This window comes from Litorilituus sediminis (assembly GCF_004295665.1).
In the GTDB taxonomy this organism is placed as follows: domain Bacteria; phylum Pseudomonadota; class Gammaproteobacteria; order Enterobacterales; family Alteromonadaceae; genus Colwellia; species Colwellia sediminis.
This window is the reverse complement of record NZ_CP034759.1, coordinates 1,614,803-1,730,145: the sequence shown is the minus strand read 5'-3', so window position 1 is coordinate 1,730,145 and position 115,343 is coordinate 1,614,803. Positions and strand designations below refer to the sequence as shown.

At 39.6% G+C, this 115,343-nt stretch carries 94 protein-coding genes and 4 tRNA genes (1 of these 98 cut by a window edge); 57 read left to right on the top strand and 41 right to left on the bottom strand.

The annotated features are described in order from the left end of the window. Positions 1–220, top strand: partial view of a tRNA-queuosine alpha-mannosyltransferase domain-containing protein gene (locus EMK97_RS07710; RefSeq protein WP_130600946.1) — the 3' portion only. The gene continues 881 nt to the left of window position 1, outside the view; the window shows 220 of its 1,101 coding nt (coding positions 882–1,101); its start codon lies off the left edge, out of view; it ends in the stop codon at positions 218–220. Here the strand turns inward: EMK97_RS07710 and EMK97_RS07705 are convergent. Both EMK97_RS07705 and EMK97_RS07700 read right to left on the bottom strand, forming a co-directional pair. Beyond that, complete coding sequence (locus EMK97_RS07705) at positions 210–683, bottom strand: hypothetical protein (RefSeq protein ID WP_130600944.1); 474 nt, start codon at positions 681–683, stop codon at positions 210–212. The two genes, EMK97_RS07710 and EMK97_RS07705, sit on opposite strands and share 11 nt — an antisense overlap. 513 nt (positions 684–1,196) lie before the next feature. After that, entirely contained in the window at positions 1,197–3,041 is a 1,845-nt protein-coding gene (locus tag EMK97_RS07700; RefSeq protein WP_130600942.1) for a choice-of-anchor I family protein, read from the bottom strand. 246 nt (positions 3,042–3,287) lie between these two features. Between EMK97_RS07700 and EMK97_RS07695 the strand changes: the two genes are divergently transcribed. Both EMK97_RS07695 and EMK97_RS07690 read left to right on the top strand, forming a co-directional pair. Continuing rightward, the gene (locus EMK97_RS07695; protein WP_130600940.1) at positions 3,288–5,363 is read left to right on the top strand and encodes a TonB-dependent receptor; all 2,076 of its coding nucleotides are present in this window, start codon (positions 3,288–3,290) and stop codon (positions 5,361–5,363) included. Positions 5,364–5,512: 149 nt separating this feature from the next. Beyond that, the gene (locus EMK97_RS07690) at positions 5,513–6,655 is read left to right on the top strand and encodes a PepSY-associated TM helix domain-containing protein (protein WP_130600938.1); all 1,143 of its coding nucleotides are present in this window, start codon (positions 5,513–5,515) and stop codon (positions 6,653–6,655) included. 26 nt (positions 6,656–6,681) lie between these two features. On the opposite strand, the gene EMK97_RS07685 is transcribed toward EMK97_RS07690, so the two are convergent. The 7 genes from EMK97_RS07685 to EMK97_RS07655 form a co-directional block, all read right to left on the bottom strand. After that, positions 6,682–7,626: a PDC sensor domain-containing protein gene (locus tag EMK97_RS07685; RefSeq protein WP_130600936.1), complete on the bottom strand. Its 945-nt coding sequence runs from the start codon at positions 7,624–7,626 to the stop codon at positions 6,682–6,684. A gap of 257 nt (positions 7,627–7,883) precedes the next feature. Next, positions 7,884–8,408, bottom strand: coding sequence for a hypothetical protein (locus tag EMK97_RS07680; RefSeq protein ID WP_130600934.1), 525 nt, complete (start codon positions 8,406–8,408; stop codon positions 7,884–7,886). A gap of 118 nt (positions 8,409–8,526) precedes the next feature. Next, entirely contained in the window at positions 8,527–9,414 is an 888-nt protein-coding gene (locus tag EMK97_RS07675) for a LysR substrate-binding domain-containing protein (RefSeq protein ID WP_130604418.1), read from the bottom strand. Positions 9,415–9,781: 367 nt separating this feature from the next. Next, the gene (locus EMK97_RS07670; protein WP_130600932.1) at positions 9,782–10,699 is read right to left on the bottom strand and encodes a TolB family protein; all 918 of its coding nucleotides are present in this window, start codon (positions 10,697–10,699) and stop codon (positions 9,782–9,784) included. Positions 10,700–10,982: 283 nt separating this feature from the next. Continuing rightward, on the bottom strand, positions 10,983–12,122 hold the full coding sequence (gene iadA, locus EMK97_RS07665) for a beta-aspartyl-peptidase (protein WP_130600930.1): 1,140 nt from the start codon (positions 12,120–12,122) through the stop codon (positions 10,983–10,985). 21 nt (positions 12,123–12,143) lie between these two features. Then, positions 12,144–13,619 carry a putative basic amino acid antiporter YfcC gene (gene yfcC / locus EMK97_RS07660; protein ID WP_130600928.1) on the bottom strand — a complete coding sequence of 492 codons (1,476 nt, stop codon included), beginning with the start codon at positions 13,617–13,619 and terminating at the stop codon, positions 12,144–12,146. A gap of 112 nt (positions 13,620–13,731) precedes the next feature. Further along, the gene (locus EMK97_RS07655) at positions 13,732–16,647 is read right to left on the bottom strand and encodes a TonB-dependent receptor domain-containing protein (RefSeq protein ID WP_130600926.1); all 2,916 of its coding nucleotides are present in this window, start codon (positions 16,645–16,647) and stop codon (positions 13,732–13,734) included. Positions 16,648–17,051: 404 nt separating this feature from the next. Here EMK97_RS07655 and EMK97_RS07650 point away from each other — a divergent pair, with 404 nt between their 5' ends. Further along, a complete protein-coding gene (locus EMK97_RS07650) occupies positions 17,052–18,797 on the top strand; it encodes a cyanophycinase (protein WP_130600924.1) in 1,746 nt (581 codons plus the stop codon). 419 nt (positions 18,798–19,216) lie between these two features. Here EMK97_RS07650 and EMK97_RS07645 read toward each other — a convergent pair whose 3' ends face one another. The 6 genes from EMK97_RS07645 to mutY all read right to left on the bottom strand — a co-directional run bounded on the left by EMK97_RS07645 (position 19,217) and on the right by mutY (position 22,581). Continuing rightward, a complete protein-coding gene (locus EMK97_RS07645) occupies positions 19,217–19,396 on the bottom strand; it encodes a hypothetical protein (protein WP_130600922.1) in 180 nt (59 codons plus the stop codon). Continuing rightward, positions 19,389–20,438, bottom strand: a complete 1,050-nt coding sequence (locus EMK97_RS07640; protein ID WP_130600920.1) for a GAF domain-containing protein — start codon at positions 20,436–20,438, stop codon at positions 19,389–19,391. Before EMK97_RS07640 ends, EMK97_RS07645 begins: the two co-directional genes overlap by 8 nt. A 339-nt stretch (positions 20,439–20,777) precedes the next feature. Further along, positions 20,778–20,853 (bottom strand) — tRNA-Thr (locus EMK97_RS07635). Between the two features lie 83 nt (positions 20,854–20,936). Further along, a tRNA-Phe gene (locus EMK97_RS07630) sits at positions 20,937–21,012 on the bottom strand. A 150-nt stretch (positions 21,013–21,162) separates the two neighbouring features. Next, positions 21,163–21,435: an oxidative damage protection protein gene (locus tag EMK97_RS07625; RefSeq protein WP_130600918.1), complete on the bottom strand. Its 273-nt coding sequence runs from the start codon at positions 21,433–21,435 to the stop codon at positions 21,163–21,165. Positions 21,436–21,465: 30 nt separating this feature from the next. Beyond that, positions 21,466–22,581: an A/G-specific adenine glycosylase gene (mutY, locus tag EMK97_RS07620; protein ID WP_130600916.1), complete on the bottom strand. Its 1,116-nt coding sequence runs from the start codon at positions 22,579–22,581 to the stop codon at positions 21,466–21,468. 121 nt (positions 22,582–22,702) lie between these two features. Between mutY and EMK97_RS07615 the strand changes: the two genes are divergently transcribed. After that, positions 22,703–23,041 (top strand): 50S ribosome-binding protein YggL, encoded by a 339-nt coding sequence (locus tag EMK97_RS07615; protein ID WP_130600914.1) that lies wholly within the window; start codon positions 22,703–22,705, stop codon positions 23,039–23,041. Between the two features lie 202 nt (positions 23,042–23,243). Next, positions 23,244–23,978: a tRNA (guanosine(46)-N7)-methyltransferase TrmB gene (trmB, locus tag EMK97_RS07610; RefSeq protein ID WP_130600912.1), complete on the top strand. Its 735-nt coding sequence runs from the start codon at positions 23,244–23,246 to the stop codon at positions 23,976–23,978. Positions 23,979–23,999: 21 nt separating this feature from the next. On the opposite strand, the gene EMK97_RS07605 is transcribed toward trmB, so the two are convergent. Continuing rightward, entirely contained in the window at positions 24,000–24,341 is a 342-nt protein-coding gene (locus EMK97_RS07605) for a hypothetical protein (protein ID WP_130600910.1), read from the bottom strand. A 129-nt stretch (positions 24,342–24,470) separates the two neighbouring features. Here EMK97_RS07605 and EMK97_RS07600 point away from each other — a divergent pair, with 129 nt between their 5' ends. Then, complete coding sequence (locus EMK97_RS07600; protein ID WP_130600908.1) at positions 24,471–25,499, top strand: S1C family serine protease; 1,029 nt, start codon at positions 24,471–24,473, stop codon at positions 25,497–25,499. A gap of 276 nt (positions 25,500–25,775) precedes the next feature. Continuing rightward, positions 25,776–27,359: a sensor histidine kinase gene (locus EMK97_RS07595; protein WP_130600906.1), complete on the top strand. Its 1,584-nt coding sequence runs from the start codon at positions 25,776–25,778 to the stop codon at positions 27,357–27,359. Between the two features lie 88 nt (positions 27,360–27,447). On the opposite strand, the gene EMK97_RS07590 is transcribed toward EMK97_RS07595, so the two are convergent. Further along, complete coding sequence (locus EMK97_RS07590; protein WP_130600904.1) at positions 27,448–28,722, bottom strand: NAD(P)/FAD-dependent oxidoreductase; 1,275 nt, start codon at positions 28,720–28,722, stop codon at positions 27,448–27,450. Between the two features lie 356 nt (positions 28,723–29,078). On the opposite strand from EMK97_RS07590, the gene EMK97_RS07585 reads away from it, so the two are divergent. The 8 genes from EMK97_RS07585 to EMK97_RS07550 all read left to right on the top strand — a co-directional run bounded on the left by EMK97_RS07585 (position 29,079) and on the right by EMK97_RS07550 (position 41,504). Beyond that, a complete protein-coding gene (locus tag EMK97_RS07585) occupies positions 29,079–30,092 on the top strand; it encodes a 4-hydroxyproline epimerase (RefSeq protein WP_130600902.1) in 1,014 nt (337 codons plus the stop codon). A gap of 42 nt (positions 30,093–30,134) precedes the next feature. Continuing rightward, positions 30,135–31,682 carry an aldehyde dehydrogenase (NADP(+)) gene (locus EMK97_RS07580; protein WP_246028906.1) on the top strand — a complete coding sequence of 516 codons (1,548 nt, stop codon included), beginning with the start codon at positions 30,135–30,137 and terminating at the stop codon, positions 31,680–31,682. 119 nt (positions 31,683–31,801) lie between these two features. Beyond that, on the top strand, positions 31,802–32,473 hold the full coding sequence (locus EMK97_RS07575; RefSeq protein ID WP_130600900.1) for a GntR family transcriptional regulator: 672 nt from the start codon (positions 31,802–31,804) through the stop codon (positions 32,471–32,473). A gap of 216 nt (positions 32,474–32,689) precedes the next feature. Further along, positions 32,690–34,246 carry a SulP family inorganic anion transporter gene (locus EMK97_RS07570; RefSeq protein WP_130600898.1) on the top strand — a complete coding sequence of 519 codons (1,557 nt, stop codon included), beginning with the start codon at positions 32,690–32,692 and terminating at the stop codon, positions 34,244–34,246. Between the two features lie 88 nt (positions 34,247–34,334). After that, positions 34,335–34,643, top strand: coding sequence for a DUF1289 domain-containing protein (locus EMK97_RS19350; RefSeq protein ID WP_130600896.1), 309 nt, complete (start codon positions 34,335–34,337; stop codon positions 34,641–34,643). 104 nt (positions 34,644–34,747) lie between these two features. After that, positions 34,748–34,823, top strand: a tRNA-Phe gene (locus EMK97_RS07560). A 483-nt stretch (positions 34,824–35,306) separates the two neighbouring features. Continuing rightward, a complete protein-coding gene (locus EMK97_RS07555) occupies positions 35,307–38,384 on the top strand; it encodes a TonB-dependent receptor (protein WP_130600894.1) in 3,078 nt (1,025 codons plus the stop codon). A 324-nt stretch (positions 38,385–38,708) separates the two neighbouring features. Beyond that, positions 38,709–41,504, top strand: coding sequence for a TonB-dependent receptor plug domain-containing protein (locus EMK97_RS07550; RefSeq protein ID WP_130600892.1), 2,796 nt, complete (start codon positions 38,709–38,711; stop codon positions 41,502–41,504). A 156-nt stretch (positions 41,505–41,660) separates the two neighbouring features. Here the strand turns inward: EMK97_RS07550 and EMK97_RS07545 are convergent, their stop codons facing one another. The 3 genes from EMK97_RS07545 to EMK97_RS07535 form a co-directional block, all read right to left on the bottom strand. Next, positions 41,661–42,629, bottom strand: coding sequence for a DUF438 domain-containing protein (locus EMK97_RS07545; RefSeq protein WP_130600890.1), 969 nt, complete (start codon positions 42,627–42,629; stop codon positions 41,661–41,663). Between the two features lie 138 nt (positions 42,630–42,767). Next, positions 42,768–43,412: a PAQR family membrane homeostasis protein TrhA gene (gene trhA / locus EMK97_RS07540; RefSeq protein WP_130600888.1), complete on the bottom strand. Its 645-nt coding sequence runs from the start codon at positions 43,410–43,412 to the stop codon at positions 42,768–42,770. A 288-nt stretch (positions 43,413–43,700) separates the two neighbouring features. Beyond that, positions 43,701–43,919: an EF-hand domain-containing protein gene (locus EMK97_RS07535; RefSeq protein ID WP_130600886.1), complete on the bottom strand. Its 219-nt coding sequence runs from the start codon at positions 43,917–43,919 to the stop codon at positions 43,701–43,703. Positions 43,920–44,211: 292 nt separating this feature from the next. Between EMK97_RS07535 and EMK97_RS07530 the strand changes: the two genes are divergently transcribed. The 13 genes from EMK97_RS07530 (at position 44,212) to EMK97_RS07470 (ending at position 57,488) form a co-directional block, all read left to right on the top strand. After that, entirely contained in the window at positions 44,212–45,654 is a 1,443-nt protein-coding gene (locus EMK97_RS07530) for an alpha/beta fold hydrolase (protein ID WP_130600884.1), read from the top strand. Positions 45,655–45,671: 17 nt separating this feature from the next. After that, positions 45,672–46,418, top strand: coding sequence for an ABC transporter ATP-binding protein (locus EMK97_RS07525; protein WP_130600882.1), 747 nt, complete (start codon positions 45,672–45,674; stop codon positions 46,416–46,418). Then, a complete protein-coding gene (locus EMK97_RS07520; RefSeq protein ID WP_130600880.1) occupies positions 46,418–47,581 on the top strand; it encodes an ABC transporter permease in 1,164 nt (387 codons plus the stop codon). The genes EMK97_RS07525 and EMK97_RS07520 overlap by 1 nt, the downstream gene beginning before the upstream one ends. Before the next feature lie 47 nt (positions 47,582–47,628). Further along, entirely contained in the window at positions 47,629–48,225 is a 597-nt protein-coding gene (locus tag EMK97_RS07515) for an RNA polymerase sigma factor (protein ID WP_130600878.1), read from the top strand. Then, positions 48,222–48,863 carry a hypothetical protein gene (locus EMK97_RS07510; RefSeq protein ID WP_130600876.1) on the top strand — a complete coding sequence of 214 codons (642 nt, stop codon included), beginning with the start codon at positions 48,222–48,224 and terminating at the stop codon, positions 48,861–48,863. The genes EMK97_RS07515 and EMK97_RS07510 overlap by 4 nt, the downstream gene beginning before the upstream one ends. A gap of 289 nt (positions 48,864–49,152) precedes the next feature. Continuing rightward, a complete protein-coding gene (gene glyA, locus EMK97_RS07505) occupies positions 49,153–50,409 on the top strand; it encodes a serine hydroxymethyltransferase (RefSeq protein ID WP_130600874.1) in 1,257 nt (418 codons plus the stop codon). Positions 50,410–50,503: 94 nt separating this feature from the next. After that, complete coding sequence (locus EMK97_RS07500; RefSeq protein WP_130600872.1) at positions 50,504–51,607, top strand: SMP-30/gluconolactonase/LRE family protein; 1,104 nt, start codon at positions 50,504–50,506, stop codon at positions 51,605–51,607. Positions 51,608–51,701: 94 nt separating this feature from the next. Continuing rightward, positions 51,702–52,202: a transcriptional regulator NrdR gene (gene nrdR / locus EMK97_RS07495; protein WP_130600870.1), complete on the top strand. Its 501-nt coding sequence runs from the start codon at positions 51,702–51,704 to the stop codon at positions 52,200–52,202. 57 nt (positions 52,203–52,259) lie between these two features. After that, entirely contained in the window at positions 52,260–53,378 is a 1,119-nt protein-coding gene (gene ribD, locus EMK97_RS07490) for a bifunctional diaminohydroxyphosphoribosylaminopyrimidine deaminase/5-amino-6-(5-phosphoribosylamino)uracil reductase RibD (protein ID WP_130604416.1), read from the top strand. Position 53,379: 1 nt separating this feature from the next. Further along, positions 53,380–54,054 (top strand): riboflavin synthase, encoded by a 675-nt coding sequence (locus tag EMK97_RS07485; RefSeq protein ID WP_130600868.1) that lies wholly within the window; start codon positions 53,380–53,382, stop codon positions 54,052–54,054. A gap of 96 nt (positions 54,055–54,150) precedes the next feature. Further along, complete coding sequence (gene ribBA, locus EMK97_RS07480; RefSeq protein ID WP_130600866.1) at positions 54,151–55,260, top strand: bifunctional 3,4-dihydroxy-2-butanone-4-phosphate synthase/GTP cyclohydrolase II; 1,110 nt, start codon at positions 54,151–54,153, stop codon at positions 55,258–55,260. Positions 55,261–55,698: 438 nt separating this feature from the next. Beyond that, positions 55,699–56,223: a DUF411 domain-containing protein gene (locus EMK97_RS07475; protein WP_130600864.1), complete on the top strand. Its 525-nt coding sequence runs from the start codon at positions 55,699–55,701 to the stop codon at positions 56,221–56,223. Between the two features lie 80 nt (positions 56,224–56,303). Further along, the gene (locus EMK97_RS07470) at positions 56,304–57,488 is read left to right on the top strand and encodes a hypothetical protein (RefSeq protein ID WP_246028905.1); all 1,185 of its coding nucleotides are present in this window, start codon (positions 56,304–56,306) and stop codon (positions 57,486–57,488) included. A gap of 97 nt (positions 57,489–57,585) precedes the next feature. Here the strand turns inward: EMK97_RS07470 and EMK97_RS07465 are convergent, their stop codons facing one another. The 4 genes from EMK97_RS07465 to pepA all read right to left on the bottom strand — a co-directional run bounded on the left by EMK97_RS07465 (position 57,586) and on the right by pepA (position 63,187). Beyond that, a complete protein-coding gene (locus tag EMK97_RS07465) occupies positions 57,586–57,795 on the bottom strand; it encodes a cold-shock protein (protein ID WP_118958254.1) in 210 nt (69 codons plus the stop codon). Positions 57,796–58,231: 436 nt separating this feature from the next. Continuing rightward, on the bottom strand, positions 58,232–61,087 hold the full coding sequence (locus tag EMK97_RS07460) for a valine--tRNA ligase (protein WP_130600862.1): 2,856 nt from the start codon (positions 61,085–61,087) through the stop codon (positions 58,232–58,234). Between the two features lie 57 nt (positions 61,088–61,144). Continuing rightward, complete coding sequence (locus EMK97_RS07455) at positions 61,145–61,603, bottom strand: DNA polymerase III subunit chi (protein WP_130600860.1); 459 nt, start codon at positions 61,601–61,603, stop codon at positions 61,145–61,147. A gap of 75 nt (positions 61,604–61,678) precedes the next feature. Beyond that, positions 61,679–63,187, bottom strand: a complete 1,509-nt coding sequence (gene pepA / locus EMK97_RS07450; RefSeq protein ID WP_130600858.1) for a leucyl aminopeptidase — start codon at positions 63,185–63,187, stop codon at positions 61,679–61,681. A gap of 385 nt (positions 63,188–63,572) precedes the next feature. On the opposite strand from pepA, the gene lptF reads away from it, so the two are divergent. From lptF to EMK97_RS07435, 3 genes are read left to right on the top strand one after another with little or no spacing between them, the layout of a single operon-like run. After that, positions 63,573–64,736, top strand: a complete 1,164-nt coding sequence (lptF, locus tag EMK97_RS07445; protein WP_130600856.1) for an LPS export ABC transporter permease LptF — start codon at positions 63,573–63,575, stop codon at positions 64,734–64,736. Next, positions 64,737–65,801: an LPS export ABC transporter permease LptG gene (gene lptG / locus EMK97_RS07440; protein ID WP_130600854.1), complete on the top strand. Its 1,065-nt coding sequence runs from the start codon at positions 64,737–64,739 to the stop codon at positions 65,799–65,801. Between the two features lie 47 nt (positions 65,802–65,848). Further along, entirely contained in the window at positions 65,849–66,469 is a 621-nt protein-coding gene (locus EMK97_RS07435; RefSeq protein ID WP_130600852.1) for a hypothetical protein, read from the top strand. A 14-nt stretch (positions 66,470–66,483) separates the two neighbouring features. Here EMK97_RS07435 and EMK97_RS07430 read toward each other — a convergent pair whose 3' ends face one another. After that, positions 66,484–66,984 carry an RDD family protein gene (locus EMK97_RS07430; RefSeq protein WP_130600850.1) on the bottom strand — a complete coding sequence of 167 codons (501 nt, stop codon included), beginning with the start codon at positions 66,982–66,984 and terminating at the stop codon, positions 66,484–66,486. Between the two features lie 152 nt (positions 66,985–67,136). On the opposite strand from EMK97_RS07430, the gene prsT reads away from it, so the two are divergent. Both prsT and EMK97_RS07420 read left to right on the top strand, forming a co-directional pair. Further along, the gene (gene prsT / locus EMK97_RS07425) at positions 67,137–69,920 is read left to right on the top strand and encodes an XrtA/PEP-CTERM system TPR-repeat protein PrsT (protein ID WP_130600848.1); all 2,784 of its coding nucleotides are present in this window, start codon (positions 67,137–67,139) and stop codon (positions 69,918–69,920) included. A gap of 205 nt (positions 69,921–70,125) precedes the next feature. Beyond that, a complete protein-coding gene (locus tag EMK97_RS07420; protein WP_170176734.1) occupies positions 70,126–71,259 on the top strand; it encodes a choice-of-anchor A family protein in 1,134 nt (377 codons plus the stop codon). A 113-nt stretch (positions 71,260–71,372) separates the two neighbouring features. On the opposite strand, the gene EMK97_RS07415 is transcribed toward EMK97_RS07420, so the two are convergent. Then, positions 71,373–74,450 (bottom strand): efflux RND transporter permease subunit, encoded by a 3,078-nt coding sequence (locus tag EMK97_RS07415; RefSeq protein WP_130600844.1) that lies wholly within the window; start codon positions 74,448–74,450, stop codon positions 71,373–71,375. A 20-nt stretch (positions 74,451–74,470) separates the two neighbouring features. Continuing rightward, positions 74,471–75,571 (bottom strand): efflux RND transporter periplasmic adaptor subunit, encoded by a 1,101-nt coding sequence (locus tag EMK97_RS07410; protein WP_130600842.1) that lies wholly within the window; start codon positions 75,569–75,571, stop codon positions 74,471–74,473. A 187-nt stretch (positions 75,572–75,758) separates the two neighbouring features. On the opposite strand from EMK97_RS07410, the gene EMK97_RS07405 reads away from it, so the two are divergent. From EMK97_RS07405 to EMK97_RS07395, 3 genes are all read left to right on the top strand, one after another. Then, positions 75,759–76,394 (top strand): TetR/AcrR family transcriptional regulator, encoded by a 636-nt coding sequence (locus EMK97_RS07405; RefSeq protein WP_130600840.1) that lies wholly within the window; start codon positions 75,759–75,761, stop codon positions 76,392–76,394. Positions 76,395–76,521: 127 nt separating this feature from the next. After that, positions 76,522–76,608, top strand: a tRNA-Leu gene (locus tag EMK97_RS07400). Between the two features lie 110 nt (positions 76,609–76,718). Continuing rightward, entirely contained in the window at positions 76,719–77,846 is a 1,128-nt protein-coding gene (locus tag EMK97_RS07395; protein ID WP_130600838.1) for a gluzincin family metallopeptidase, read from the top strand. Positions 77,847–77,878: 32 nt separating this feature from the next. Here EMK97_RS07395 and EMK97_RS07390 read toward each other — a convergent pair whose 3' ends face one another. Next, complete coding sequence (locus EMK97_RS07390) at positions 77,879–78,130, bottom strand: DUF2787 family protein (protein ID WP_130600836.1); 252 nt, start codon at positions 78,128–78,130, stop codon at positions 77,879–77,881. 278 nt (positions 78,131–78,408) lie between these two features. On the opposite strand from EMK97_RS07390, the gene EMK97_RS07385 reads away from it, so the two are divergent. The 9 genes from EMK97_RS07385 to EMK97_RS07345 all read left to right on the top strand — a co-directional run bounded on the left by EMK97_RS07385 (position 78,409) and on the right by EMK97_RS07345 (position 87,654). After that, on the top strand, positions 78,409–78,897 hold the full coding sequence (locus EMK97_RS07385) for an Hsp20 family protein (RefSeq protein WP_130600834.1): 489 nt from the start codon (positions 78,409–78,411) through the stop codon (positions 78,895–78,897). Positions 78,898–79,213: 316 nt separating this feature from the next. Continuing rightward, positions 79,214–80,179, top strand: coding sequence for an ABC transporter ATP-binding protein (locus EMK97_RS07380; protein WP_130600832.1), 966 nt, complete (start codon positions 79,214–79,216; stop codon positions 80,177–80,179). Further along, positions 80,169–83,105, top strand: a complete 2,937-nt coding sequence (locus EMK97_RS07375) for a Gldg family protein (RefSeq protein ID WP_130600830.1) — start codon at positions 80,169–80,171, stop codon at positions 83,103–83,105. The genes EMK97_RS07380 and EMK97_RS07375 overlap by 11 nt, the downstream gene beginning before the upstream one ends. A gap of 21 nt (positions 83,106–83,126) precedes the next feature. Further along, positions 83,127–84,056, top strand: a complete 930-nt coding sequence (locus tag EMK97_RS07370) for a DUF4340 domain-containing protein (RefSeq protein ID WP_130600828.1) — start codon at positions 83,127–83,129, stop codon at positions 84,054–84,056. A gap of 155 nt (positions 84,057–84,211) precedes the next feature. Then, the gene (locus EMK97_RS07365; RefSeq protein ID WP_130600826.1) at positions 84,212–84,493 is read left to right on the top strand and encodes a hypothetical protein; all 282 of its coding nucleotides are present in this window, start codon (positions 84,212–84,214) and stop codon (positions 84,491–84,493) included. A gap of 10 nt (positions 84,494–84,503) precedes the next feature. Next, positions 84,504–85,358, top strand: a complete 855-nt coding sequence (locus EMK97_RS07360) for an RNA polymerase factor sigma-32 (RefSeq protein ID WP_130600824.1) — start codon at positions 84,504–84,506, stop codon at positions 85,356–85,358. A 15-nt stretch (positions 85,359–85,373) separates the two neighbouring features. Beyond that, positions 85,374–86,489 carry a S1C family serine protease gene (locus EMK97_RS07355; RefSeq protein ID WP_130600822.1) on the top strand — a complete coding sequence of 372 codons (1,116 nt, stop codon included), beginning with the start codon at positions 85,374–85,376 and terminating at the stop codon, positions 86,487–86,489. Between the two features lie 411 nt (positions 86,490–86,900). Then, positions 86,901–87,059: a YhfG family protein gene (locus tag EMK97_RS07350; protein ID WP_130600820.1), complete on the top strand. Its 159-nt coding sequence runs from the start codon at positions 86,901–86,903 to the stop codon at positions 87,057–87,059. Next, complete coding sequence (locus EMK97_RS07345; protein WP_130600818.1) at positions 87,052–87,654, top strand: putative adenosine monophosphate-protein transferase Fic; 603 nt, start codon at positions 87,052–87,054, stop codon at positions 87,652–87,654. Before EMK97_RS07350 ends, EMK97_RS07345 begins: the two co-directional genes overlap by 8 nt. Before the next feature lie 74 nt (positions 87,655–87,728). Here EMK97_RS07345 and EMK97_RS07340 read toward each other — a convergent pair whose 3' ends face one another. Next, entirely contained in the window at positions 87,729–88,568 is an 840-nt protein-coding gene (locus EMK97_RS07340) for an HDOD domain-containing protein (RefSeq protein WP_130600816.1), read from the bottom strand. Positions 88,569–88,762: 194 nt separating this feature from the next. On the opposite strand from EMK97_RS07340, the gene EMK97_RS07335 reads away from it, so the two are divergent. After that, complete coding sequence (locus EMK97_RS07335; protein ID WP_130600814.1) at positions 88,763–88,957, top strand: hypothetical protein; 195 nt, start codon at positions 88,763–88,765, stop codon at positions 88,955–88,957. Between the two features lie 117 nt (positions 88,958–89,074). Next, the gene (locus tag EMK97_RS07330) at positions 89,075–90,592 is read left to right on the top strand and encodes a M20 family peptidase (RefSeq protein WP_130600812.1); all 1,518 of its coding nucleotides are present in this window, start codon (positions 89,075–89,077) and stop codon (positions 90,590–90,592) included. Positions 90,593–90,972: 380 nt separating this feature from the next. Here the strand turns inward: EMK97_RS07330 and EMK97_RS07320 are convergent, their stop codons facing one another. The 3 genes from EMK97_RS07320 to EMK97_RS07310 all read right to left on the bottom strand — a co-directional run bounded on the left by EMK97_RS07320 (position 90,973) and on the right by EMK97_RS07310 (position 93,820). Further along, positions 90,973–91,740 (bottom strand): outer membrane protein OmpK, encoded by a 768-nt coding sequence (locus EMK97_RS07320; RefSeq protein ID WP_130600810.1) that lies wholly within the window; start codon positions 91,738–91,740, stop codon positions 90,973–90,975. A gap of 4 nt (positions 91,741–91,744) precedes the next feature. Beyond that, the gene (locus EMK97_RS07315; RefSeq protein WP_130600808.1) at positions 91,745–93,037 is read right to left on the bottom strand and encodes an NCS2 family permease; all 1,293 of its coding nucleotides are present in this window, start codon (positions 93,035–93,037) and stop codon (positions 91,745–91,747) included. A gap of 237 nt (positions 93,038–93,274) precedes the next feature. Then, on the bottom strand, positions 93,275–93,820 hold the full coding sequence (locus tag EMK97_RS07310; RefSeq protein ID WP_130600806.1) for a Crp/Fnr family transcriptional regulator: 546 nt from the start codon (positions 93,818–93,820) through the stop codon (positions 93,275–93,277). 76 nt (positions 93,821–93,896) lie between these two features. Here EMK97_RS07310 and EMK97_RS07305 point away from each other — a divergent pair, with 76 nt between their 5' ends. Genes EMK97_RS07305 through EMK97_RS07295 form a run of 3 tightly spaced genes read left to right on the top strand, consistent with a single transcriptional unit; the run spans position 93,897 to position 95,798 of the window. After that, positions 93,897–94,628: an SDR family NAD(P)-dependent oxidoreductase gene (locus tag EMK97_RS07305; protein WP_130600804.1), complete on the top strand. Its 732-nt coding sequence runs from the start codon at positions 93,897–93,899 to the stop codon at positions 94,626–94,628. A gap of 13 nt (positions 94,629–94,641) precedes the next feature. Then, on the top strand, positions 94,642–95,124 hold the full coding sequence (locus EMK97_RS07300; protein WP_211342281.1) for a DUF2141 domain-containing protein: 483 nt from the start codon (positions 94,642–94,644) through the stop codon (positions 95,122–95,124). 8 nt (positions 95,125–95,132) lie between these two features. Beyond that, positions 95,133–95,798, top strand: a complete 666-nt coding sequence (locus tag EMK97_RS07295; RefSeq protein ID WP_130600802.1) for a TVP38/TMEM64 family protein — start codon at positions 95,133–95,135, stop codon at positions 95,796–95,798. 72 nt (positions 95,799–95,870) lie between these two features. On the opposite strand, the gene EMK97_RS07290 is transcribed toward EMK97_RS07295, so the two are convergent. Beyond that, positions 95,871–96,743 carry a DMT family transporter gene (locus tag EMK97_RS07290; RefSeq protein ID WP_130600800.1) on the bottom strand — a complete coding sequence of 291 codons (873 nt, stop codon included), beginning with the start codon at positions 96,741–96,743 and terminating at the stop codon, positions 95,871–95,873. A gap of 253 nt (positions 96,744–96,996) precedes the next feature. Between EMK97_RS07290 and modA the strand changes: the two genes are divergently transcribed. Genes modA through modC form a run of 3 tightly spaced genes read left to right on the top strand, consistent with a single transcriptional unit; the run spans position 96,997 to position 99,630 of the window. Beyond that, positions 96,997–97,752: a molybdate ABC transporter substrate-binding protein gene (gene modA, locus EMK97_RS07285; protein ID WP_130600798.1), complete on the top strand. Its 756-nt coding sequence runs from the start codon at positions 96,997–96,999 to the stop codon at positions 97,750–97,752. A gap of 38 nt (positions 97,753–97,790) precedes the next feature. Next, positions 97,791–98,483, top strand: coding sequence for a molybdate ABC transporter permease subunit (gene modB / locus EMK97_RS07280; RefSeq protein WP_130600796.1), 693 nt, complete (start codon positions 97,791–97,793; stop codon positions 98,481–98,483). A 4-nt stretch (positions 98,484–98,487) separates the two neighbouring features. Next, positions 98,488–99,630 (top strand): molybdenum ABC transporter ATP-binding protein, encoded by a 1,143-nt coding sequence (modC, locus tag EMK97_RS07275; protein ID WP_130600794.1) that lies wholly within the window; start codon positions 98,488–98,490, stop codon positions 99,628–99,630. Here the strand turns inward: modC and EMK97_RS07270 are convergent. The 8 genes from EMK97_RS07270 to nagB form a co-directional block, all read right to left on the bottom strand. Further along, on the bottom strand, positions 99,617–100,276 hold the full coding sequence (locus EMK97_RS07270) for an ABC transporter permease (RefSeq protein ID WP_246028904.1): 660 nt from the start codon (positions 100,274–100,276) through the stop codon (positions 99,617–99,619). The two genes, modC and EMK97_RS07270, sit on opposite strands and share 14 nt — an antisense overlap. A gap of 151 nt (positions 100,277–100,427) precedes the next feature. Continuing rightward, the gene (locus tag EMK97_RS07265) at positions 100,428–100,892 is read right to left on the bottom strand and encodes a four-helix bundle copper-binding protein (RefSeq protein WP_130600790.1); all 465 of its coding nucleotides are present in this window, start codon (positions 100,890–100,892) and stop codon (positions 100,428–100,430) included. A gap of 181 nt (positions 100,893–101,073) precedes the next feature. Beyond that, positions 101,074–105,627 (bottom strand): collagenase, encoded by a 4,554-nt coding sequence (locus EMK97_RS07260; protein ID WP_211342280.1) that lies wholly within the window; start codon positions 105,625–105,627, stop codon positions 101,074–101,076. Between the two features lie 461 nt (positions 105,628–106,088). Then, positions 106,089–106,529, bottom strand: coding sequence for a hypothetical protein (locus EMK97_RS07255; RefSeq protein ID WP_130600788.1), 441 nt, complete (start codon positions 106,527–106,529; stop codon positions 106,089–106,091). Positions 106,530–106,604: 75 nt separating this feature from the next. After that, complete coding sequence (locus EMK97_RS07250) at positions 106,605–107,168, bottom strand: type II secretion system protein (RefSeq protein WP_130600786.1); 564 nt, start codon at positions 107,166–107,168, stop codon at positions 106,605–106,607. A gap of 276 nt (positions 107,169–107,444) precedes the next feature. Continuing rightward, on the bottom strand, positions 107,445–109,967 hold the full coding sequence (locus tag EMK97_RS07245) for an EAL domain-containing protein (protein ID WP_130600784.1): 2,523 nt from the start codon (positions 109,965–109,967) through the stop codon (positions 107,445–107,447). Between the two features lie 184 nt (positions 109,968–110,151). Continuing rightward, positions 110,152–111,033, bottom strand: a complete 882-nt coding sequence (locus tag EMK97_RS07240) for a TIGR01777 family oxidoreductase (protein ID WP_130600782.1) — start codon at positions 111,031–111,033, stop codon at positions 110,152–110,154. A gap of 141 nt (positions 111,034–111,174) precedes the next feature. Then, positions 111,175–111,981 (bottom strand): glucosamine-6-phosphate deaminase, encoded by an 807-nt coding sequence (gene nagB / locus EMK97_RS07235; RefSeq protein ID WP_130600780.1) that lies wholly within the window; start codon positions 111,979–111,981, stop codon positions 111,175–111,177. A gap of 342 nt (positions 111,982–112,323) precedes the next feature. On the opposite strand from nagB, the gene EMK97_RS07230 reads away from it, so the two are divergent. The 3 genes from EMK97_RS07230 (at position 112,324) to EMK97_RS07220 (ending at position 115,276) form a co-directional block, all read left to right on the top strand. Then, positions 112,324–113,781 (top strand): HDOD domain-containing protein, encoded by a 1,458-nt coding sequence (locus tag EMK97_RS07230; RefSeq protein WP_130600778.1) that lies wholly within the window; start codon positions 112,324–112,326, stop codon positions 113,779–113,781. Positions 113,782–113,888: 107 nt separating this feature from the next. Further along, positions 113,889–114,386, top strand: coding sequence for a YcxB family protein (locus EMK97_RS07225; RefSeq protein WP_130600776.1), 498 nt, complete (start codon positions 113,889–113,891; stop codon positions 114,384–114,386). A gap of 20 nt (positions 114,387–114,406) precedes the next feature. Then, positions 114,407–115,276: a sulfite exporter TauE/SafE family protein gene (locus EMK97_RS07220; protein ID WP_130600774.1), complete on the top strand. Its 870-nt coding sequence runs from the start codon at positions 114,407–114,409 to the stop codon at positions 115,274–115,276. Positions 115,277–115,343 lie beyond the last annotated feature (67 nt).

The window sequence follows — 115,343 nt, the reverse complement described above, 5'->3', positions numbered from 1 at the left end:
GTTAGCTTATCCAGAGTACTTTTCTGCTGATTATTGTTACCAAGGTGGTGAGGATGAAACCGATAACTTAGTGGCTAAGTTATCGGTTCTCGCTCAGCAAAAACAAGCAGGGAGCTTACCTAAAAGCCCAGATATTAACGGCCTTAGTTGGCAAGCACAGCGAAGCGCATATCAAGAGCTAATAGAAGACCTAGTTCGTGAACAAGCATTTAGTGATTAAGCGCTTGCCAGTTATTATCAGCAAAGAACTTAGGGTAGTGTTCTAATGCTTTGATTAGGGTAACTGCCGCCTGTCTTGGTTGCTCTTTGCTTTTCATTTGCTCACTGGCTTGCATAATAGAAAAAAGTAAGTGGTGCAGCTGCTCATCCGCCGCTTTGGGTAAAGCGCAATGCTTAAAAATATACTGTAAGTGAGTGTTAATATTTTTAGCCAGCTTTTCATATTCAGCTAAGGTAAAAGTGTTGTGATGAATCGCATCAATGTTGTTTTCAATTTCGCGTTTAATTTGCGTCATACCTAAGTGTAAGCTGTCATCAATAGACCACTTTTTGCCATCATTTAATGTTAATTGCGTTAAAGGGTTGTGTTGAGGTGCGTGATGGTGATGATCATTTTCATACGCTAGGCATGTTGCACTTAAGGTGAGCATTAGCATAGCTAGTAGCGGTGTTAACGGTTTCATTGCGATCCTTACTGACTGTGTTTATAGCAATTTGCTATGACTTGATTATTAGCAACATTGTCAGCAACTAAGCTTGATTTTGCTTTGTTTTAAATCAGTAAAAGCTGATATTTAAGCTAAGTGTTAATAATTCAACTAGTTCTCGATATGGGTAGCTTAATGGTAAAGCTTAAGCCTTGCGCTAAGGGTTTACAGGTAATGCTTTTATTAATTTTGAAGCACGCTGATTGATAACTTTATCTTTATTTGCGCTATTTCTAATGAGAAAGAGGGTTAAATGCTAAGGATAAGCTCTTGCTAGATTGCTAGGCTTTGGTTAATGATGTTTTCAGTATGTTTGCTGGCGAATTTGCCAACAAGGAAGATAATTGCAGGCAGGAAGGAGGTTACTCAGTTAAAGCATGACTTATAAAGGTATGACTTATAAAGGTATGGCTTATAAAGTTATGATTTAGCTTTAACTGAGTAATATTTTAACTGAGTAATATTTTAACTGAGTAATATTTTAACTGGTTATTTTTCCATTATTTGCCACACGGCCACTGAGCCAGAAATTTCATTACCAACGACCAATAAAGCTTCATTGGTTGGGCTATCTTTAGCAGCGATAAACTTCATCCCTTCAGGGGCTAAATCACCGCTGATATCTGCACCTTCCACTAAGCCGCGATTATAGAAGTATTCAACAAACTTAACATTGTAAGGGTTGGTTATGTTGTAAGCTAAGATGCCGCCCATGCGCTCTAAGCCAATAAAAGCATAGGTTTGTGAGCCTACTTGACCTATAGCTAGCGCTTCTGGCTCTGCGCCTTTGGCATCAGAGCGAGTATCACCTTCGTTTTCATCTTCATCATTATTAAAGGCTGCACCATGAATTGAAGCGGTAATACGAGCAATGTCATCACCAGAGTCAAACACCACTAAACCATTGCTATCCCAAATGGTAAAAGAACGTGCGCCATAGGCGTATAACTGGCTATATTCATTGTTATCGTTTTTGCCTAAGGCGTTAGTAACCAGTAAACGACCTAAACCATTTTTACCGCCATTGTCACTCACATAAGCATCTAACTCAGCACTGACGCTGCCAAAATCTTCAAGATCTTTTACTCTTGCTTCATCAGTGTATGAAATACAAATTTCTTCGCCATCTTCCCATTCATAGATACCTTGAGGGAAGTCTGTTTGACACTCAGCTTTACCAGCATCTTCAGCAGCTTCTCGTTCAAAGGCTATATATTCGCGCCCATCACCTTCATTGGCTGAAACAATAAAGTTAGCATTTTGCCATGAATAGCTAGCGATGGTATCAGGCTGATACATGCCATAAAGGTTTTGATATTGCTTTAAGTTTACGCCACCGTCTTTATCGGAAACATCGATTAAATGTTGGCTCCAATCTTTAAAACCAAGCCCTTTAATATCTACGCTATTATCCTTTAAATTTACTGTAGCAATGGCGTTATTTTCTTGTAGAGACACATAAGCAAACTGATTATCTTGAGAAATGGCGATGTATTCCGGCTCTAAATCTTGTGCCACTGTGTACTGGCGAATGCTGCCTTTGATCTCTTGCCCTGATGGGTTAGAAAACTTAACCCCCTGCGCGGCTAATTCAGCTTGCTTGTTATTAAAGCTATCAAAGTCAATACTAATGGCGGTGTCTGCTGGCATAGCATCGGTGATATTAATAATTGAAATAGAGCCTTTAGGATCTATAACGTAATCTTTTGCCGGTTCGCCTTCATTGGCAACTAACACCTTTTTACCATCGTGAGTGAAAACCACATTATCCGGCAGGTTACCTACTTCAACATTTTTGATAAAGCTTGGTGCTGCACCTGAAATATCAAAAAAGGCAATATGGCCGTTATCGTTAACATTGCCAGAAGCAACCGCTACGGCCAGTAATTCATTATTGTTATCAATGGCGATGCTGTTGGCATCACCTGTTAGGTTAGCCGTTAAGGCTAAATCTAGGGTGATAGTTGAGCTTAGATTGCTATCAGTTACCACACCTTCAGCATCTTTTGTCAGTACTACAGCATCAAAACTACTGGCATCAATAATTTCAATCACAGCAGGAGAGATTGAGCTATTAATGGCGTAGAACCATTGCTTGGACTTTTGATAATCCACTATTTCAGCTGCCCCTTCTGGCGCATTAGCATTTAATACTGTGCGAGCGACTAGCTCAACTTGTAGCGAAGTAGGGGCATTTTTTCCATTCGTGCCATTGATACCGTTTGTACCATTAGTGCCAGCAGGTCCAGTAGCGCCTTGGCTGCCATCGTCGCCGTTGCAGGCGGTTAATGTGGTAATTAGTGCCAGGCTGACTAAGGTTTTGTTGAACTTCATTTTGTGTCCTTGACTGATTTTTGTATTAAAAGCTCTATCTCAACAGGGTGTTGTGACATTTTTAATACATTTTTATGATTTGCCTGTGACAGTAATATTGCGGATTTTTTTCTTCTGGAATGTCTTTGTTACATAAACATGAAAAAGTTAATAGTAATTATTATCATTTGCCTTTACTTTGTTTCATCTGCTGTTAGAATGCGCCTCGTTTGATTATTACTCTCCCTATTCTTATTGAGGAAACACATGAAACTTAGTTATTTATCTGTGGGTATTTCCCTAGCCATTTTGTCTTTAGCACCCCCAGTTTATGCCGACGATGCCGGCATAGAGGTAATAGAAGTAAAAGGAAGTTACTTTAATGACTATAAAGTTGATAGTGCATCCGGCGCTATGCGTACTAATGCCTCCTTGCTAGAGACAGCGCAGGCGGTAACGGTTATTCCAGAGACTATTATTGATGAACAATTAGCGACAACATTGGGTGAAGTGCTAAGTAATGTTGCCAGTTTATCGCCAGGCTCAAAACAACGTAATCGCGAGGTGTTCAGTTCTCGTGGTTTTACCTTAAGCTCTTCAAATGGTTATTTACGTGATGGTCATCAGCATTGGTCTCACTATCAGCAGCCAATTGAAACCTTGTCACATGTAGAAGTGTTGCGTGGCCCATCAAGTATGCTTTATGGTCAGTCTGCACCCGGTGGTTTGATTAATATGGTGACTAAAAAGCCGACCGACAATACCTTGTTTGATATCAGCGCCGATGTCGATCAGCATGGCTCTAGCCGTTTTATGCTAGATGCAGGCGGAGAAATTGTTGAAGATTTAAGTTACCGTGGCGTTTTAGTCAAACAAGATGTGATTTATGAGCGTGAATATCAAAATGGTGAGCAGCGTGAACGTGATCGCTTTTTAGGCTCAATGAGTGTTGATTATAACTTTACTGAAAACTTGTTAGTGAATGTTTATTACGATCAAACCAATGATAAAGCGGGCTTAGATACAGGTGCTTGGTTAGATGCAAATGGTGATGTTATTGGTGATGATAAAACCATTCGCGATTTTTCTTGGGCATTTACCGACATAACTGTGGCTAATGTCGGCACGCGAGTAAACTACTTTTTTAATCCGCAATGGGAATTAAAGCTAGGTTATAACGAGCAAACATTTGAGCGTCAGCGCTTTGAATCATCGCCGAAAATGCCTAAAAACTATCAAGAAGGCGATAGCTATACTTCAAAACCGTACGATAGGTTTGATGACTGGCAGTTTAAGACATTTTATATCGATCTTGTTGGTGAATTCAGCTTTGCTTCTGTAGATCACCAAGTGCTAATTGGTGCCAATAGCTTAGATTATTATTATGGTCAGCTAAAAACTAATGCCGACCCTATTGACTATACTCCTGGCCAAGCTGAGCCGTTAAGACCTGATGTTAGCTATAAAACAGACGATAGTTTGTATACCAGCGAGTATGATTACTATGGTGTTTATTTCCAAGACCTAATTACCTTTAACGATCAGTGGCAAGCGGTATTTGGTGGTCGCTTTGATAAGCAAAATAAAAAAGGCGCAGATAGTGATTCTTTTGTCCCTAAGTTAGGTGTGTTATATCACCCAATTGATGATGCGACGGTTTACATTAATTACTCTGAAAGCTTTGAGCCTGCATCAAGTGAAACACTTAATGATGAGACCGATAAAAATCACGGCATGGCACTTGATGCGGTAACTTCATCACAAATTGAGTTAGGGGCAAAGTGGCAAGTTTCTGAGCGTTTACTGGTGGAAACGGCATTATTTGATATTGAAAAAACGGGTGCTTTAATCACTGAAACATTAGAAAACGATCCTGTTTACGATACCATTACCACACAAGCGGGTGTTCAGCGTCATAAAGGTTTAGAGTTATCAGCTCAAGGTGCGATAACAGATAGATTATTTGTTATGGCCTCTGCTATGTATCTAGATGCCGTTTATGAGCGTGATAATAAGTATCAAGGCAACACGCCGGTTGATGCACCTGAGTGGTCGGCATCGATTTGGTCACGTTATGAGCTGACAGAAGCATTAGCGTTAAATGCTGGGGTATTCTACCAAGGTGAGCGTTATGCCGATAGTGACAATACCGTCACTAAAGATGCCTATGCGCGTGTTGACTTAGGGGCAAGCTATCAAATGGATATTGGCAATAAAACCCTAGATTTTAGATTTAATGTTGAGAACGTACTTGATACTGACTACCTTGCTGGCGGCGGTATTAACAATGTTACTGTTGGTGATGGTAGAACAGCACGCTTTGAAGTTAAAGCTTCATTCTAAGCTGTAATACTAATTGAAATAGTTAACTCAATTACTATAAATATATCGCCCAGTGGAGCTCTGGGCGATTCACACTTAAGGATATTATGGTATTAGGGATATCATGATATTAAGCGCCATAGTGGCGCTTTTTTAGGTATTTGTCCTGTATGAAAATTAGAAAAATTCTCTTTTGGCTACACCTCATCTTAGGCTGTAGTGCCGCTTTATTTGTTTTTATTATGTCGATTACTGGCGTTGCCTTAACTTATGAAAGGCAAATGATTAAGTTGGCAGAGCGCAGTGATTACATAAAGCCTGAAAATGAGGCCAGTAAGCCTTTATCATTAGATAAGTTAACCGCGATAGCGCAAAGACTACCGGCTAAGAAAGCACCTGCCATGACATTAATTAATGAACGCGGTGCACCCGTCATAGTGAAAGAAGGCCGAAAAACGCTGGCATATTTAAACCCCTATACTGGTGAGAAAATGGTAGAGCCGGGCAAAGGTACAAAAGTCTTTTTTAAAAAACTGCGCGCTTTTCATCGCTGGTTAACACTTGATGGCAAATTCAGTGAAGCAGGGCGTTGGGTTAATGGTATAGCGAATCTGATTTTCTTTATCTTGCTGTTAACTGGTTTGTATTTGTGGCTGCCAAACCGTTTTAAAGCTAAGGCATTTAAGCAAAAATTAACGCTTACATCGAAACACAATTCCGTCAAGGCAAGGGATTATAATTGGCACAATGTTTTTGGGTTTTATATGGCGCCTATTTTATTTGTCGTTATTGCGACTGCGTTTTTCTTTTCTTTTAAATGGCCGGGGCAAACATTAAAAGACTATCTATCAACTGACGCTAGTAAAATTAGCCAAGGGCAAGTGTTAAGCGAGCAAGCATTGAATAATCAATTATCACATCAGCAGGTATTTGAACTCGTTACGGCTGAATATAGCAACTGGCAAACTATCCGTTTATCACTGGCTGACTTAAATAAAGATATTCAAGTTTTTCAGGTAGATAATGGTAATGGTGGTGAGCCACAAAAAAGGCTCTCAGTGGCAATAAATAGCTTATTAGGCGAGATTGTTGACCAGCAAAGCTTTCAGCAGTTATCTACATATCGTCAAGCGCGTAGTTATATTCGCTTTTTACATACAGGAGAAGCTTTAGGCCTAGTGGGACAAACCTTAGCGGGCATTGCCTCACTGCTCGCCTGTTTACTGGTTTATACCGGAGTCATGCTTTCTTGGCGTCGTTGGCAAGCAAGTAAAGCGGCAAAACAGGCAAAGTTAGTTGCTGCGCAAAGCTAACCATAGAATGTTTTGCTTAAGTCTTGCTAAGGTTTAGTGCTAGCGTTACTTTTTCTGAGTAAAGCTTCAGCTTTAGCGCCAAGGTAAACGTATACACCTAAAGCAAGCAGTAAACCGATAGCTGTTGTCATCATGGCGACAGCACTGGTTAAATATTGAGATTCACCCAAAACAGATTTGAACATTAATAGTAACGCTTCGATTGATACCGCAATTAAGATGGTGGCAATAAAGCGAGTAATGGTTCGTCGTGTTGAGCTGTGCCTTAAGATATCTTTTTGCATCAAAACTTCTTCTTCAATGGTGGTTTTGCCTAAATCAAAGATGGCTAAAGCCAAGGTTAAAAATATAATGATGCTAAAGGGCTTGATTGTTAAGTCTTGTGCGTTAGCAAAGGTAAGTAAGCTAATAATTTCTTCTGCCGCTAAAAAAAGTAATATTCCGACAATAAAGAACAAGCCAATTACGATGAAGGAGTAAACACTAACAAAAAAAGGATGACACTTTTTCCGCTTAACATCCCCCATTAAAAACTCAATGGCATGGGCAAGATCTATGTCGATAACCAATATACCAATAACTTGGTTATCACTGTTTGTGTATTTTAGTGCGGTAGATATGCACAAGTTATGGCTAGAGCAAGAAAGGTAAGGCTCAGTCACTATAATGTCATCGCTTGCACGCGCATGAGTAAAATAGGGGCGATAAGATCTGTCTATGCCTTTGCCAGATTGAGCGCTAACGGGTATTTTTTTGCTAAAGTTATGACTGGTTTGCACGCCGTATTCATTGAGTGTGAACATGAGTTCAATAAAAGGGTAATGCTTTGTTAGCCAAGTTATTGACTTGCTTAATGTAGCTTCATCAATAAATACTTGTTTATCAAATGCGCCAGCAATAATTGAAGCCATCAACTCATGAATGGCGCTTCGATACTCATGATATCGTTCTATCACACTTAAATAGTTCATCAAGCCTCCTTTTTAAAGCATGAATGTGCGCTGTTTATGCCAATAGATATCAAGCGATATTTCTGGCTAATATCTATGGCGAAATTGTAAATAAAACGGCCTGTTTCATTTAGCTGGTGCTGAATTGCTGTTACTCGCTTTGTTCAACGTTCCATTGACTAATGGCTAAGTGTTTTAACGCCAGTAAAAAGTTTAACGTGTTGACTATCTGCTTAGTGATTTGTTTGAACATCTCATTCTCCTGAGGTTAGTTAGTATTAATCAGAGAGACTTATATACTCTGGTGATATGTCTTCAGCTTTGTTTTTTAATAGTGAGCTCATTAAGGTTAAATTACTGCGTGTTATGGCGTTTGAGTCGATTAATATTGCCCTGACTAAGTCATTTAATGCCCCCGACTCATCATTGTTGCTGTACTTGGCAATGGCGCGATTGCTATAACTTAGTGATTTTAGGTATCGGCTTTGTTGGGTATTGGCATCCATTAACTCAATGTGTTGTACCGCGGCTGAACATGCTTTGCTTGACTTACTAGCCTCCTCGTTACGTAAGTAAGCTGCACATTGCATCATGCTTAGGTTAAATGCTGCTTGAACATCGTTTGCTTGGTTTTGAGTTTTTTGACGATTTGTACTTTCGTGATTGATAAAGGTGCTTTGCTTGTTGGTATTGTTTTTAATACTAACAACTTTAAATTTTGATGTGTTTGCCTGTACTGGCAGAGTAAAAATCAACACGAATGAAGCAATAATTACTTTTCTAAATTTTGATAATGATGTCATGTGAGTTCTCCACTTAGTTTAGGTGCATCTCGTTGATACACCTAAACTATAAGTAGCAAGCTCTTTCACGACAAACGATTAAAATCATCCTATCAAGTGAATTAATTTCACCTGTACTTTAGGCGTATAATGCTTCGATAGAAAAGGTAGAGCTTACCCAACTGGCAAAAAGATTTAACTCTGCTCGAGCAGCCATATTCTCATGTTGAATTAAATAATATCTGTCCTTGGTATTGAGTTCTTGATCAAATAGTTTTACCAGTAATTCTTCACTAAACCATGACTTGCTCATAGGGAGCGGAACTAGGGCAATGCCCATACCTTGCTGAGCTGCACGGGCAACACCATACATGCTGTCAAACTGAATAATTTGTTTGGGATCGAAGTCTGCTAAATCTAGATTGTTGGCCCATTGATGCCAAGACCAAGGGCGAGCGCGATGTAATAATAGTGGCGTATTTTTCAAGGCATCAAAGCCTTGTACTTTTAGCTTTTTGTAGAGTTGTTTATTACAAGCGGGTACATAGCTAATGGGAAAAAGTGGTTGCACAATGCTGGCATTAGGTTGACCACTGGCAAGCACTATAGACAAGTCTGCTGTTTGAGACGCATCATTTTTGGCTTTAACCGTTTCCAGTTGTAGATTGATATTTGGGTTATTAGCAGACCATTCACTTAACTTTGGGATAAAAAGTTCACTAGCAAAGAATTCTGGCAAACTGATGACAATAGATTTATTTTCCTGTTTATGGCTGAAATCAGCAATCGTCTCTTCTAATTGATGCACAATGGGATGTATCGATTGATAAAATTGTTTACCTACACGGGTTAGCTCGATAGAGCGGGTGTTTCGTTTAAATAGCGTTAAACCTAACTGTGCTTCAAGCTGCTTTATTTGGTGACTAACGGCGGAAGGTGTTAAAAATAACTGTGACGCTGCATGTTTAAAGCTTAAACATTTAGATGCAACACAGAAAGAACGCAGGCCTCGAATCGGTGTTTGTATAGCCATATTTTTCCTTACTCTAGGGATAAGTTATAGAGGCAACGCAAAATATAGGCCATTTATTAGGTGTTTGATTATAAAAGATTTAGTGGGCTGGTATGTAAGCTAGGTATTATTTGTTGCATCATTATGTAGCCAATGCACCAAAGCGTTGCTTAAGTGAATTATGAGTAAATAAAAAAGAGGGCACCTAAGGTGCCCCAAAAAAGTAGTACGATTTAACAAGTGTTATGGAATCAGAGGAGATTCAAACAACAAGGTCATTGTAAGTCTCACTACAGTGACTGACAATTGATGCTTTTTCACCTGATAGGTTAATCTTTTTCATTTGTCCCAGTACTAACTTTGCATTGATAAAGATAAATATTTAATTGTTTTCTACGAGCGCGATTTTTTTGCCATTTGGACTGATAGCTAAGCGAGATATTTGGCCACTAAATAACGCTGACAAATCTTGTGTTTTTCGCCATTGCTTATTTTTATCTTGGTTAGACCAAACATAAAGCTGGTTGTTTTCCACTCGCAAAATATCGCCGTTAGCTGTCCAAGTATAATCAATGTTGTTGCCGTAAATTGGCGCTATAGGTGTGATGGAAAAATCTTTTGGCGCAAATGCTTTGATCCAGGTTTCACCATTTGTTTGCCTGTGAACAAAACTAAATTTTCTACTGTTGGGAATTTTTTGTGGCGAGCTAGCCAGGGCATTGCCGCTAACAAACCGAGATTCATTTCGCTTGGTATTTAGATATTGCACGCTATAGCCATAGCGAGACCAAAAAAGTACATCGCCCGTTACCATATTAGCGCTATAGTAACCAACTGGCTCAATTGAATTGAGCATCCAAGTACTTTTGCCTGTTTGTTGGTTCAATCGCCATACGCTTTGATAAGGATTTTCCCCCTCAGTAACAAAACTAATGTCATTACTTGCCACTATAGCCTTGGGTGAGAACTCATTATGAGGAGTAAATGTCAGTTGAGTTGTGGCTTTTTTTGCTAATGAATAGCTATAAATATCGGTTTGTTTGCCGTCTCTATTTGAAGCAAACAGGATACTTTTATTGTCGTTAGTAAAGTAGGGCTGATTGTCATAACCTGGGTTATTGGAAATATTATGACCGTTACTAATTTGGTAACTGCCATTTTTTGCTTGTAACTCATATAAGTAGATTTCAGAGCCCATTGATGGCGCTTGCCCCGAATTATCTTTAGCGTAAATACTTGCCGTTAATGTTAATAATGCTAAGGCTAATGCTAAGTCTAGGTAAGGTTTAAGGGTATTCATATAATCCTTTTTATTTTTAGAGATTTATGAATATTGTATATGCATAGTGGCAATGGGCAAATACTTTACTGGCGCTGAGATATTAGGTGTCAAATAACTTTACATTAGCACAGCAATCTTGTTTGTATGTTTTTTCATCGTATTGAAAAGATAGAACAATTTCTGCTTGGTATGTTTTTTGTACACAATGTGGCGAACCATAATTAGAGAAATAGCGGCTCGACATTACACTTTATTTTAAGGTTTTGAAAAATGTGGTCACTTATAAGTGACCACATGTAAATTAAGCGACGTTACGTTTAACCTTACCTTTAGCAAACACAGCGTCGATGGCTAGTGTCTCTGGATTAAGCAGGTTAATATCAGCATCTGCCCCTTTAGCTATTCTACCTTTATTATTGAGCTTTAATATATTGGCAGGAGAGCGGGTAATACTTGCCAGCGCATCTGCTAAAGGGACATTAAAGCTATGAACAGCTTCTACCATAGCCTGGTGCAGACTTTTTACTTCACCTACTTGCAGGTCGATAAGTGCTCCAGCATCATCAAATACAGGCAGGCTGGCGTTACCGTCAGAGCTCATAGTCAGTTGAGAAATTGGCACGCCTTTAGCTAATGAAATCGCTAAAGCCTGCGCTGCTTTCACCTCGCCAGAAGCGAGAATTTGCTCATTAGTACTGGTGGTAAAGTCGATATAGCCGCCAGCTTTTGCTAAATCAATACCTTGGGCTAATAGCTCGCTAGTGCGATTAATATGAGTGGGGTAAAACTGTGATAATGGAATATCGGTTTGCTCAGCTACCTGATGTAGCAAAGATAAACCGCTATGACCACTGCCAACATGCACACTGACAATGCCAGCTTTGTCAGCTAGCATACCAGCGACCCTAGCTTCAGAGGCAACTTTTGCCAGCTCATGTACGCTAAGCTGTGAGCCGCGATGATCGGCAATAGCCACTTCACCAATACCGATAAACTTATCAATAAGCATGATGTCTTTGGTGACAGAGTCTGTCACTGTAACCGCAGGTAAATGATAAGATCCGGTGTAACTAAAAACACTGATACCTTGTGCTTCAAGCGCGTAGCTTTTGGCCAGTAAGTTTTCTAATGAGCGGGTAATGGCATCTGTGCCAAGTACGCCAATAACCGTTGTTACACCACCGATAATGGCTTCGTTAACGTGCATTTCAGCTGTGCGTGTAGCAAAGCCACCTTCACCGCCGCCACCAGTAATATGGACAAGGGAATCAACAAAGCCTGGCGTTAAAATGTGCTGACTGGCATCAATAATTTCTACCCCCGCATGGGCAAACTGGGATAAATCATCGGCAATCTCAATAATTTTACCACCAGCGATTAATACATCTTTAATCCCTAGCGGCTCAGGCGCGTATACATTGGCCTGTTTAAATAGTTTCATAAAATGGTCCTTATAGCCGTGCTATGAGAAGTTAATAGACACCGCAATCACGATAAATAGCGCAGCTGAGCTCATAATTAACAGCATAAATTTGCTAATAAACTTTGCCCAAACTAGCCAATCAATACGGGCAACACCTAAGCAACCAATTAAGGAAGCTGAGGTGGGAATAATCAGGTTAGTTAAGCCGTCGCCTAATTGAAATGCCAGAACGGCTGTTTGTCTGCTAACGCCAACTAAATCACTAAGAGGCGCCATAAGCGGCATGGTTAGGGCTGCTTGTCCTGAGCCAGAGGCGATAAAAAAGTTAAATATTGATTGGAAAATAAACATTAGTAGCGCCGATAGCGCCGTTGGCAGTTCGCCAATGGCATTGGCTGCGGCATATAAAATGGTATTTAGTACTGACGCTTCATCAGCTTGGTCGCCACCCAGTATAATAACGATACCTTTTGCCATCCCCACTATCATGGCAGCAGGTAGTAAATCTTTTGCACCTTGCTTAAAGGCATCTGCAACCTGGTTGATGTTTAGGCGTTTAAATAGCACCGCGAGTGTGCCAATTATCACTCCCATAGTGAAGAACTGGCTGGCAATTTCAGGAATATAATAACCTTGGCTTATTACTCCCCAAATCACCCAAGCAATGGTTAAGAAAAAGCTGAGTAAAATGGCGGAGTCCGCTTTATCAAAGGCTCTTACTGATTGCTCGGCTTCATCTGCTTTAAAGTTTTTATCTATATGATAATTCGGCGAAAGCTTTGGTTCTGCTTTAATGTTTGCGGCATAACGCATGGTAAAAACAACCCCGATAGCGGTTAAAACAAACCACATCACTAGACGAAACTCCATACCTGACATCAGCGGAATATCAGCAATGCCTTGCGCGATAGCAACACTAAACGGGTTCATCCAAGACGCGGCAAAACCAATTTGGGTTGCTACATAGGTGACCATAACGGTGGTAATAGAGTCATAGCCAATGGCTAGCATAAGTGGCAGCAGCACAATACAAAAGGCGATTGCTTCTTCCCCCATACCGAAAATTGCGCCACCAATTGAAAATAACGTAAATAAGATGGGAATGAAGAGTTGTTCAAGCTTTTGGGTTTTACTGATAAGGGCAAAAACACCGTTATCAACCGCGCCTGTTTTCATGACAATACCAAAAGCGCCCCCCGTTAGAATGATAAACATCATGACGCCAATGGCTGAGCCCCATTTATCTCCAGAAACCATACCTTCAAAGGCAAAATTGAAAAAGCCAATATCGCCACCCGCGGCAAAAAGGGGCACGCCATCGTAGTCTGTTACTACTTGATAACTGTCAGAAACTAAAACCTTTTTACCTGTTTCTTGGTTAATTTCGGTGGCAAACTTACCTGCAGGAATAAAGTGGGTTGCTAAGGCGGCTAGTAGCACGACAAAAAATAAGATAATAAAAGCATCTGGCATCACTTTAGTTTTAGTGTTGCCATTGCTTACTGGCTTGGTCATGGATATTACTCTTGCTATTTTGTTGTTATTTGAGCGCTAACTATAGCGCGCAATAAAAAATAAAGGGAGGGTTAGGCTCAGGAAAGCAACCTAACCGCTTGTCAGTATTTACTTATTTGAAAAAATAAGTAAAGGATACTTTATAATTGGCACCAAGGGCATCGTGATTGATTGAATCAAAACCGCGGCTTGAGCCGTAAGCGACAGGTGGCTGTTCATCAAACAGGTTATTAACGGTAAAGTTAATATTCATGTTTTTAAAGTCATAGCCAATATTGGCGCGCACCGTTGTCCATGAATCAACATCGCGTTCACCGTTGGCATCAAGCTCACCTAATGCTTCTAACTCGTCAATGTTTCGACCACGTAAACCTTCGATATCATCGGCATAGCTATCTGTATATTGCGCAGTTAAGCTCGCATAGAAGTTATCTTGCACCCAACCAACACGCACGCTGGCAATGTTTTCTGGGTAGCGCCATGTACCAATCAGCTCTTCAATTTCATCTGAGCCTGGCTTGTTGCGTTCAAATTCCAGGTAATGGGTGGCATCAAGTGAGAATGATAAGCGACCAGCGCTTAGTTCAAATTCATGATCAAAGGCGACATCTATACCTTTAACGGTTTGCTCACCTGTATTTTGCAGTTGAATAACATGATCGCGGTAGAGGCCAAGTGCTGGATCTCGTAAAGCGCCAGAGCCATAGGCATTCTCAAGTATTTCGGTAAGGTTTGCGCCCGCTTCATCGATAAATAGGCCGCTGTTATCGGCTTCACTACAGGTAGCTTCATTATATGAAATACCCATTTCTCCCTGAGGTACTATGCCACAATGACGTAATGTATGATCGGTTATTGCCGCATCTAACACTGCTGTCATATCCGTATCTACTAAGTCTTGGTGATCAAATTGCCAGTAATCAAGCGTTAGCGTGGTGTTGACTGTTGGGCTGAAAGCAAAACCGACACTGATTGACTCAGACTCTTCTGCTAACAAATCTTTGTTACCCAGTTCAAGTACATTAGCGTTGCGTTCATCACCAAAACCTTCACAGTAAAGGTCGGCAACAGCTTGGTTTGCGCCACAGTCGTAAGTAGCAGTTGTCGTACGAAGCTTAACACCTGCTTGTGTTAGCGATGGTGCTCTAAATGAGGTTGACCATGAGCCGCGTAAGATAAGCGAGTCTAACGGGCGGTAACTAAAGCCAATTTTGGGATTAAAAGTATCGCCAAAATCGTCATAGTCATCGTAGCGACCGGCTACTTGAAATTCCAATTGCTCGGTAACTGGAATGAAGAACTCAGCAAAAGCACCGAATTGTTGGCGATCGGCTGCAGATAAACTCGAGCCAAATCCATATACGTCAACTAGGTAGTCATTTTCAGCACGAGCTCGCGAATTAAGTGACGGTATGTCGGTGATTTCTTCTTTACGAAACTCTAGCCCAAATGCTGCTCTAACAACATTATCACGCCACTCAAATAGTTCGCCTGATATACGTGCATCCCAACCATAAACAGTACTTTCACCATCACGAGTTGGTCTTTCTTGGGTCATTGCTAGAATTTCATCATTCGCGGCATCACCCTCTAAAAATGGGTTGTACATGCCAACAAGGCTACCGGTATTACAGGTAAGCGTGCTCAAATCAGCTAGGCTGCCATCACTACATAACTCGCCATTTACAGCAGCATTGTATTTATATCGATTGTAAATACCGGCAACGGCTTCTTGTTCAGACTCTGATTTTGATAAAGTGATTGCTGATTCCCAGTCCCATCCGTGAAATTCTCCGCTTAGGCTAGATACTAGGCGGATAGCGTTTGTTTCAACGTCAATGGTTCGTGGAGTGCCAAAACGCGCATCATATAAAATACCGAATTCTTCACGCTCTTCAGAGAGTGTTGTCCAGTAATATTGAGGGTAAACTAGGTCAATAAGACTTGGTACTACGTCTAATGCTGAAAGTGGTGCCCAAGATGCCTCGTCATCGTCTAAACGGTTTATTGGCGCTGGGCTTGATAACGCTGTAGACTTGGTTCGAGAGTAGAAAAAATCGGTATTCCAAGTTAACTCACCAAGCTCTTTACTGAAGATAAAGCCAGCAGAGCTTGACTCTAAGTCACTTAATAATTGATCGTCTTCATTTGCGTAATAGGCACAAATCTCTTCACCATATTCAGTGGTCACAAGGTCTGTTTTACAGTTTGGGTTAGCAAGCTCAAGATAATTGCCGTCTTCATCGGCAACATCACTTGAGTTATAGTAGATGTTTGGTGTGTGCTTTGGCAGGTATGAATAATTGTTCGTTAACACGGGAGCTTTGGTATAGTCGCGATCTTGGGCGCTAAAGCTATTACGATCAAAGTGGTCGGCGAAAATCGTTAACTGGCCTGCAAGTACTTCTGTGCCAAAGACAAAGTTTAGGTTGTATTTACCCTCGTCACTACTAGCAAAGCTGTTGCCATAAGATAAATTTAACTCAGCACCATCATAGTCTTTCTTTAAAATGTAATTGATGACACCTGCGACAGCATCAGCACCATAGATTGCTGATGCCCCTGATGCTAAGACTTCGATACGTTCGATAGCAGCTAATGGAATACTGTTCACATCAACAAAGTTTTGCGTGCCTGAAGCAAACGAGCTTGCTGCTACGCGGCGGCCGTTGATCAAAGTTAAGGTTGAGCTTGGCCCTAACCCTCTAAGGGATGCCGCTGCTTGACCTGCTGGTGTTGAAGTGGAAGTTGCGCCACTTTCTGATGTGGTGAATGTACCTGTACCGCCACGTGTTTGTGTCAGTTGGCTCATTAATTCTGACACCGTTGACGCGCCAGAGTTTTTGATATCTTTACTGGATAACACCACCATTGGCTGCATACTTTCAAGGTCTACGCCTTTAATTTGGCTGCCGGTAACGGTAATTTTTTCAACTGCTTGCTCGTTAACTTCTTGAGCTAGTGTGGTGCTGGTAAAACATAAACTTGCGAGTGCAAGCGCAATAGCGTTTGGTTTGAATACAGACATGTTATCTACCCTTTCTAAAGTCCAGGCGCACTTATTTTGTATTTTTTTGCTGTGTGCTAATGGACGTATAAATGAAAATTTATTTTTTTAGATTGTGAGTTGCGAATGACAAAGCGTCTTCGAAACAAGGACTTGTTTCAAAGGCTTATTCGTCAAACCACTCCGAAAGGTAGTAGTTTTGATAAGAATATGTTGATAACGCGAAAGCTTTCTTGTACATATAAAAATATCTTATCTCAAACTCTGGGGCGGTTATGATAAAGCCCCAATGGTTGAATAGGGTGCTTGTTGGCGCAAGCAGTTTTTTTGTTCTCTTATTTTAGAAATACTCCGGATAGATTTTCTTGTCAATAGTGTTTTTTAGAAAAATCTATCAACACAATGTTTTCAAAAGGAAATAAAAAATGCTGCTAAAATCATTAATATTGCTATTAAGTTTGTTAATATTGCCAACAAGTTCTGCTAAAGAGTTTAGTGAACATGCTAAGCTCTTTCTCGTTGGAGGAGGGTTGAAAACTTGCTCTTCCATGTCGGTAAATCAATGTTTATCAACTAAATTAATTGAAAGTGATGATAAATCTCAGGCCTTGTATCAAATTTCCAAAGAAAGTATTGATTTACTTTTTCAGTATTGGCCAAGCGATCATTTAGAACGGCAAAAAAAGGCGTTAAAGCCTTTGTTAGAAAAAATGCGACAGGCCAATAAAGGCGTGTTAAATAAGTCTCAGTTGCGTCGTTTATGGATAGACAATGGCGGTAAAAAGTTAATTAATCAATTGGCAGATCGTGAATATTACTTAATGCTCGATGCCTTAGAGTTGGGCTTGGTTAATGATAAAGACTTTCGTCGCAGTGAACGCGTTTCTCTTGCCAATACTAAGAATCAATTTTCACGAGAGATTTTTGAAAGCTTTACTCAGTTAGCTGGGCTAAAGGCTGCTGCCAAAGGCAAAAAGGCACCAGATATTCTTGTGGTAACAGCATCGGCAAGAGACCCATTTGAAGCCGTTGACTTTTATGTTGATGTGTTTAGCCAAGCTGGTGCAGCTGTTACTTGGTTACCGATAGATGCCGGATTAAATGCCTTATGGCAAGAACGAGGACAAGCAGCAAACATCTGCCACTATTTAGAGCAATACCAAGCCGATAAGCTAGGCACTATTAAACGAAAATTTGTCTATCCTGATCACTTTTTAACGCAACAACAGTGGTGCCAATCTCCACAGCGTTTTATTAATGCGATTCAACAAGCAGACGGACTCTTTATTAATGGTGGTGATCAATCACTAACGCTGCAGGCATTTAAAAACAAAGATGGTAGTGATAATGCTTTATTGGCAGCGATACGTAAGCAAGTTGACAGCAATCAACTTGTTATCGGTGGCACCAGTGCTGGTACCGCTGTTATGTCGGGTGGCATTTATGATAACAAGCCAATACCTATGATTACCAATGGTCGCAGTGCCGCGGCTTTAGTGCGCGGTGCCAAAGCCGACGTGCTGCCAAGCGCAGGCTGTCAAAAAGATAATCAGTGTGGTGATGTACTAAATGAAGACTTAACCTTTAATAGTCAAGGCGGCCTTGGTTTATTTACTTGGGGGATTATGGATACCCATTTCTCTGAGCGTGGCAGGCAAGGGCGTCTTGTGCGCTTGCTAGAAGATACTGAAACGCGATTTGCCTTTGGTGTTGATGAAGCCACGGCACTAGTTGTTGCTTGGCAGCAGATGGATACAATCACAATGCAGGTTGTTGGTCAAACAGGTGTCTATATTGTTGAACAGGGCACAGGGGAAAATAAAGGAAAAACCTTAACGCACTTTCCAACCCGTGATGATGTTATTAAATTACAGCATGGCCAGTTAAGCTTTACCTTTGCCGACTGGAAAAGCCCTGTGGTAGAAAAGAGCTTAACGCAAAACTTTGCCGATATTTTTGAGGGTGAAAATTACTTAGTGGCTGTAGATGCATTATGTCGAGCAAGCGCTCAAAAACAAAAGCTAGTTAGCCATTATAATGAAAGCGAGATACAGATAAGCTTATTGAAAGGTAAGAATTGGCATAATGGCGTAGGTAAATTCTCTACACCATCAGGTGAAAAATCTTATTGTAGTTATCAGAATGTCAGTTTTTATTATCAAGTCAATTAGTTCTCAAGTTCATTAGCTGGTGAAGGTAAGTCTGTTTTTATCGGGCTTACTTGAAATAATGAGCTTGTTGGTATCGAACTGGCGCTGTTGATTGAAGTTAGTTGTTAGAAGCATATTAAACATTACTTAGGTGGTAGAGATCCTTAATCGGGAAAATAACTTGAGTAAGCATTTTCCCATTGCGATTCGGCTCGCTATTGAAACTCTGGTATTGAAAATTTTCGTGTACATGATTTTCGCCATACTTGTGCTAGTTGATTAGTGCAAAATGATATGACAGTTCAGGGAACTGCTCACATTTTAGGGCATACCAATATTGCTACTACTATGCGCTATGCATACCTTGAGAAGAACTGGGTGGGTGATAAAATGAAGCAGTGATTGATGAGCAGGTGAAATAGTGAGTGCTATTTCACCAATTATTTAGCTACAAGCTCTCTAGCGTACCTGATCGTAGCCATTCTTTGCTCTTTATACCATTTATCTACAAAGCTAGGATCGAAACTTTGAGATGAAAGAGCTTTAACTAAAGCATGAGCACTATCTTGCTTCAATATACTGGAACGTACGGTATCTGATTTATTGCTAGTATTACTCATCTTTAACACCTTCCTGAATTTCATCATTTGCCTTGAAATTATTGTGAGAATAGTGAGATTCTATACTAGCTAAATATATAGCAAGAAACTTAGAAATAGTAGTCAAAAATTGTAAATCTCGATCTTGCTCGAATTGGCTTTCATCAGCACTTGTTAATACTAGTACACCCAGTGGCTTTATTTCATTATTGACGTCGCCGTCATCTTCACAGCTTAAAATGGGTAATGATATGAAGCTTTTATAATTGTTTTTATCTGATTCAGTTGTATTGTTGGTGGCAAGTTCGTCACTTTTGGTTATGTCACCTGATATTTTTGTTTGTTTGTGCAAGAAGGCAAGTCCAACATGTCCATGACCTGGTTTCCAGTCTCGGTTTCTTTGTGGAAGGCGAGAGTCACAATCTCTTTCGATCATAAAGAGGTGGTCTTCCTCATGGTTATACATGTATAAAGCGATGTTGTATAGGCTTTGTGAACGATAGCCAAATAAGGCTTCTCTTTCTAAGCATAGTGTTCTAATTATGGCTCGAATGGGCTCTTTTGCTTTATCCATAAACTCTTTAATAGTTAAAGTTCCATCTTCAACTTGATTAATTTCCCCTACACCTTCATCAGTAATACAAGCTGTTAAGTATAGGGTGCTCATTTGATTACTATGAAGGTGGGCTACTTTTTTAAAAGCATGAATATATTTTGCTAGCTCGTCTCTAGTATTGGTAAGCTCATTTGAGTGGCTTTCTTCAAGCTCTACTGCCTGTGAGTATAGCGAGTATTTGCTGTTATTTTGATGCACTAAGTATGCTGTTGCTAAGTGAATCAACAAGAATACGGTTAATAATATCCAAAATAATGCGTTAGGTAATACATTTTCTGGTAAGTTATATATGTGGGAAATACCAATGCCTATTAGTATAGGTGCCAACAATGTGGCCCATATATTTGAGAATAGAAGAGTTCTACCAACTATTTTATCTGAGTACTTGTTATTGAATTTAGCTTTAGCCATAAAGCTTTTTAGCTTATCTTGATATTTTTCTTCCATGCTACGATACGTGTGATATATGTTTTTATGTAATTTTGCATGAGTATCATTATGTTAGCAATAGCCAAGCACTCACTTAATATATTAAACCAACTGATTTTACTGGTGCCAATACCCAGTTCGGAATTTTAACCAGCAAATAATTTTCCCTAATAGTGTTTGTTCGAAATAGGTTGGATATTGTGCCTATTAATAACACGAAATAAATAACAAGCTGACGTATAAATCACAAATAGCGCAGGGTAGATAAAATATTGGTGTAAATGAAAATTGATTAAGAATTTAACTAAACGGTAGATACAAAAAAGCCCTAACCGAAGTTAGGGCTTATCTGATAAATGGTGCCGACTGCCGGAATCGAACTGGCGACCTACTGATTACAAGTCAGTTGCTCTACCAACTGAGCTAAGTCGGCACACTAAACTGTGTGCGATATCTAAAAGATACCTTGGCACCGAAATAATGCGTTATTAAAAATAATGGCACCATTTCAAAAGATGGTGCCCCGACCCGGAATTGAACCAGGGACACGAGGATTTTCAATCCTCTGCTCTACCAACTGAGCTATCGGGGCTTTGCGTAACTAGGCTTCAAGTGCTGCCTCGTTAAGACGGGGCGTATTAAACTGTTTTTCCTTTTCCCCGTCAACACTTTTTTTGCGATTTTATTAGAAAAGATGTTTGTTTGCTTGTTTTTAAGGCATTTGGCTCGTTAAAGCAGCAATTTATTCACTTGGTGGCACGTAACCTTCAATTTCAGGCTCTTTACCTTCGAATAAAAAGTCGACCATGGCAGTTTCTAAAAATGCGCGATCATCAGGATTCATCATATTCATTTTCTTTTCATTAATCAGCATGGTTTGCTTTTTTTGCCATATGCCCCATGCTTCTTTAGAAATATTATCAAAGATGCGTTTTCCAACCTCACCTGGGTAAAGTTGAAAACCTAAGCCTTCGGCTTCTTTGTTTAAATGCTGACAAAATACTGTGCGACTCATAATAACTCTCTATTGGCTAGTAAATTATGCTCATTCAATGAGCTGTGCTAGTGGTCTTAATTGATTAATTAGTTTCTGCGTTGATGCGGCTAGGCCGACGCTTTCATTTTGCTGTAAATCATACCACCTTTGCGGTGTTGTTTCGTTTATTTCTTGCCTGATTTTATTACCTGATAGCTTTTCACAATCAACAACTATGGGTTTTATGTCTAAGTGAAAGTGGCTAAACGTGTGTCTAAACTCAGGTAAGCTTAATTGCTCTTTGGCTTTAAGGCCAAGCTTATTTAGTAAAGTATCGAGTGAAGATGTTTTTTCTATTTCATAAAAACACCATAAGCCGCCCCATATACCTGTAGGCGGTCGTTTTTCCATTAATACCTGTGAGGTTTGCGCTGTTGCTATTCTTGGGATCACCATAATAGTGCTTTTTTCCGGTATTTTCTTTTTCGGTTTCTTTTGCGGAAATTCGCTCTGACGCTCACTTTGATTTGCTAAACAGGACAATTCTACCGGACATAAAGAACAACTTGGTTTTGTTCGCGTACAAACGGTTGCACCAATATCCATCATGGCTTGATTATAGTGATTGGTTTCGCTGCTTGGTGTTAGAGTTTCTGTGAGTTGCCAAAGCGCTTTATCAAACTTAGCTAAACCATTGTAACCTTCAACTAGGTAGTTTCTGGCAAGAACACGTTTTACATTACCATCTAATATTGGGTGATGTTGATTTAATGACAAGCTTAAAATTGCCCCTGCCGTTGAGCGACCAATACCTGGTAATGCTATCACGTCATCAATATTTTCTGGGAAATGTCCTTGATAGTTATCACGTATGATTTTTGCCGCTTTATGTAAGTTTCTTGCACGAGCGTAGTAACCTAAACCAGTCCAATGATGTAGTACGGTATCTTCATCGGCATTAGCCAAATCTAAAACCGTAGGGAAACTATCCATAAATTTCAAGTAATAAGGAATGACCGTTTTTACTTGGGTTTGCTGCAACATGATTTCAGAAATCCATACTCGGTATGGGGTTTTGTCTTGCTGCCAAGGGAGGTGCTTACGGCCTTGTTGATGATACCAAGTAATAACTTGTGAGGAGAACTGCAAAGCAGATGCTTTGGAAATAATTTCTTGTGCTTTCATGGCGCGCCAGTGTAGCAAATTTGCAGCTTAGCTCAAATAGCTAAAACAGATTGTTGTTGCTTGCTTGGCAGCATATAATATTGCCACTTAAAATTAGCCCATTAGCATGCAGAGGCATTAGATGAAACTTGAAGCAAAAAACCGTAGCCGTCGTTTACGTAAAAAATTACGTGTAGATGAATTTAAAGAGCTTGGCTTTGATGTAGCGTGGCAATTAGATGAAAAGATTACTAGCGAAGAGTTAGACAGCTTTATTGATAAGTTTTTTGCACAAGTAATCCAAGCAAATGGCTTAGGTTTTGGTGGTGAGGGTGATTCATTGTGGCATGGCTTAATATGCACACAAAAATTAGGCTCTTGCACAGAAGAGCATAGAGCGGCAGTAGAAAAATGGTTAACGGATAATGGTGCGAAGGCTGTATCGGTTAGTGAGTTATATGATGTTTGGTGGGCTGAATAAATTCTGACTGTTTAAAGGCACTTTATGCTGCGTTAAATAAACTCAAAATATGAAGAACTATTTTAAGTTTATTTGCCTTGCCTAAAATGCATTTAATTCACTCAGGCAGCAAGCTGAGTGTTGAGCGATAAAGTAAAAAGTTAAGCTGCGTTAAGTAAATGCAGTTTATAAGTTAAAGATAAATTAGTAAAAGATATCAATAATGACTGATAAACCAGAGAAAACACATAAAACCATTGAACAGGCTGAGCAAGAAGGCAAGTACATTCGTAAAGTTCGCAGCTTTGTAAAACGCGAAGGTCGTTTAACGAAAGGGCAAGAGCGTGCTTTAAATGAGCATTGGCAAACGATGGGACTTAACCATGAAGATGGCTTAATTGATCCTCAAGTTGTTTTTGGCAATGACAAGCCTGTTGTCTTAGAAATTGGCTTTGGTATGGGGAAGTCGTTGGTTGAAATGGCAAAGGCAGCACCAGAGCTAAACTTTATCGGTATCGAAGTACATAAGCCAGGTGTAGGCGCTTGTATTTCTTATGCGGTAGAGCAGGGAGTTGATAACCTGAAGGTATATGAGCACGATGCCATTGAAATTCTTGCTGATTGTATTCCTTCAGCAAGCCTTAGTACAGTGCAGTTATTTTTCCCTGATCCTTGGCATAAGAAAAAGCACCATAAGCGCCGTATTGTCTCAGCTGAGTTTGTTGAAACCATTCGCCAAAAGCTTAAAGTCGGCGGTGTATTTCATATGGCAACAGATTGGGAAAACTACGCTGAATGTATGCTAGAAGATATGCGTAATTCACAAGGTTATAAGAACTTATCTGAAACTAATGATTTTGTACCAAGACCTGAATCAAGACCACTGACTAAGTTTGAAAACAGAGGTCATCGCTTAGGTCATGGTGTTTGGGATTTACAGTTTAGTAAAGTGGACTAACCGACAATTTTAATTGGCCAATTAGGGTAAATATTGGCGCTCAATATGGAAAAGATGTTGGGCGTTTCGTAAATTGCCTGTATCGCTAAGCCAAGATTTATCGATAACACCTTTTGTTAAAGCCGCATGCAATATGCGGCTTTTATATTGGGTCCAATAAAAAAGGCTGGCTTGCTGATGGCATTCATTATTTGGCAATAACTCGCTGCGACTTTCATCAAGCTCAGCAATGATTGCTTCAATAACCTGAGGTTTTAGCTCTTTTTCTATGCGCTGTTTAAAGCGATTAAATTGTTTAGCTCTAACTAGCTGCCATATTAGCCATAATAATGATGAGATGGCTAAAAAACCGATAACTTCCACGAAAGCTCCTAGATATTACATTCGCTATTATGGTATCACTCAAATGGTCGCTTAGTGTAGAAATACCTGATAAAAATAAATGTATTGGTTACACTAACAGCCTAGTTAATTTTATATGGATTTATCTTAATGATGAGAATGTTATTAGCGGTAGCGCTATCTTTACTTACCCTACAAGCATGTGCGGCAAACTCGGTACAAAAACTATTTAAGAAGGTTAATCCTGCGGTAGTTGAGTTACATGTGCAAGCATTAGCTGATCCTCAAGTAGGCCAAGTAACCTATAAGCAACAAACTGCAGGCTCATTAGGCTCAGGTGCTTTAGTGAGTAAAGAAGGGCGCATTCTAACTGCGGCTCATGTTGTTGATAAAGCAACGGCTATACAGGTAGAGTTTGCTGATGGTCGTAAAACCACAGGTCATGTTGTTTGGGTAAAGCCGTTAATTGATTTAGCCATGATTCAAGCCGCTGAAGTGCCAAGTGATATCGAACCGTTAGCATTAGCTGAGTCGGCAAGTTATGAAGTTGGTGAGCGTGTTGTTATTATTGGTGCCCCTTTTGGTGTTAGTCATAGTCTATCTGTCGGCTATTTAAGTGGCATTCGCGATGGTAAAGAGATCCCTGGCTCAAGCTTAGTTCCTCGATTATTACAAACAGATGCCTCGATTAATGTCGGTAACTCAGGTGGACCCATGTTTAATTTAGACGGTGACATTATTGGTATTGTTAGTCATATACTGTCTAAAAGCGGTGGTAGTAATGGCTTAGGCTTTGTTGTCTCGGTTGATACTATTCGAGCGGTCATTGATAGCGACCCTGGTACTTTTTCTGGTTTTATTCCTTTCTTACTTAATGAAAAACAAGCGTACGCACTAAATAATGCCGCAGGCCATGGCGCATTAATTCAGCATGTTATTCCTGGAACTTTGGCCGATAAATTAGGTTTTAAAGGCGGTGATATTAGCGTGGTGATTGGTCGAACCCCAGTACTACTTGGCGGTGATATTTTGCTATCAGTCGCAGGTCAGGAAATTCGGGATTTGGAGTCAGCAGTCAAATTAAAACAAAAGCTTTCTGGTTTAGAAAAAGGCGAAAAAATAGTCTTTAAGTATTTGCGCGATGGTGAAGTAAAAACGACTCACTGGCTAGTCGATTAACTAGAAGCTAGGCTCTTTATTGATATTGTCACTAATCAATGAGCAATCAAAGCTAAATAGAGGCGAAGTAAAGAGCGGCCATTGCAGCCGCTCTTTTTGTCTGAGCGATTAATTATGCTTTGATTGTGCTATGTCCATGCGCGCATTTGCTCTGATGTTAACGTGTTGTTAACTATTAACTTGTAAGTTGACTTTTATCGTCAACAGGCTTTAAATGAGGTTAACTTATAGGAATAGATAGCCTGAATTTTTTAATAATTAGGCAAAGAGCGCATAATGATTAATGCTGTTGGCGTAAACAATAAACTAGGACGACGCTTATTGGCGTATATTTTATTGTGCAGTATTTTCTTTTCTATCTGCTCTACATTAATTCAGCTTTACGCCTCCTTTAAAGACGATGTGCACCAACTAGAGCAGCGTTTTGACAATATTGAAAAAAGTTATTTACCAGCATTAGCGACTAGCCTTTGGGATTTTAATGAAGCTTTAGTTGCCGTACAGCTACAAGGCATTGTTGATTTGCCCGATATTGGCTTTGTCAAAATTTATAATGATTATGACTATCAAAGTCAGTTAGGCGACGCTAATATTCAAGCAGAAAAGTTTGTTGAGTATGCTATTGTTTATGGCGATAATGTTGTTGGCAAGTTAGAAGTATTTGCCGATTATCAAGATATATATCGCAACTTATACCAACAAGCTGGATTTATCTTGACCAATGAATTTATCAAGATATTTTTGCTGGCTTTTTTCATTGTTATTATTGTTAACCAGCTAATAACCCGTCATTTATTTCATATTACTTCATTTGCACAACAGCTAGACAGTCAAAACCTTGAACATGAGCTTAAGCTTACTAAACGAAATCAAGATAAAGATGAGTTAGATTTTTTAGTTGATGCTATCAACTCCATGCGTGTTAATTTAAAAGAAGAAATTGTAAAGCTTGAAGAGGCCGAAAATGCACTGCTTGCTTTAAACGGTGAGCTGGAAGTGAAAGTTCATGATAGAACCGCCATGTTAGCGCAAAGTAATGAGCAGCTTCAACAAAGCGTTGATGATTTAACCATGGCTAAAGATAAAATTGTTCAATCTGAAAAAATGGCATCATTAGGGCAATTAGTCGCCGGCGTTGCTCATGAAGTTAATACCCCTTTAGGTATCTGTATTACTTCTATCACGGCATTGAAAGAAAAGGTGGATGATTTACAAGCGGCGATAGTAAATGAAAAACTGACCAAGTCTAACCTAGTTGATACGCTCAATTTATTAAATGAATACCAGCAAATTATTGAGCGAAGCTTAACTAAGTCAGTTGATTTAATTAGAAGTTTTAAATCTGTTGCTGTGGAGCAGCATAGCGATCCTGAAACAAAAGTACACTTAGCTAAACATATTCGCGATGTGGTCAATACGGTAAAAACCATGTTTAAGCGTAAGAACTATCATATCAACCTTGATTTGGATGAAGAGCTTAATTTTGTCACTTATCCCAGCGCTTGGAATCAAATTATTACTAACTTTTTGATGAATTCTCATGTACATGGCTTTGAAGGTCGAAGTGACGGGGAAATTACCATTGCATTTAGCCACTTAAATGGTTTTCTTACTTTAACCTATCAGGATAATGGTAAAGGTATTAGTGATGAGGTGCGCAATAAGATATTTGAACCCTTTGTTACCACTAAGCGCGGGCAGGGCGGCTCAGGACTTGGTTTAAATATTGTGTTTAACCTAGTTGATGCAAAACTTGGTGGCTCAATTAAGTGTGTTGATGTTGAGCAAGGGGTGTGTTTTCAAGTTAAAGTACCGATAACGCCTATAGGCCAAGAAAAACAGCAAATGAGTTTGGTTTGATATTTATTATTAGCCAATAAAGACAAAAGCGGCTGTAAATGCCGCTTTTGTCTTTATTAATTGAGTGCTTTATTAGTTGAGTATTTTATTAGTTAAATCTAGCAAGGCTGTATGGGGATAAGTCTATATCGGTTTTCTCCCCTTGAATAAGCTGACCAATTAGCGCACCTGTGATAGCTCCTTGCGTCAACCCTAAGTGTTGATGACCTAAAGCGCAGAATATATTGTCATGATTTGGCGCTCTGCCTATAACAGGTAAAGAGTCAGGGAGTGATGGTCTAAAACCAAGCCAACGTTGCTCGTCACTTGCTGATTTAGGATCAAAATCGCTAATCTCATCTAACATTTTATTTGCATGTTGAAATAATAAATCAGCGCGCTTGTAGTTAGGCTTTTGCTTAAGACCAGCAAACTCAACCGTACCAGATAGCCTTAAACCATGCTGCATAGGTGTCATAATGAACTTTCTTTCTGCTGAGGCTACAGGGCGATTTAGCGAAGGTGTACCTTCTTGCTTATCGGCAATATCAAGAGAATAACCGCGCTCTACTTCCAGTGGCAGTTTATAACCTAGTTGGGCTAACACTGCTTTTGACCATGCGCCGGTGGCAATAACGATTTGATCAAACTGGTAGCTTTGCTCATTAGCTGTAATGGTTACGCCATCTTTATTGTCGCTGATATTGCTTATTTCTAATTGTTGGTAGTGAACACCTTTAGCAAACGCAGACTCGGCTAAGGCATCACAAATGGCTGCTGGGCTTGCTGTATGACCAACATCAGTGAAATAAAGGGCATGATTAATTTTACCACTTAAGTTTGGCTCTAGTGCCAGGGTTTGTTGACGATTTAATAGCTCAACGCTAACTCCTGCGCCATGGTAGTGTTGCCAGTGGCGCTTCACTTCATCATATGGGGTATCTTCAAATACTAATAGGCTACCGTCTGTCGTTAGTAAGTGCTCTGCGTTAGCGTCTTTTAATAAAGGCTTGTAATAGTCGATAGCATTTTTATTAAGTGCCTTAATTGCTTCACTATTTTTATTACGAATTTTACTTGGCATATTAGCCATAAAACGAAGAAACCAAGGTAATGCTTTAGGAAAATAACTTGGCGAAAGAGCCATAGGGCCTAGTGGATCAAGTAATAACTTAGGAAGTTGTAACAATAACCCCGCTTCAGCTAAAGGAAATACTTGCTCGGTAGCAAAATGACCAGCATTTCGTTGAGAACAACCCGAACCTACACCTTCTTTATCTATGAGTGTTACTTCATAGCCAAGGTTTCTTAATGATAAGGCACAATTAATACCGATAATACCGGCACCAACTACTGCTATGTGTTTGTTGTTACTATGGTTCATTAAAAATATCCTGTAAAATAGCGCTTCTAGCGTGGAGTATTATATAAACTTTTATATGCAAAAATTTGATTTAGCACTTGCTTGATTGAAATAATTGTATACAATATTCGATGTTGGTACTAGTAATACTTTCAAAAGTATGCTGTTTATTTTGACTAATAAATAATAAAGTGATTGAGAGGTAGACAGGTAAGCGCCTGTCCAGCAGTAAGCGCATAATATAGCTAAGCCCTTACTACTGACATTACTTAACAAAGTTTAACCTTTAATTCGTGTTAAACGTTATAAAATACAATGATGTCGCTCACTTTGATTCCTCAAGGTGGGCTTTTTGATAATTAAAGTTAGGGAACACTATGATAAAAGGCACATATGCATGCATTGATGCTCACACATGTGGCAATCCTGTTCGATTGGTAACAAGCGGTCACCCAAATTTAAAGGGTGAAACTATGAGTGAGAAACGTCAAGATTTTCTAGAAAATTATGACTGGATCCGTCAAGGGTTGATGTTTGAGCCTCGCGGCCACGATATGATGTCAGGGTCGTTCTTATACCCACCATGCAGCGAAAATGCTGATGCGTCTATTTTATTTATTGAAACGTCTGGCTGTTTACCTATGTGTGGTCACGGTACGATAGGTACTGTTACCTCTGCATTAGAAGCTGGCTTAATTACGCCAAGAGAGCCGGGACACCTTATTTTGGACGTACCTGCTGGACAAATTCGCATTGAATATCAGCAAGAAGGTAAAAAAGTTACCGCAGTTAAGATTTTTAACGTGCCAGCATACTTGGCTCATCGTGATGTAACCTTGGAAATTGAAGGCTTAGGTAAGCTTGTGGTTGATGTTTCATATGGTGGTAATTATTACGTAATAGTTGAACCGCAAGATAACTTCCCTGGTATTGATGAGTGGAGTGCAAGCGAAATATTACACTGGAGCCCTATTGTAAGAGAAGCCGCGAGTAGAGCGGTTTCTTGTGTACACCCAGATGATCCAACGGTATGTGGTGTTTCTCATGTACTTTGGACTGGTAAAGGCCAAAATGTAAATTCTGATGCTGCAAACGCAGTATTTTATGGCGATAAAGCAATCGATCGCTCGCCATGTGGTACGGGTACTAGTGCGCGTATGGCTCAGCTATTCGCCAAAGGTCACTTAAAAGCAGGTGAAACTTTTATCCATGAAAGTTATATCGGCAGCCAGTTTATTGGCAAGATTGAAGAAACGGTGCAGTTAAATACGCCAAACGGTGAAATTACTGCGATTAAACCAAGTATTCAAGGTTGGGCACATGTTTTTGGTCAAAACACTATTACCATTGATGATGATGATCCGTATGCGTTTGGTTTTATTGTTAATTAACAATAACAACAAACATTAGTCAATTATGCCATGCGCTAACACATGGCCTTGTTAAATGAAGAGATGAATATGACTATTTCAGGTAAAAATTTAGTTGCCGGTGAATGGACTGGCGAAGTAGAAGGCGGTTTTACAGCATTTGATGCACAATCAGGTGAAGCATTAGCTCAAACATATGCAGATGCAACAGAAGCTGAAGTAAATGAAGCAATTACTGCTGCTAATGAAGCATTTAAAACGTTTGGCACGTTAGAGCCTGCTATGCGTGCACAATTTTTACGTACCATTGGTGAGCAAATTGTTGCTTTAGGCGATGAGCTTGTTGAAATTGCAACCACAGAAACAGGCTTACCAGCTATGCGCATTCAAGGTGAGCGTGGTCGTACGGTTGGTCAATTAAACTTATTTGCTGACTTATTAGAAAGTGGTGAGTACGATGCTGTGATTGATTTAGCAGATCCAGCACGTGAGCCATTGCCTAAGCCTGATACTCGTTTAGGTTATATCCCTCTAGGTGTTGTTGGTGTTTTTGCGGCAAGTAACTTCCCATTAGCATTTTCAACTGCTGGTGGTGATACAGCCTCTGCCTTAGCGGCAGGTTGTCCTGTTATAATGAAAGCTCACGCAGCACACCCAGGTACTGCTGAATTAGTAGCACAGGCGATTCTAAAAGCGATTGAAATTTGTCAATTACCTAAAGGTGTATTCTCATTACTTCAAGGTAAAAATTATGGTATTGCCACTCAAATTGTAACTCACCCACTAGTAAAAGCTGTAGGCTTTACTGGTTCTGAGCGTGTTGGTTTAATTTTACAACAACAAATCAACGAGCGCCCTGAGCCAATTCCTTTTTACGGTGAATTAGGTAGCTTAAACCCACAAATGATCATGGCGAATAAAGTAGCACAAGATGGTCCGGCATTAGCTGAAGCCTTAGTTGGCTCATTAATGATGGGTCAGGGCCAGTTCTGTACTAGCCCAGGTTTATGGGTTGTTGTTGAAGATGATAATTACGCTGCATTTGAAGCTGCTGCGGCTAAAGCAATTAGCGCACAACCAGCAGGTGTGATGTTAACGCCGAAAATGGCACAAGGTTATATCGACACAGTTGAAGAGTGGAAAAAGTCTGGAGCAACATTAGTCGCAGAAGGCCAAGCAGCAGAAGTAGCACACCACGCTCGTGCTAACTTATTCTCAACTGACTTAGCAACGTTTAAAACAAATGAGCTTTTACGTGAAGAAGTCTTTGGTTCTACTGCATTAATTGTTCGCTGTAAAGACGCTGCTGAGCAACAAGAATTTATTTCTTACATCAAAGGTCAGTTAACAGGTGCTATACATGCCGTTGATGCTGATTTAGAGGCAACACGTCAAGTTGCTCAGTTATTAGTACATAAAGTAGGACGTTTAATTTACAACCAAATGCCTACCGGTGTAGAAGTTTGTGCTTCAATGAACCATGGTGGTCCATTCCCAGCATCAACTGATTTACGTACAACCTCAGTTGGTAGTAAAGCGATTACGCGTTTCCAAAGACCAATTTGTTACCAAAACATGCCAGCAGAATTATTGCCTGAATTGTTAAAATAGTTGTTCTTTTGCGTAAAAATGCAAAAAAAATGAGGAGTTATTGAAAAATAGCTCCTTTTTTTATGGTTTTATGTTAAAGAGTCCTTATAATATGTGCCAGTACTTTTAGGAAACATGTTATGACCATAGTATATAAAACTAGAACGCAGCTAGTGGTTGAAACACTGAGAGAGAAGATTCTCAGTGGCGAAATTAAGGCGGGAGATCCGTTAAGACAAGCAGCCTTAGCTGAAGAATTAAATGTAAGTCGAATTCCGGTAAGGGAAGCACTGCTGCAACTAGAAGCTGAAGGTTTAGTTTCTTTTGAGCCGCATAAAGGGGCAACTGCCACTGAATTAAATGCTGATCAAGTTGATGAATTGTTCGAGCTAAGAGCAATGATCGAATGTAACTTATTAGCAGCTTCATTGCCTTTATTAACTGAAGCTAAGTTAGCTGAAGCTACCGATATCTTATCACAACTTGATAAGGCATTAGGTAAAGAGAATGCTGCCAATACTTGGAGCGAGCTAAACTCTCGTTATCATAATTGTCTGTACTCTGCTGCTAACAGACCACAAACTCAAGATTTAGTTAACACGCTAAATAAGAATGCTGATCGTTATATTCGTATGCATTTATTATGGGCTGGTGGTATTTCAAAAGCAGGTCCAGAGCATAATCAATTACTTGAATGTTGTAAGTCAGGTGATGTTGAACAGGCTGTAGAAATTTTAAGACAGCATATTTTGGGTTCAAGGGATGAAATCAAAGCATTCTTAGAACAACGTGAATCCGTAATTAGCCAGTAGCCTTTTCAGTTATATCTATAGTCTAAATATTTGCTTACTTTTGCTTGTACTAAAAGTAAGCAAATATTGACTTTCCCCCTATAAATCTTTAGTATTCCCGCCCTTTAAAATCAATACATCTTGTTAATTTATCTATGCTAATAGGTGTACAAGATTAACCAACCCTGTTTGTTACTGATTGTTCAAAATCAGTGCACAGAAACTCAAGAGATCATAATGTTTGAATTACACGCAAGTAAAGTTGCTAACTTGAAAAATGATGTGCTATCGGGCTTAACCGTAGCTTTAGCCTTAGTGCCAGAAGCGGTAGCATTTGCTTTTGTTGCGGGTGTAGAGCCACTCGTTGGTTTATACGCTGCCTTTATGGTGGGGTTAATTACCTCTATTTTTGGTGGCCGCCCAGGTATGATCTCTGGTGCTACTGGTGCTATGGCAGTAGTGATGGTGAGCTTAGTGGCAATTCATGGTGTTGAATACCTGTTTGCTACTGTCGTACTGACCGGCTTACTGCAAATACTGGCAGGGCTATTTAAGTTAGGTAAATTTATCCGTTTAGTACCTCATCCAGTAATGTTAGGTTTTGTTAATGGTTTAGCTATTGTTATCTTCTTAGCTCAATTAGGCCAATTTAAAGTCACTAATAGTGCAGGTGAGCTTGAGTGGATGCAAGGACAAGCGTTATATACTATGGCGGGCTTGATTATTCTTACTATGGCAATTATTCATTTATTGCCAAAGCTTACTAAAGCGGTACCTTCTTCACTTGTTGCTATTGTTGTTGTTACTGTACTGGTGCAAAGTCTAGGGCTTGAAGCTCGCACTGTAGTTGATTTTGTTAGAGATATGACCAATGATCCAGCAGCATCTATTGCGGGTGGCTTACCACAATTTTCTATTCCCAATGTGCCTTTTAACTTAGAAACATTAACTATTATCTTACCGTTTGCTTTAGTGCTTGCTGCTATTGGCTTGATTGAATCACTGTTAACCTTAACTCTTATTGATGAATTAACCGGAACTCGTGGCCGTGGTAATAAAGAGTGTATTGCTCAGGGGGTGGCTAACACAGTAACAGGCTTTTTTGGCGGTATGGGTGGTTGTGCCATGATTGGTCAATCTATGATTAATGTAAATTCAGGTGGTCGAGGTCGAGCTTCGGGAATTACTGCGGCTGTGGCACTGTTAGGCTTTATTCTTTTTGCTTCAAGCTTAATTGAAATAATTCCATTGGCTGCTTTAGTTGGTGTAATGTTTATTGTTGTTATTGGTACTTTTGAGTGGTCAAGTTTTAGAATCTTAGGCAAAGTGCCTAAAGCTGATGCATTCGTTATCGTACTAGTATCAGGTGTTACGGTGGCAACAGATTTAGCGGTAGCTGTAGTTGTTGGTGTTATTGTTTCGGCGCTTGTATTTGCATGGGAGCATGCGAAACATATTTTAGTGACTCGAACTACTAATGAGAAAGGCTCAACCGTTTATGAAGTAAATGGTCCAATCTTCTTTGGCTCTGTATCAAACTTCTTGGAGCAATTTAAACCTGATGAAGACAGTGACGATGTGATTGTTGAATTTAAGAATGCCCGAGTTGCTGATCACTCTGCTATTGAAGCAATTGATACCTTAGCTGAACGTTATCTATCACGCGGTAAAACTATGCATTTAATGCACTTAAACCAAGAGTGTAAGGATTTATTAGAAAAAGCAGATAAGTTAGTAGAGCTAAATCTAATTGAAGATCCTGATTATCATATTGCCACTGACAAGCTTGCTTAGCTTAATTCAGTTTAAAAAGTACGTTGTTAGCTTATACTTAATTAAGTAGAGTGTTCAGCGTACTTTAGTTAAAAGGGATGTATCATATATGCAACTAGACTTTTTTGATGTACCAAGCCCCTGTGTTGGTATTTGCCAATCTGATGAGAAGGGTTATTGTCTAGGTTGCATGAGAACGCGTGAAGAGCGTCAGTCTTGGGGCGAGTATGATAATGATGACAAGCAGAAAGTTATTAAGCGCTGTATTCAAAGACGTAAGCGTAAATTAAGTAAACAAAAAGCAAAAGTTGTTGAACAGCCGCCTGTTGAAGATATGCAACCCTCATTACTTGATCCACCAAGTAAAACTTCAATAAAAAAAGATAGTGATCTAGATTTTAGCGACTTTGAATTGTAGCGCTGAACAATCAAATAATTTTGTTAAACTACCTTAAAAAACAGTTGCTAGACAGATCAAATCTAGCTATTATACGCGCTCTTTAGCAAGCCCTACTTGTTAATGCCCCGATAGCTCAGTTGGTAGAGCAGAGGATTGAAAATCCTCGTGTCCCTGGTTCAATTCCGGGTCGGGGCACCATATTGAAGCCTTAGCTTATGCTAAGGCTTTTTTGATCTTAAGCTTCATTATTCCTACCATGATTTTGGCAAGCTAACCCTTCATTTCTTAAAGCATATAGCAGTATTCAATTATAGGCATGGCTCAATTATGTATTTGTTTACTAATTGGTCAGGTTTTTATTCATATTTATTGCTAAAAAATTCAAAAAAGATCCGCTTTTCTTAGTGATTTTATGTAATTCCCTGTCTGTTTTCTGAGCGATTTGGCTGTTATTTAGACTCCTTTAAAACTCCGAAAAGTCTCGTATAATAGGTAACTATATGTTTTTAATGGTTATATTTAATTGTCATATAAATGCGTTAAAAAGTTATTGATCGTAACTTATGGCTGAAATATACTCGATGTATATATATTGTATACAATATGTGTTTGTTTGATGAACTGCCACGGTAGTGAATCTTAAAATAAGAAAAAACATAATAATGAAACCAAGGGGTAATAATGTCTAAGTTTATTAAAGCTGGCTTTACGTCAAAGAAATCATTAGCTGCAGTTGCTGTTAGTGCTGCATTAATGCTTTCAATGCCTAACGCAATAGCGGCTAACAAAATCAATGGTAGCATTGCTGGTCAAGTATCTGTGGAATCAGGCTCTAGCCTTGAAAATGTACAGGTAGAGATTAAGCATGAATCAAAAGGTTTAGTTCGTTCTACAGTTACAGATAGTAACGGTAACTTCAATATGAAGGCACTTCCTATCGGTAACTACACTATTCGTTTTGTTAAAAACGGATATGAAACAATAGAAGAGCAAAAAGTAACAGTTAAAGCTGGTACAAAAGCATCATTCAACATCGCTATGTTCACTAGCAGCGACCTTGAAAGAATCAGTGTTACAGGTTCAAAGGTGCAAATGGTTGATTTTGAAAGCTCTACTACACAATTAGTTGTGACTGCTGAAGACTTAGCTAAGTTACCTGTAGGTCAAGACTTAACGTCAGTTGCATTATTAGCTCCTGGTTCTTCACTTGCTGCTGACCCAGATGATGACTATGGTCGTGGTGCATCTTTTAACGGTGCTTCTGTTGCTGAAAACGGTTACTTCTTAAACGGTCTTAATATTACCGATATTCGTAAAGGCTTAGGTCATGTTGATTTACCTTGGGAAGCAATTGCGCAAACTAACGTTGTAACTGGTGGTGTTTCTGCTGAATACGGTCAGTTTATTGGTGGTGTTACTGATTTGGTTTCAAAGTCTGGTGACAATGAATTCAAATTTGGTGTAACCGTTGATTACATTCCTAGCAGTTTATCGTCTACTTCTCCTGATACTTGGGGATATGACACAACAGCTGATGAGAATGGTAACTACCCATTTGATCCTATTATGATCGATAATAATGGTGATTCTTCATATGAAGAAATACGTTATAACATCTACGCTAGTGGTGCCATTATTGAAGATACATTATTCTTTTACGGTATTTTTAACCCACAAAAAATTGATGATGACTATGCTAACGAGAAAGCTGAACTTAGCGAAAGACGTTACTCTTATCAAGATGAAGAAGCTGATTACTGGCTAGCTAAAGTTGATTGGTTTATTAATGATGAACATAGCTTAGGTATTACTGCGCTAAATAATGAGTGGGAAAAGGATTACTATTTTAGAACAGGCCCATCAGGTGCTTTATCAGATCCTGAAAAATCTACTTGGGGTGGTTCAATGTGGTCTGTTAACTACGACGGTATCATTACTGATGAGATCACATTAAGTGCTATTTATGGTGTAACAGAGCAAACATCTAACTCAATTAACCCAACTGCCGATATGACGCCTATTTGGGATCGTCGCGACGCTTGGGGCTGGGATAAAATGGGTGACTGGGTTGGTACATACAGAAATGAATTACGTGATGACCAACGTACACAGTTTCGTGTTGACTTAGATTGGGAAATCGGTGACCACACCATTCGTTTTGGTTATAGCCAAGAAGTGGTAGAAACTTCTGATAACATTGAATACGCAGGTGACGGCAGAGAATACGAATACCGTATTATGAGTCAAGGTACTCTAGATTGGATCAATGGTGAGCGTGCTAAGTTGGGTCAGGGCCCTGCTGAAGGTATTGCGGCTGGTGATGACTACTTCCGTGCACGTCGTTATGATCGTGTAGGTACTGCAGAGTCAGTTAATCGCGCATTCTATATCCAAGATACTTGGAACGTAACAGATGAAGTTACTTTAAACATCGGTTTACGTAACAGTGCCTTTGAATCTAAAACAGGTGAAGGTGATACTTACGCAGAAATGGACAACCAATGGGCTCCTCGCTTAGGTGCTATTTGGGATGTTGGTGGTGAAGGTGTCACTAAAGTGTCTGTTAACTACGGTCGTTATTATATGCCTATTTCACCAAATACAAGTGTTCGTATGACATTAGGTGAAACTAACCAATACGATTACGCCACATTTGATTCAATTGGTGCAGATTACCTACCAGTTAACCCTGAATCAATGTACCTACTTAACTATGGTGATGGTACATTTACTCAGCCACATGAGACTTTAGTTGATGCTGATTTAGATCCTATGTACAGCGATGAAATCTCAGTGTCTGTTACTCATGAGCTAAATGAAAACTGGATTGTTGGTGCTAGATACCTTTATCAAGACCTAATTTCTTCAATTGAAGATACCAACATGAAGTACACGTTAACTAAGTGGATGGAGCAAAATCCAGAGGAAGCTGCTAAGTTAGATCCTAATTGGGATATTAGTAGTTCTTGGGTTGGTATTGTCATTAACCCAGGTTCTCCAGTTCACTTAGCATATGACCAAAATGAAGATGGTGTAATTTCAGGTGGTGAAGGCGTAACTTGGTCTGCTGACTATATCGGTTTACCAAAAGCGGAAAGAACATATCAGGCGTTAGAGTTTACTCTTGAAGGTAAGCCTACAGAAAATTCAACGTTACAAGCGTCTTACACATACTCTAAATCTGAAGGTAACACTGAAGGTTTAGTAAGTGGTACTCACTCTCAAGCGGATCCAGGTTGGTCTGGCTCATTTGATAGCCCTGAGTTTACCGATTACTCTTACGGTAGAACATCAAATGATATTCCTCATAAGTTTAAAGTTTTCGGTGGTTACGATATTACTGATAACTTAAATGTTGGTTTAGTATTCTTCGCTCAAGAAGGTCGTGCTCGTAACATTTTAGGTTACCATCCAACAGATGCTGGTTCTTGTGCTCCTGAGAAAGATGTTACTTGGTGTGAAGATTGGGATAGAGAAAACTTCTACACTAATGGTGAACCGTCTCCTCGTGGCGCTGGTGGTCATGGTGATTGGATTACTAGCTTAGATATGAGTGTTAACTACCGTATTGATGTAGGTTATGGTGAAGTATTGTTATCAGCTAAAGTATTTAACGTACTTGATTCTAACACTGCTACAACATACAACGATATGACAGAGTTTGATAAGACAATTGGTTTGAAAGATCCAAACTATGGTAATCCAACTAGTTACCAAGCTCCTCGTAGCTTCTTATTCACAGCTCGATATGATTTCTAAGATAAGTTAACTTTTTAGAAATATTAAAAACCGCGACTTTTAAAGCCGCGGTTTTTTTGTGCTTTGAATTTGTCATTACACGATAAAACAACGTTAGTTCATTGAGATTAGTATGACCAACTAGGCTAAGAGTTCTAATAACTATCTGCGAAAACCTTAGTAGTAAGTTATTAAATGTTATTGAAATGACAATCTCTGTATAGTATACATATTATATTGTATTCAATTTGGTTGTTACTAAGTTGGTCGTATTAGCTTAGTTAAGCTATTGCAGTATGGATGCATAACAATAATTACAACAACAAAACACAACAAGGAATTACAATGAGAAATAATCAGACTTTTAAACTTTCTGCTTTGTCTGCTGCTATGTTATCCATGGCAACGGGCTTTGCTACTCCTGCTTTTGCTGCAGAAGAAGCGGAAGTTGAAAAAATTATGGTAACAGGTTCGCGTATTGCGCGTGCAGAAGTTGCCTCAACCTCGCCAATTACTGTGGTATCGAAAGCACAGATGACTAAGCTAGGAATTACAGATGTTAGTACAGCGCTACGTCGTTTGCCTGCAATAACAGGTGCGAGTGCTAATAACCAAAGTAGTTCTGGTGCTAACAATATTCAAACTGCCACTTTACGTGGTATTGAAGCAACGAATACTCTTATCTTATTAAACGGCCGCCGTATGGTTGGTTCAGACGAAGATGGCTTAGTCGATTTATCAACAGTGCCATTTGAAGCAATCGCGCAAATTGAAGTACTAAAAGATGGCGCTTCTGCAATTTATGGCTCAGATGCGATTGCTGGTGTAGTAAACATTATTACTAAGCGCAATTATGAAGGCTTTGAAGTGAATGCTCGCTATGGTCAGTCTTCAGAAGGCGATGCTGAAGAACGTGAAGTTGGTCTAGTGATGGGCTTTAGTACTGATAAAGGTAGTGTCATGATTGCTGCTTCGAGTAGTAACAATGACGGTTGGGAAGAAAAAGACCGTTATATGACCCGCGATACAGATCGCGAATATATGGGCGGTACAGATGTTAGCTCTGGTACAACACCATTTTCGCGTTTATCAGGTTTTGGCTTAGATGGAACAGATGGTAAAACTTGGACCGTTCCTGATGCAAGTAACCCTTCGCAAGTTGTTTTATTTGACTATGATGAAATGGGCTATAACTATCGTGCTGCACAATCAGGTGCAAACGATAACAAAACTAACAGTGTTTTTGTAACTGCTGATTATGAATTAAGTGATGATGTTATCTTTTTTACCGAGCTTTCTTTCCATGATGGCTTTGTGCAAGGTAATCAAGCGCCTCCAGGTACAGATACAGGTTGGTATGGTGATAACGTAGATACACCAAATGCCTTTAAACGTTACCCTGATGCAGACGGAAATAACTTTGGTGTAGGTCCAAATCAAAAATATAACCCATTTGGTATTGCCGGTAACGTAACGCGTCGTTTTAGCGAATATGGCCCACGCATTTATAAAACAGATAATAATATCAAGCGCTATACCTTAGGCTTACAAGGTACCATTTTTGAAGAGTATGATTGGGAAGTTAACTTCTCAAGCCAGTCTGCAGAGCTAATTAGCCGTGGTGGTGCACAGCCGTCAATTAATCAAATTGAGCGTGCCTTATCAGATGAGTGTGAAACAGAAGCAGATCCAACTTGTGTAGCACTAAATGTATTTGGTCCTGAAGGCTCAATTACTACTGAAATGCTTGATTTTATCAACACAACAGCACCTGTAGTAACTAATAAAAATGATTTGATGTTTATGCAGGCGCATATTTCAGGTCCTATCGTATCTATGCCAGCGGGTGACTTAATGTTCTCATCTGGTATTGAGTATCGTGAAGATCAGCTTTCAATGGAAGTTGATCAAGCACAACGTACAGCTACCTTTGATGTATCTTGGGGGGAGTCTAGTACACCAGTTATTTCACCTGTACGAGAAATTACTGAGCTGTATTTAGAATTAGCAATTCCGGTACTTGATAGCTTAGAAGTAGAAGCTGCAGTTCGTTATAGTGATTATAGCGATATTGATGAAAGCACCACTAATCCTAAGTTTGGTGTTATTTATCAACCACTTGATATGCTAAAACTTCGTGCAAGTTATAGTACTGGTTTTAGAGCACCTACTATGGCGCAAATGTACCAAGGGCGTACGTCATCACTTACCACTAATTTATACGATCCGTGTAATCCTAATAACGAAGCTAATTTTAGCTCTTCAGACCCTAGGTGTGTTGCCTTAGGGTTAGATCCACAATATAGCCAAAACGCCATTCAAAGTTTTGATGTGATCGGTGGTGGTAACCCAGACTTAAAACCTGAAGAAGCAGAGAATATGACGTTAGGTTTAGTGGTGGAGCCGCTTGATAACTTATCGTTTACTTTAGATTACTTCGATATCGAGCAAACCAATGTCGTTTTTGCCAGCACCGATTATGTTATTGATCAAAACCTTGCTGGTAACCCCGAATATGCAGGTGATGTATTACGTAGTAATAATGGTACTGGCTATATTCAAACAGTCATTGCGCCAGCAAATAATATTGCCGCGCGCAACTTATCTGGTTTCGATTTTAATGCAAATTATGTATTAGAGACAGATATTGGTGAGTGGCGTATCAACTTAGATACTACCTTAATGGATTCCTTTGAAGTTCAGGATACCAGTGATACACCGTTTAGAGATATCGTAGGTACTTATGATGCTGCATTTGGTAGTATTCCTGAGTGGAAAGCGGCAATGCAACTTGATTGGAGTATGGGTAACTTTCGTGCAACTTGGGACTTCAACTATAACAGTGATCTTAAAGTGCTTGTCGCAGATACAGATCCAAATGACGCCGATAAAGTTATTTATAAGACTCGTACCTATAAGGTGGGTGATGTAGAAAAAGAAGATATCATGGATGCAACTTTTATTCATAATATGCAAGTGGGTTACTTCATTGACTCAATTGGAACCGATGTTCATTTTGGTATTCAAAACGTATTTGATAAAGAACCGCCTTATTTAGATAAAGGTGTTACTTCTACAGATGATAACTTGTATTCATTCCGTGGTAGGTTCTTCTACATGGGTGTTAAGAAAGAGTTTTAATTTGTCGTTATAAATTACTTAAAGAGGTTTCTTTGAGTAAGTTCATGTTTAGCCCACCACAGTAATGTGGTGGGTTTTTTGTATTTATTTCGTTAAATAATAGCTAAGTTATTTTGGCTAGTTCAAGTAGGGAGTTGTTTAAATATTGCAATATAATTATTGCCAATCAAGTAAGCGCTTTTGTCCTTCAATTTTGCGTATATCGGTAATATCTTGAGACATTTCAATTACACCTTTATATGTGCCTTCAATATCACGAATAGCAAAATAACGTATATGAATTTTACGTTCTCTATAATCAATCCAAAACTCTGCTGTATCTTGGCTACCTTGCTTAAAGGCTTGTAGAATTTCTAGCACAGTATCAACTGATTTTGGCGGGTGACAAAATTTTACTTCTCTGCCAATAATGCCGGCAGAACGAGGGAAGACACGGTTTTCACCGCGGTTATAGAATACCACTCTATCATTTTCGTCTACATAGGTTAGGTCAACAGGCATAAATTGCAGCATAAGGTTCAACTGCTCACCTGTCATAAAACCTTCATTTAAGCGAATACGATCGTCGGTAGAGAATGGTAGTCTCTTTTTGCGTCTCTCTTCTCCTGGGTGTGTATCATCTTGTGGTGGGTAAGGTGTTGGCGCTTCAGAAAGCATCCAGCCAATTTCCTCATCGCTAGCTCGCATTTCTTGCCAATCATCTTCTGATAATAGCTCTAAGGCATTAGGAAAGAGTCGCACTACTTCAATATGCATTAACCCTTGTAGATCTTCAGACAATGAATATAAAGCGCTATCGATATGGAAAAAATCTTTTTGTTCGATGTAATCACGTATTGTTCTAAACTGATCTCTTATTTTGTCATGAAAAGCCCACATGCCTTGGCTAGGGCCTGTCCAACCGTATTTTTCTAGGTAGGGAAATAATTGATTTTCTTTGCGAGCAAAGCGCTTTTCTACTGTGGCTAGTTGATTAAATATATTAAAGAAGGTTTCAAAGTCACTATTGATATCGACTTCATTAAGCTGTTGCAGTAACGCGCGGATCAAGGCGTTTTCTTGGAAAAATACTTTAACTGGGTGGCCTTCTGGAAGACCCATGGCATATTGAGGTATTGCTTTCATAGTAAAGAAGAATAATACAAAAAGCTTATCTTCGCTTATTTGTTCGTACTATGCTTTGTGTTAGATCATACCGATAATGGAAAACTGCTATACATTAACATTGTGTAGCTCATTAATAGCTAAGCTCTAAGCTCTAAGCTACACATATAAATAAATCATATAAAAGTGACACATAGCCGCAGCAAGCACAAATAGGTGCCATATAGCATGTGTGTAACGAATGTGCTTTTGCACATAAAATAATACGCCCAGACAATAAATTAATCCGCCAAGCGCAAGTAGCACAATAGCTGTGCTAGGCAAGGCTTCAGATAATTTGCCAAGAATAGCGAAAGAGATAAAGCCCATACCTAGGTAAGTTGCTAAAGAGATCTTTTTGTAGCGGTTACCAAGCTTGATTTTAAAAACGATACCAGCTAAGGCAATAGACCAAATTAATACAAATAAGCCATAGCCTAGTGAACCAGCAAGTGTTATCAGTAGTAGTGGTGTATAAGTGCCCGCTATTAGCAGGTATATGGCGCAGTGATCTAATAGCTTAAACAGCTGCTTAGCCTTTGGATGATGGATTGCATGATAGCAGGTTGATGCTAGAAATAGCGTAATTAAGCTCACACCATAAATAGTATAGGCAGTGAAATAAATGCTTTGTTTATTTGCTTGTAAGCTTGCTTGTATTAGCAGGAAGTATAAAGCAATGCAGCTTAATAAAGCACCTATGCCATGGCTGATAGCATTGGCTCTTTCTTCTTTTTTACAATAACTGGCAATTGTTGGCTGCATGTATGTGCCCAAATACAAAATTCAGCGTACAAGTGTACACTGTTCATTGTGTCGCTAGTAGTGATATTTAAAATTACTTGCAGAAAGCTTGGTATCTTATGCAATTTGGTTGGTATATATGTACGTTTAGTGCATGTTCAGCTTAATTTGAGCTGAAGCTAAAAGTGAAAAGCTTACTTAGGGGGAATAAGGGAAGTGATTGGCGCAGCAATCACTAGCAGTAGGCCATATGTCATAAGCTTAGCAAGACACATAACTAAACCGCTAGATTTTGAGGGAGAAAAGGGCTTAAAGAGCGAGCTCTATCACCATTTCTTTAAGTTCGTCTTTTGAAATAGAATTAGTATGGTCTTTATCAAAGCGGTTAAAGATGGTTTCACACATGCGAATGCCTTTATCTTGTAATAACACATCGATTAGCTCAACAAATTCGCTACGATTAATAACGCCATCCTTATCTTCATCAAACACTTCAAATAACTCATCTACCCATTGGTTTAATTCCATCAAACGTCTCCAATACTGATATAAAAAACTCTATACCTAAACCATATCTGGAAATGACGCATTTGGGAATGGTAAATGTTAAAAATTTTATTTCAATTTGCCAAATAAAAAGGATTACTAACAATTGCTTGCTCATAATTCTTCATTTTAATAGGGGAGTTGACCAAGAAGTTGTATATTTTTTGATTTTTATTCAATGGCTTGAGTTAGATTTAAATTATTTTTAATTTTTTGTGTAATAAATCAATTGAGTTCAAGACTAAGTAGGGGAGATTTAAAAAGGAAGCTTAATATGAAAATAATGTGGAAAGCGCTGTTCACTGTTACTTTGTTATCAGTATCAGCCGCTAGTTCGGCAGAAAATAGCAACTTAACCATAGAAAATTGCCATTTAGGTGAGATTCGCTCACAAGTTAAATGTGGCAAGTTAGTTGTGCCAGAGAATTATCAACAGCACGATGGTGCGAAAATATCTATTAACTTTGCTGTGCTACCAGCAATTGATAATAGTGAATATAAAACGCCGCTAATGTTTTTGGCTGGTGGGCCTGGTCAAGCAGCGGTTGAGCTAGCAACTGGCTTAAATCGTATTTTTAGTGAAGTGAGAAAAACTCGCGATATTATTTTGGTCGATCAACGAGGTACGGGCGAAAGTAGCGCTTTATCTTGTGATTTAGAGGATGAAGAAAGTGTTTATGCAGTAATAGCATCAGAGATCAACGAACAAGATGTTAAAAACTGCATTGCCCAGTTTAAAGGCGATATAAGCCAGTTTAATTCTGAAAATGCCATACGAGACTTTGATGAGGTGCGTAAAGCCTTAGGCCATAAAAAAGTCAATATTTATGGTGGCTCTTATGGAACGCGAGCTGGCCTTGTTTACATGCGCATGTTTCCTGAGTCACTTGATACTGCCGTATTAGACAGCGTAGGCCCAATCGAAGTACCTATTGGTATGTTTGGTCAAAGTGGCGCACGTTCATTTAGATTACTATTGGAAAACTGTCAAAAGAGTGAGTCTTGTCATCAAGCCTTTCCTAATCTAGCGCAAGAATTTCAAGCGGTAAAAGCGCGTTTAGCGAAAGAGCCAGTAACAATTGATATTCAACATCCTCGTTTAGGTACACCGAGCAAATTTGTCTTAGATGAAGTTAAGTTTACCGGTAATTTGCGTTTTCAGCTGTATGGTGTAGAAGGGCGCTCTATGGTGCCTTTAGTTATCCACCAAGCCTATTTAGGTAACTATCAACCTTTAATTGGTTTGATTGCGCGCACTGAAGGAGAGCAAATCGTTTATACCGGCTTGCTATTCAATATTGTTTGTAATGAAGATATACCAAGGGTTAGTGAGCAAATGCGTCAAGCGGATGCTGATAATAATTTTGATGGTAAAACCAGCCACCTTGCCTGGGATGTTATTTGTCCATTATTCCCTAGCTATCGTCCAAGTCAGGAGTTCTATCAAAGCGTAACAGCCAATGTACCAACGCTTATATTATCCGGCGATTTAGACCCAGTAACACCGCCAAGTAATGGTGATTATTCGGCTAAAACGTTGCCTAATAGCCATCATATTGTTGTTAAAAATGCTTCCCATACTGTCGCTATGAGTACCTGTGCTAGCGATATTATTAATGAGTTTTTAACCAGTCGCGATCCTAAAGCACTCGATGAGTCATGTCTTGATGATGTGCCAGAAGAGAGTTTTATGACCAGTGTAAACGGTATTCAATAAAGTTAAGGAAAATAAAAATGATAGAAGTAAATAATTTACATAAAAGCTTTGTTGATAAAAAGAACACAGTTAAAGCACTTGATGGTTTATCTTTTACCGCCAAAGATGGCGAAATTACCGGGATTTTAGGGCCAAATGGCGCTGGTAAAACTACCTGTTTACGTACGCTTTACGGCTTACTTTCTGCTGATGAAGGCTATGCGACTATTGATGGTATTAAAGTGACTGAAAACCCATTGGCAGCACGAGCAAACTTAGGCATTTTTCCTGATAAGTTTGGTTTATATGAAAGATTAACTGCTTATGAACAAATAGATTATTTTGCCAGTATACATGGTATGACAGGCGCGAGTAAGAAGGCGGCAATTGAGCAGGTGATCAAAGATTTAGACTTAGAAGATTTAGCGCACCGTAAAACCGTTGGTTTTTCTCAAGGTCAACGTATGAAGGTGACTTTAGCGCAATCTTTAGTGCATCAACCACAGAACTTTGTGCTTGACGAGCCAACTCGCGGTTTAGATGTTATGAGCACCCGCATACTTCGAAATCACTTGGCAAAATTCAAAGCCAAAGGTCACTGTATTTTATTTTCGTCGCATGTAATGCAGGAAGTTGCCGCCTTGTGTGATCGCGTGATTATTGTTGCTAATGGCAAGCTTGCAGCACAAGGCACACCAGCAGAGCTGTGTGAATTAGCAGGCGAAACTCACCTAGAAGAAGCATTTGTCAAATTAATTGGCTCAGACGAAGGAGTAGCAGCGTAATGAATCAGTTTAAAGCATTACTGTTAAAGGAATACAAAGAAGCCTTTCGTGATAAACGCGCTTTAATGGTGGCCTTAATGATGGCGTTTATGGCGCCAATAATGATAGTGGTTATGTCAAAAATAATCATAGAAAAGGCGGTTGACCAACCACCCGTGTATATTAAGTTTACTGGCAGTGAATATGCGCCTAAGTTAATTGAGCACTTTAAAAAAGAAAACTTACTTAGTTTTGCTGATGTGCCTGAAAAAGATAAAGCAATATGGGATGAGCGTAACATTGTTATTAATATCCCAGATAGTTATGCCAAAGACATGGCTGATGGCAAACCAATTAAAGTTTTCCTTCAGGCTGACTTTAACGATAAGGCGGTAGGGCCACCGGTAAGACGCATTAATGGGGCGGTTCGCGACTTCTCTTTATCCATAGGTTACAAGCGTTTATTACTGCGCGGTGTTGATGTGCGTTTATTAAACCCTGTTAAATTGGTAGAGCAAGATACCGCTAAACCTGACGCTACATTCATACTTATTTCCATGCTAATGGGCGTTTATATGATGATGGCGGCCTTTATGTCGGGTTTATCGGTAGCAATCGATTCAAGTGCGGGTGAGCGAGAGCGTAATGTACTGGAAATGCTACTGTGTCAGCCAGTAAGCACTTTGAAAATTGTACTAGCTAAGCTATGTAGTGCCTCAACAATATCCTTTATCGGTGTTCTTTTGGTTATCGTGTTAACCACTATTTCCGTTGGCTTTGTTGATTTAACCAAAGTTGGCGCCACCTTTAGTTTAGATATTGTTAAAGCATCAACTTTATTGATGTTGTTATTGCCAATTTGTTTCTTTGCTTCGGCTTGTCAGTTGTTTTTAGCTTTTCAAACCAAGAGTTTTAAAGAAGCACAATCGACCGTCAATATGATTATTGCCATTCCAGCCTTTGTGCCATTTGCACTGATGATGATGGATGACAGACCACAATGGCTAGATTGGACCCCAATAGCCGGGCAATCTTTAATCATTGAAGATATTTTTAAAGGTGTTGAGGTCAATTGGTTAGCTATGTTAGCAACAAGCGGTGTCACCATTGCGGTTACCGTTGCTTTAGTGCTGGCGGTTGCTAACAAGTTGAAATCTGAGAAAGTGGTTATGGCGCTAAGCTAGGCGTGTTTATACGCCTGAAAAATAAATATGAATTGCCAAGTACTATTATGTTAAATTCTCAGCAAACAAGAATATCAGCATTTTGTGCCACTGGTGTTGGTGCAAGTAAAGTTGAAAGCAAGGATAGTGGTTTGGATCATCAAATCGTATTTACCCAGTGGATGACGGAGCATGAAAACTTGCTTCGTCATATCATTACCGGCTTTGAAGCAAAGCCGGCTATACAGGATGAACTTTTTCAAGAAATTGCCCTGAACATTTGGCGGGCGCTACCTAAGTTTCGCCAAGATGCCAGCGTAAAAACCTTTGTTGCTCGTATAGCTCATAATGTATTAGCCACTCATGTGGCGAAATCAGTGAAGTCAATTAAGGTCACTCAAGATTTATCACAATTGAACCAAGATGCAGAGCAAGACTGCCCGCTTTCGACACCCTACCAGCAACTGAATAAAGTTCAGCGACAACAACGCCTTGCTGCCTGTATTCGCCAACTAAGCTTAGAGCAACAGCAAGTGATAACACTTGCGCTAGAAGGCATGAGTTATCAGGAAATTGCCCAAGTACTTGATATTACAACGAACTTAGTTGGTGTTCGCTTAAAGCGAGCTAAGACAGCATTAATGCAACGTTTGGAGGCGATATGAGCCAAGAACAGCAACCTGAACAAAATGATAAAAAAGCACTTTCAGCGGAGCAAGAAGAATTGAGTCCATTAGATGATACTTGGGCAGAGCTAAGCCAAGATTGGCAAAGTCAAGCTGTGCCTAAAACTGATATTGCCGCACTGGTTAAGCAGACTAAGCGTCGTACTCAAGGGGCGAAATTGTGTTTTGCTCTTAATATTATTGTCACGCTAGGCTTATTAATCTTTTTCTTATTTGGTGTATGGCAAGGCAAGCTAGGCGAACCCGTAAATACCTATGTGGGTGGTGGCGCATTTTTGTCGATCATTTTTGTCTATTTAGAAACTAAAGTCCGTTTAGCTACGTGGCGACAGTTGTGCGATAGCCCTGAAAAAGCGATAGACAATGCGATTTTATCCTGTCAGTCGTCTATTAAGTATATGGTGATAACGAAACTGTCATTTATTCCCTTTTTAGCCTTAGTAAACTGGTTTGTTTATACCGTTAGCAAGGTAGAAAATAAAGATATGCTAACTGGTTTTATTTATGTGAATGGCTTTATGTTGCTTATGTACGTGTTTGTTGATTACCTGCACAGAAAACGTAAGAAGCAGTATAAACAACTTGTCGATTCTATTTCAGAATTAAAGTCAGGTTAACTCATTGTTGTCGAATTAAATTTCGGCTTTAAGCTTTTTCTTTGTTTTTTACTTGTTGTCTTTCTGTTTTTTCTTCGGTATATTGATTCAAAGCGAAATTTGATCTGGTATGTGAAAATTTCCACCGAATAAAACACCAAAAATTTGGCATAAATCATTGCTAAATGAGCTAAAGTAGCCTGTTTTTATCATGTACAAAACGGCTGCTTTCAGGCAAAATACGCCGCATTAATTTTTGGGATAATCTCTTAACCGTTCTTGCCAATGGCAGACTACTTGAGGAAAAAACATGTTTACTCGTGATATGAATATTGCTGACTTTGATGCTGAGTTATATCAAGCAATGACAAATGAAGTTGAGCGTCAAGAAGAGCATATTGAATTAATTGCTTCAGAAAACTACTGTAGCCCGCGTGTACTTGAAGCACAAGGATCGCAATTAACTAACAAATACGCTGAAGGTTACCCTGGTAAGCGTTACTATGGTGGTTGTGAGTACGTAGATGTAGCTGAGCAATTAGCCATTGATCGTGCAAAAGAATTATTTGGCGCAACCTATGCCAATGTTCAGCCTCATGCTGGTTCTCAAGCAAATGCTGCTGTTTTCCAAGCACTAGTTACGCCAGGCGGTAAAGTATTAGGTATGAGCTTAGCTCATGGTGGTCACTTAACTCATGGTTCACATGTTAACTTTTCTGGTAAGTCATACGAAGCAATTCAATACGGTTTACACCCTGAAACAGGTGACATTGACTATGAAGAGTTAGAGCGTTTAGCAGAAGAGCATAAGCCTGAAATGATCATTGGTGGTTTCTCAGCATTCTCTGGTATTGTTGATTGGGCTCGTATGCGTAAGATTGCTGATAAAGTTGGCGCTTACTTTATGGTTGATATGGCTCACGTTGCCGGTTTAATTGCTGCGGGTCTTTACCCTAACCCTGTACCACATGCGCACGTGGTTACCACAACGACGCATAAAACATTAGCTGGCCCACGTGGTGGTTTAATTGTTTCTGGCTGTGATGATGAAGAGATTTACAAGAAGTTAAACTCGGCAGTATTCCCAGGTGGTCAAGGTGGTCCTTTAATGCACATTATCGCTGCTAAAGCGGTTGCATTTAAAGAAGCGTTAGCACCAGAGTTTAAGGTTTACCAAGAAAAAGTATTAGAAAATGCTAAAGCTATGGTAGCGGTACTTCAAGAGCGTGGTTATAAAGTTGTATCAAACGGTACAGAGAACCACTTATTACTTCTTGATTTAATCGATAAAGATATCACAGGTAAAGATGCTGATGCTGCACTTGGTCGCGCGCACATTACTGTGAACAAAAACTCAGTACCAAATGATCCACGTTCACCATTCGTTACTTCAGGTTTACGTTTAGGTACGCCAGCAATCACTCGTCGTGGTTTTGGTGTTGAAGAAACTCAAGCGTTAACTGGCTGGATTTGTGACATCTTAGATGACTTAGATAACGAAGAAGTAAATGCTCGTGTTCAAGGTCAAGTTAAAGAGCTTTGTGCTCGCTTCCCTGTTTATAAATAACAGTAATGCACAGTTAACTTGTTAAGTTAATGGTTAAAAGGTCGCTATTTAGCGGCCTTTTTTGTTAATGACACTTTAAGACCTGGTACAGCTTATGAAAAAAATAATGACCTTTAGTATACTTTCCCTTATCGCCTACTTACTGTTTTGGCCGGTAGAAATCTCGCCTGTTGCTTGGCAAGCACCAATCAACAAAGGCTATCAAGGAAGCTTTGCACAGAACGAATATTTAAGTGCAATTGAAACCATTGATTTGGCAGGCAGTGAAGGGCCAGAGGCCATCGCTTTGTCGGCAAATGGTTTAGTGTATTTTTCCTTACTTAATGGCGATATTAAGTTTTTAGATGCACAAGGAAAAGTACAGCATTTTGCCAACACAGCGGGTCGCCCATTAGGTATCGCCTTTAATCAACAAGGAGAGCTTATTGTTGCAGATGCTTTTCGCGGCTTACTTAAGGTTAATCAAGCGGGCGAAGTAACAGAGCTCGTGACAAGGGTTGATGGTATCGCGGTTAATTATGCCAATGATTTAGATATAGCCGATGATGGTAAAATTTACTTTTCTGATGCCAGTACTAAATTTCATGCAAAAAAATACGGCACCTATCAAGCAAGCTTACTGGATATTAATGAGCATGCTGGCAACGGTAGGTTGCTAGTGTTTGATCCTGTTACAGGGAAGGCAAAAACGCTAGCTAAAGGGTTTAACTTTGCTAATGGTGTTGCTTTAAGCCATGATCAAAATTGGCTGCTATTAAATGAAACAGGTAGTTATCGGCTATTAAGAATTGGTATTACAGCAGATAATTATCAACAGCAAAGTGTCTTGATTGATAACTTACCCTCTTTTCCTGATAACCTAAGTCGTGGTATCAGTGATATAGATAACTCACTCTATTGGTTAGGTTTAGTAAGCCCAAGAAGTGCCATTTTAGATAAAGTTTCCAACTCGCCGTTTTTACGTAAAGTGATTCAACGTTTACCTTTAGCCATTAGACCGAAAGCAAAACCTTATGGTCATGTGATTGCGATAAATGATCACGGGGAAGTTATCTACAACTTACAAGATCCAAGTAAAAAGTACGGCTACAATACCGGCGCCTTGATTAAAGGTGATACCCTTTATGTTAGTAGCTTACATGAAAAAACACTTGGGAAGCTGGCTAACTTTAGCAAAATCCCCCGTCAGCAAAAATAATTAAGCTATCTAGTTAAGAACTTTAGCTTAATGCTGCATTTTCGATTAAAATGCTTGGCTGAAAATTATCTTAATTTTAAATCAGAGGTAAGGTATGTATTGTCCTTTTTGCTCAGCACTGGAAACAAAAGTAATTGATTCACGTTTAGTGTCTGATGGACATCAAGTAAGACGTCGCCGTGAATGCTTGGCATGCCATGAGCGTTACACAACCTTTGAAAGTGCAGAGCTTGTTATGCCGCGCATTATTAAACGCGATGGTACGCGCGAGCCATTTAATGAAGAAAAAATGGCCAGCGGTTTAACTCGCGCTTTAGAAAAACGCCCTGTCAGTACCGAACAGGTAGAGTTAGCGATTAATAAGCTAAAGTCACAAATGCGTGCCACTGGCGAACGTGAACTGACCAGCGAAATGCTAGGTAATTTGATTATGGCGCAACTTAAAGAGCTAGATAAGGTGGCTTACTTGCGCTTCGCTTCAGTTTATTTATCTTTTGAAGATATCAGTGAATTTGCTGATGAGATTGCTCGTTTGGGCAGTGAAAAAAATGGTAAAGATAAAAAGATTAGTAAAAAGCTTGCTCAAGGTAATTAGCGCGTGCCAACAGTAAAGCAAGCAAGTAGTCAGTTTACACTCGATGATCATAAATATATGGCCTTGGCTATTGAGCTTGCCAAAAAAGGTCATTACACCACGTCACCCAACCCTAGAGTCGGTTGTGTTTTAGTTAACAATAATCAAATTATTGGCCAAGGTTTTCATGCTAAAGCGGGCTTAGCTCATGCCGAAGTCAATGCCTTAGCTGAAGCTAAAAAGCATTATCCTGAGCTTATTCAAGGTGCTACAGCTTATGTTACCTTAGAGCCATGCAGCCATACCGGGCGAACACCACCCTGTGCCCAAAAACTTATTGATGCTAAGGTTGCTCGTGTCGTTTCTGCTATGGTTGACCCAAACCCTAAGGTGTCTGGTCGAGGCTTAAAAATGTTATCGGATCAAGGCATAGTTGCGCAATCTGGTCTGTTAGCAGCAGAGGCTAGTTTGTTAAATGTCGGTTTTATTAAACGCATGACAGTAAAAGTGCCTTACGTTCGTTGTAAGCTTGCCGCCAGTTTAGATGGTAAAACGGCAATGCAAAGTGGTGAAAGTAAGTGGATAACTGCAAATGAAGCCAGAGAAGATGTACAAAGGTTAAGAGCGCAGAGCTGCGCTGTTATAGCCGGTGCTGATTCTGTATTATTTGATAATGCCAAAATGAACCTTCGTTGGTCGCAATTAGGTTATTTAGCAAAAACCTATCCTGAAAATAAATTAAGACAGCCACTTAGGGTAATCATTGATAGCCAGCACCGACTAACTCCATCGCTTGAGTTATTTAAGCAAGAGTCACCTATATTAATCGTACAAACTTTTGCTGAAACGCACCTTGAAAACCAACAGCAATGGCCTCATTTTGTTGAGCATATTCAGGTAAAAGCAACATACGACAACAAGGTATGTTTACGTGAATTGCTTGCTGTGCTTGCCAAGCGTGAAATTAATGAAGTACTCATTGAGTCAGGTGCAAAATTAGCCGGCGCTTTTATTGAGCAAGATTTAGTGGATGAGCTAATACTGTATCAAGCAGGTAAACTCATTGGTGGTGATGGCAAAAACCTAGTAGAAATGCCGAGCATTCAATCACTTTCGCAAGCAAAGCAATTAAAAATCAATGATGTTCGCATGCTAGGACGTGATATTAAAATTACCGCAAAATTTGAAAGAGAATAATATGTTTACTGGAATTATTGAAGCTGTTGGTAAAATTAAAGCGATAAATATCAATAGTCAAGGCGCACGCATAGTTATCGCGACAGATAGCTTAGATATGAGCGATGTTAACTTAGGTGACTCTATTGCTACCAATGGTATTTGTTTGACCGTTGTAGAGTATGATTCAGCAAGCTTTAGCGCTGATGTTTCCAATGAAACATTAAAAAGAACAGGTTTTGCTAATTATCAGGTAGGTAGCAAGGTTAATCTTGAAAAAGCCATGTTGGCGAGCACGCGTTTTGGCGGCCACATGGTCTCAGGGCATGTTGACGGTATTTCACAAGTGTTATCTATTCAAAACAATGGCAACAGTATCGAATACTGGCTCTCTATGCCAAAAGAATTAGCACATTACATTGCTGAAAAAGGCTCTGTCACCATAGACGGTACTAGTCTGACTGTAAACGCCTTGCGAGATGATAGTTTCCGCTTGACCATAGTGCCACATACGGTGAAAGAAACTATTTTTGCGCAATACCAAGTAGGTACTAAGGTTAACTTAGAGGTTGATCTGATTGCTCGCTACCTTGAGAGATTATTGCAAGGTAATTCTCATAACGAGAATGAGCAAGCGCAGAGTAAATCAGGTGTTGATGAAGCCTTACTACAGCAAGCAGGTTTTATTAAACGATAATTTGGCGTTAAGCCAGCAATAATAACTATTGATTGCTCGTTGATAGCAGTCGTATTCAATTAAATTAACAGCAGCAGCTAAGGTTAAGAGGCTCAAATGAATTTAAATACCCCACAAGAAATAATCGACGATATCGCATTAGGTAAAATGGTTATTTTAATGGATGATGAAGACAGAGAAAATGAAGGTGACTTCATTATGGCTGCTGAAAAAGTTACCCCAGAAGCGATAAACTTTATGGCAACCCATGGTCGTGGCTTAATTTGTATGCCAATGAGCCGCGAAAAGTGTGAAACGTTAAAATTACCTCTAATGGTAGATAAAAACGATGCCCAGTTTAGCACTAACTTTACCGTGTCAATTGAAGCTGCTAGCGGTGTTACTACCGGTATTTCTGCTGCTGATCGTGCTACTACTGTGCTTGCTGCAGCGGCAAAAGATGCTAGCCATTTAGATATTGTACAGCCGGGTCATATTTTCCCTTTGATTGCTAAAGATGGCGGCGTACTAAACCGCGCGGGTCATACTGAAGCAGGTGTTGATATTGCCCGTATGGCAGGCTTAGAGCCAGCAGCCGTTATCGTTGAAATTCTTAATGAAGATGGCACTATGGCGCGTCGCCCTGATTTAGAATTAATTGCGCAAAAGCATGATATTAAAATGGGTACCATTGCTGATTTAATTGAATATCGTAATGCCAATGAAACCACAATTGAGCGAATTTCTCAGTGTAAGTTGCCAACAGCATTCGGTGATTTTGAATTAACTGTTTTTAAAGATACTATCGACGGTCAAGCGCATTTTGCTTTATCAAAAGGCGAGATTAAGGCAGACGAGCCGACCTTAGTACGTGTTCATTTAGAAAATACCTTTAGAGATTTATTGTTTAGCCAACGTGAAAGCGTGGCGACATGGCCAATTGCTGATGCTTTAGAGAAAATCGGTCAAGAGGGTGGTGTACTGGTACTTCTTGGTAAACATGAATCGCCGAATGAACTGATTAACTTGGTTGAGAAATACGCAAAAATTGATGCCGGTGAAACAGTGAAAGAGATTAAACGTCATATTGGCTCACGCAATGTTGGCGTTGGCTCACAAATTCTGGCTAATTTAGGTGTTAGTAAAATGCGCTTATTAAGCTCGCAAACTAAGTATCACTCATTATCTGGTTTTGGTTTAGAAGTGGTTGAGTATATTGCTGATTAATGCAGCTAAGTGAAGCTTACATTCCTTGCCAGCTTCGCGAATATTTAACTTCCTTAAAATGCGCTGTTAGCGCATTTTTCTTATTTTAAGTTGCCAAAATATCGACTAACGCAACAACACGTTTATTTGCTTGTCAGACAATACTAGGGTGTGTTGACTTTTGTTTAATAATTCAGCTGAGAGATAAAATCCCTTTAATCAAGGCAAAAGTTGCGTAGTTTAGCTGGCTAAATCAGCTGCTTTTAACGCAGAGTAAAGGGATTTTAGCCTCAGCCCAAAGGGCAATGGCTATTTTTAACACTAGCGGCATTAGTACTCGTTTATTTGGAACAACCAAACTACGCTCATACTGCTTTGCTATTGATAAAAATTGCTCATTGCTGAAAATATCAACAAAGGTCAATACGCCCTATTACTCACAATTTTTATGGAGTTACCATGTTTTCTTTACCTCGCCTTTTTCCCAAGACCTTGCTTATATTGGTGTCTACCTTACTACTGGTCGCTTGCTCAGAGCCAGAATTAGATACTAAGGCTACTCAGCAGCCGGTAGAGCAAAGCGAATCGCCTGTGCTTGCTGTTTATAAAGATCCTAATTGTGGTTGTTGTCAGAAGTGGATAAAGCACATAAATGAGCAAGGCTTACAATCTAAGGTGTATGACAGCCAAAGCATGGGGCAGTTTAAGCAAGACAAGGGCATTGCGCCACAATACCGCTCTTGTCATACCGGCGTATCAAATGAAGGTTATGTCTTTGAAGGTCACGTACCGGCTAAGTTTATTCTGAAATTCCTTGAAGAAAAACCTCAAGATGCTATTGGTCTTTCCGTACCTGCTATGCCAATTGGTACGCCAGGTATGGAAATGGGCGATAAATTTATGCCTTATCATGTCTTGTTGTTAAAAGCTGATGGTAGTAACGAAATCTACGCTAAAATTGATAATTATCAGGCGCAATTTTAGTTCGGCTGAGATGTTTTTTTCGCGACAATAAGGTAGGCTTGATAACTCAAATAATAATACATCTGTTTTAGGTTGCTACAATGAAGTTTGCTCTTACATCCCTATCTATCGCTTTAGCTATTACACTTTCTGGCTGTGCCAATTCACCAGATTCAGTAGAAAAATCAGCTACAAGCCCATTAACGGTTGAAGAGTTAAGAATTGCCAAAGCAGAGCAAGCAATGCCCAAAGTAATCGATGGTTTTTCATGGCGTGCTTTTAAGCAAAGCTGGCCTAAACAAACTGACTTTTATTTAGCAAAACGTCTGGTTAGTCAGTTAGGTGAGCGTCTTTGGCAGTTTAATAAACAGCAAGTGCAATCAGGGCAACTTGTTGATGATAGACCGCTATACTGGACTCGCTTGGCAATTAGCGCTTTTATGAAAGAACATGCGAATCAATTATCAACTAGTGAGCGTAATGCACTTATTGAAGTGTTAGAAGAAACTTCACGCGGCAGAACTGAGTTAGTTTATGCCAAAGCAGCCGATAAGCAAATTTTGCTCACTGGTTTTGATCCGTTTTTGCTTGATCGTAATATAAGCCAAAGCAACCCATCAGGTTTGGCCGCTTTGCAGTTAGATGGTGTGGTTATTGAAGTTCAAGGTAAAAATGGCCCGATTACCGCTGAGATAAATACCGCTATGATCCCAGTACGTTATCAAGATTTTGAAGATGGAGAAGTCGAATCATTACTTGCACCCTTTTACGCAACTGAAGGGGTGGATTTAATTGCCACGATTTCTATGGGTCGAAGTGACTTTGATCTTGAGCACTTCCCCGGTTTAAGGCGCAGTGCTAAAGCACCCGATAATCTTAATGTTTACACGGGCGCTAGCAAAACAAACCCTATAGTACCTAAACTTAGTGGTGCGCCATTATCAGAGCAGGAGTTTGTCGAATTTAGCTTACCTTATCAGGCTATGCAAAAAGCCACGGGTCGTTATCAGATAAATGATAATAGGGAAGTGACTTCGCTGAGCAAAACTCTTTCAGCCAATAGTCTAGAAGAGCTACAAGGTCATACCGCCGTAGAAGGTGGCGGTGGTGGCTACTTATCGAATGAGATTTCTTATCGCAGTATATTACTAGGCAATAAACTTGGCTCTGATATCCCGACAGGTCATATACATACGCCGAGAATTAGTGAGTTTGATGATAAAACCAATCAAGATATTATTAAGCAAATTCAAGCCATGCTAGAGCAAGCCGTGCTGACGTTATAGTGTCGGCTTTGCTTAAAATATAGGTAAAATGCAGACAACAAAAAAGCGAAGAGGTAAACCATCTTCGCTTTTTATTTACACTAAAAGTGTAAGTAGATTATAAAGCAGTTACGTTTTCTGCTTCAGGGCCTTTTTGACCTTGTTTTACACTGAACGATACTGATTGACCGTCAGCTAAGGTGCGGAAACCGTCACCTGTGATAGCACTGAAGTGAACAAACACGTCAGGACCATTTTCTTGCTCAATAAAACCAAAACCTTTAGTTTCGTTAAAAAATTTAACTTTACCAGTAACTGTATCTGACATACCAACATTTTCCCGTAGTCATAATTAAAAATTTGATCATCATCTATTAAAACAATAGATAATTAGTGATCCTTGTACCCGAGTAAATGCCCTCTACCATAAGTAGTACAGGAAGAGGAAGGAAACAAACTATATTCGACACACACAAATTTAGTCTGCATTGCCTAAATCCGTCTGTTAAGAATATTCAAGTACATCAGAAGTACCTGATAAACCTACAACAAAAGTTAGTATTAAACCTTCATCTGCAACGCAAGAACTCAACGCAAAATCTAGTCTAGCACAAGTATTTTTAATATGCTTTATAAAATATTGGAATAGTTCAATATTTATTTGATGTAAATTGTATTTTTTTGAAATGAGTTACTTGAGAGAAAGTACCGTCAGAAAAAGTCATTATTTTTCTGACGGTTAATGGTTGTAGAGGTCAGAGCTGTTAAAGTGCGGCTATTTGCTCTTTTTGCTCTAACATCTTGCTAAGTGCGGTTTCTGCCTCTAAAAGCTTAGCTTTTTCCTTTTCAATAACAGCAGCAGGTGCTTTGCCAACGAAGTTTTCATTGCCTAATTTACCACGTACTTTACCTGCTTCTTTAGTTAATTTATCAATGGCTTTATCTAAGCGAGCAAGCTCAGCTTCTTTATCAATTAAACCAGCCATAGGAATTAATAATGATAATTCGCCAATAACCGCTGATGCTGATGCCGGGCCTTGGTCGTCATCTGCCAGTACTTCAATGCTTTCTAGTTTCGCTAAGGCACTTAGGAACTGTTCGTTGTCGCTTAAGCGGCGCTTATCTTCCTCAGAAACATTCTTAAGTAACACAGGTAAAGGCTTGCTTGGTGCTATGTCCATTTCACCACGAATATTACGAATAGCGATAATAAATTGCTTAACCCACTCTAAATCATCAATGGCTTTTTGATCACACTTGCTGGCATCAAACTCAGGGAAAGCTTGCGTCATAATAGAGTCGCCATTTTTAGCAAAACTCGTTAACGGTTGTACTTTCTGCCAAATGGTTTCCGTAATAAATGGCATGATTGGGTGCATTAAGCGCAATAAGCTTTCTAAGATATTTACTAAAGTATGACGGGTAGCACGTTGTTGTGCTTCATTCCCCTTAAATAACACTGGCTTAGTAAGCTCTAGGTACCAGTCACAGAATTGGTTCCAAGTGAACTCATATAAAGCTTGTGATGCTAAGTCAAAGCGGTATGAATCAAAGGCTTCGTGTACTGTTTTCACGGTTTGCTCAAACTGACCTATAATCCAACGATCGGCAAGCGAGTACTCCATTTCACCGCCATTTGCGCCACAATCATGCTCTTCTGTGTTCATGGTAACGTAACGGCTAGCATTCCATAGTTTATTGGTAAAGTTACGGTAACCTTCTAAACGTTTCATATCCCAGCTAATATCACGGCCTGTGGTAGCTACTGAGGTTAAGGTGAAACGTAAAGCATCAGTACCGTGCGCCTCAATACCATTAGGGAATTCTTTTTTAGTTAGCTTAGTAATCTTCTTCGCTAACTGCGGCTGCATCATATTACCCGTACGTTTTTCTAGTAAATCATCAAGAGAAATACCATCAATCATATCGAGCGGATCAATAACATTACCTTTTGATTTACTCATCTTATCGCCATTTTCATCGCGAATTAGACCTGTTACGTACACTTTCTTAAATGGTACTTGTCCTTTGCCATTTTCATCTTTGTTAAAGTGCAAGGTCATCATGATCATTCTAGCTACCCAGAAGAAAATAATGTCAAAACCTGTTACTAATACATCGGTAGGGTGGAAAGTTTTTAAATCATCGGTATCTTTTGGCCAGCCTAAGGTCGAGAAGGTCCAAAGCGCTGATGAGAACCAAGTATCTAGTACATCATCATCTTGTGTTAGTGCTATATCATCCGCTAGGTTATTGTTTGCGCGTACTTCAGCTTCGCTGCGACCAACGTATACTTTACCACTGGCATCATACCAAGCTGGAATTCTATGGCCCCACCATAATTGACGTGAAATACACCAATCTTGAATATCACGCATCCAAGCAAAGTACATGTTTTCATATTGCTTAGGAACAAACTCAATATCACCGTCTTCAACTGCGGCAATAGCAGGTTTTGCTAACTTCTCAACACGTACATACCATTGGTCAGTTAAAAGTGGCTCAATAATAACGCCTGAGCGGTCACCGTATGGCGCAACTAAATCATGATCTTTTACTTCAACCAGTAAGCCTAGCTCTTCAAATTTAGCAACAATGGCTTTACGGGCAACAAAGCGATCAAGGCCAGCGAACTCACTTGGCAGCTCAGTGCTGTAATCATCTGAAGGCTCACCTTTGTTATTGTACACCTCAGCTGTTGCAAGTACGGCGGCATCTTTATCTAAGATATTAATTAACGGTAGGTTGTGACGTTTACCTACTTCATTATCGTTAAAGTCATGGGCTGGGGTGATTTTTACACAGCCTGTGCCTTTTTCCATATCAGCGTGTTCATCACCGACAATTGGAATTAAGCGATTAACAAGCGGTAATAATACTTGCTTGCCAATTAAATCTTTATAACGAGGATCTTCTGGGTTAACGGCAACACCCGTATCACCAAGCATAGTTTCTGGGCGCGTCGTGGCAACCACTAAATAATCTTTACCTTCTGCGGTTTTTTCACCATTCGCTAATGGGTAGCGTAGGTGCCACATGTGGCCTTTTTTATCTTTGTTTTCTACTTCTAAGTCTGAAATAGCGGTGTGGAATTTAGGATCCCAGTTAACTAAACGTTTACCGCGATAAATCAAATCATCTTCAAATAAGCGCACAAATACTTCTTGTACCGCTTCAGACATACCGTCATCCATAGTGAAGCGTTCGCGCGACCAATCAATTGAGTTACCTAAGCGGCGCATTTGCTTGCCAATAGTGCCGCCTGATTGTTCTTTCCACTCCCAGATTTTATCGATAAAACCTTCACGACCGTAATCGTGACGAGTTTTCTCTTCTTCCGCAGCAATCTTACGCTCTACTACCATTTGTGTAGCAATACCGGCATGATCGCAACCTGTTTGCCATAAGGTATTTTTACCTTGCATACGTTGGTAACGGATTAAAGTATCCATAATGGTTTGCTGAAAAGCGTGACCCATATGCAAACTACCGGTGACATTAGGTGGTGGAATAGCAATGCTGTAGCTATCGCCATGCCCTGTCGGGCTAAAGTAGCCTTGGCTTTCCCAGCTTTGGTAAAGTGATTGTTCAATATCGGTCGGGTTAAACGTTTTTTCCATCTCAGTGTCCGGTAATTATCTATACTATTAACCAGTTAATAGGCAGTCTATTGGCTGTTAACTGTTTTCTACTATCGCTTGGCTTTCTACATGAAAACCCCATTGGCGACAGGTTTTAAATCTTTCTCTTGCCTGTTGCTTTAATGTGCTGTCAGTTGGCACAAAATCAACAATAAAATTAAATCGATTGGCAAAATTAGGCATGTCTTTGCTTAAGTTTATCAATACTGAGCGCCTTGACGTTGGTGCTTGATAACTTATTTCTACAGGACTGCCTTGTTTTGGCCCTTCACCTGCAAGGTTATGGGGCACAAAGCTGTCAGTATCAAACGCCCACAGTACTTCATCAACATTTTCAGCATGGTCTTTATCCTGACAAAAGATAAAAACTTTATGGCCTTGGCGATAAAAGTAACTTGCTTGTATACAGGCTTGCTGTATCTCTGAGCTCATGTTGGTATCTGTACTTTCTGCTTTATTTTCAGGAAGTACATAAAACATCACTTGCGTTTGCATAAATTTGCTCGTGTTTTGTCATAAACTGCAAAATGCAGTGCTATATATTGCTCGCACTGCATTTTTTATCAGTTTTTATTCGCCTTGCTCTGCGCCGCTTTTATTTAACATAAATTGCGTTAGCATGCTTACTGGACGGCCAGTTGCGCCTTTAGTTTTACCGCCACTGCGCCATGCTGTACCAGCAATATCAAGGTGTGCCCAATGATACTTTTTCGCAAAACGCGACAAGAAACATGCTGCAGTAATAGTGCCTGCTTCTTTACCACCTAAGTTGGTAAAGTCGGCAAATGGGCTTTCAAGCTGCTCTTGATAATCTTCCCATAACGGCATGCGCCATGCTCTATCACCACTTTGCTCAGATGCATTTAATAGCTCGTGCGCGAGTGGGTTATGGTTACTTAACAAACCTGAAGCATGTGCGCCTAAAGCAACAACACAAGCACCTGTTAAGGTGGCTACATCAACGACGGCTTCTGGCTCAAAACGCTCTACGTAAGTTAAGGCATCACATAAAACGAGACGACCTTCAGCATCGGTATTTAATACTTCAACTGTTTGTCCTGACATAGTCGTTAAAATATCACCTGGACGATAAGCACGACTACTTGGCATATTTTCACAACCTGCCAAGACACCAATAACATTGATAGGTAGGTCTAGTTCAGCTAATGCGTGCATAGCACCAAGTACACCAGCAGCACCGCCCATGTCGTACTTCATTTCATCCATGCCTGCGCCTGGCTTTAATGAAATACCACCACTGTCAAAGGTTAAACCTTTACCAACAAATACTAGCGGCTTGCTATCATCACCTGCACCATCATATTTGATGATACTCATGATTGATTCATTATCTGAGCCGCGACCAACGGCAAGGTATGAACCCATGCCTAATTCTTCCATTTCAGCTTCACCTACTATGGTGGTGCTTACTTTGTCGTAATCATCAGCTAAGATCTTTGCTTGCTCTGCTAGGTAAGCAGGGTTACAAATGTTTGGCGGCATGTTAGCAACATTCTTACAAGTATTGATACCTTCAGAAATAGCGAGGGCATGCGCGATTGCACGCTCACCAATAGGTAACTCACGGCGCGTTGGTACGTTAAATACAATTTTACGTAGTGGGCGACGTGGCTCTGCCTTGCGGGTTTTTAAGCTATCAAAGCTGTATAAACCATCTTGTGTAGCTTCAACTGCTTGGCGAACTTTCCAATAAGTATCACGGCCTTTAACATGAAGCTCTGATAAGAAACATACCGCTTCCATAGAGCCTGTTTCGTTTAAGGTATTAATGGTTTTATTGATGATTTGACGATATTGACGTTCATCTAATTCGCGCTCTTTACCACAACCGACTAACAATACGCGCTCACTTAAAATATTAGGCACGTGGTGTAATAAAAGCATTTGGCCTGACTTACCTTCTAAGTCGCCTTTGCGTAATAGGTTACTGATATAACCTTCACTAATTTCATCTAATTGCTCAGCTGTGCCGCTTAAACGGCGAGGTTCAAATACGCCAACGACAATACAAGCGCTGCGTTGTTTTTCGGGACTACCGCTTTTTACACTGAACTCCATGGGCTTTCCTTTTTACATTGTATTTTGTCTAGTTTTACTGGAAAAATAATCGGCAATTTTATTCATCACTAGTTAACTGATGAAATTGCGCTTATGATACTTAACAGTAAAAAATTATTTTATCTGCGCTTATAACTGCATATATATTGCGCAACAAAGTTAATTCGTTACAAATTAATTTACGTTAACTTACTAGATTCTTACTAAAAATAAGTAAAAAATAGCTTTGTTGACTATCCAATCGATATCTCTCGGAGCTATAATTATAGCCGCATTTATCAATTGTTCTTAGTTGGTGACTATATAGTTTACTTATGAAAACGGCAAGTTTACTTAAAAATTGCCTATATGTCAGAAAAAAACTAAGTTTTTATGGGATCTTTTTGTGATCATTTTTCGATATTTATTAAAAGAAGTCGCCAAAACACAACTCGCGGTGTTTTTTGTCTTAATGACTATCTTTATCAGCCAAAAATTTGTTCGTGTTTTAGGTGATGCTTCAGAAGGTAGCATACCAGGACAAATGGTGATGACCTTTATCGCACTTAAAGTTCCAGACCTTGCTGGCATGATGTTACCTTTGAGTTTATTTTTAGGGGTTTTGCTCGCCTATGGCCGTATTTATGCCGACAGTGAAATGACGGTGTTACATGCCTGTGGTGTCAGTGAGTGGTATGTGGTGCGGGTCACTTTAGTGCTGGCGTTTATTACCGCCATTTTTACCGGCATATTCACCTTGTATTTAGCGCCCATGGCATCAGAATATCAATATCGAGTCAAAGAAGAACTCGCCGCTGACTCTGGCTTAAGCGCGCTGGTTGCCGGACGTTTTCAGCAAACGGGTAATAAAGATGCGGTAGTGTTTATTCATGATAAAAGCCGTAAAGATAATAGCTTTAACAAGGTGTTTGTTGCCCAGTTGCCAGATGAAAACAGCGTTGGTGACAGTATTATCAACTCAAGTCTTGTTTATGCTCACAATGGGCAAGTATTCGAAGATGAGTCAGGCTCACAACGATTAGTGTTAGGGGATGGGATTCGTTATCACAGTGATGCTGAAAATGGTGAATTTCAATCGGTTGCCTTTGATAAGTACTATATCGAAATTAAAGACCAAGCAGTTGAACATCAGTATCGAAAATTATCAGCTCTGCCAACCAGTAAGTTATTTGAAGAGGTCGAGCCTGAGCTGTTTGCCCAATATCGCGCCACCATTCAATGGCGTGTTGCCTTTCCACTTGCCTGCATTATTTTAACTTTTATTGCCGTACCACTGAGTGTGGTAAACCCAAGGCAAGGTAAATTTGCCAAGATGTTGCCCGCTTTAATGTTATTTTTAGGTTATTTTTTACTGCTTACGGCCATGCGTTCCGGCGTTGAGAAGCAAGCTATCCCTAGTTATATTGGTATGTGGCCTGTGCATATTAGCGCTTTGTTTATGGGGGTAACCCTGTTGATGCGAGAGCGCACCAGTGGTCGTAAGATCAAGGCTAAGCTGCCAAAATTAAGACGAAATAAAGCACATGCAAATCAAGGTAAGGCCTCTTAAATGCGTATTTTAGATTTTTATATTGGCCGAGTTATCGCCTCGACAACATTTTTAACGCTGGCTGTGTTTGTTAGTGTCAGTGGCATTATTAAATTTGTTGAGCAAATGCGTGCTGTTGGCCGCGGTAATTATGATCTCTCTCATGCGGCATTATATGTTTTTTATGCCATACCGCGTGATGTTGAAGTGTTTTTTCCTATGTCGGCGCTGATAGGCGGTTTAATAGGTATAGGTATGCTGGCTAGTAATAGTGAACTTGTGGTTATGCAGGCAGCCGGTTTATCTCGATTAGATATTATTAAATCGGTTATGAAAACCGCTATTTTACTGATATTTGTTAGCATGGCTGTTGGTGAATGGGCCGCGCCTAATGGCGAAGCTAAGGCACGTGAAATACGCGCACAAGCAATTTCTGGAGGAAGCCTTATCTCTGCCAAAAATGGCGTTTGGGCTAAAGACGGCGACTATTTTGTTAATATTGGTGAAGTGCTTGATGGTGAATTAAAGAAGGTACAAATATATCGCTTTAATGACCAGCTTAAACTTGATAGTTGGTTATCGGCACAAAGTGCTACATATCAAGGTGGAGCATGGTTACTTCATGACATTGTTGATACGCAAATTTCAGCAAAAAATATAACAACACGTAAAGCTTCTGAGCAGCTTTGGCAGTCCTCATTAACGCCGAAAAAACTGGGTGTGGTAACGGTAACGCCTGAGTCTTTATCTGTTAGAGGCTTAGTCGATTATTTAGATTATTTAGAAGCTAATCAACAAGATCCAAGCCGATATCAATTAGCTTTTTGGCGTAAATTAATGCAGCCATTAACTGTGGCGGTTATGTTATTGGTTGCGCTTTCCTTTGTCTTTGGTCCGCTGCGCTCAGTATCTATGGGCGCGCGCATTATGATGGGGGTTTTCACGGGTATTCTATTCTTTATTTGCAACGAAGTACTTGGCTCAATTAGTTTAGTGTTCGAACTACCACCGATTTTAGGGGCGATATTGCCCAGTATTATTTTTGTTAGTACTGCCTGGTACTTTATGCAAAAGAAAATGACTTAGTATACTAGTTACTATTTTAATGGATTGAATTTAAAGGGATTGTTCTGTTGTTTGATGCGCTCAAAAAGCCTTCTTCGGTAATATTCATTATTATCGTGTGCATATATCTACCGTTTATAGAGAGTGGTCATGGTAGGCCACTATGGGGGCTGAATTGGCATTCTCCATTATTAATGGGGCAAACGAGAGAAACTCTTAGGTTTGTAAAATTAATTTTAGTCACTTTTGCTGTTATATTACTTTTTAAAAACATTAAAGAAATTAAGCATACTGTTACTAGTACCATACTTAGGCGTGTCTTTGTTGTGCTATCATTTTCGATTGCTGTAGTGCAAATACCGCTTCTTTTAATAGGCATTTTATTTGACAGTACGCCTTCTTCAGCATGGGATTATTTGTATAAGGAAAAGCAATTTGATGAATATGCTATTCATATTCACACAATTGATCCTGGAGCAATTGGGCGGGCTTATCATTACTTTTATGTAAAATGTCCGTTGCCATTTAATCGTTATGAATTAAGGCTGATAAATAGTCAAGGGATTGATTGGATGCGTGATTATAGCGTAGACGTTAAGGCAAGTAGTCTAATTATTGAAGAGAGTAGTAAAGCGAGTAATGTGTATCGCTTTTATATTGGTCATTTGCACTGTAGTAGCCGCGGTTGATACGCGGCTATCCTTTATAACCTGCCGCGATTCGCTTCTAAACTCAGTAAAACCACTTCGCTATCGGTTAACCTATCTTGTAAGCTGAGTTTGTTTTTTCTATCAACAATTACTAACAAGTTGCCTAAACCTAACAAGGTGAATATTAACCGTTTTACCCCTGTTGACAGGCTAATTAAACTGCCGTCAGTATTTTGTACTCGTAAGCGCCAAGCTCTCATACCTAAGGTTTGACCCTTTTTACACCAAAAATATAAAAAGAAACCGCACACCCAAGCTATTGCCCAAGCATTAAACGCTATTTGATAGCCAACATGAGATGCTTGCCAATCAATGTCAAAATCAGTGCGTACTAGCGACATCAAGCCTAGTGAGTCGAGAAAGACGAACAAGGCAACACAGATATATCCAGAGAGCATATAAATCGCGACAATAATCAATAAGTCGTAAACCCAAGAGCCGAAACGACGGCGAAAGCCTGCACGCGCAAAGTGAGGTGACTGAGCAGATTCCATAAATAATGACTCTCTTAAAAAATTGCCTTGGTAAATATGGCGGCAGAGTTTAACAAACTTTCACCTAATTGAGTATACAGTTTAACTCACGTAGAATAATCAACCTTTGTCGGTATAGCCTTTGCTATCACATTAATACTGGATGTTAATTGATGCGTTTATTTTGTTTGATTGTAAGTTTGTTTTTTGCGGTATCAAGTTATGCTAATAATGCTATTAAGTATTATGAACAGGCGCTTGCGCTTTATCATGCCAAGGATATTGCCGCAGCAGAAATTGAAGTTAAAAATAGCTTAAAGCAAGATAAAAATTACCTACCTGCAAGAATATTACTTGCAGAAATACAAGTCAGTTTAGGTAACTTAAATGGAGCAGAAAAGGAGTATCAAAAAGCATTAACCCTAAAAGCGGATCCAAATGCGGTGGTTTTTCCTTTAGTGGAAGTAAAACTAGCTTTACAAAAAGTGGCGCAAGCTCAGCAGTTATTAGCGCAATATTCATCGTTACAGGTGAATGCGCGTTTTTATTATTTACGCGCTAGTGCTTACAAAGCACAATTAGCTTTTGCACAGGCCAAAGCTGACTATCAGCAGGCAATCGCACTGCAATATCAAAACGCAGAAGTTTATACCGGCCTTGCTGATTTGTATTTTCAGCAAAATGATATCGATGCCGCGAAAAAGCAACTTCATTTCGCATTAACAGCCCAAGCTGATTATTTTCCGGCACTGCTACTTAGCAGTGAGGTTGATAAAAGCCTAGGCGATTATGTGCAAGCGCAATCTAAACTGGCAAAAATATTAGCGGTTGATGACAAAAATAAACAAGCTTTGTTCGCTCAAGCTAGCCTCTACCTTGCTCAGTCAAAGCTGCCAGAGGCGTTAACAATTGCTATGACGCTTAAAGAAATCGCGCCTGAAGATCCTTACGCTAAGTTATTACATGCCACTTTGATTGCTCAGCAAGGTCATAGCAAAGAGGCAAGGCGTATATTGGTTGATATTTCTCAGCAACTTTCAGGTATTGATGATAAGTATAAGCATACTCAGCAAGTACTATTGCTATCCGCTACGGTTGATTTTATAAATCAAAATCCACATTCTGCTAAAAAACAATTTTTACGTTATTTAGAGCTGTATTCAGATGATGCAACAGCCAATAGGTATCTAGCAATTATTGCTTTTCGAGAAGGCAATATGAGTAAAGCTGCAGCATATGTTGAAAAGGCTATTGCCATTAACCCTAATGACAGCGATGTCTATTTGATTGCCGGGCAAATTTACCAACAGGCTAATTTGCCAGAAAAGCAATTGGCACGCTTAAAAGCAGCCCATGAGCGTTTTAGTAATGTGCAACAAATACAAGATCATTACCTAAGTGCCTTGCTTGCACAAAATAAATTCGCCCAAGCCTTAGATATTTTAGCAAGCAGTAATCAAAACAATAGCCTACAAAATAAAACGCTGTTGGCTTATATGCAATTGCAATCAGGTTTGTATGAACAAGCGCATCAATCAACACAAGCGCTACTTGATAGCCATGCAGACAAGGTTGAAATTTTACAGCTTGCTGGTGAGTTATCACTTAAAACCAATTCCGACATCGAACAAGCCAAGTATTTTTTCGAGCAAGCGCTTGTTCTTGATGAAGGCTTTGCTCCTGCGCAGCTAGCTTTAGCGGGCATAGCACTACAAGCGAATAACTGGCAAGCGGTTGAGCAGCACTATAAAAAAGTACTCGATCATAATCCTAATAATACCTTGGCATTACAGCTGTATGCTGATTTAGCTATTAAGCAGCAGCGTTTTCCTTTGGCGATAAAGTTGCTAGAGCCTATGGCGAATGAAAATAACTACCAAACAGGTAATGCCTTACTTAATTTATATTTAATGACCAATGAGTTAGAAAAGGCGCAAGAGTTATTGGCTTTACTTGAGCAAAACTACGCGCTTGATCATGACTTATTGTTAACCAAAAGCCGTATACAAGCAAAGCTAGAGCAAATTGACTTAGCCAAAAAAACATTAAAGATTTTATTTGGTTTAGTGTATGAACAGCCTAATGAATTGGCTGTTTTAGCACAAGCTCAACTTGATATCGGTGATATTAGCGCCGCGAAAAAAACGATTAGTCGGCTTGATGTGATTTCAACAGACGTTGATACCAGTTACTTACTTGCGCAAGTTTACTTAGCTGATAATAATTATGGTCAAGTAGATAAGCTAATTAACGCCAATCTTGTCAAAGAAAAGCGTGCCGATAAATGGCATATGCTTAAAGTGAGATTGCTTATTGCTCAGTATGATATTGAGCAAGCTATTGAGTTACTTGAAAGTATTTATGCACAGCAAGAAAGTCGGCAAACAATGCAGTGGCTCTCGCAACTTTACGCTGAGCAACAACAAGCAGATAAGTTAATCAAATTACTGGCAACCTGGTTAAAACGCCAAGCAAATGATGCTTGGGCGGTTGCTCAACTGTCATCAGTGGCGATTAGCCAAGATAATTTAGCCTTGGCTATTGAAACTTTGGAGCAGTATCCTAATTTAGCAGAACAGCCGTTGTTTCTAAATAATCTAGCAAATTATTATTTCAGGCAAAGTAGGCAAGCCCAGAATGAGCAACAGGCACAAGCACTATCTTTAAAAGCATTAAACTATGCCAAGCAAGCTTATAAACTGGCGCCAGAAAATGCTGCAATTAATGACACTTTAGGTTGGATCACAGTAAACAGAGGCCAAGTTGCTCAAGGCTTAGGCTTATTGCGTGAAGCTAGTGCTCGTGATAGCCAAAACGGTGAGGTGTTTTATCATTTAGCTTATGCTTTAGCTAAAGCTGATAATTTTTCGCAGGCAAAACTAGCTTTTGAAAAAGCAGTACAGCTTGCACCAGAACACCCACTATTGAGCGAAGTTAAAGCAATAATCCAGCACTAGTGCAGCAATCATATAACCCTAGGCTTAGCTTAAGCTGACTTACTTGTCACTTAAGCTTCACTCTTTTGTAATTATTTTGTTACGTTATTCTATTATGTTATAAAAAGCAAAAATGACATCGTTGTCATTTTTACTTTGGTTAGTTTATAATCGCTGGGTTTATAGAGCCAGTGAATTTTTCACTCAGCTAAGTAAAAGGAATGACATGCGTAATTTACTTTTCGTATTAACCTGTGCATTTATTGCAATGCCTGCTATGGCGGTTGAAATTGACTTAGGAGTTGCAAGCAATTACAACGCTTTTATCAAGAAGAACTTTAAGGTGACCAGCTCTGATACCCAAGGTCGTATTGCCGTAGGTGGTAATCTTGTTGTCAATGGTGGCTATGATATAGGTTACCGTATTGATGAATTTGGTATGGGCAGTGGTCCAAGTTTAGTCGTTGGCGGCAATATTGTTAAAAAAGGCCAAGGACATTTTAATGTTTACGAAGATGGTCCTCATCAATCACCGCATTCAGGTGATGTGCTTTATGCCGGTTCAGTTACCGATAAAAAAGGGCGTATAGAAGCGAACTTAATACAAACTGATAAGGCAAATTTACCGGTTAACTTTAATGATGCTTTTGCGCATTTAAATCAATTATCGCAAGACTTAGCAGCAGCGACAGCGCACGGTGTTGGTGTTAAAGATGGTTGGCCATTAGTGTTTAAGCCAACAACAACGCCTGATAATAATGTGTATGTCTTTAACGTAACCCAAGAGCAAATTAACTCAACCAATGAATGGAATATTGAAGGGGTTAGTGCTGATGCTACTGTGGTTTTTAATGTGACTAATCCCAATAAGGTTGCTGGTAAAAGTAATTACAATGGTAATGAATGCGCACAAGGTGCCAAATCGTGCGTTCACTTAAGCCAAACTAACATCAAAATAAATGGTGAGTTATTAAGCGAGCATTACCAAAAAGGTTTTTTAAATAATAACTTTAAGCAGCAGGTTTTATTTAACTTTGCTGGTGCTACGCAAGTAAATTTAGCGACAGACTTATATGCCAGTGTATTAGCGCCAAAGGCCGATATTAAAGCAAACCCGTCGGTAATTTGGGGGCAAGTTATTGGTAAGTCTTGGCAAGGGAATATGCAAATAAATTATAGCCCATTTACACCTGTTGACGGTGGTACAACGCCAGTGCCAACTCCTACAAGTTTATGGATTTTTGCTTTGGCTATCGCGTTAGTTTACGTAAATCGTCGAACGATTAACAAACGAATGATTAAGCTAAAGAACAAAAAGCTGAAAGCACAATTGCACAAAGATGCTGCGGTTTCATGCTAATTAACTAGCTAATCCATTAGAAAATAAAAAAGTAGAGATTAAAAAGGCAGGTTGAAAAAATTCAACCTGCCTTTTTATTGTCAGCAAAATGATTTAGCTGTTGGCTTGATTCTTTATTTTAAGCTTGGGCGAGATATTTTATAAAAGGCGCAATATAAAATTGGCACTACAGCTAAGGTCAGTAGGGTGCCTATAGCTAAACCAAAGGCGATTACGTTAGCCATACCGTAAAAGAGTGGATCTTTGCCGATAATTAACGGCAGTAGCCCCATCACTGTGGTTATGGTAGTCATCGCGATTGGTCGTAACCGAGTTAAGCATGAATCAACGACTGCTTGATACTCTGACTTGCCGGCCTCGGTTTCTATTTTTATACGGTCAATCAATACAATAGCGTTATTGATGATGATGCCAGCTAAACTATATAAGCCTAGGGTTACCATAAAGCCAAAAGGAGCACTCATTAACAGTAAGCCAAGTACCGCGCCAATAAAGGATAATGGAATGGTAAAAGCGATTACTGCAGCTTTTCTAAAGGAGTTAAATTGTGCAACCAGCAAAATGATGATGATGCCAAGTACCATAGGCATACTTGCACCTAATGCTTTTTGTGCTGCGGCAGACTCTTTTATTACGCCATCATATTCAATGTGGTGGTTGGTCGGTAAGTCTTGCTGTAATGCTTGAATTTTATCATCAATAAGTAGCTTTAAGTCTTCGGCAGCCATTTGGGTATTACGCGCTTGAATACTAATGGTTCTAAATAAATCTTCATGCTGTATCATAGAAAATTGATTATAAGGGGCTAATTTAGCCACTTGAAATAGTGGTACCGTTTTACCGGTTTTTTGCGAATAGATATTAAGGGTTCTTAATCTATCTAAGCTTTGTCTTTCAGCTTGTTCAGCTCGTAAAACCACAGGGATGATTTCATCACCTTCACGATATTCAGTTATTTGTGTCCCTGAAAAGTAGGTTTCTAATGCTTGTGCAATTTCATCTGAGGTTAAGCCTGAGCGTTTAGCACGGTGTTGATCTATTTGTACTTCCACTTTAACAATTAAGTTTTCCCAGTCGGTGCGTATATCTAAGGTGTTAGGTACTTCATGCAGCAGTGCCATGATTTGTTCAGCTTTTTTATAGATAACGTTTTTATCAGGCCCTTTGACTTGGATTTTGATTGTGCTCGAGTCAGATGGTCCTAAAAACATTTTCTTAACGCGTGCTGATACATTAGGAAATTCATGTTCAATTTGTTTATCTAAATCGAGTGCTGTTTTACTGATATTGGTATCAGGTTTCACATTCAGCACAATAAAGCCCTTATTGGCAGCAGGATCTTCAGGGTTAAGTGATAAAACAAAGCGAGGCCCGCTAAAACCAACATAACCAGAGTAGCTTTCTATATAATCAAAGCGCTCTTTATTGTTGAACCAGGTAAAGATTTCCTGCATTTGTCGGTTGGTTTCTTTGGAAGAAGTACCATTAGGCAAATCAATATTAACTAATATTTGTGTGCGATCAGAATCGGGGAAAAACTGCTTAGCAACAAACTTCATTGAAAACACTGAGGCAATAAATAAGGCTAGCATGGCACTGATAAATATGACTTTATGCTTTAACACCCAATGCAAAAAGCTTTCATAGTAACGATACAATACCCCTTGTACGTTATTATCTGTGCTATCTGCATTTGCAGAGCCACTTGCTGACTTATCTACTTTAATAAAGAAATAACAAAGTAGTGGGGTGACGCATAGGGCTAAAACCCAACTGGTCAGCAGCGTAATTAAAATAACCAAAGAAATAGAGCGGGTGTACTCTCCAGCTACATGCTCAGCAAGCATTAAGGGTAAGAAAAATAAAATAGTGGTCGCAGATGAGCTTAACAAAGGCACGGCCAGCTCTTTACTACCTTGTATCATGGCATCAAACCTTGCAAAGCCTTGTTCTAAGCGGCGCTTAAAATCTTCAGCAATAACAATACCGTTATCAACCAATAGGCCTAGAGATATGATCAGTGTTGCTAAGCTCATGCGCTCTAGCTTCATATCAGCAAATTGCATAATGGTTAACGTGGTTAACATCACAAAAGGTACAATGGCACCGACGATAAGCCCAGTTCTTAGCCCCAAAAATATCACCACCACCACCAGCACTATGGCTAAGGTTTGCAATACGTTGATTGAGACTCCGCGTACTGTTTTCTCAACTTGCTCTGCTTGGTAAGTGGCAATATTAATGTTGTAACCTATAGGTAAGGTTGCCTCTATCTCTTCAAGCTTACTTAATACCCGTGGCGCGTATTCTAAGATGTTGTACTGCTCTAGCATGGAGGTAGCAAAAAATATTGCTGGCTCACCATTGAAGTAGGCGAGTTTATCGGGCGGATCGATAAAGTCTCGGCGTAATGTCACTATATCTTTTAGGGCGATAAAGTCTTCACTGTTTGGGATATTAATGTAGGTATCTGCGATATCTTGGACACTGGCAAAGTTACCTGATGGCTCAACAATAAAGTTTGCCGGGCCGGTATCAATTTGTCCGCCAGAACGTATGATATTTTGCTTTTGTAGCTCTTGAATTAATGCTTGAGGAGAAATACCCAACTGCGAAAGTTTTGCGTTGGACGCTTCTAAGAAAATTCGCTCTTCTTTTCTGCCAAGTATTTCAATTTTCTTTGTACCTTCTACTCCGTACAAGCTGTCTTTGATATGTTGGGCAATATCGTACATTTCACCTAAATCAAAGCCATCAGCGGTTAGCGCTAAAGTAATTACGGAAACATCACCAAACTCATCATTAACAAAGGGCTGGCGAGTGCCTGAAGGCATTTTAGTGTGCGCTGCGCTGGCTTTATTACGCACGTCTTGCCAGATGTCATCTAAGTTAAAATATCTATCGTAAATTTTAACGTGCAAAATAGATAAGCCTGCAGACGAGGTAGACTTTATTTCTTTAACTTCGGGGATTTTTCTGATTTCTTCCTCAAGTTTTCGGGTGATTAACTGTTCTACTCTATCGGGCGCCATACCAGGAAATGAGGTGCTGATAATCGCTTCGCGAATGGTGATATTTGGGTCTTCTTGCGCGGGCAGCGTAAAGTAAGCAAAAAAGCCGTTAATTAGCAGTACAGCTAAAATTAGGAAAACGGTTTTGCGATAGTTAAAGGCAAGTTGTGTTAAGTTCATCTGTTTATCCTGCCAATTGCCTAGTTAAAACGCTGAGTGTGATTATCAAGTAAGGTGACTTCTTGACCATCACGTAAAAAGGCAACACCTGCGGTGGCAATAATATCACCATCTTTCAAACCTGAAGATATAAACACCTGATTTTTTAATACATTTTCTGTTTGTACGGCAGTTTTATATACCTTGCTGTCGTTAGGGTTATAAACAAAGACATAAGCTGTTTGCTCTAAACCTGCACGTAAGGCGGTTAATGGTACTTTAATTGACGGCCCTCTATGACCTGTACGACCAACCCCCTCAAAGGAAAACTCTACCTCTGCCGTCATACCTGCGCGTAACAAGGTGCTATTTTCTTGTAAGACTACTGTGACAGGAAAAGCATTGGCAGACTCGGCACGAGTACCGATTTCAGTGATACGCCCTTGCATGGCAAGCTCAGGTAAAACAGGGAATTTAATTGGTAAAATGGCATCTTTAGTTAATTCTTGAATTAAGGTTTCAGGTACCATTACTCTGACTTCTAAGCCGTGTTTCCCTTCAATTTCAAATACAGATTGGGCCGCAGATATTTGTTGTGAAGGCTCAAATAAACGCTTGGTTATAATGCCATCGTATGGAGCGAGTAAAATACTGTCTTGTAAATTTTTGCGGGAAATATCAACTTGAGCTTTTGCCACATCAGCAGCACTTTTACTGGCATCATAGGTGGCTTTTGCATTATCAAAACCAGATTGAGAAATAACCCCTTGCTTGATCAGTTTTTGGTATCGAGTGTAAGTATTTTTAGCGTCTGCCAAGCTAGCTTTAGCTTGCTCATATTTGGCTTGGGCAGATTGCAAGCCAAGGTTAAAGCTTTGCTGGTTTAAGCGTGCTAATTCTTGTCCTTTAACGACCTCATCGCCTAAATTTACCTTAATACTTTGGATTTTGCCGTTGACCTCAAAACTTAATTTAGTGGCTTCAACTGGGGCTACTACACCTGAAAGGGTACGTATTTGTTCAAGTTTTGATAGTGATGCTTGGGTCCACATAATGGGCCTAACCACTTTTTTGCTTTGTTCGACGGGCTTATTACAAGCAACAAGTAAAGTTGCTAGTAGAGTTATTAGTAGAATACGCATAGTTATTCCTGTCACATGCTGAAATAAGGTGTTTGCAAAGGTTTGAATTCATTTTTTAAAGTGTAGCTGTAATTTGCAATAGATTATTAAGTAAATTGGTACTACCTAGTACCGTTTATTTTGGTACTATGTAGTACCAATGTCAATCACTATTAACAATTGTTCTTTATTTGAAACACATGAGCGTATGAACACAAAGCAAATTAGCCAAGCATCTCATCTTATCGAGCAAAATTTAACCGAGCGTGGCCTGCAAATTTTAGATGCAGCACAGGCACTCTTTTTTCAGCACGGTTATGATGAAACCTCGCTGGCTATGATTATTGATGAATCAGGTGGCTCTAGGCGTTCTATCTATAGTGAATTTGGTAATAAACAAGGATTATTGCTTGCTGTGGTAAAAAGGCAGGTGATTATTCAAACACACACACTCGCCACGATAAATACCGACTTACCGCCAGAGCAAGCGTTAAATGATGTCTGTTTTCGTTTTGTGCAAGGGATGTTTTCCAATACCATTCGTGCTTTATTTAGGTTAGTGGTGCAGCAAGCGGTAAATATGCCAGAGTTAGGTGAGCTAATTTATCAAAGTGGCCCTATGATGGGGGTAACGCCGTTATCACAATATTTACAAGGCTTAGTCGAGCAAGATTATTTGCAGTTAGATGATTGCCATTATGGCGCACGCATGCTGTTAGAAATGTGCAAAGGCCCTTTACACACAACCGCTTTGCTGTTGCCAAATAAGGTGATTTGCGATGAAGAGATTCAAGTGCAAGTAGAGAAGGCTGTTACTATTTTTCTTAAAGCACACCAAAGCTAATAGAAGTCGTTTTTACTAAGCATAAATATTCGCCAGTTACTTCTTATCTAAGAAAAATTTCTTGCGCAGCCTGTTAATTCTCGTATAATGCCAAGCACTTTCAGCGTAGAGCTGAAGTCACTGTGTCGCCGGAGTGGTGGAATTGGTAGACACGACGGATTCAAAATCCGTTGCTTTTGCGAGCGTGACGGTTCAAGTCCGTCCTCCGGTACCATTTAAGAAACCTGCATTTTTGCAGGTTTTTTTGTGTCTGAAATTTGTGATGCAACCAAGTACTTGATACCTTATGGATTAGCATTAACTTGAACTGTCCAAGGAAGCGACTTGAATAAAAGGCTTATAGGTATTTTAACCGTGCTGGCGTTCGTTGGTAGTTTTTTACTTGCCAACTATTTCAGCGATCAGCGTATTAGTGTGCACGCTCAACTTAATAAAGCCATTCATTGGGTTGAGTCATTGTTTTATGCTGAGCCAGAAGTAAATCAGCAGCCAGCCAATACAAAGCAATCTATTGCCAAGGAAGAGCCTAAGAAACAATACTCACATGTAGAAGTCGGTAACGCTAGAGCCTGTAAAGACACTTCCTTAGGCGAAGTAAAGTATAAAAAGGTCGGCAAGGTTTATAATTGGGTTGATGAAAGGGGTATAGCGAACTTTAGTAGTACACCACCTAAAAAAGGTGACTTTACGTTATTAAACTACGCAGGCGAAAAGGTATTTGATTATTTTACTTTAGACTTAAACACCGAAAGACTTCCTTATGACTTTCACCGAAAGCTAACATTGAAGCTCAATAAGTTATTTGAGGTATATGGTCGGCTACTTGATAGCTCATCTCTAAAAAAGGTGGATATCAACCTGCGAGTATATGCCTCCAAGATGGCGTTTAACCAAATTAAAGCTAAGCATAATATGCCTATTGGTGACAATACACCGGGCTTCTATAGTCATGGCTCTAATCAAGCTCACCTTTTGCTCACCAACCATGCGGCAACAATGCGAACCGCCACACATGAAGCTGTTCATGCAATTAACCGAGGAATAATTGGCTATAGCCCTAAATGGTTAAATGAAGGTTTAGCAGAGTACAGTGAGTATATTGAGGTTAAAGGCAACAGTAGCAGGGTTTACCCTAATCAAAACTGGACTAGTAAAGACTTTGTTTCTAAGCAGCTATTACCTTTGGATGAATTGCTGACTGCTACCAATGCTGATTGGGATTCAAAACTAAGAACTCGGTTGTATGCGACTAGTTGGGCATTCATTTATTTCATGATGGATAACTCTCAACGCAAAGCTATGCTGGCGAAGGTAATTAAATATGAGCAACAAAATTTATGTGATGTTATTGGTATACAACAAGTAGAGAAGGCTATGGGTATGTCAATCAAAGGGCTAAAAAGGCAGTTTGTTCATTGGGCAAATCGACGGTTAAGGACGCAAACTATTTAACTGCCTAAGCTGGCAAAGTACCCATATCAGGCTTAACTATCAATCTCAATCGATATGTGAAAAACCTTTAAGTCTTCGACGTAATACATAAAGTAGCTTTCCCATGTTCGGTACATTTCGATAGCTTGTTCAATAGGGTAAGTACCAAATAAATTCTGAAAGACACCAGCCTCAAAATTAAAGTCTAAATCTTTGGAAAGCTCGGCCATATAGCCATAGCCAACGTAACAAAAGTCGGTGATGTAGCAAAACCGCCAATCGTCAACATCGTTTTTTATTCGCATTTCAACAAGGGATAATTACCACCATCGGATGAATAATTTGGTTCTCGAAAGCTAAGAACTACAGCTTAATTGTTTGCTTATGGTGCAATTAAATTGTAAATATCCCTAGGCAGAAAGGAGTATATAGCAGGCACTTTGCGCTGCTAAATTTTTTATCAAAAACACTTGGATTTATTTTTTTTATCCCTAAATAAATAGTTGTGACAGTGTTGTCTTACTCAGAAACCAAGTCACTTTAATTGTTTTTATTTTATGTTGCTTCAATCGGAGGATATATCATGAACTCAGTTGATTTAACCCCTTTATACCGCAGTAGTATTGGCTTTGATCGTTTAGCGTCATTGCTCGATAGCGCATTAACGTCTGACACTACGCCAAGCGGTTACCCACCATACAATATCGAAATTATCGATGAAAACCGTTATGCAATAACACTTGCCGTTGCTGGATTTTCACAAGATGATCTTGATATTCAAGTTGAAAAAGGCGTGCTCACCGTGCGTGGTAGTCAAGGTGATAAAGATGAAAGTAAATACTTGTATCACGGCATTGCCAATCGAACTTTTGAGCGCAAATTTAACTTAGCTGATTATGTTGAAGTTACTGATGCAGACCTTACTAATGGTTTATTAACAATAGACCTAGTGAAGGAAATTCCTGAGGCAATGAAGCCAAAATCAATTGCGATTAATACTAAAGCGCAAGCGATTGAGCATAAAACTGACTCAGAGCAGAAAGTAACGAAAGCAAATAAAGCTACTAACTAAGTGCTGGGGGGATATTCTCCCCCCAGAAATTAAACCAAGTAATTAAACCAAGCAATTGCCAGTAATAGCCTTATATTTTAGCGGGTTAAAAATTTACTTTTGTTAACTTGAACTTTTAAATTTTGCCCATATCAAAAAAATTGAACTCGTTTTGTACTTTGTTTTTGGGAATTTTCCCTGCAACTATGGAGACTTTAACAATGTATTTTTCGACCCTTTCTTATGCACCATTTACAGGTGCATGTGCAAATAATGCAACTCAACATGCAAACACAATAAAAACTAAAAATATCATCCAGTAAATTTGGAGACTACCATGCTTAATGTGAGAAATTTAACTCGCAGCTATGGCAGTTTTATCGCTGTAGATGATGTGAGTTTTTCAATAAAAAAAGGCGAGATTATTGGTCTTTTAGGTCATAACGGTGCGGGTAAAACCACCATTATGAAAATAGTCAGTGGTTATTTGGAAGCTGATGGAGGAGAAGTATCTCTTGACGGCATTTCACTTGGCAAGAATGCAAAACTACTGCAACAACATTTGGGCTATTTACCGGAAAATCTACCTGTTTACCCTGAAATGACCGTGGCAGAATATTTAGACTATGCGGCTGATTTAAAAGGGTTAACTGCAAATAAAAAAATAGCAGAAATAAAGCGCGTAATTAAGGCAACCGATTTATCAGCCAAGTTACTTGCGCCCATTGATACGCTATCTAGAGGTTATAAGCAACGTGTCGGTGTAGCGCAAGCTATATTAGGCAACCCGAAACTGCTTATTCTTGATGAACCAACCAATGGTTTAGACCCTGAGCAAACACAACATATGCGTAAGCTGATTAAAGATATTGCGCAAACAGCAACAGTTATTTTATCAACGCATATCATGCAGGAAGTTAATGCACTATGCGACCGTGTCTTGATTCTAAAATCAGGTCAGCTGGTGCTTGATGAAAAGCTCGATGCTTTGCAACACAGCAGACACCTTGTTGCTGAAACTGACTGCACTGATATCGAACTAATCAAGAATATATCAGGCGTAGAACTTGTCAGTGAAATTGAGCCAGGAAAGCTGCTTGTGGAAATGTCCAAGCAGGGCTTTTCTCGCGTTATTGGTAGTGATCTCAGTAAAACCATTATTGAATCTGGTGCTAGTTTATTTGCCTTATACCCTAGGAAGCGCGACCTAGAAACTGTCTTTAATCAAATTAATAGCGATCAGTATGTTACGGAAGATAAGAGCAATGCAAAAACAGATAAGGAGGTGTCAAATGCAGCCTAAGCAATCTGCCCAGTTTAATATGCTTCGTATCGCGAAAAAAGAAACAGCGTTATTTTTTACCTCCCCCATTGCTTATCTGTTTATTGGGGCTTTTGTTGCGCTAACACTCTTTATCTTTTTTTGGGGAGAAGCGTTTTTTTCGAGAAACATTGCCGATGTGCGGCCAATGTTTGAATGGATGCCATTGTTACTTATTTTCTTGTGTTCAACGCTGACAATGAAGCTGTGGAGTGAAGAAAGACGTAGCGGCACAATTGAATATGTTCACACCCTCTCTGTACCACTATGGCATTTCGTGGTTGGTAAATTTTTGGCATGCCTGGCACTTTTAAGCATTGCTCTTTTGCTCACACTGCCTTTACCCGTAACGGTTAGTATGATTGGCGAGCTTGACTGGGGGCCCGTTATCTCAGGGTATATTGCCGTGTTATTGTTAGGTAGTGCATATATTGCCATTGGCCTAGCTGTCTCTGCGCGAAGTGATAATCAAATTGTGAGCCTGATCAGCGCCTGTATTATTGGCGGTTTGTTCTACTTTATTGGTACTGCTGCAATTACTGACTTCTTCTCTCATCAAAGTGCTGAGTTGTTACGTCAGCTTGGTACAGGTTCTCGATTTGAAGATATAACCCGTGGCGTCATTGATGTAAGAGATCTTTATTACTATATCTCGCTTACTATGGTCTTTTTAGCGCTAAATACCTACTTTTTAGAGAAAGAGCGTTGGAGCAATGCCGAGAACAAGAGCAGCAAAAAAGCCAGCCATCATAAGCAATGGCAACTGATCACAGGTTTACTTTGTGTCAATTTACTTGCTGCTAATTTATGGTTAAGCCAACTACCGCAATTACGCTTAGATACCACGGCGGGTAAGCAGTACTCTATCTCTGAAGCGACTGAAATTTACTTAGCACAACTGCAAGAGCCGATGCTTATTCGAGGATATTTTAGTCAAAAAACGCATCCACTTTTAGCGCCACTGGTGCCACAAGTGAAAGATTTACTCAAAGAATATGAAGTGGCAGCGAAAGGTAGTGTACGTGTTGAGTTTGTTGATCCACAGTTGCATCCTGAATTGGAAGAAGAAGCGAATACTAAGTTTGGTATTAAACCTATGCCATTCCAAGTGGCCGATCGTTATCAAGCGTCCATTGTTAGTTCATATTTTAATGTATTAGTACAATATGGTGATGAGTACAAAGTCCTTGGCTTTAGAGACCTTATTGAAGTGAATGCACGTGCCGAATCTGACGTTGAGGTCTTGTTGCGTAACCCTGAACATGATGTAACACGTGCGATTAAAACCGTATTACAAGATTATCAAAGTGCAGGAAACCTTTTTGATACGGTAAAACAAAACCTCACCTTTACCGGTTATATTTCAGCAAACGACAAACTGCCAGAGCAATTAGTTGAATTTAAAGCCAATATTAGCAAGCAATTAAATAGCATTAGTGAAAAATCAGCGAATAAACTCAAGGTCGAGTTTATTGAGCCAGAAGCAGGTGCTGGTGAAGTTGCTAAAAAAATTGCCGATGACTATGGCTTTCAGCCGATGGCAACGAGCTTGTTTTCAGATAGCGCTTTCTATTTTTACTTAACGGTATCTGGCGGTGAACAAAGCGTTCAAATCCCGCTGGATGACTTTAGTGAGTCAAGCTTTGAGCGCAACTTGGATGCCGCTATCAAACGTTTTGCGACAGGCTTTACCAAAAACGTTGCCTTGGTAACGCCACAAGCCACGCCATATACTGGCTACGGTATGCCACAAGCAAGTTTTAAGCAATTAGAACGCATGCTGGGCGCTGAGTTAAATGTGTTGAATGAAGATTTATCTGATGGCTCTGTATCAGGTGAGGCAGACATTCTAATGCTAGTGTCCCCCAAATCATTAGATGAAAAGCAGCTGTTTGCTGTCGATCAGTTCTTAATGAAGGGCGGCACAGTAATCGCGGCTACATCACCTTATAGTGTTAATTTCACGGGACAAAGTCTTTCAATGTCAGCTATTAATAGTGGTCTTGAAGGTTGGCTAACCCATCATGGCTTGTCCGTTGACAATGCACTTATCATGGATGCCAGCAATGCCGCTTTCCCGATACCTGTCACGCGCAATGTAGGCGGCTTCCAATTACAAGAAATGCGTATGTTGGACTACCCCTATTTTGCTGATGTCCGTCAAGGTTTGAATCAAGATAACCTTATTACCTCAGAGTTACCTCAACTGACGATGGCATGGTCTTCACCAATTACGCTTGATGAAACTAAAGAAGGTATTCATTTTACGCCTTTAATTACCAGCTCAGATAACGCCTGGACTTCATCATCGCTAGATATCATGCCTAAAGTAAACCAGTTAGGAGAAACAAGTTATACCGCTGAAGGTGAAACCAAAGCGCACCTAATGGGGGTTATCGCACAAGGAAGATTCTCTTCTTACTTTGCTGATAAAGACTCACCGCTACTGGCTACTGATGAATCAACCGTCAGTGACGGCACACCAGATGATGCTAATGCACAAGCGCAAAGTGAAAATGAGCAAGCTGAACAGACGGCACAATTGGATGTTAGCAGTGTTATAAAACATGCGCCTGATAGTGCCCGTATTATTCTATTTAGCTCAAATGATTTTGTACAAGATCAAGTATTGCAGTTCACAGGTGGCGTATCACAAACAGCTTACTTAAATAGCCTACAGCTTCTAGTCAATTCAATTGATTGGTCACTAGAAGACAGGGCATTAATGAGCATCCGTTCACGTGGCAACTTTAATCGCACGCTGCCACCAATGGAACACAGTGAACAGCTATTTTGGGAATACGGTAACTACGTTCTAGCTTTTACCTTACTGGCAGGTATTGCCTTGTGGGATCGTCAAAGAAGAAGACGCAGACAACGCCAATACTTAACTTGGTTAACTCAATAGCAAGGTAATAGGAGATAGAGCATGAATAAACAAATACTTATATTAACGGCATTTCTCACATTACAGCTCGCTTTAGCAGGCATACTGTTTTTTAACGATTCCAATGCCATGAGCCGTGTTGAGTCAAGACTATTGGTTGATGTGGGTGCCAATAAGCTTAATAAAATCAGCATAACAGAGGGAGAAGAAACGCTATCGCTGATAAAGGAAAATGATCGTTGGCAACTCGAAAGTTACCCGGAAATTACACTGGCAAATAGCAAGGTGGATGCGCTAACCAACCAATTAGCAAATACACAAGTTTCTTGGCCTGTCACTCGCACAGAAAATAGCCATGAACGCTTTAAGGTCAGTGCCAATGACTTTGAAAAACAAGTGGAATTTACTGACAGCGATGGACATAAACACACCGTATTGCTTGGCAAGTCACCAAGCTTTAAGCAACTTTATGCCCGAAACTTAGCTGATAATGACGTTTATGCTATTGAATACAGTGCCTATCAAGTCAATGTCGACCCTGATAGTTGGCTTGATAAGTCAATGCTGTCTATTGATAGTATCAAAGAGATAAAGCACTCAGTGGTTAATCTCACCAAGCATGAACAAAGTTGGCAATTAGCACCGCCTTCAGCGCTTGATAAACAACAAGCGCTTGATGAATCTTCTGTTGAGGATTTCGTCAATCAGTTAACTAATTTATCCGTTTCAGGTATTGCGAAAAAGACGCCTACAGCAACAAATACCTTGATGGTAAAAAATGAGCAAGATAGGCAGTACGTATTTTCATTTGCCGCTGATGAGCAAAGCTATTTTGTTAAAAGAGACGATGTTAATCAGTGGTTCACATTGGCAAAGCCTAAATATGAGGCGTTAGCAAAGTTATCATTAGACAAGTTTGTTTCAGAAGAAGAACAACTGGAGGAGGAAGAGCCTGACGTTGCATCAGAATAACTAACTTAAAAAAACAATAAACTGTATTAAGCTTATGGGGAAAGCCAGCTTTCCCCATTAAGACTTTTTAAATTTGAACCCTAGCTTGGGCAGTTAATGGCTGCACAAGCACGATATTTGAACTTATTTTATATTGCTTATAGTGAGGATATATCATGACTTCAATTTATAAACCCACACTAAAACTATTATTTGTTTCATTGGCTATTACTGTTGGTATTGGCTTATCGGTTTTCTCAACGGTTAAGGAGAGTCAGGCAAGTGCCAACGAGCTAACAAAAGTGAGTGTGAACAGCGACAAGAAAAGGCACGCTTACCAGCCTAAATCTCAATATGAGAAAAAAATACATCGCGAGCTTAGTTTGTTAATGCCGGGAAACAAACACTTTAACCCTCGTTTTCTTAATTTTGTGTTAGCAAAGAATTCACACAAGTAAGGAGGCCAATATGACAACTCATCTAACCCCTGTGCTACAAAATACAGCTAGCTTTGATGCTTATTTATCTTATGTAAATAGCCAACCCATAGTGGATGAGCAGCAAGAAAGGTCTTTATTTGAAGACTATCAACAACGAAATGATTTAGCGGCAGCAGAAAAACTCGTGCTCTCGCATTTAAGGTTTGTCGCTTATATTGCTAGAAGCTATAAAGGCTACGGTTTACCTTTAGATGACTTAGTGCAAGAAGGGACTATTGGCTTGATGAAGTCGGTGAAGAAGTTTAGCTTAGATTTTGGCGTAAGGTTGTCTAGTTTTGCTGTGCATTACATTAAAGCTGAAATTCAAGAATATGTTATAAAGAACTGGCGTTTAGTTAAGGCGGCAACCACCAAGGCAAAGCGAAAGTTATTTTTTAATTTACGTACACTTAAGTCGAATACGCAATGGTTATCATATAAGGAAAAGACGGAAATAGCTGAGCAACTGCAAGTATCTGAAGAAGATGTTGCAGATATGGAAGCACAATTTGCCCAGTCTGACTTTTATCTTAATTCGTCAGTCAATGACGAAGGTGATAACAACGCCAGTTCAGATTTTATATTAGCAGATGAATCTGAAGCTTTTACTGCAACGTTAATTCAACAAGACTATACAGATAAAGCATTCAAACAAGTTAAATCAATAATAGAAAAACTAGACGAACGTTCAAGGGATATAATAGAAAACCGATGGTTAGCAAAAGAAAAGTACACGCACAAATATTTCTCTGAAAAATATGGTGTTTCGCAAGAACGGATTAGACAAATAGAAGAGAAAGCTTTGACTATACTCAGGACAAAAATGTTAGCAATAACTCATTAAAGAAAAGGAAAAAATATGGACAGTAAATTAAATTTAATAAAATTTTTACGCTTAGTACTGTGGTTAATTGTTGCCATGTATTTGCTAAATTTATTGCTGCCCGTATTTGAAAAATATCTTATCCAGCAAAATGCACAACCGCGTGTTGTGTCAGCAAGAGGTGAGCTAGCGGATACTGAAAAGTCTACCATTGATATTTTTAACCAAGCTAGCCCCTCGGTTGTCTATATATCGACAAGTAAAACGGTAAGAAGTTTTTGGAGCCGCGATGTACGAAAAGTACCTCGTGGCACAGGCTCTGGATTTATTTGGGATGAGTTTGGCCACATAGTTACCAACTACCATGTTATTGAAGGTGCATCTGAGGCCAATATACGACTCAATGACGGACGGACTTATCCCGCGCATTTAGTGGGTGTTAGTCCAAATCACGACTTGGCGGTACTTAAAATAGACGTTAAGTTTGATTTACCACCTGCGGTTCCTGTGGGTACCAGTGATGATTTACAAGTGGGGCAGTCAGTGTTTGCTATTGGTAATCCATTTGGCTTGGACTACACATTAACCAGCGGTATTGTCTCTGCGCTTAATAGATCTCTGTCTGCCGATTCAGACTTAATCATTAATAATCTGATTCAAACCGATGCGGCAATTAATCCGGGTAATTCTGGTGGTCCTTTACTTGATAGTGCTGGCAGATTAATTGGCATCAATACCGCAATTTATAGCCCTTCAGGCGCTTATGCGGGAATTGGTTTTGCAGTGCCTGTTGATACTGTTAATCGCGTTATCCCGCAACTTATCGCGACGGGTCGTTATACCAGACCGTCTCTTGGTATCTCAATTGATGATGATATTAACAGGCAAATCAGTAGCCAGTTGGGCATTCAAGGTGTTGCCATATTAGAAATCGCACCTAACTCACCCGCATTTAAAGCGAATATGCAAAGCGCCCAAGTTACCCGATTTGGCATTACCTTGGGTGATGTAATTCAGTCAGTAAATGGTAAAGCAGTAACGAGCGTTAAGTCTTTGTTGTCAGAGTTGGATAATTTTGACATAGGTGAAACTGTTTCGATTGGCATATTAAGGAATGATAAAAAAATCGATATAAAAGTGGCACTAGAGTAGGTTTTCTCTATGATTTTTTTGGGGCAAGCGTGACAGTTCAATTTCGTTCTCCTGTACTATTGTTACAAATCTTATTGGTTGAGGAATGTAGTGAATTAAGTAACATATTTAGTCTCTCAAAGTTGCGGTTATTTCTAACTTAATATGTGCAAATATGTCACTAAGGAAATAATGTTCACACGCTCTCTACAATCGCTTTGAATAATGTAATTTAGCTTTAGTGTGCTCATTTAAGAATTGATAAATAACGTGTATCAGTAAAGTAAGCCATTTGATGTATCCTTTAGGGTTATTAAATTAATGGTTACTTGTATTGATAATAAAACTGAGAACATGCGTACCGTATGCCACTTTTCGTTGAGGTTTTGAGCGATTCTGACTACAATTACAGGGTAGAAATAAGGATTGATTATGCTAACTGAAAAGCAACTTAAAGCTCGATTTGAGAGCAAGAAAAAAGAGAATTACCTTGAAAGCTTAAGGCTGGAAGGCATTTCTATGCGTACAGGGAAAATTAAAAGTAAGCGTGTTGCACGAAAAATAAGCGAGCTAAAAGCGCAGTATGCGTGATAAGTATGGGGTTGAGCAAGATCCTAACTGCTACCAAAACACAGATATTCTAATTAACCTTTTAGACATTCGCTCTGACAGCGAACTTGAAGAAGCTGAATTAGAGCTTACTAGCTTTCGCCTAGAGCAATTTTCTCCTCAGTTTGAACGATTAACGTTTGGCTACTTAAAAGAAATTCACCACCATCTATTTCAGGATATTTATAAATGGGCTGGACAGCTCAGAACTATTGATATCAGTAAAGGTAGTACACGTTTTTGTACCGCGAGCAATATTGAGCGAGAGGCCGTAAAGCAATTCCAACGGCTAGCTAAGAGTAATTATTTAAGAGAACTAAGTAGCGCTGAGTTTGTTTTTCAATTAGCTGATTTCTTCTGCGAAATGAATGTGGTACACCCGTTTAGGGAAGGCAACGGACGCACTTTGAGACTCTTTTGTGAAGTTTTAGCGTTACAGGCGGGATATGAGTTGGATTGGAAAGGAATATCTAAAGACAGTTGGTTAGAGGCTAATATTCAAGGTTATCTTGGTAACTTAGCTCCGTTAACCATGATATTTGAAAAAGCAGCTAACTCTTTAGATTTTGATGAATAACAATCGTCTAGTAAATTTTGATGCTAGGCAAAACCTGGAAAGATAAGCATCTATTCTGCTCTAAGTATTTACAACTAACCTATTACTTTTAAAGCAGACATAATGGCCATGCCTTCGGCATTACAAAACGCTAAAGCATCATCTATATCATTCATCGTAAGCTTAAGATCTGCTAATAAGTGCTTACCTAGTAAGTTAACTTTTGAATATAGACCAGGGTGTGAATTAATAATGGCTAAACGAGAGGTAATATATAACAAGGTACTTTCGGGCGCTAACTCTTTACTATAGGCATTATGATATTCACGTATAGGGTTAATTATGGCATCAGGCAAGTGCCATAATGTTAATAGCTCAGCACTACATTCAGCAAAAGTAAAACCAAAAACGTCTTGTTGACGTTGCCATGGTGTTTCGTCACTGTTGTAAGCTTCGCAATACTGCACCTTCTTGGGAGCATTATGCACAATAGCAAGTGCACCAATATTGTGAAAAAGCCCCGCTAGAAAAAGTCCGTCACTATTTTTGATATTTATTTTTTGGGCTAGAAATTTAGTGAGCAGAGCACAGTCAACACTTATTTCCCAAAATTTATCCATATCCATTATGTTAGGATTAAGTCCTGAAAATGCAGCAGTAACACCGTAAGTGTTAATTAAATTATGAACTTCTTTTATGCCTAAAATCATCAGGGCACGAGGTATTGAATCAACTTCTTTAGGAAAATTAAATAGCGCACTATTAGCAATTTTTAATAGGCATGAGGCTAAAGCAGGGTCTAAAGAAATGATGTCAGCAATGTCATCTAAGGTTGCTTGCTTACTCTCTAGCATTTCTTTTAAGCGAATATATACGTCGGGTAAGACACATAGCTCCTGTGATTTTTGAGCGTATTGTAGCGCTGTTATACGCATTCGTGCCTCCAATAATTTTAATACTAAGTATTTATTAATAATATCAAAGAAGCTAAATATTTAAAGCGCTCCTTCTAAAAACAGCTGCGGTTAGGGGTAAACTTAACCAGTGATGGCACTATTGACACTGACATACATACTATTGCGTTTAGCTATACCCATCACTTTACTTTGGCTTTAAACTGTACGCTTGGTTGAACGTAACTCCTTCTTATCAGCGTGATGAAACCGATATTGAAAAAAGTGCAGTTGCGCATATAAACCTTTTATATCAGTATGATAAGCATATAGATATGGGGATTGAGTATATGTTTGGTGACCGCATCAACATTAACGAAAAAGAAGGAGATGGCCGTAGAGTACAAGCTATGGTTCGTTATACTTTTTAAAGCCTAATAACCAAAGAGCCTGTGAATTCAGCAACTTACTGTTTTTACTTGCTCGTAAAGAAAGTAAACAAAATAAATTACACTCATTAAGTTTATTTTATCAATAAGGAAATAACTATGTTTAGACAGACGAAAATTTTTACCAGCATTGCTGCCATTGTTTTTAGCACGAGTCTTTGCGCTGCACAAAAACAAGACTTTTCTTCAAAGCAAATGCAAGGTGTTGAACAAATTGAAGTAAAGGTTGATCTTGATGGCGCGGTTAAGCGTTTATCAAAAGCGGTAACCTTTAAAACTATTTCAAATCAAGATCGAAATGACTTTGATAAAAAGGCCTTTACTGATTATCACGATTATCTTGAAAAATCTTATCCGAATGTTCACAAGCATTTAAAAAAAGAAGTATTAGGTCATCCTCGCCCGTATAGCTTGTTATATACATGGCAAGGTAAAGATACTTCATTACCACCAGCGCTTATGTATGCTCACATGGATGTTGTTCCCGTTCCTGAAGAATCAAGAGATCAATGGAAAGTAGAACCTTTTGCAGGCACAGTGAAAGATGGTTACATTTGGGGGCGTGGTGTTTTAGATGATAAGAACCAAGTGCATGCCATTTTAGAAGCGGCAGAAATGAAACTTAAAGAAGGTTGGCAGCCGTCTAGGACTATTTATTTTGTGTTTGGCCAAGATGAAGAAGTTGGCGGCGCAGAAGGCGCTAAAAATGTGGCAGACGTGCTTGAGAAACGCGGTATTGAAAGATTTGCCTTTGTTATTGATGAATCAGCACCGTTAACCCCTGGTATTTTTCCAGGTATTAAAGACAATACTGCATTAATTGGTATTGCTCAAAAAGGTTTTGTCAGTTTAGAATTGTCGATTAACGGTATTGGTGGTCATTCATCTATGCCGCCAGAAGAATCAAATATTGGTATCTTAGCGACAGCAATTACTAAATTAGAAAAAGCACAATTTCCTTACAGAATACATCCAGCTGTTCGCGCTCAGTATCGTTATATGGGGCCTGAGTTAGAAGAAGAAATGCAGCCGCTATACTCAGCAGTTGCTTTTGGTAAAGATGGTGAAATAACTGACTTAGAGCAACAATTCATCGACGTGATGTCAAAAAATGAAGTGACACGTGCAATGCTGCATACGACTATTGCCACAACCATGTTTAATGCGGGAATTAAAGATAACGTGTTGCCGCCGTCGGCAACAGCTGTGGTAAATTTCAGACCTATGCCAGGTGATACACCAGAAGTGATTATGGCGCATCTTAAAAAAGCCATAGGTGATGATCGCATTGAAATGAAAGATATTTCAGCTTCTACGCCTGCGACGAATATTGCGGATGCTGAAGGGCCGGGTTATAAAATGTTAGAAAAAACCATTCGTCAAACATGGGGTAATGATTTAATTGTTTCGCCATTTTTTGTTGTCGGTGGCTCAGACTCTAAGCACTTTCAAGCAAGAGATTTTGCACCTGATGTATACACTATTACCGGTATTCAGTTAGAAAACACTGAAGAGTTTAAAGGTTTTCACGGTGTAAATGAACGTATTTTAGTGAAAGAATACGCGCGTTCAATTGGCTTTTTCTATACATTATTTAATAACTTAGAAGAATTATAAGTTATTAAATGGCATAAATAGTAGTACAGAGCAAGAGGGTAATCTCTTGCTCTTTTTTACAGCATTACTGGTAATTACTAAGCCTGATCTCGCTTGGCATATCATACTTCACATTACTTATGTCGATTCTTATTTGTATTAGCCATGCGCTATACCTAACTTGCTAATAGTCTTATTTCATGGTCTTTTTAGTACGGAAGATCAAGTTGAAGGAATGCAAGCGTTTGCTGAAAAACGTAAACCTAAATTTAAACAATATGAGTAAATAAAAAAAGATCAGCTAAACATTTAGCTGATCTTTTCGTTTTTAATGCTTGAACTCATCACAATTTTAACAAACTGGTGGCGAGCTCAGGCTAATCTATTTATCTGTTTGTTCTTTATAAATGCGCTTTTACTAAAAAGCTGACCACACTTTCGTTATCTAAGCCTTTTATGCCAAATTTATTGTGCCAATAGCTATATTCAATACCCATTTCAAACTTGCCAGCATAGCCAAAATAATTACCTACATCTAACTTTAACTGGGGGTTAAAGTGAAAGTCTGCGGCATGATCATCAGCGGCTGATGACCAATCAATAAAGCCATCAAATAACACTTTATGCTTGCCAAAGGCCATTGGGTAACCCCAAGTTACGGTAAGCTGTTGGTCATTATCTGTTTTATCGTTGTTGGCATAATAAAGGTTAGTATTAAAGTAACCCTTATCAAAAATATCCCAGGCAGCGCCAACGCCGTACAGGTAGTTGTCAAAACCAAAAGAGAAATCGCCAGAGCTTCCGCTTGAGTACTCATAGGTACCTGCTAAGAAAACATCTTTTATCGGGCCAAAGCTAAGTTTGCTGCCTGAAAGGTAACTTAAGCTAACACGAGGTGAGAATTCACCATAAGTTTCTTTGTGCTCACCGTTATTAGCATCGGCCTTACCATTAATGCGATCAATGAAGAAGAAGATATCACCCCAGTTATGGCCTGAGACATGCTCAAAGGTGAAGACATTAATATCATCGTTAGTTAAAACTTCAAAGTCTTGTAAGTTCTTTAAATAAGACAGTGAGTTATCACTCCAAAGTGTTTCAGCGCTGGCGCTGGTTGCGCTTAGTAATAAGCTTGCTGCGATTATATTAGCTAGATTTTTCTTGTTCATATGATTACCCGTAAAAAGCAAATTTGCCGATAAATAATAATGCCAATAACACTACGCTAAGGTTGAGTGTTTTTACCTTGCCACTAAATAAGCGTACTGCAACATAGCTGATAAAGCCAAATGCGATGCCGTTGGCGATAGAGAAAGTTAACGGCATGGTGATACAAATAACGGCGACAGGAACGGCATCAAGTAAGTCATCCCAATCAACATTAACTAAACCTGAAAGCATTAACACCGCAACATAAAATAGCGGACCTGCGGTTGCGTAAGCAGGAACCATACCTGCAAGTGGTGAAAATAAAATGGCTAATAAAAATAACACACCCACTACAACTGCAGTTAAGCCTGTACGGCCTCCAGCAGCGACACCTGAAGTACTTTCAACATAGCTGGTTGTTGTTGAAGTACCTAACATACTGCCTGCTACGGTTGCGGTTGAATCTGCCAACAGTGCTTTATCTAATCTTGGTAAAGTGCCGTCTTTTGCCAGTAAGTTGCCACGCTGAGCAACCGCAATTAATGTGCCTGAGGTGTCAAATAAATCAACGAAAAGAAAAGCAAAAATAACACTTAACATGCCTACTTCTAACGCACCCGCAATATCTAATTGCATAAAGGTTGGCATAACGGATGGCGGTAAAGAAATAATACCTTGATAATCAATGTTACCAATCAGTAAACCGATTGCAGTGATGATTAAAATCGACAACATTACTGAGCCATTAATGCCTTTACTGGCTAAACCAACGATTAGGAACAAGCCAAGGGCAGCTAAAATTGGTTCAAGCGCAGTAATATTACCCAGAGTAACTAAAGTGGCAGGGCTATCAACAACAATGCCAGCATTTTTAAGGGCAATAAGCGCTAAAAATAGGCCTATGCCAGCAGCTATACCAAAGCGCAATGCTTGCGGAATCGAGTTAATAATCCATTCTCGAATACTAAATAAGCTAAGTAGAATAAATACCACACCGGAAATAAACACGCCACCAAGTGCTACCTGCCAGCTATAGCCCATATCAAGGACAACTGTGTAGGTGAAAAAGGCATTCAGACCCATACCCGGTGCTAAGGCAATAGGGTAGTTGGCTAAAAAGCCCATAATAAAACAGCCAATAGCGGCGGCAATACAGGTGGCAACAAATACTGCGCCGTGATCCATTCCTGCATCGGCTAACATGGCTGGGTTAACAAATATAATGTAGGCCATGGTTAAAAAGGTGGTAATTCCAGCAACAATTTCCCGTTTTATATTGGTATTGTGCTCAGTTAACTTAAAAAGTTTTTCTAACATTGGGCGTGTCTCGTTAATGGTAATACAGTGTTACTTTGGTTTTTTGTGCAAATTCATTGCGTTACTTAAGCTTTGCCTAAATAGAGCTTAGCAAAGTTTATCTAATTAAGTCGTAGCAAGGGTAGGTTGAATTTTGGCGGCGCATATTGTAGCAAGGCATAAGATATGACAAAAGGGAATTTGCCAGCAATTAGTTGGAGTTTGATTTAAGGCAATAAATTCAAACAATAAATGCTACTAGCTGTGTATTGTTAATGCCTCAATTGAACTATTATGCTTTATTCTACTTAATGCTACAGGGGTAATACCTAGGTATCTAGCAATATCATTTTGGGTAACGTAATCATAAATATTAGGAATCTTCTTAAGCAGTTGTAAATATCTTTGCTCGGCAGGTAAGCATAAAAGTTCAAACTCTCTTCGCTCTTTTTTTATGGCTAATGCGCTAAGTAGTTCTATCACTTCATTGGCTAATGAAATATTTTCCTTACACCTATCTCTAATGTGCTTGTAGGCAAGTTTAGTTACTTGAGTCGCTTTGATGCATTGTAAGTTATAACTGGTTAACCCCCCTTGTAAAGCTTGCATGCTACCAATGATATCGTTAACAAAAATAAAGGATTTAATAAACTCTTTACCGTCAGTATTAATATAATATGCCTTCAAAATACCTGAACGTATGAAATAGATATTATTGTTTGTTTGCTCTTGCATAAAAATATGAGCAGATTTCTCAAACGATTGCGCTGTTCCAAACTCATCCATTAAAGCATTTAAATTCATTTTTTAACCTATGTTAACGATTTTATAGCCGTTCTTGATTACCTTGCTAGACACTATTTATTCACAAGGTAAGGCAATGAAACTTATTGGCAAAAAAATTCTAATTACAGGTGTCACTTCCGGTATAGGTTTGCGCTTAATTGAGCAACTCTATCAAAATAACACTCTCTATATAGTTGCGCGCAGTCAGGACAAAATCAATACCTTGCTAAAAAGCTTCCCAAATATCCAGGCATTTAATACAGATCTTAGTGATATTGACAGCTTGCAAGCAATGGTTAAAAACATCAAGCAGCAGACGGAGAGCTTAGATATTCTCATTAACAATGCCGCAGTGCAATATACCCCTATGTTCACTGAAGCTGACTTTTGTTACCAAAGTATTAGCAGGGAAGTGAATACTAACTTCACTTCGATTTGTTGTTTATGTTACTTGCTATTGCCTTTATTAAATACAGGTAGTCCAGCAGTGATTTTAAATGTTAATTCAGGTTTAGCGTTGGCGCCCAAAACCTCATCGGCAGTGTATTGCGCGACTAAAGCAGCTTTGGATAATTTTTCTCAGGCGTTAAGCAATCAACTTATCAACACACACATTGAGGTCTTGCAAGCCTTTCTGCCCGTAGTTGATACCGCAATGACCTATGGACGCAGCGAAAATAAAATCACTAGCTTGCAAGCTGCAAAGAAAATCATTAACGGGATAGAGAGCAGCAAGCAAAATAATGATATTGGTAAGGTGAAATTGCTGCGGCTACTTATGCGTTATCTACCATTTTTAGGGCGCCGTATTATGAGGGGGTATTAATATGTGTATTGCAATGAATCGCATTGTTTATTGTTTAACTATGATGGCGAGTCAAACATTGGCCATACAAGCTGTAGCTTCATCTGAAAATTCCATATTCGTTGGGGATACTGCTATTGAAGCTGATACTGAGCTTAATTTGGTTGTTGAAGGCATAGATGTTTCTAGACCAGGCAGCATTATGGTGATGTTATTCGCCCAATCTGGTTTTCCTAAAGAGCATGATAAAGCGCTTGATACTCAAATATTACCTGTTGAACATAGTAAATTGTCGTTTAGCTTTACTAAGGTGCCAAGTGAATTTGCTATCAAAGTGTTACATGACGAAGACAACTCTCAAAAAGTCACTAAAAACTGGACTCAAATAATACCAGCTGAAGGGTTGGGTTTTTCCAATGGCGCCAAACTAGGTTTTGGACCACCAAGCTTTAAGCAAGCCAAACTAAAGAAAAACCAGCAATTAGGCACTATTTCAATTCGTATTATTTATCCTTAGGGGGGCATATGAAAGCACTTATTAAACTGATGGCTATGTTGTTTTTTATTTTTGCACTTACCTTTGTTTTAATTAAATTAACAGGCGTGATAAGCATTGAAAAAATAGAGCTATGGTTGAATAAAGCAAACTCGATGGATGTAAGTATTGTTGCTGCGATAATCATAGTGTTACTCTTTGCTGACTTGTTTATTGCCATGCCGACTTTAACGCTTATGCTACTTTCAGGTTACTTTCTAGGTGCAAGCTATGGCGCAATTATTGCCATTTTAGGGGTTACATCAGCTGGTATTAGCGGCTATTGGCTTAGTTACTTCTGGGGCGATAAGCTAGAGAGATTGCTTATAAAAAAGAAGCCAGACAGGTTGGCGGCACGAGAGCAATTTTCTCAATATGGAGTGCTAATGATAATACTATCGAGAGCTATGCCGATATTACCTGAGATATCGGCATGTTTAGCTGGCCTAACAAGAATGCCATTTTTAACCTTTCTTAGTGCTTGGTTAGTGAGCTCAATACCTTATGCCGTAATTGCTACTTATGCGGGTTCTATTAGTACACTTGATAACCCAAAACCAGCAATAATTACTGCTATTTTACTCTCTGCAACGTTATGGGCTGCATGGTACTTTACTCAAAAATCGCCTAAGTTTAAAAAAGTTAATAAAGCTTAAAAAAAGGTATAGCTAGTTAATCAATTCTTAAAGGATATTGAGCTTTTGAGATTATTTTTTGCTGCGTAAAGGTTAATCTATAAGGCCTTTGCGCGTTCGTCTTTGGCTGATATAAACACCAATAAAGACCATAAAAATACACAGCCATTGGCTTAAGTCTAAGCTTTCCCCTAGCATAAGTGCTGATAAACCTAAGGTGAATATAGGAATTAAGTTGGTAAAGGCGGCAGCGGTTAATACCGACACTTTAGTGATGGCGTAGTTATACATGCCATAAGCACCAATCGTAACAAAGGCACCAAGATAAAAAATACCGGCTAATGCCGTGATATCATGTGGCGTTGGTATATCGATAAAGAAGAGGAAAGGTCCAAAAAAGAGTGAGCCAGCAATGCCTTGTAAGGCAATGAGTGTTAATGGCGCATAACGTGTTGATAATTTTTTTACACTAACAGCATAGTAAGCAGCACAAACCATGGCTAAAAATTCAAGAAAATTACCCCAAGCTGGATTAGGTGCATGACTGGAATTTTCTGACACTAGCGTTAGCAAAATACCACCACCAATACAAAAGCTAAACCCTATGGCTAATTGCTTAGTGATTTTTTCTTTTAACATGAAATAAGCAACAACAGCGACAAGGAGTGGAAAACAAGAGACCAAAACGCCTGCCTGTGAAGCTGAGGTGTACTTCATAGCGTTACCCTCAAATAAATAATAGAGGCAGGGTTCAGCTAATGACATACTCAGTAAATACTTCCAATCACCAGTTTGATAGCTAAACTTTTTCACCCAAGGCCATAAGCACAAACACAACACTAAGGTGGTTAGCATGCGAAAAAAGATAACAAAGGCGGGATCATAAATATTAATGGCATACTTTAAGGCGATAAATGAGCTGCCCCATAAAAAGGTGGCGATAATAAGCGCTAAACTTGCTGGCATGGATTTTTGGTCGGTTTACTATGAATTGATGCTGCGAAGGGTACTTGGCTACTTAGAGTTTGGCAAATTTATCCTGTAAATAATTACTGGTTAAAAACACGTGGGTGTTAATGCCCCTTTACTTGATAACAATCATAATCGCTAAGGCTTGAGTACTTGTACTATGAGGTGCTATCACCTAGTATATAGCAACCAACATTACTCCTTGAAAGCCTTGTTTTTTCTTTAAAAATGGCAGGCTAAATAACAACCTATGCGTTTCCTAAATTTAGTACTTGGCTTAATACTTTGTTTGTTTTTTTCTCTGTCTGCCAGTGCCGAGCGTATTACCATAGCTGTGGCGTCAAATTTTACTGCGCCAATGAAAAGTTTAGTGGCTGCATTTGAGCAAACATCAAAGCATAAGGTTCGTGTCGCTTATGGCTCATCAGGTAAGTTTTATGCGCAAATAAAGCAAGGTGCGCCTTTTGCGTTATTTTTCTCGGCAGATCAAGCTAAGGTTAGCGCTTTGATTGCACAAGGATTAGCTGATGAAAAGTCCCGTTTTACTTATGCGGTTGGCCGGTTAGTGTTATGGTCTAATCGTGATAACTTGTTTTTAGATGGTCAGCATTTTTTAGCAACAGATAATTATAATAAGTTAGCACTAGCTAACCCTAGGCTTGCTCCTTATGGTAGTGCCGCGCTAGAGGTCTTGTCATCTTTGGGTTTATTACAGCAAAGCAAAGCTAAATGGGTGCAAGGGGAAAACATCGCGCAAACCTACCAGTTTATTCACAGTGGTAATGCTGAGCTTGGCTTTGTTGCATTATCACAGGTTATGCGCACCGGTAAAGTGGCTCATGGTAGTTATTGGCAAGTGCCAAGTCAGCTGCATCAACCGATAAAACAAGATGCCATAGTGCTAAACTCGGCTAAAAATAGTGCTGCGGCTAAAGCATTTATTAGCTTTATGCACAGTAAAGCGGCAAAGCAGATAATCGCACAGTATGGTTATGAGCATGTATAGGTTGATCGCCTGTTATTTGAGAGTGGAATAGAAAAGCCATGTTTAGTGAAGCTGATTTAAGCGCCATTTGGTTAACGTTAAAGCTAGCAACAATAGTCACTATCTTGTTGATGATTATTGGCACGCCAATCGCTTGGTGGTTAGCAAGAACTCACTCACCGTTTAAGGGGGTTATCTCAACCCTTGTTGCCTTACCTTTAGTCTTGCCGCCAACTGTTTTGGGTTTTTATTTATTATTAGCTATGGGGCCAAATGGTTTTATTGGTCAGTTTACTCAAGCACTGGGTTTAGGCACATTGCCTTTTACTTTTTGGGGCTTAGTGGTTGCCTCTATTTTTTACTCTATGCCGTTTGTTGTTCAGCCTATTCAAAATGCTATTGAGAGTTTAGGCAAAAGGCCTCTTGAGGCCGCTGCTACCTTAAGAGCTGGCCCTTGGGATAGCTTTTTTAACGTGGTATTGCCCTTAGCAAAACCGGGTTTTATCACCGCAGCTATTTTGGGCTTTGCTCATACGGTAGGTGAGTTTGGCGTTATTTTAATGATAGGCGGTAATATTCCTGATGAAACTCGCGTGGTTTCTGTGCAAATTTATGATCATGTTGAAGCGCTTGATTATGCTCAAGCTCATGTGTTATCGCTCAGTATGATAGCCTTTGCTTTTATTGTTTTGTTTAGCTTGTACTGGTTTCAGGGAAAGCGAGGCGTAAAAGTAATGAAGCTAGGTGGCTAAGATAATGATGAGTAATAACAGTGAGGCAACATTGACTAAGTCTGCATGTCAAACTGAGCATATTCAATTAGCCTTTAATTTGTCCTATCACAGGCAAGATAATGCTAAAGACAGTTTTTCTTTATCGATAAATGCCACAGTACCAGCTAAAGGAATTACTGCAATTTTTGGTCACTCCGGCTCAGGTAAAACCACCTTACTTAGATGCATTGCCGGCCTTGAGCCGAGTGCCAAAGGGCAATTACAAATTGCTGGTGATACTTGGCAAGATGATAACTACTTTATGCCAACGCATAAACGCTCATTAGGTTATGTCTTTCAAGAGGCGAGCTTATTTGACCATTTAACGGCAAAAGGCAACTTAGACTTTGCCATTAAACGAGCGGATAAGCCATTTGATCAGGCGCTTTATCAAAAAGTGCTTATGATTATGGGTATTGAGGGATTATTGTCGCGCTTCCCTAGTCAGTTGTCAGGCGGTGAGCGTCAGCGGGTTGCCATAGCTAGAGCGCTACTGATCCAGCCGCAAATTTTATTGATGGATGAGCCGTTGGCAGCACTTGATTTAGCGCGAAAACAAGAAATTTTACCTTACCTTGAAAAGCTTAGGGATAATATTGATATCCCAATTTTATACGTTAGCCATGCAATGGATGAAGTCGCGCGTCTTGCCGATCATACCTTGATGTTAGAAAAAGGTCAGCTAATAGCCCAAGGGGAGGTTAGCCAAGTTTTCTCTCGGTTGGATTTACCGGGACAATTTCAGCAAGATACTGGCGTTATCATTAAAGCTCAAGTGCTTGAAAAAGATGAACAGTGGCACTTAATGCGAGTTGCGTTTTCTGGTGGTGACTTGTGGTTAAAAGACAGCGGTGAAACCGTTTCGCAAACTGTACGCGTGCGGGTGTTGGCTAGGGATATCAGTTTGGCTTTGTCGGCGCAGCAAGACTCCAGTATTTTAAACCGTTTGCAAGCGAGCGTTATCGAAATCAAAGAAGATAACAATGAAGCCTTAGCATTAGTTCGCTTGCAAGTAGGTGAAGAATTTTTGCTTGCAAGGTTAACCCGCCGCTCTTTAGCGCATCTGCAAATAACCGTGGGTAAACAAGTTTGGGCGCAGGTAAAATCTGTTGCTATTGTTTATTAGGCTGGGCTTCTTGCTTGCCCTGAACCCTATTAGCCGAAAGCTGCAAAAATATTGCCGCTGAAATGCCAGCAGCACCGGTTAGCATACACATAACCACAATTTGATAGCGCACCGCAATTAAGGGCGATACCCCTGAGAAAATTTGTCCTGTCATCATGCCGGGTAAGGTCACTAAGCCAACGGCGAGTAAAGTATTAAATAAAGGAATTAATCCTGCTTGAAAGGCTTGTTTTTTTGCAGTCTCTACACAAGAGGTATGGTTTAACTCCATTGAAAATCGCTCGCCGCATATACTGACGGTATTCATTGCGCTGGCAAAGACCATGCCCGCCAGTGGAATAATGGTATCAGGTTTGTACCAAGGTTGACTTTCCAGTACCCAAACAATAATAAAGCCAAGCGTTAAGCCGCCACCTAATGCAATGGCAGCAAGCGCGTTGCTATAACTGTGCAACTGTTTATCTTTAATAGGGCGCAGGGCTATAGAGCAAGCGACAATCAGCATAACTGCAAGTAAGGATAAAATGATCAGCGGTGTATCTACGGCGAAAATCCAATTTAACGCATAACCAATTATTAGTAATTGAATTAGCATACGCGCTAAGGCTACTAGTCCATCTTTTATTGATAAAGACCAACGAAACATAATCGTTAATACTAAAAAAACAGGAAGAAAAGATAGGCCTAGGTTGATTAAAGGGATGGTTGCCATAAGGATTAATAATCGTTGTGGGGTTTATGTTAACTCGCAAAGTATGATTTATATGGGGAATATAAATCATACTTGCTAACTAAATTTATACTATTTTCTTTAATTCTTTAATGCAATCTAAACATGATTGCGCACAAGCTTTACATTGCTGGTGTTTGTCATGCTTGCCGCATTCATCAGCACAGATTTGGCAGACATCAATAACAATTGGTGCAAGCGCCTTAACTTGCTCAGATTGATAACTGGCCATTTTGGCAAGGGCGCGGCACATAATCACCATTTCATTCACGGTTTGCGCGCACTTGGCTAAGGTAGTATCACCCATAGTGAACATTTCCAGACAGTGGGCAATACATTCATCACCGTGCTGAGCACATTCATTAGCAATATCGATAAGCGCCTTATTGAGCGGCTTCACTTTGTGGTGATGGTGATGAGAGTGATCGGCTTTAGCCATAACAGAGCCAGCTGCTAATGCCGCGCTACCGGCGACTAGGCCTTTGAGTAAGTTTCTGCGTGAATTTGAATTTTCTTTTACATTAACAGACATAGTTTTTCCTAAAGTTATACGCTTGTACAGTTTCGCAAGCTTAGCACTTTCAATCTAGAAAAAGAAACTATTGAAGTAATCTGCTGAAATTTAATAAAAAAAGGCGGGTCAAGTGACCCGCCAAAGTTTAGTTAATATCTTGATAAGGGAAAGATATGAAGTTAACTAAATTGTCTGTGGATTATTTAACATCCACTTGTACTGCTATATCACTCCCTGTGCTTTCAACCGCGATATAGAACCAACCTGTTGTCGGGTTATTTACGGTAATACTTTGCTCCGTAGTTCCTGCTGTTGTTGATTTATGCATGTAGTTGCTGGCACTCGCCCAACTAGTATTAGTGTATAGCTCAACTTCACCTGTACCGTGTGCTGTATTGATTTCAATGCTAGTCACGTCACTGTTTAAGTAGATGTAGTAGCTGTTACGACCATTACCTGTACAAACGGCTTTGCCTGACTCAATAGCACCATACGTAAATGGCTCTAAGCTGCTGCAAGCATTGGCTACATCAGTGTTTACTGGTGGCTCTGTTGGTGTAGTAGTCTCACCTGATAAACTCACTTTAAAGGTAACATTATCGTAGTTAGAGGCACTATCAAGGGTGATATATCTCCAACCTCGGTTTGCCGTTACTTGTAGTGATTGAGTTGTACTAGTATTCGCTGATTGTGCTTGTGCATTGCTTGTCGTTGCCCAAGTGTCAGCGTTGAAGTAGATACCTACATCGCCATTACCGCCTGCTGTAGTTAAGAACAATTGGGTATTGTCTTCTTCTACCCACACATAGTAAGAGCCACGACCACCAGCAACACATTCACTATTCTCTAGTGTTAATTTACCGCTAGAAATCGTTGCTGCGCCACAATCAGGTACAGTTACACCACCGCCATTAGTAGCGTCGTTCGGGTAAGGGTCTGAGTTATCACCCATACCGTCACCGTCAGTATCTAACCACTCAGTGCTGTCGTTAGGGAATGCGTCGCTGTTGTCACCATGACCGTCGTTATCGCTATCTAACCATTCAGAGCTATCTGTTGGGAAGGCATCGATATTATTACCATGACCGTCGTTATCGCTATCTAACCATTCAGAGCTATCTGTTGGGAAGGCATCGATATTATTACCATAACCGTCGTTATCACTATCTGCCCATTCACTGGCGTCAGTTGGGAACACGTCAGAGTTATCACCATGGCCATCGTTATCTGTGTCTAACCATTCAGAACTATCTGATGGGAAAGCATCTGAATTGTCACCATGGCCATCACCGTCAGTATCAGCCCACTCCGTTGGATCGTTAGGGAAGGCATCAACGCTATCTAAATGACCGTCACCATCGCTGTCAACATCACCATTTGGAGTTGGATCTGAGTTATCACCAATGCCATCGCCGTCAGTATCTACGGTTTCGGTTGGATCATTCGGGAAAGCGTCACCATTGTTACCAACACCGTCACCGTCGCTATCTACAGTTTCAGTAGGGTCGTTAGGGAAGGCATCACCATTGTTACCAACGCCATCGCCGTCAGTATCAGCCCACTCGGTAGGATCATTAGGGAAAGCATCTTGGCTATCAACAACACCATCACCATCGCTATCAACTGGCGTTGTGCCATTGGTTAATTCGTTGGTAATAATGTAATCATTGCTGGTGGTTTCTTCGGTCATCACGGCAACACCTAAACACTGATTGTTTTCATCAGTAATGGCGGCGCGGCGGTTACCAAACCATTTCCATGTTGTCGCGCTGTCGTAGGTTTCACCTTTAGCTAAGGTAGTAAAACCAAAGCTTTCACTTAGCTCTCCGGTTGCGCTATCTACACGATGGATGCGAACTGGTGTGTCACTGTTATTAACAAATGAGAAGTCAGCTTCAAATGGCCCAGTTAAGTGCTTAGCCATTAAGTCACAGCTGCCAATAGTATTTGCTGCTGGGATAACTTCTGGCTCAGCAGCATTAGCAACCATAGCTTGATCAACGGTAAAGTTTGATACTGGGTTATTGAGTACACCAACACTTAAACAGTTTAAGTTACTGTCGGTAACCATTAATCGTCTGTCACCATACCAGATATCGTTACTGTAACTAGCACCTGGTGCTAATACACCGTAGCCATGGTCAAAGTCACTACCGCCGCTTGTGGTGATCATTGTGCCTTTGGTGTTATCGATTCTAAATAATCGTACTGGTGTATCTGATGTATTGGTAATGGTAAATTCGTGCGATTGATCCATAATTAAATGCGGTTGAGCTAGCGCACAGCTGCCCATTTGATTTAATGCTGGGATATCTTCTTTAACAACATCTTTAACTAAGTCAGCTTCAATGGTAAAGGTGTTCTCATTTTCTGCCATAACCGCAACACCTAAACAATTCATGTTGCCATCAGATAGCATCATGCGATCGCCCACCTTCCAAGAACTTGAGTTGTAGCTATCACCTTGGTTAAGGGTTTTATAGTTTTTACCAAAGTTAGTCTCACCTGTGGTGCTGTTTATCCAAAATAGTGAAACTGGAGTGTCTGTTGTGTTTGTGAAAGTAAAGTTCGTGCTATTTGCATCAATATGGCGAGCATATTGCTGAACTAAACCACAACTACCGATAGTATCTTGCGCTGGCATTGTTGTAGCAGCTGGCGCTACCGTTTCTGAGTTAGCCAGCATATAGGCTTCAAAACCTGCTTCAGTGCGCTGAGCTACGCCTTTAAGTGCTTCAACATAAGCGTTGTTATCGCCAGCTTGTAGGGCAGTGGCTAGGGTTTCAACTTCATTTTTATGCTCTTCACCTAAGTAACGCATGGCAAAATAACCCCAAGGGTATAAGTTGTCATACTCATAACTCATAAATAACAAGTTATATAACGGTGGGATTGTTTCACCTTTAAGGGTGTTTAGCGTACGAGTATGCTCTGCGCCCATAGCTAAGTATTCAGCCATACCTTCAGACCAAGAAACATTGTAATCAAAACTGCCATATGAGCCAGCTTTAACGTATCTACCGTCTAGGTAATGAACATATTCATGACGTAAGTTGTAGATTTGATCTTCATATTGACATGAGCCGCCTACCCAAGAGTCTGGACATTGCATGGCAATAAAGCGGGCTTGGTTGCCATCATTTCCTGGCGTACCTTCTAAGTACATACCGCCATTATCTGTGCTGATGCCAAAGAATTCACCAGCGTATTTTTCATAATCTTCTGGGCTAGCAAAAGCAACTACTTCTAAGTGAGCATTTTTATCACCAGCTACTGGTGTACCTGCGGTATTGAAAAATGCATGGAATTCTGACTCTTGCAGTGCCATGTCGGCACATGATTGAGCTAAGGTTGCTTGGCTAATGCTTGCTTGAGCACGGATAGTGATTTTATCAGAGCAATCATGGCGTACCGTTAAGATGTCTTCTTCTTTTGGTGGTACAAAACAACTACCGTATAGGGCATCGCCTACTTCACAAGCACGGCCAGCATTTTCTAGGTAGTTTTTAGTGACGATAGTTTCAGTGGTTTCTTTACTGATGATTTGTGTCACTTTTTCATGCGTTTCTAAGATGGTGCTATCAAAGCGTGCTTTGGCTTCATCTGTTGCGATAGACGATATTTTACCCATAGCAATAAATGCATGCGGCATAATCCACTTTCTATCAGCTTCAGCTGACCAGCGCATATCAAGCGATGTTTCACCTAAGAAAACGAAAGAGCGCATTACTGAAAGCACATCTAGCATACGTTCGTTATAGGCTGCTTTTACTGGTGCACTACCATAGTAGGCAGCATCGGCAATTGCGCCCATTAATGCCATGGCGGTATCGCCACCGTTGCTTATGCCAAATGGGTTAGCTTGAATAGAGTAAAATTGAATAATCGCTAATAAGTGCGGTAGGTGATCTTTAAAATAATTTGCACTATCACCATTTCTAAAATTAGTTAAAGCAGCTGCATAACCTTCTTGAATGACACTACCAGCAGGTGCCACAAAGTCTGTCATTTGCGTGACAGCTAATAGCGCAGTACTTAGTGCTTGCGCTTCGCTATCTGTCATGGCTGCAGCATGATATTTGTATGAAGCGAGGAAATATAATAATTGATTAAGGTCAGGATCAGTTAAATCATCCGCTTTGGCTAAGTAATGAATTGCATTGGCTACATCGGAAATTGGATCTGTTGCAGCACCTGCGATACCAGCAAAATCATCATAACTTGCTGCGAGTATATCTGCGATGCTAGCGCCGTATTGTGCTTTAGAAGAAATTGCAGCAGCAGGTACGTCAACAACAACTTCAGTGTTATAAACAATGTAATCGCCCATTGGCGGTGGAATATCGCCACCTGTAATGGTAACGGTTAAGCTGGTTTCTTGAATATTGCCATCGACTTTAAAATAACGCTCACCAGCTCTTGAGGTAAATGATAAGGTTTCTTCGTTAGTGCCGCTGGTCATGCTGCTTGCTTCAACATTGCCGCTCCAGTCATTGCCGTCGTATAGTTTTATATCGGCATCGCTACCAGTAAAGCTACCGCCTGATGTGGTAATGGTAACCTGGCTATTATTGTAAGGAACATTAACATAGAAGTAGTGACCGTAGTCGGTAATGCAGTGAGTTTGATTGGCAGGTACTTCCCCTTGACGATCGAGTGTTTTTGCACCACACATTGTCGCTTGTGCTGCTCCCATATGGCATGACAATAAAATTGCGCTAGCTAACAGCGTTTTCTTGGTTGTGATTTTCATATTATTTTGACCTGATTGGTTTCAAGCGACTTGGTAAGTCGTCCGTGGTAGCAATTAAAGTGTCTTGTTTTTGTTGTTACTTTAGTTTGCTTCTAACCCGCACATCCATCGTTGTGGTGCATACTTGTTGTCATATGCTTATTAACGTTATATTACATTTTGTATACATTATTCAACTAAAAAATGAATAAGATTTTTTTCGTAGTTAGTGTGTTGTTGAAAATGTTTAATAATATCAGTTGGTTATAGTGGTTATTTTTATTGTCTTGTAAATGTAATGCTAAGCGTTACTGCATGTGAGTGTATATTTATACAAAAATTAGAATAATTTATTGAAATGGGTATAAATTATTGGATTACAGTCGAGTGTGATTTGCAGAATGTGTCGCTATTGCAAAAATTGGCAGGGAGTCGTTTTACTAAGGACAGCTGATATCCCTATCAGCTTAGTGTGTGTTGGTTTAACCTTTTGGGGCGTTATCACTAGGTAGTGGCTTTTTTGGCTCTCCAGGTGGTCTTCTCGGCTGAATTGAATTGGTGTGTTCTTCATGACCATGTGGCCTCGCATGATTGTGATCTTGGCGATGATCTTTAGGTAAATCTTGTTGTCTTGCGGTTAGGCTACTTCTTGTTGGGCTTTGTTGCTTTTCGGCACTTTCAGCTGGTTTTGGTAGTTCATCTTGGCTGATATGATGCACATGAGTTGCACTCGTGTTAGATACCGTTTTGGTCGCAGCAGGGGCATTAGCCTTTGTGCTACTAGGGGCTGGTATGCTCACAGGTACAGCTTCAGATTTTTTAGCTGTGGCAGGCTTATCTTCTTGCTGCATAAGTTGGCTATAGGCAATGCCAGCTAATGCTGCTACAGCCACTAAGCTGAGCGCAACTTTACTTTTAGTCATTATAATTCTCCAGTGAAGTTGTTGTATATTGAATGCAATAAGCTAGCATGAATATTTAGTTTAGTGCAATGCAAATTAACCTAACGTGGCTCTGCCAACTGTAGTACGACCAGTGTTTGGGTAATATCTCAATTGCCAATTTTCCTGACCTTTTGCTTGATTATCAGCGATATAGTTATAGTAGCAATAGCTTGTTGGCAAGGTGGCGTCAGGGTTTGAATACCAATAAATAATATCTGTATCACCGCCAAAAGAAGCATCAGTATGAAGTGCTAAAACGAAATCTTCTGTGTCGAGTAAGCCAAACCAAAGCTGCCTACAGAAATCGCCAGTAAGTTTTGTACCATCGTTACTTGATTGACTATTGTCAGTTTTTAATGGGAAGCCCGTTGAAGATGAATCGACATCTCCAGCACCAAAACAAGATAAATCATCCACTGCACTTTGCTCACCTGAGGTGATGTAGCAGCTGTGGTACAAGGAAATAGCCGTTTTATAAGACCCGAAAATGTTTTTGGCAACGGCATCATGAGCGTCTTGATTAACATTGATAAATTTAGGCAGTGCTGTTACCGCCAGTATGGCAATGATGACAATAACGGTGACTAACTCAATTAATGTAAAGCCCTTTGCTTGCATAGTACAACCCTTACAATAAATACTTTGTATACAATTTGTATTATAAAAGCTTGTTCACAGTTAAACAATTTAGCAGCAGCTAAATATGGTCAAAAAATGTAAATAGCCTGAACTTGCTTTAAGAGATAAGTTAATCGTTTGAAATATCGATAGCCAGCCTATTGCAAGTAAACTTAACGCCGAAGTAAGTTAAAATAGCTGCTAGAGAGCTATTTATTAAGCTGAGCTTAGGTTAAATATCTCTCTGCTTTTTGTTACTGCTAATGCCGTGGAATGTTAAGCTAAAGCGCAAACCACTTGCGGGAGATACTGCGCCGAGACAGGCTTACTAAATAAGTAGCCCTGGATTACTTGGCAGCCTCTATCGAGTAAGAAGATGCGCTGAGCATCAGTTTCCACACCTTCGGCAACTATATCTAGCTCTAGACTTTGCGCTAAGTTGAGTATAGCCGTGGTTATTTGGCTTTCGCGGTAATTGTGCGGTAGTTTTGCGACAAAACTGGCATCAATTTTTATTTTATCGATTGGTAAACTGGTTAGGTAGCTAAGTGATGAAAACCCTGTGCCAAAATCATCAAGGGCAATGCTTACTCCCATGGCTTTAAGCTCTCTTAATATTGAGGTGGCATGCTCCATTTGTTTAATAAAACAACCTTCTGTGATTTCCAATTCGAGTAAGTTGGCGGGTAATTTAGTTTGTGCTAGCACGGTTTTTACTGAGTCAACTAAATCGCCTTGGTGAAAATGTAATGGCGAAATATTTACCGCGATACGGCCACAGTCTATGTTGTCATCTAGCCATTGTTTTCTTTGCTTACAGGCGTGTTCCAATACCCAGTGATCGACACTGGCAATTAAACCTAGCTCTTCCGCCATAGGTATAAATTGACCTGGTGATACATGGCCAATAAGAGGGTTAAACCACCTTAACAGCGCTTCAACACCTGAAACCTTGCCGAGCACACAATTTTTATGTGCCTGATAGTTAAGGACAAACTCATCATTTTCCAAGGCTGTTCTTAAGTGGCTTTGCATCATGGAGCGCTCAAGTGAATGAGCATTCATGGCTGGTGTAAATAACTGAAAGGAGTTTCGACCTATATCTTTAGCGCGATACATAGCAATATCGGCATTTTTCAATAGCTCTTCTTCACTTGTGCCGTCATCTGGATAAATGGCAATACCAATGGAGGTGGTAATATGTAAGCTATGACCTTCAATATGATAAGGCTGACGTAGTTTTTCTATAATGCGATCACAGACTTTGCAAATATGATCAATTTCACGCATTTCTGTTAGTAATAAGGTGAATTCATCACCGGCTAAACGAGCAACGGTATCTCCCTCTTTGCAGCTATCTTGCAATCGTTTAGCAAGGTTTTGTAAGAGTTTATCGCCAACTCTATGACCAAAGTTGTCGTTTATTTCTTTAAAGTAGTCTAAGTCGATAAAAAACAGTGCTAATTTTTCTTGGTTTCTATGTGCTGTAGCAAGTGCTACGTCTAGGCGATCATAAAGCAATCTTCGGTTGGGTAATTGCGTAAGCTCATCGTAAAAGGCAAGATTTTCAATTTTTTGCTCGGCAATTTTACGATCGCTGATATCGCTAAAAATAGCGGCATAGGTTTTATTGATGTCATTCTTATCGCCGATATCAATAATAGTTAGCCACTCGGGGTACACTTCATTATTTTTGCGTTTATTCCAAATTTCACCCTGCCAAACGCCTTTGGTTTTAAGACTTTCCCATAGCGCTTGGTAAAAGTCAGAAGAGTGTCTTCCCGAGCTAAGTATATTGGAGTTTTTGCCAATAACCTCTAATGCCTGATAGCCGGTTACTCGAGAAAATGCCGGATTAACAGATAATATGCAGCCGTTGGCGTCGGTTATCATAATGCCATCAAGGGAGGCATCAATAATTTTTTCAGCGACGCGCAAATGCTGCTTAGATTCTTTTAGCGCCTTGTCTCGCTGTTGTACTATGTGGTGTAGTTCTTCTACGTAGGCAAGCTCTATATCTGACATAATATTGTCTAACGATAAAATGCCGATAATGCTCCCTTTATCGTTAGTTACTGCAAGGTGTCTTATATTGTGACTCGTGAGCTGTTGGTAGGCAGAGTATAGCGAGGTATTTTCTTCAACTCGCTTTAGAGGAAAGTTGGCGTAACACCAAGCGCTATTATTTGAGTATTCCCCCTTGGCTAAAATAGATAATAAGTCTCGCTCTGTGATTATGCCGTATTCATTTATATCCTCGTTATATATCAGCACAGATGAGACGGCGTTATTTTTCATGTAATCGGCAACAGCACCTAACTGACAGGTGTGATTTAAAAACTGGCTAACTTTTTTATAGCTGCTTGAGACTAATCGTGCTTGTAAGTAGTGTTCTATACCTTGCTTTTTGATGACATCACTTTGGCTGACAATACCAACTGGGCTGTCGTTATCATCGACAACAACAAAGTGTCGAATGCTCAAGCTTCTAAATTTGGGCGCGAGTTCATGTACTGGCACATTGGGCTTTATGGTTAGTACCGGGGAGCTCATCAGTTTGTGGATGCCTAGGGAGTAATAGTCGGCATTGGCAAAATTTATTTTACTGCAATCAGCTTCGGTCCAAATACCGATTGCTTGGCTACCTTCGGTGATAACAATTGAGCTGATATTGCGCTGTCGCATTTCTTGTGCTGCGCTATTTATGCTGGTGTTGGCAGAGCAGGTAAGAATGTCACACTGCATTATATCTTTTACAACTAAGTTACATTGCTCAGAACGCTCTTTTAATAGTTTCACCTGAACCTCTACAAACCACAGTTACATCTACAGGGAATATGAGCTTAATCACCTATAAATGACAGTTAATGCTCGGCGGTATGATAAATAAAAATCACGGTATAAAGTATGGTCAGGTGTCGCTATTTGGTAAAAATGTGATTTGGATCACGTTATTGAGTTTATTAACGTTAGGTTCATTGAGCTAAGCAAGTAAATTCGTTAATGCGGGCGCTAATGTCTCATAGTCAAAGTGAAATTGATTATCTAAAAGTACTTGTGGAAATACACGCTGACTTTCAAGTAATAAGCTTGAGGATTCACCCATCATAAGTTTTAAAGCGACAGCGGGTATAGTCAAAAATAAGGGGCGTTTTAACTGTTGGGCTAAAGCAAGGCTAAACTCTTGGTTGCTAACGGCATTTGGCGCGGTGCAATTAATGGCGCCAGAGATATTAGGCTGAGAAATCACGAAGTGAATAATATTGATCATATCGGTGATATGGATCCATGACATCCATTGTTTACCATGAGAAATTTTTGCCCCTAAGCCAAAATAAAATGGCATTTTCATTTTGCTGAGTGCGCCGCCCTGTGCTGCTAAAACGATACCGGTTCTTAATGTCAGCACTCGACATTCATCAGCAACTGACATGGCTATTTTCTCCCAAGTCTGACAAAGTGTTTGGCTAAAGCTATCAGTGTTTATAGAGCTTGACTCGTCAACACTTGTATTTCCGGTATCACCATAAATACCAATCGCTGAGCCATTAATTAAACATTGTGGTTTGTAAGCGGAGCGTCGAATAAAATCAACAAGTGCTTGGCTTATTTGCCAGCGGCTTTGACATATGATGTCTTTTTGTTTTTTGCTCCAACGCTTGTCTGCAATAGGCTCCCCGGCAAGATTGATGATGACATCAAAACAATTCTCATCAGGAAGCTTATTGATGATGTCAACATTGCCAGTAAATGGCGGCTGTGGCTGCTTTTGGCGGGATAAAACCGTAAATTGATAGCGCTTGTGAAACTTTTCAATAAATTGACGGCCGATTAAGCCTGTGCCACCCGTGATTAATACTTTCATGACTTGCAGCTAAGTAAATAAGATTTACTTTAAAGCATAGCAGACTAGCTGGTAAGAAGAGTAGTGGGTAAGTCGTGTATAGTTTTGAACGCTTAGCAAGTGAATACTCGCTAAGCTTTCATGAGGTTAGCATGAGATGAGTTAGTAGTTGTGGTAAAGGCCAAACTCGTCATTAATTTTATTATTTTGCTGATCTGCCCATAAGTAATATTCTTGATCTTCAAGCTGGCTAGCGGCGGCTTTATCAAGTAAGACAATGGCATTTTCATGCATTTGCAATGCTGAAGCTGGACACATGGCAGAAACAGCCCCTGTTACCATGTCTTTTACTGCTTTAGCTTTGTTTTCACCTGTTGCCATAAGTAGTACATATCTAGCATCTAAAATGGTGGCAATACCCATGGTCATCGCTAAGGTTGGTTGAAATTCATCGGCAGAAAATAAGCGACTATTGTCAGTTAAGGTTTGCTGAGTCAAGGTTTTGATACGTGTGCGTGAGGCTAAGCTAGAGGTTGGCTCATTAAAACCAATATGACCATTAGCACCTATACCTAAAATTTGTAAATCGATACCTCCGGCTTCTTTTATCATTTGCTCATATGCTAAGCCTTGTGCTCTTGGGTTTTCTCCTTGAGCGCAAGTAGGTAGAAAGGTTTTGCTCTTATCAATATCGACATGATCAAATAAGTTTGTGTTCATAAAGTGACGATAGCTTTGTACATTGTTTTCATCAATGCCTAAGTATTCATCTAAATTAAAAGTGCAGGTGTCTTTAAAGCTGATTTCTTCGGTTTGATATTTTTTTACTAGCGCTTGGTATAGGCTAATAGGCGTACTTCCAGTTGCTAAACCTAACACTGGCTTAGCTTTCTTATTGATTAGTTCTGCAACCCATTTTGCTGCACTATCGGCAACTTGTTGAGCATCATCAAAAATAATAACTTGCATACATTTTCCTTAGAAACTTAAAAATACACCATCTACGCAAAATAAATAGCTTATATTGAATTATAGGTTAGATTGCCTTACTTAAGGTTTAAGTTAAGGTGCAATCTTATTTTGTAACTTTACCACAAAAGACAGCGCTGTCATTTATTAATTTTGTATATTTAAATATTTTTTGATCTTAAAGTTACTCGTATCACACGTTGCTTTCGTTAAATGGGGGGATTTTTTGCGGAGCTGGGCGAAGTCAGCTAAAAACTTCGACAAAGAGCTAGAATAGGTGCATGATTATAAATATAAATTTATTTGTGCTATCAGCTAAAACTATCGAATAAGAGAGCGGTGATGGAAGATAATGAAGCTAAAACCACTGAGCAGTGGATTGATATTATTGCTCATAATGAGCTGCCGGCAATAACGTCTACTGCACTTATGCTGGATAAGTTTTCAAATGATGATAAGTCTTCTCTTCCTAAGCTAAGTGAAGCAATTTTGCACGATCAAGCACTTTCTTCTTGTTTACTCAAAGTTGCTAATAATATTCAGCACATTGGCGTTAACAAAGTCACTACCGTTTCTCGCGCTACCGTCATTTTAGGGATTCAGGCGGTAAAAAATATCTGCTTAACAGCCAAACTTGTTTCCAGCTTATTGGCGAGTAAGAGTTTAGATATCAATGTTTATAATGAGTTGACTCAGTTGATGGCTAACTCATTTTATGCCGGCATGTTAGCCAAGATGATGGTGCCACATTATAGTGATGAAATTCAGGAAGAAGTTTACCTAGCCGCTATGTTATACCGTATAGGTGAAACGGCGTTTTGGAGCTCAGGTGGGCAGCTTGCTGAACAAATAGCAGCGCAACGAGAAGAGCATTCCCTTGATTTTGATAGCTATTGTAAACAACAAATTGGCTCAAGTTTTAATGACTTAAGTCGCGGCTTAGCTGCAACGTGGAATTTAAGCGATTTATTAATTAAAGCGCTTGATCAACCCACCGCACGTACCAATGAAATCAAGACCATCTACTTTGCCGATAAGTTAAGTAGCATTATTGCAACGCCAGCAGACAGAGAAGACGAATATAATCAACTGTTAGAGAATATTGCTGACTTGATGGGCATAAATCAACGCCAGCTTAAGGTCAGAATTGAACACACCAGAGAGCAAGCTTGCCAGCTTTTAAGCTCATACGGTGCGGAAGATTTAACTGAGCGCTTAAAAGAGCTGCCCAGATCTAGAGACTTTGTTCAGGCTAATCACGCTGAAGTAATTGAAAGTGACATGAGTAAAGAGAAATATTTACTTGATACTTTTATGAAACTTACCCAGCTGATGAAATCAAGTAAAGACTTAAATGAATATTTGCAGTTAACGCTTGTTGAAAGTGTCAAAGCATTCGCATGGCAGCGTTGTTCGTTTTTCATGTTGGTTGATGACAAAAAGTTTGTCAAATCACGTTTTGTTTATAATCAAGATGCAGAAAAAGATCCCTATAAAGCCCGAATAAATATTTCTGAACATGACAATGTTATTGCCCGGGTACTAAAAGAAAATAAACCTGTGCTTATTAATGATCATAAGAATGCTCAATGGCGTGATCTGTTTACTGAGCAACTTACTGACTTGATCCTTGATGGTCAGATGATTCTAGTACCTATTCATATTGGTAATAAAAACATTGGTGTAGTATGTGCGCAAAATTTTCATGATGAGCAAGAAATCAGCGTGCAAGACTTTAAGCAGTTTACCGGGCTAATTGAGCACCTAAATATGTGTTTAACTATGATCATGTTAAGGTAAGCTTGTAGATTAAATTTATCTTAGTTCACGTCGGGCTATTATCTAGTGCTAGTTCTTTGTTAAGATAATGCCTTTATTTAAAGCTTAGGTTCAGCAACCCTTTTGTTATGACAGAACAGACTTCTTTTCAGGCAAAATTTATCTTAGATAAAGCCCACTTTACTGAGTGCTATACGCAAACCAGCACAGTAGAGCACAATCGAAAAACTTATTTTAAGGCCAATATACTGACAATATTTGGTTTATTTATCCTTTTGTTTACACCTGTTAACCCGTACACAGCATGGTTTGTTATTGGTTTAGGTTTGGTGGAAAGCTTAAGTGTTTATTATCATCAGCCTTGGTGGGTTTTTAGGCAGATGCTAAGTAAAGCATCTAATAGTGAAGTAACACTGACAATTGATGAACAAGGCATTTTAACTGAGTCGTTTCATGTTAACGCTCGCTTATTATGGGCTGATGTCACCGATGTTAAAGAGACTGAACTCGGGTTTGTTATCTTCTTTCAGCTAGGAAAAAACCAAAGTAAGCACTATTTATCAAAAAGTATTTTATCGAGCGATGCGCAAGCGTTTATTAAAGCACAAGTTGCCCCGTCAACATAAAGGCTTTAGTTGAGCTTATTATGCAAAAGGCGAATCAAAACTTATTAGCAAAGCCAAGCTTTTTACTGTTATTTGCACTTTGTTGGCTAATACTGCTAATAAGTTCACCTTTTAGCCTCACTGAATTAACTAACTACATTACATTTAGCTTGCTTGGCGTGATAGGCGCTATATTTGCTAACTCTACCGGTGCTGGTGGTGGTGTCGTTTTTATTCCACTGTTTAATCAACTTAACTTTTCCGAGCAGCAAGCTGTAGCAACCAGTTTTGCTATTCAATGCTTTGGTATGACTGCAGGAGCTGCAAGTTGGTATTATCACTACCAAAGCCAGCAAAAAGCATTACGACTATGGCAAGGCTTTAAACGTATTATTGCCGTAACTGGCGTATGTTCAGTATTTGCTTTAGCTTGGGTTTTTAATGGCGACCAGCAAGGTCCTGCGTCACTACCTTTAGCGTTTAGCTGGTTTTCATTATTACTCGGTATATTTATCTTTATTAGCGTTTATGTTTCTAAACCAACGCGAGAGCGTAGCTTGCTAACACCATATGATTATATCGCTTTGGTAATCATTGGACTTTTTGGCGGAGCAATAACCGCTTGGTTAAGTGTCGGTGTTGGTGAAATTTTAGTTATTTATCTTATTATTAGGCGTTTTGATATTAATATGGCCATTGGCGCAGCTGTGGTGGTGTCAGCATTATCAGTATGGAGTGTTATTGGTTATGTACAAGGACAAGTTTATTGGCAAGTTGTGTTGTTTGCCGGTCCTGCTGCGGTACTGGGAGGTTTATTCGCTCGAATATTAGTTAGCCATTTATCTGCGGTAAAGTTAAAATTATTTTTTGCTGCTTGGTTATTGGTTTCTGGTGGTTTTGCCATAATTTAGGGTGAAATAAACCGTATTATTTTGATACAAATCAATAATGAGAATGATTCTCAAATGACTTGACACT

Bases quoted from the DNA above. Each gene is read 5' to 3' on its own strand.
- EMK97_RS07705 (WP_130600944.1), bottom strand. From the start codon at position 683: ATGAAACCGTTAACACCGCTACTAGCTATGCTAATGCTCACCTTAAGT.
- EMK97_RS07700 (WP_130600942.1), bottom strand. From the start codon at position 3,041: ATGAAGTTCAACAAAACCTTAGTCAGCCTGGCACTAATTACCACATTA.
- EMK97_RS07695 (WP_130600940.1), top strand. From the start codon at position 3,288: ATGAAACTTAGTTATTTATCTGTGGGTATTTCCCTAGCCATTTTGTCT.
- EMK97_RS07690 (WP_130600938.1), top strand. From the start codon at position 5,513: ATGAAAATTAGAAAAATTCTCTTTTGGCTACACCTCATCTTAGGCTGT.
- EMK97_RS07685 (WP_130600936.1), bottom strand. From the start codon at position 7,626: ATGAACTATTTAAGTGTGATAGAACGATATCATGAGTATCGAAGCGCC.
- EMK97_RS07680 (WP_130600934.1), bottom strand. From the start codon at position 8,408: ATGACATCATTATCAAAATTTAGAAAAGTAATTATTGCTTCATTCGTG.
- EMK97_RS07670 (WP_130600932.1), bottom strand. From the start codon at position 10,699: ATGAATACCCTTAAACCTTACCTAGACTTAGCATTAGCCTTAGCATTA.
- iadA (WP_130600930.1), bottom strand. From the start codon at position 12,122: ATGAAACTATTTAAACAGGCCAATGTATACGCGCCTGAGCCGCTAGGG.
- yfcC (WP_130600928.1), bottom strand. From the start codon at position 13,619: ATGACCAAGCCAGTAAGCAATGGCAACACTAAAACTAAAGTGATGCCA.
- EMK97_RS07655 (WP_130600926.1), bottom strand. From the start codon at position 16,647: ATGTCTGTATTCAAACCAAACGCTATTGCGCTTGCACTCGCAAGTTTA.
- EMK97_RS07650 (WP_130600924.1), top strand. From the start codon at position 17,052: ATGCTGCTAAAATCATTAATATTGCTATTAAGTTTGTTAATATTGCCA.
- EMK97_RS07645 (WP_130600922.1), bottom strand. From the start codon at position 19,396: ATGAGTAATACTAGCAATAAATCAGATACCGTACGTTCCAGTATATTG.
- EMK97_RS07640 (WP_130600920.1), bottom strand. From the start codon at position 20,438: ATGGAAGAAAAATATCAAGATAAGCTAAAAAGCTTTATGGCTAAAGCT.
- EMK97_RS07625 (WP_130600918.1), bottom strand. From the start codon at position 21,435: ATGAGTCGCACAGTATTTTGTCAGCATTTAAACAAAGAAGCCGAAGGC.
- mutY (WP_130600916.1), bottom strand. From the start codon at position 22,581: ATGAAAGCACAAGAAATTATTTCCAAAGCATCTGCTTTGCAGTTCTCC.
- EMK97_RS07615 (WP_130600914.1), top strand. From the start codon at position 22,703: ATGAAACTTGAAGCAAAAAACCGTAGCCGTCGTTTACGTAAAAAATTA.
- trmB (WP_130600912.1), top strand. From the start codon at position 23,244: ATGACTGATAAACCAGAGAAAACACATAAAACCATTGAACAGGCTGAG.
- EMK97_RS07600 (WP_130600908.1), top strand. From the start codon at position 24,471: ATGATGAGAATGTTATTAGCGGTAGCGCTATCTTTACTTACCCTACAA.
- EMK97_RS07595 (WP_130600906.1), top strand. From the start codon at position 25,776: ATGATTAATGCTGTTGGCGTAAACAATAAACTAGGACGACGCTTATTG.
- EMK97_RS07590 (WP_130600904.1), bottom strand. From the start codon at position 28,722: ATGAACCATAGTAACAACAAACACATAGCAGTAGTTGGTGCCGGTATT.
- EMK97_RS07585 (WP_130600902.1), top strand. From the start codon at position 29,079: ATGATAAAAGGCACATATGCATGCATTGATGCTCACACATGTGGCAAT.
- EMK97_RS07580 (WP_246028906.1), top strand. From the start codon at position 30,135: ATGGCCTTGTTAAATGAAGAGATGAATATGACTATTTCAGGTAAAAAT.
- EMK97_RS07575 (WP_130600900.1), top strand. From the start codon at position 31,802: ATGACCATAGTATATAAAACTAGAACGCAGCTAGTGGTTGAAACACTG.
- EMK97_RS07570 (WP_130600898.1), top strand. From the start codon at position 32,690: ATGTTTGAATTACACGCAAGTAAAGTTGCTAACTTGAAAAATGATGTG.
- EMK97_RS19350 (WP_130600896.1), top strand. From the start codon at position 34,335: ATGCAACTAGACTTTTTTGATGTACCAAGCCCCTGTGTTGGTATTTGC.
- EMK97_RS07555 (WP_130600894.1), top strand. From the start codon at position 35,307: ATGTCTAAGTTTATTAAAGCTGGCTTTACGTCAAAGAAATCATTAGCT.
- EMK97_RS07550 (WP_130600892.1), top strand. From the start codon at position 38,709: ATGAGAAATAATCAGACTTTTAAACTTTCTGCTTTGTCTGCTGCTATG.
- EMK97_RS07545 (WP_130600890.1), bottom strand. From the start codon at position 42,629: ATGAAAGCAATACCTCAATATGCCATGGGTCTTCCAGAAGGCCACCCA.
- trhA (WP_130600888.1), bottom strand. From the start codon at position 43,412: ATGCAGCCAACAATTGCCAGTTATTGTAAAAAAGAAGAAAGAGCCAAT.
- EMK97_RS07535 (WP_130600886.1), bottom strand. From the start codon at position 43,919: ATGGAATTAAACCAATGGGTAGATGAGTTATTTGAAGTGTTTGATGAA.
- EMK97_RS07530 (WP_130600884.1), top strand. From the start codon at position 44,212: ATGAAAATAATGTGGAAAGCGCTGTTCACTGTTACTTTGTTATCAGTA.
- EMK97_RS07525 (WP_130600882.1), top strand. From the start codon at position 45,672: ATGATAGAAGTAAATAATTTACATAAAAGCTTTGTTGATAAAAAGAAC.
- EMK97_RS07520 (WP_130600880.1), top strand. From the start codon at position 46,418: ATGAATCAGTTTAAAGCATTACTGTTAAAGGAATACAAAGAAGCCTTT.
- EMK97_RS07515 (WP_130600878.1), top strand. From the start codon at position 47,629: ATGTTAAATTCTCAGCAAACAAGAATATCAGCATTTTGTGCCACTGGT.
- EMK97_RS07510 (WP_130600876.1), top strand. From the start codon at position 48,222: ATGAGCCAAGAACAGCAACCTGAACAAAATGATAAAAAAGCACTTTCA.
- glyA (WP_130600874.1), top strand. From the start codon at position 49,153: ATGTTTACTCGTGATATGAATATTGCTGACTTTGATGCTGAGTTATAT.
- EMK97_RS07500 (WP_130600872.1), top strand. From the start codon at position 50,504: ATGAAAAAAATAATGACCTTTAGTATACTTTCCCTTATCGCCTACTTA.
- nrdR (WP_130600870.1), top strand. From the start codon at position 51,702: ATGTATTGTCCTTTTTGCTCAGCACTGGAAACAAAAGTAATTGATTCA.
- ribD (WP_130604416.1), top strand. From the start codon at position 52,260: ATGGCCTTGGCTATTGAGCTTGCCAAAAAAGGTCATTACACCACGTCA.
- EMK97_RS07485 (WP_130600868.1), top strand. From the start codon at position 53,380: ATGTTTACTGGAATTATTGAAGCTGTTGGTAAAATTAAAGCGATAAAT.
- ribBA (WP_130600866.1), top strand. From the start codon at position 54,151: ATGAATTTAAATACCCCACAAGAAATAATCGACGATATCGCATTAGGT.
- EMK97_RS07475 (WP_130600864.1), top strand. From the start codon at position 55,699: ATGTTTTCTTTACCTCGCCTTTTTCCCAAGACCTTGCTTATATTGGTG.
- EMK97_RS07470 (WP_246028905.1), top strand. From the start codon at position 56,304: ATGAAGTTTGCTCTTACATCCCTATCTATCGCTTTAGCTATTACACTT.
- EMK97_RS07465 (WP_118958254.1), bottom strand. From the start codon at position 57,795: ATGTCAGATACAGTTACTGGTAAAGTTAAATTTTTTAACGAAACTAAA.
- EMK97_RS07460 (WP_130600862.1), bottom strand. From the start codon at position 61,087: ATGGAAAAAACGTTTAACCCGACCGATATTGAACAATCACTTTACCAA.
- EMK97_RS07455 (WP_130600860.1), bottom strand. From the start codon at position 61,603: ATGCAAACGCAAGTGATGTTTTATGTACTTCCTGAAAATAAAGCAGAA.
- pepA (WP_130600858.1), bottom strand. From the start codon at position 63,187: ATGGAGTTCAGTGTAAAAAGCGGTAGTCCCGAAAAACAACGCAGCGCT.
- lptG (WP_130600854.1), top strand. From the start codon at position 64,737: ATGCGTATTTTAGATTTTTATATTGGCCGAGTTATCGCCTCGACAACA.
- EMK97_RS07430 (WP_130600850.1), bottom strand. From the start codon at position 66,984: ATGGAATCTGCTCAGTCACCTCACTTTGCGCGTGCAGGCTTTCGCCGT.
- prsT (WP_130600848.1), top strand. From the start codon at position 67,137: ATGCGTTTATTTTGTTTGATTGTAAGTTTGTTTTTTGCGGTATCAAGT.
- EMK97_RS07420 (WP_170176734.1), top strand. From the start codon at position 70,126: ATGCGTAATTTACTTTTCGTATTAACCTGTGCATTTATTGCAATGCCT.
- EMK97_RS07415 (WP_130600844.1), bottom strand. From the start codon at position 74,450: ATGAACTTAACACAACTTGCCTTTAACTATCGCAAAACCGTTTTCCTA.
- EMK97_RS07410 (WP_130600842.1), bottom strand. From the start codon at position 75,571: ATGCGTATTCTACTAATAACTCTACTAGCAACTTTACTTGTTGCTTGT.
- EMK97_RS07405 (WP_130600840.1), top strand. From the start codon at position 75,759: ATGAACACAAAGCAAATTAGCCAAGCATCTCATCTTATCGAGCAAAAT.
- EMK97_RS07390 (WP_130600836.1), bottom strand. From the start codon at position 78,130: ATGCGAATAAAAAACGATGTTGACGATTGGCGGTTTTGCTACATCACC.
- EMK97_RS07385 (WP_130600834.1), top strand. From the start codon at position 78,409: ATGAACTCAGTTGATTTAACCCCTTTATACCGCAGTAGTATTGGCTTT.
- EMK97_RS07380 (WP_130600832.1), top strand. From the start codon at position 79,214: ATGCTTAATGTGAGAAATTTAACTCGCAGCTATGGCAGTTTTATCGCT.
- EMK97_RS07375 (WP_130600830.1), top strand. From the start codon at position 80,169: ATGCAGCCTAAGCAATCTGCCCAGTTTAATATGCTTCGTATCGCGAAA.
- EMK97_RS07370 (WP_130600828.1), top strand. From the start codon at position 83,127: ATGAATAAACAAATACTTATATTAACGGCATTTCTCACATTACAGCTC.
- EMK97_RS07365 (WP_130600826.1), top strand. From the start codon at position 84,212: ATGACTTCAATTTATAAACCCACACTAAAACTATTATTTGTTTCATTG.
- EMK97_RS07360 (WP_130600824.1), top strand. From the start codon at position 84,504: ATGACAACTCATCTAACCCCTGTGCTACAAAATACAGCTAGCTTTGAT.
- EMK97_RS07355 (WP_130600822.1), top strand. From the start codon at position 85,374: ATGGACAGTAAATTAAATTTAATAAAATTTTTACGCTTAGTACTGTGG.
- EMK97_RS07350 (WP_130600820.1), top strand. From the start codon at position 86,901: ATGCTAACTGAAAAGCAACTTAAAGCTCGATTTGAGAGCAAGAAAAAA.
- EMK97_RS07345 (WP_130600818.1), top strand. From the start codon at position 87,052: ATGCGTGATAAGTATGGGGTTGAGCAAGATCCTAACTGCTACCAAAAC.
- EMK97_RS07340 (WP_130600816.1), bottom strand. From the start codon at position 88,568: ATGCGTATAACAGCGCTACAATACGCTCAAAAATCACAGGAGCTATGT.
- EMK97_RS07330 (WP_130600812.1), top strand. From the start codon at position 89,075: ATGTTTAGACAGACGAAAATTTTTACCAGCATTGCTGCCATTGTTTTT.
- EMK97_RS07320 (WP_130600810.1), bottom strand. From the start codon at position 91,740: ATGAACAAGAAAAATCTAGCTAATATAATCGCAGCAAGCTTATTACTA.
- EMK97_RS07315 (WP_130600808.1), bottom strand. From the start codon at position 93,037: ATGTTAGAAAAACTTTTTAAGTTAACTGAGCACAATACCAATATAAAA.
- EMK97_RS07310 (WP_130600806.1), bottom strand. From the start codon at position 93,820: ATGAATTTAAATGCTTTAATGGATGAGTTTGGAACAGCGCAATCGTTT.
- EMK97_RS07305 (WP_130600804.1), top strand. From the start codon at position 93,897: ATGAAACTTATTGGCAAAAAAATTCTAATTACAGGTGTCACTTCCGGT.
- EMK97_RS07300 (WP_211342281.1), top strand. From the start codon at position 94,642: ATGAATCGCATTGTTTATTGTTTAACTATGATGGCGAGTCAAACATTG.
- EMK97_RS07295 (WP_130600802.1), top strand. From the start codon at position 95,133: ATGAAAGCACTTATTAAACTGATGGCTATGTTGTTTTTTATTTTTGCA.
- EMK97_RS07290 (WP_130600800.1), bottom strand. From the start codon at position 96,743: ATGCCAGCAAGTTTAGCGCTTATTATCGCCACCTTTTTATGGGGCAGC.
- modA (WP_130600798.1), top strand. From the start codon at position 96,997: ATGCGTTTCCTAAATTTAGTACTTGGCTTAATACTTTGTTTGTTTTTT.
- modB (WP_130600796.1), top strand. From the start codon at position 97,791: ATGTTTAGTGAAGCTGATTTAAGCGCCATTTGGTTAACGTTAAAGCTA.
- modC (WP_130600794.1), top strand. From the start codon at position 98,488: ATGATGAGTAATAACAGTGAGGCAACATTGACTAAGTCTGCATGTCAA.
- EMK97_RS07270 (WP_246028904.1), bottom strand. From the start codon at position 100,276: ATGTTTCGTTGGTCTTTATCAATAAAAGATGGACTAGTAGCCTTAGCG.
- EMK97_RS07265 (WP_130600790.1), bottom strand. From the start codon at position 100,892: ATGTCTGTTAATGTAAAAGAAAATTCAAATTCACGCAGAAACTTACTC.
- EMK97_RS07260 (WP_211342280.1), bottom strand. From the start codon at position 105,627: ATGAAAATCACAACCAAGAAAACGCTGTTAGCTAGCGCAATTTTATTG.
- EMK97_RS07255 (WP_130600788.1), bottom strand. From the start codon at position 106,529: ATGACTAAAAGTAAAGTTGCGCTCAGCTTAGTGGCTGTAGCAGCATTA.
- EMK97_RS07250 (WP_130600786.1), bottom strand. From the start codon at position 107,168: ATGCAAGCAAAGGGCTTTACATTAATTGAGTTAGTCACCGTTATTGTC.
- EMK97_RS07240 (WP_130600782.1), bottom strand. From the start codon at position 111,033: ATGAAAGTATTAATCACGGGTGGCACAGGCTTAATCGGCCGTCAATTT.
- nagB (WP_130600780.1), bottom strand. From the start codon at position 111,981: ATGCAAGTTATTATTTTTGATGATGCTCAACAAGTTGCCGATAGTGCA.
- EMK97_RS07230 (WP_130600778.1), top strand. From the start codon at position 112,324: ATGGAAGATAATGAAGCTAAAACCACTGAGCAGTGGATTGATATTATT.
- EMK97_RS07225 (WP_130600776.1), top strand. From the start codon at position 113,889: ATGACAGAACAGACTTCTTTTCAGGCAAAATTTATCTTAGATAAAGCC.
- EMK97_RS07220 (WP_130600774.1), top strand. From the start codon at position 114,407: ATGCAAAAGGCGAATCAAAACTTATTAGCAAAGCCAAGCTTTTTACTG.